Origin of the sequence: Streptomyces pilosus, from assembly GCF_014649835.1 — a bacterium.
In the GTDB taxonomy this organism is placed as follows: domain Bacteria; phylum Actinomycetota; class Actinomycetes; order Streptomycetales; family Streptomycetaceae; genus Streptomyces; species Streptomyces pilosus.
The window spans coordinates 1-114,707 of record NZ_BMTU01000011.1; the positions used below are offsets into that span (position 1 = coordinate 1).

At 73.3% G+C, this 114,707-nt stretch carries 99 protein-coding genes and 1 riboswitch (1 of these 100 running past the window's edge); of the genes, 26 read left to right on the forward strand and 73 right to left on the reverse strand.

All coding sequences use genetic code 11. The features are described from left to right. The first annotated feature begins 392 nt into the window (after positions 1-392). Together IE118_RS24255 and ptsP are read left to right on the forward strand one after the other, a co-directional pair. Entirely contained in the window at positions 393-842 is a 450-nt protein-coding gene (locus tag IE118_RS24255; protein WP_189560153.1) for a PTS sugar transporter subunit IIA, read from the forward strand. 74 nt (positions 843-916) lie between these two features. Beyond that, positions 917-2,587 (forward strand): phosphoenolpyruvate--protein phosphotransferase, encoded by a 1,671-nt coding sequence (ptsP, locus tag IE118_RS24260; protein ID WP_189560154.1) that lies wholly within the window; start codon positions 917-919, stop codon positions 2,585-2,587. A 70-nt stretch (positions 2,588-2,657) separates the two neighbouring features. Here the strand turns inward: ptsP and IE118_RS24265 are convergent, their stop codons facing one another. Beyond that, positions 2,658-3,551 carry a DUF8829 domain-containing protein gene (locus IE118_RS24265; protein WP_189560155.1) on the reverse strand — a complete coding sequence of 298 codons (894 nt, stop codon included), beginning with the start codon at positions 3,549-3,551 and terminating at the stop codon, positions 2,658-2,660. A 109-nt stretch (positions 3,552-3,660) separates the two neighbouring features. Next, entirely contained in the window at positions 3,661-5,628 is a 1,968-nt protein-coding gene (locus IE118_RS24270; RefSeq protein ID WP_189560156.1) for an acetoacetate--CoA ligase, read from the reverse strand. Positions 5,629-5,839: 211 nt separating this feature from the next. Here IE118_RS24270 and IE118_RS24275 point away from each other — a divergent pair, with 211 nt between their 5' ends. Then, complete coding sequence (locus IE118_RS24275; RefSeq protein ID WP_189560157.1) at positions 5,840-8,218, forward strand: glycoside hydrolase family 31 protein; 2,379 nt, start codon at positions 5,840-5,842, stop codon at positions 8,216-8,218. Here IE118_RS24275 and IE118_RS24280 read toward each other — a convergent pair. The 7 genes from IE118_RS24280 to IE118_RS24310 form a co-directional block, all read right to left on the reverse strand. Next, the gene (locus tag IE118_RS24280; RefSeq protein WP_189560158.1) at positions 8,209-8,745 is read right to left on the reverse strand and encodes an NUDIX domain-containing protein; all 537 of its coding nucleotides are present in this window, start codon (positions 8,743-8,745) and stop codon (positions 8,209-8,211) included. The genes IE118_RS24275 and IE118_RS24280 overlap by 10 nt on opposite strands. Positions 8,746-8,792: 47 nt before the next feature. Beyond that, the gene (locus IE118_RS24285; protein WP_189560159.1) at positions 8,793-9,602 is read right to left on the reverse strand and encodes a M15 family metallopeptidase; all 810 of its coding nucleotides are present in this window, start codon (positions 9,600-9,602) and stop codon (positions 8,793-8,795) included. A 101-nt stretch (positions 9,603-9,703) separates the two neighbouring features. Then, the gene (locus tag IE118_RS24290; RefSeq protein ID WP_189560160.1) at positions 9,704-10,306 is read right to left on the reverse strand and encodes a GTP-binding protein; all 603 of its coding nucleotides are present in this window, start codon (positions 10,304-10,306) and stop codon (positions 9,704-9,706) included. Beyond that, a complete protein-coding gene (locus IE118_RS24295; RefSeq protein WP_189560161.1) occupies positions 10,287-13,946 on the reverse strand; it encodes a hydantoinase B/oxoprolinase family protein in 3,660 nt (1,219 codons plus the stop codon). Before IE118_RS24295 ends, IE118_RS24290 begins: the two co-directional genes overlap by 20 nt. A gap of 24 nt (positions 13,947-13,970) precedes the next feature. Further along, on the reverse strand, positions 13,971-14,366 hold the full coding sequence (locus IE118_RS24300) for a DUF742 domain-containing protein (RefSeq protein WP_189560162.1): 396 nt from the start codon (positions 14,364-14,366) through the stop codon (positions 13,971-13,973). Positions 14,367-14,375: 9 nt separating this feature from the next. Then, on the reverse strand, positions 14,376-14,810 hold the full coding sequence (locus IE118_RS24305) for a roadblock/LC7 domain-containing protein (RefSeq protein ID WP_189560163.1): 435 nt from the start codon (positions 14,808-14,810) through the stop codon (positions 14,376-14,378). Continuing rightward, a complete protein-coding gene (locus IE118_RS24310) occupies positions 14,807-17,755 on the reverse strand; it encodes a nitrate- and nitrite sensing domain-containing protein (protein ID WP_189560164.1) in 2,949 nt (982 codons plus the stop codon). Before IE118_RS24310 ends, IE118_RS24305 begins: the two co-directional genes overlap by 4 nt. A gap of 418 nt (positions 17,756-18,173) precedes the next feature. Here IE118_RS24310 and IE118_RS24315 point away from each other — a divergent pair, with 418 nt between their 5' ends. Continuing rightward, positions 18,174-18,785 carry a hypothetical protein gene (locus IE118_RS24315; protein ID WP_189560165.1) on the forward strand — a complete coding sequence of 204 codons (612 nt, stop codon included), beginning with the start codon at positions 18,174-18,176 and terminating at the stop codon, positions 18,783-18,785. A 118-nt stretch (positions 18,786-18,903) separates the two neighbouring features. Next, positions 18,904-19,701: an IclR family transcriptional regulator gene (locus IE118_RS24320; protein ID WP_189560166.1), complete on the forward strand. Its 798-nt coding sequence runs from the start codon at positions 18,904-18,906 to the stop codon at positions 19,699-19,701. A 25-nt stretch (positions 19,702-19,726) separates the two neighbouring features. Here the strand turns inward: IE118_RS24320 and IE118_RS24325 are convergent, their stop codons facing one another. The 4 genes from IE118_RS24325 to IE118_RS24340 form a co-directional block, all read right to left on the reverse strand. Further along, complete coding sequence (locus IE118_RS24325) at positions 19,727-24,379, reverse strand: coiled-coil domain-containing protein (protein WP_189560167.1); 4,653 nt, start codon at positions 24,377-24,379, stop codon at positions 19,727-19,729. Positions 24,380-24,415: 36 nt separating this feature from the next. After that, a complete protein-coding gene (locus IE118_RS24330) occupies positions 24,416-25,297 on the reverse strand; it encodes a hypothetical protein (protein ID WP_189560168.1) in 882 nt (293 codons plus the stop codon). 49 nt (positions 25,298-25,346) lie between these two features. After that, positions 25,347-26,873: a hypothetical protein gene (locus IE118_RS24335; RefSeq protein ID WP_189560169.1), complete on the reverse strand. Its 1,527-nt coding sequence runs from the start codon at positions 26,871-26,873 to the stop codon at positions 25,347-25,349. 103 nt (positions 26,874-26,976) lie between these two features. Further along, a complete protein-coding gene (locus IE118_RS24340; protein ID WP_189560170.1) occupies positions 26,977-27,681 on the reverse strand; it encodes a GntR family transcriptional regulator in 705 nt (234 codons plus the stop codon). A gap of 134 nt (positions 27,682-27,815) precedes the next feature. Here IE118_RS24340 and IE118_RS24345 point away from each other — a divergent pair, with 134 nt between their 5' ends. The 5 genes from IE118_RS24345 to IE118_RS24365 are packed head-to-tail and all read left to right on the forward strand — an operon-like array spanning position 27,816 to position 32,286. Continuing rightward, positions 27,816-29,135, forward strand: coding sequence for an MFS transporter (locus tag IE118_RS24345; protein ID WP_189560171.1), 1,320 nt, complete (start codon positions 27,816-27,818; stop codon positions 29,133-29,135). Next, positions 29,132-29,977 carry a putative hydro-lyase gene (locus IE118_RS24350; RefSeq protein ID WP_189560172.1) on the forward strand — a complete coding sequence of 282 codons (846 nt, stop codon included), beginning with the start codon at positions 29,132-29,134 and terminating at the stop codon, positions 29,975-29,977. Before IE118_RS24345 ends, IE118_RS24350 begins: the two co-directional genes overlap by 4 nt. A gap of 58 nt (positions 29,978-30,035) precedes the next feature. Then, positions 30,036-30,794, forward strand: a complete 759-nt coding sequence (locus tag IE118_RS24355) for a LamB/YcsF family protein (protein ID WP_189560173.1) — start codon at positions 30,036-30,038, stop codon at positions 30,792-30,794. Continuing rightward, positions 30,791-31,420 (forward strand): 5-oxoprolinase subunit B family protein, encoded by a 630-nt coding sequence (locus tag IE118_RS24360; protein ID WP_189560174.1) that lies wholly within the window; start codon positions 30,791-30,793, stop codon positions 31,418-31,420. Before IE118_RS24355 ends, IE118_RS24360 begins: the two co-directional genes overlap by 4 nt. Next, positions 31,417-32,286, forward strand: a complete 870-nt coding sequence (locus IE118_RS24365) for a 5-oxoprolinase subunit C family protein (protein WP_189560175.1) — start codon at positions 31,417-31,419, stop codon at positions 32,284-32,286. The genes IE118_RS24360 and IE118_RS24365 overlap by 4 nt, the downstream gene beginning before the upstream one ends. 162 nt (positions 32,287-32,448) lie before the next feature. On the opposite strand, the gene IE118_RS24370 is transcribed toward IE118_RS24365, so the two are convergent. Both IE118_RS24370 and IE118_RS24375 read right to left on the reverse strand, forming a co-directional pair. Next, positions 32,449-33,867: a HEAT repeat domain-containing protein gene (locus IE118_RS24370; RefSeq protein WP_189560176.1), complete on the reverse strand. Its 1,419-nt coding sequence runs from the start codon at positions 33,865-33,867 to the stop codon at positions 32,449-32,451. Positions 33,868-34,167: 300 nt separating this feature from the next. Beyond that, positions 34,168-34,560, reverse strand: coding sequence for an ankyrin repeat domain-containing protein (locus IE118_RS24375; protein WP_189560177.1), 393 nt, complete (start codon positions 34,558-34,560; stop codon positions 34,168-34,170). Positions 34,561-34,822: 262 nt separating this feature from the next. On the opposite strand from IE118_RS24375, the gene IE118_RS24380 reads away from it, so the two are divergent. Together IE118_RS24380 and IE118_RS24385 are read left to right on the forward strand one after the other, a co-directional pair. Continuing rightward, positions 34,823-35,017, forward strand: coding sequence for a hypothetical protein (locus IE118_RS24380; RefSeq protein WP_030832645.1), 195 nt, complete (start codon positions 34,823-34,825; stop codon positions 35,015-35,017). Positions 35,018-35,071: 54 nt separating this feature from the next. Further along, a complete protein-coding gene (locus IE118_RS24385) occupies positions 35,072-36,826 on the forward strand; it encodes a P-loop NTPase family protein (RefSeq protein ID WP_189560178.1) in 1,755 nt (584 codons plus the stop codon). A 78-nt stretch (positions 36,827-36,904) separates the two neighbouring features. Here the strand turns inward: IE118_RS24385 and IE118_RS24390 are convergent, their stop codons facing one another. Further along, a complete protein-coding gene (locus IE118_RS24390; protein ID WP_189560179.1) occupies positions 36,905-38,404 on the reverse strand; it encodes an SCO1417 family PLP biosynthesis transcription factor in 1,500 nt (499 codons plus the stop codon). A gap of 99 nt (positions 38,405-38,503) precedes the next feature. Here IE118_RS24390 and yczE point away from each other — a divergent pair, with 99 nt between their 5' ends. The 4 genes from yczE (at position 38,504) to IE118_RS24410 (ending at position 41,990) form a co-directional block, all read left to right on the forward strand. After that, positions 38,504-39,169 carry a membrane protein YczE gene (gene yczE, locus IE118_RS24395; RefSeq protein ID WP_189560180.1) on the forward strand — a complete coding sequence of 222 codons (666 nt, stop codon included), beginning with the start codon at positions 38,504-38,506 and terminating at the stop codon, positions 39,167-39,169. Next, a complete protein-coding gene (locus tag IE118_RS24400; RefSeq protein ID WP_189560181.1) occupies positions 39,166-39,933 on the forward strand; it encodes a glycerophosphodiester phosphodiesterase family protein in 768 nt (255 codons plus the stop codon). The genes yczE and IE118_RS24400 overlap by 4 nt, the downstream gene beginning before the upstream one ends. A gap of 48 nt (positions 39,934-39,981) precedes the next feature. Further along, complete coding sequence (locus IE118_RS24405) at positions 39,982-41,337, forward strand: MFS transporter (protein ID WP_189560182.1); 1,356 nt, start codon at positions 39,982-39,984, stop codon at positions 41,335-41,337. Positions 41,338-41,615: 278 nt separating this feature from the next. Beyond that, positions 41,616-41,990 carry an RNA polymerase-binding protein RbpA gene (locus IE118_RS24410; protein WP_003977404.1) on the forward strand — a complete coding sequence of 125 codons (375 nt, stop codon included), beginning with the start codon at positions 41,616-41,618 and terminating at the stop codon, positions 41,988-41,990. A 129-nt stretch (positions 41,991-42,119) separates the two neighbouring features. On the opposite strand, the gene fxsA is transcribed toward IE118_RS24410, so the two are convergent. The 4 genes from fxsA to IE118_RS24430 all read right to left on the reverse strand — a co-directional run bounded on the left by fxsA (position 42,120) and on the right by IE118_RS24430 (position 46,327). Further along, positions 42,120-42,704 (reverse strand): FxsA family membrane protein, encoded by a 585-nt coding sequence (gene fxsA / locus IE118_RS24415; RefSeq protein WP_189560183.1) that lies wholly within the window; start codon positions 42,702-42,704, stop codon positions 42,120-42,122. A gap of 69 nt (positions 42,705-42,773) precedes the next feature. Next, positions 42,774-43,601 carry a polyprenol monophosphomannose synthase gene (locus IE118_RS24420; RefSeq protein ID WP_189560184.1) on the reverse strand — a complete coding sequence of 276 codons (828 nt, stop codon included), beginning with the start codon at positions 43,599-43,601 and terminating at the stop codon, positions 42,774-42,776. Positions 43,602-44,148: 547 nt separating this feature from the next. Further along, on the reverse strand, positions 44,149-45,753 hold the full coding sequence (locus IE118_RS24425) for an amidohydrolase (protein ID WP_189560185.1): 1,605 nt from the start codon (positions 45,751-45,753) through the stop codon (positions 44,149-44,151). A gap of 133 nt (positions 45,754-45,886) precedes the next feature. Beyond that, a complete protein-coding gene (locus IE118_RS24430; protein WP_189560186.1) occupies positions 45,887-46,327 on the reverse strand; it encodes an Lrp/AsnC family transcriptional regulator in 441 nt (146 codons plus the stop codon). A gap of 215 nt (positions 46,328-46,542) precedes the next feature. Here IE118_RS24430 and IE118_RS24435 point away from each other — a divergent pair, with 215 nt between their 5' ends. After that, entirely contained in the window at positions 46,543-46,977 is a 435-nt protein-coding gene (locus IE118_RS24435; protein ID WP_189560187.1) for a hypothetical protein, read from the forward strand. Between the two features lie 79 nt (positions 46,978-47,056). Here IE118_RS24435 and IE118_RS24440 read toward each other — a convergent pair whose 3' ends face one another. The 4 genes from IE118_RS24440 to IE118_RS24455 form a co-directional block, all read right to left on the reverse strand. Next, positions 47,057-48,229, reverse strand: coding sequence for an acyl-CoA dehydrogenase family protein (locus tag IE118_RS24440; RefSeq protein WP_189560188.1), 1,173 nt, complete (start codon positions 48,227-48,229; stop codon positions 47,057-47,059). 347 nt (positions 48,230-48,576) lie between these two features. Then, positions 48,577-49,233: a TetR/AcrR family transcriptional regulator gene (locus IE118_RS24445; RefSeq protein ID WP_189560189.1), complete on the reverse strand. Its 657-nt coding sequence runs from the start codon at positions 49,231-49,233 to the stop codon at positions 48,577-48,579. An 84-nt stretch (positions 49,234-49,317) separates the two neighbouring features. After that, entirely contained in the window at positions 49,318-49,458 is a 141-nt protein-coding gene (locus IE118_RS24450) for an SCO1431 family membrane protein (protein ID WP_189560190.1), read from the reverse strand. A gap of 140 nt (positions 49,459-49,598) precedes the next feature. Beyond that, on the reverse strand, positions 49,599-50,972 hold the full coding sequence (locus IE118_RS24455) for a C39 family peptidase (RefSeq protein ID WP_189560191.1): 1,374 nt from the start codon (positions 50,970-50,972) through the stop codon (positions 49,599-49,601). Between the two features lie 240 nt (positions 50,973-51,212). Here IE118_RS24455 and IE118_RS24460 point away from each other — a divergent pair, with 240 nt between their 5' ends. After that, positions 51,213-51,821 (forward strand): uridine kinase family protein, encoded by a 609-nt coding sequence (locus IE118_RS24460; protein WP_189560367.1) that lies wholly within the window; start codon positions 51,213-51,215, stop codon positions 51,819-51,821. Between the two features lie 442 nt (positions 51,822-52,263). Then, positions 52,264-54,126 carry an AAA family ATPase gene (locus IE118_RS24465; protein ID WP_189560192.1) on the forward strand — a complete coding sequence of 621 codons (1,863 nt, stop codon included), beginning with the start codon at positions 52,264-52,266 and terminating at the stop codon, positions 54,124-54,126. Between the two features lie 70 nt (positions 54,127-54,196). Here IE118_RS24465 and IE118_RS24470 read toward each other — a convergent pair whose 3' ends face one another. The 9 genes from IE118_RS24470 to IE118_RS24510 all read right to left on the reverse strand — a co-directional run bounded on the left by IE118_RS24470 (position 54,197) and on the right by IE118_RS24510 (position 61,721). Further along, positions 54,197-55,273, reverse strand: a complete 1,077-nt coding sequence (locus tag IE118_RS24470; protein ID WP_189560193.1) for a hemolysin family protein — start codon at positions 55,271-55,273, stop codon at positions 54,197-54,199. After that, positions 55,270-56,601 (reverse strand): hemolysin family protein, encoded by a 1,332-nt coding sequence (locus tag IE118_RS24475; RefSeq protein ID WP_189560368.1) that lies wholly within the window; start codon positions 56,599-56,601, stop codon positions 55,270-55,272. The genes IE118_RS24470 and IE118_RS24475 overlap by 4 nt, the downstream gene beginning before the upstream one ends. A gap of 291 nt (positions 56,602-56,892) precedes the next feature. Beyond that, positions 56,893-57,360 carry a PH domain-containing protein gene (locus IE118_RS24480; RefSeq protein ID WP_189560194.1) on the reverse strand — a complete coding sequence of 156 codons (468 nt, stop codon included), beginning with the start codon at positions 57,358-57,360 and terminating at the stop codon, positions 56,893-56,895. A gap of 19 nt (positions 57,361-57,379) precedes the next feature. Continuing rightward, complete coding sequence (gene hisG, locus IE118_RS24485; protein WP_189560195.1) at positions 57,380-58,243, reverse strand: ATP phosphoribosyltransferase; 864 nt, start codon at positions 58,241-58,243, stop codon at positions 57,380-57,382. Positions 58,244-58,288: 45 nt separating this feature from the next. Continuing rightward, positions 58,289-58,561: a phosphoribosyl-ATP diphosphatase gene (locus tag IE118_RS24490; RefSeq protein ID WP_004990764.1), complete on the reverse strand. Its 273-nt coding sequence runs from the start codon at positions 58,559-58,561 to the stop codon at positions 58,289-58,291. A gap of 34 nt (positions 58,562-58,595) precedes the next feature. Further along, entirely contained in the window at positions 58,596-59,081 is a 486-nt protein-coding gene (ribH, locus tag IE118_RS24495; RefSeq protein WP_189560196.1) for a 6,7-dimethyl-8-ribityllumazine synthase, read from the reverse strand. 20 nt (positions 59,082-59,101) lie between these two features. Beyond that, a complete protein-coding gene (locus IE118_RS24500; protein WP_189560197.1) occupies positions 59,102-60,472 on the reverse strand; it encodes a bifunctional 3,4-dihydroxy-2-butanone-4-phosphate synthase/GTP cyclohydrolase II in 1,371 nt (456 codons plus the stop codon). Beyond that, complete coding sequence (locus IE118_RS24505) at positions 60,469-61,110, reverse strand: nicotinamide mononucleotide transporter family protein (RefSeq protein ID WP_189560198.1); 642 nt, start codon at positions 61,108-61,110, stop codon at positions 60,469-60,471. Before IE118_RS24505 ends, IE118_RS24500 begins: the two co-directional genes overlap by 4 nt. Further along, positions 61,107-61,721, reverse strand: coding sequence for a riboflavin synthase (locus IE118_RS24510; RefSeq protein WP_189560199.1), 615 nt, complete (start codon positions 61,719-61,721; stop codon positions 61,107-61,109). Before IE118_RS24510 ends, IE118_RS24505 begins: the two co-directional genes overlap by 4 nt. Positions 61,722-61,864: 143 nt before the next feature. Beyond that, positions 61,865-61,995, reverse strand: a riboswitch (FMN riboswitch). 223 nt (positions 61,996-62,218) lie between these two features. Between IE118_RS24510 and IE118_RS24515 the strand changes: the two genes are divergently transcribed. Together IE118_RS24515 and IE118_RS24520 are read left to right on the forward strand one after the other, a co-directional pair. Continuing rightward, on the forward strand, positions 62,219-64,552 hold the full coding sequence (locus IE118_RS24515) for a chitinase C-terminal domain-containing protein (RefSeq protein ID WP_189560200.1): 2,334 nt from the start codon (positions 62,219-62,221) through the stop codon (positions 64,550-64,552). A 215-nt stretch (positions 64,553-64,767) separates the two neighbouring features. Then, complete coding sequence (locus IE118_RS24520) at positions 64,768-65,520, forward strand: SDR family oxidoreductase (RefSeq protein ID WP_189560201.1); 753 nt, start codon at positions 64,768-64,770, stop codon at positions 65,518-65,520. 123 nt (positions 65,521-65,643) lie between these two features. On the opposite strand, the gene IE118_RS24525 is transcribed toward IE118_RS24520, so the two are convergent. Further along, positions 65,644-66,822, reverse strand: coding sequence for an ROK family transcriptional regulator (locus tag IE118_RS24525; protein WP_189560202.1), 1,179 nt, complete (start codon positions 66,820-66,822; stop codon positions 65,644-65,646). A gap of 175 nt (positions 66,823-66,997) precedes the next feature. Between IE118_RS24525 and IE118_RS24530 the strand changes: the two genes are divergently transcribed. Then, positions 66,998-68,203, forward strand: a complete 1,206-nt coding sequence (locus IE118_RS24530) for an MFS transporter (RefSeq protein WP_189560203.1) — start codon at positions 66,998-67,000, stop codon at positions 68,201-68,203. Here IE118_RS24530 and IE118_RS24535 read toward each other — a convergent pair. Then, positions 68,163-68,621: an acyl-CoA thioesterase gene (locus tag IE118_RS24535; RefSeq protein ID WP_189560204.1), complete on the reverse strand. Its 459-nt coding sequence runs from the start codon at positions 68,619-68,621 to the stop codon at positions 68,163-68,165. The two genes, IE118_RS24530 and IE118_RS24535, sit on opposite strands and share 41 nt — an antisense overlap. A 186-nt stretch (positions 68,622-68,807) precedes the next feature. Here IE118_RS24535 and IE118_RS24540 point away from each other — a divergent pair, with 186 nt between their 5' ends. After that, entirely contained in the window at positions 68,808-70,211 is a 1,404-nt protein-coding gene (locus IE118_RS24540) for a uracil-xanthine permease family protein (protein WP_189560205.1), read from the forward strand. Here IE118_RS24540 and IE118_RS24545 read toward each other — a convergent pair. Beyond that, entirely contained in the window at positions 70,193-71,314 is a 1,122-nt protein-coding gene (locus IE118_RS24545; protein WP_189560369.1) for a glycoside hydrolase family 6 protein, read from the reverse strand. The two genes, IE118_RS24540 and IE118_RS24545, sit on opposite strands and share 19 nt — an antisense overlap. Positions 71,315-71,486: 172 nt before the next feature. On the opposite strand from IE118_RS24545, the gene IE118_RS24550 reads away from it, so the two are divergent. Beyond that, positions 71,487-72,236: a DUF5995 family protein gene (locus IE118_RS24550; RefSeq protein ID WP_229846928.1), complete on the forward strand. Its 750-nt coding sequence runs from the start codon at positions 71,487-71,489 to the stop codon at positions 72,234-72,236. Here the strand turns inward: IE118_RS24550 and IE118_RS24555 are convergent. The 14 genes from IE118_RS24555 to fmt form a co-directional block, all read right to left on the reverse strand. Then, the gene (locus IE118_RS24555; protein WP_189560206.1) at positions 72,197-73,909 is read right to left on the reverse strand and encodes a flavin monoamine oxidase family protein; all 1,713 of its coding nucleotides are present in this window, start codon (positions 73,907-73,909) and stop codon (positions 72,197-72,199) included. The two genes, IE118_RS24550 and IE118_RS24555, sit on opposite strands and share 40 nt — an antisense overlap. A 49-nt stretch (positions 73,910-73,958) precedes the next feature. Then, positions 73,959-74,747 (reverse strand): carbon-nitrogen hydrolase family protein, encoded by a 789-nt coding sequence (locus tag IE118_RS24560; protein WP_189560207.1) that lies wholly within the window; start codon positions 74,745-74,747, stop codon positions 73,959-73,961. A gap of 181 nt (positions 74,748-74,928) precedes the next feature. Then, entirely contained in the window at positions 74,929-76,128 is a 1,200-nt protein-coding gene (locus tag IE118_RS24565; protein WP_189560208.1) for an MFS transporter, read from the reverse strand. Between the two features lie 163 nt (positions 76,129-76,291). Then, positions 76,292-78,472 (reverse strand): bifunctional polysaccharide deacetylase/glycosyltransferase family 2 protein, encoded by a 2,181-nt coding sequence (locus IE118_RS24570; RefSeq protein WP_189560209.1) that lies wholly within the window; start codon positions 78,470-78,472, stop codon positions 76,292-76,294. Further along, positions 78,472-79,182, reverse strand: a complete 711-nt coding sequence (locus IE118_RS34500; protein WP_268248969.1) for a hypothetical protein — start codon at positions 79,180-79,182, stop codon at positions 78,472-78,474. The genes IE118_RS24570 and IE118_RS34500 overlap by 1 nt, the downstream gene beginning before the upstream one ends. 29 nt (positions 79,183-79,211) lie before the next feature. Continuing rightward, positions 79,212-79,664, reverse strand: coding sequence for an Lrp/AsnC family transcriptional regulator (locus IE118_RS24580; protein WP_189560210.1), 453 nt, complete (start codon positions 79,662-79,664; stop codon positions 79,212-79,214). A 10-nt stretch (positions 79,665-79,674) separates the two neighbouring features. Then, positions 79,675-81,156 carry an amino acid permease gene (locus IE118_RS24585; RefSeq protein WP_189560211.1) on the reverse strand — a complete coding sequence of 494 codons (1,482 nt, stop codon included), beginning with the start codon at positions 81,154-81,156 and terminating at the stop codon, positions 79,675-79,677. Positions 81,157-81,408: 252 nt separating this feature from the next. Continuing rightward, positions 81,409-82,851, reverse strand: coding sequence for a GuaB1 family IMP dehydrogenase-related protein (locus IE118_RS24590; RefSeq protein WP_189560371.1), 1,443 nt, complete (start codon positions 82,849-82,851; stop codon positions 81,409-81,411). Positions 82,852-82,958: 107 nt separating this feature from the next. Beyond that, on the reverse strand, positions 82,959-83,312 hold the full coding sequence (locus IE118_RS24595; protein WP_189560212.1) for a barstar family protein: 354 nt from the start codon (positions 83,310-83,312) through the stop codon (positions 82,959-82,961). Next, positions 83,309-83,695: a guanyl-specific ribonuclease gene (locus IE118_RS24600; protein WP_189560213.1), complete on the reverse strand. Its 387-nt coding sequence runs from the start codon at positions 83,693-83,695 to the stop codon at positions 83,309-83,311. The genes IE118_RS24595 and IE118_RS24600 overlap by 4 nt, the downstream gene beginning before the upstream one ends. 40 nt (positions 83,696-83,735) lie before the next feature. After that, a complete protein-coding gene (locus tag IE118_RS24605) occupies positions 83,736-84,779 on the reverse strand; it encodes a sugar-binding transcriptional regulator (protein ID WP_189560214.1) in 1,044 nt (347 codons plus the stop codon). A gap of 78 nt (positions 84,780-84,857) precedes the next feature. Next, a complete protein-coding gene (gene rpe, locus IE118_RS24610) occupies positions 84,858-85,544 on the reverse strand; it encodes a ribulose-phosphate 3-epimerase (RefSeq protein WP_189560215.1) in 687 nt (228 codons plus the stop codon). Between the two features lie 219 nt (positions 85,545-85,763). Continuing rightward, positions 85,764-87,182 carry an RsmB/NOP family class I SAM-dependent RNA methyltransferase gene (locus tag IE118_RS24615; RefSeq protein WP_189560216.1) on the reverse strand — a complete coding sequence of 473 codons (1,419 nt, stop codon included), beginning with the start codon at positions 87,180-87,182 and terminating at the stop codon, positions 85,764-85,766. 67 nt (positions 87,183-87,249) lie between these two features. Continuing rightward, entirely contained in the window at positions 87,250-88,182 is a 933-nt protein-coding gene (fmt, locus tag IE118_RS24620; RefSeq protein ID WP_189560217.1) for a methionyl-tRNA formyltransferase, read from the reverse strand. Positions 88,183-88,451: 269 nt separating this feature from the next. Here fmt and IE118_RS24625 point away from each other — a divergent pair, with 269 nt between their 5' ends. Continuing rightward, positions 88,452-89,006, forward strand: coding sequence for a hypothetical protein (locus IE118_RS24625; protein WP_189560218.1), 555 nt, complete (start codon positions 88,452-88,454; stop codon positions 89,004-89,006). Between the two features lie 88 nt (positions 89,007-89,094). Here the strand turns inward: IE118_RS24625 and IE118_RS24630 are convergent, their stop codons facing one another. The 14 genes from IE118_RS24630 to pyrR all read right to left on the reverse strand — a co-directional run bounded on the left by IE118_RS24630 (position 89,095) and on the right by pyrR (position 105,790). Further along, positions 89,095-91,242 (reverse strand): primosomal protein N', encoded by a 2,148-nt coding sequence (locus IE118_RS24630; RefSeq protein ID WP_189560219.1) that lies wholly within the window; start codon positions 91,240-91,242, stop codon positions 89,095-89,097. 130 nt (positions 91,243-91,372) lie between these two features. After that, on the reverse strand, positions 91,373-92,581 hold the full coding sequence (gene metK, locus IE118_RS24635) for a methionine adenosyltransferase (protein WP_189560220.1): 1,209 nt from the start codon (positions 92,579-92,581) through the stop codon (positions 91,373-91,375). Between the two features lie 236 nt (positions 92,582-92,817). Then, positions 92,818-94,020, reverse strand: a complete 1,203-nt coding sequence (gene coaBC / locus IE118_RS24640) for a bifunctional phosphopantothenoylcysteine decarboxylase/phosphopantothenate--cysteine ligase CoaBC (protein WP_189560221.1) — start codon at positions 94,018-94,020, stop codon at positions 92,818-92,820. A 122-nt stretch (positions 94,021-94,142) separates the two neighbouring features. Continuing rightward, positions 94,143-94,415: a DNA-directed RNA polymerase subunit omega gene (gene rpoZ, locus IE118_RS24645; RefSeq protein ID WP_004933985.1), complete on the reverse strand. Its 273-nt coding sequence runs from the start codon at positions 94,413-94,415 to the stop codon at positions 94,143-94,145. Between the two features lie 62 nt (positions 94,416-94,477). Beyond that, on the reverse strand, positions 94,478-95,071 hold the full coding sequence (gene gmk / locus IE118_RS24650; protein WP_189560222.1) for a guanylate kinase: 594 nt from the start codon (positions 95,069-95,071) through the stop codon (positions 94,478-94,480). A gap of 60 nt (positions 95,072-95,131) precedes the next feature. Then, complete coding sequence (locus tag IE118_RS24655; protein WP_003977346.1) at positions 95,132-95,455, reverse strand: integration host factor; 324 nt, start codon at positions 95,453-95,455, stop codon at positions 95,132-95,134. Positions 95,456-95,710: 255 nt separating this feature from the next. Next, positions 95,711-96,556 (reverse strand): orotidine-5'-phosphate decarboxylase, encoded by an 846-nt coding sequence (pyrF, locus tag IE118_RS24660; RefSeq protein WP_189560223.1) that lies wholly within the window; start codon positions 96,554-96,556, stop codon positions 95,711-95,713. Beyond that, complete coding sequence (locus IE118_RS24665) at positions 96,553-97,659, reverse strand: quinone-dependent dihydroorotate dehydrogenase (protein WP_189560224.1); 1,107 nt, start codon at positions 97,657-97,659, stop codon at positions 96,553-96,555. The genes pyrF and IE118_RS24665 overlap by 4 nt, the downstream gene beginning before the upstream one ends. A gap of 54 nt (positions 97,660-97,713) precedes the next feature. After that, positions 97,714-101,022 carry a carbamoyl-phosphate synthase large subunit gene (gene carB / locus IE118_RS24670; protein WP_189560225.1) on the reverse strand — a complete coding sequence of 1,103 codons (3,309 nt, stop codon included), beginning with the start codon at positions 101,020-101,022 and terminating at the stop codon, positions 97,714-97,716. Further along, positions 101,015-102,172 carry a glutamine-hydrolyzing carbamoyl-phosphate synthase small subunit gene (gene carA, locus IE118_RS24675; protein ID WP_189560226.1) on the reverse strand — a complete coding sequence of 386 codons (1,158 nt, stop codon included), beginning with the start codon at positions 102,170-102,172 and terminating at the stop codon, positions 101,015-101,017. Before carA ends, carB begins: the two co-directional genes overlap by 8 nt. Further along, positions 102,169-102,783: a PH-like domain-containing protein gene (locus IE118_RS24680; protein ID WP_189560227.1), complete on the reverse strand. Its 615-nt coding sequence runs from the start codon at positions 102,781-102,783 to the stop codon at positions 102,169-102,171. The genes carA and IE118_RS24680 overlap by 4 nt, the downstream gene beginning before the upstream one ends. Continuing rightward, on the reverse strand, positions 102,780-104,066 hold the full coding sequence (locus IE118_RS24685) for a dihydroorotase (RefSeq protein WP_189560228.1): 1,287 nt from the start codon (positions 104,064-104,066) through the stop codon (positions 102,780-102,782). The genes IE118_RS24680 and IE118_RS24685 overlap by 4 nt, the downstream gene beginning before the upstream one ends. A 5-nt stretch (positions 104,067-104,071) precedes the next feature. Further along, positions 104,072-105,103, reverse strand: coding sequence for an aspartate carbamoyltransferase catalytic subunit (locus IE118_RS24690; protein WP_189560229.1), 1,032 nt, complete (start codon positions 105,101-105,103; stop codon positions 104,072-104,074). A gap of 102 nt (positions 105,104-105,205) precedes the next feature. Continuing rightward, entirely contained in the window at positions 105,206-105,790 is a 585-nt protein-coding gene (gene pyrR, locus IE118_RS24695) for a bifunctional pyr operon transcriptional regulator/uracil phosphoribosyltransferase PyrR (RefSeq protein ID WP_189560230.1), read from the reverse strand. Between the two features lie 264 nt (positions 105,791-106,054). Between pyrR and bldD the strand changes: the two genes are divergently transcribed. Next, complete coding sequence (gene bldD / locus IE118_RS24700) at positions 106,055-106,555, forward strand: transcriptional regulator BldD (protein WP_189560231.1); 501 nt, start codon at positions 106,055-106,057, stop codon at positions 106,553-106,555. Positions 106,556-106,692: 137 nt separating this feature from the next. On the opposite strand, the gene nusB is transcribed toward bldD, so the two are convergent. The 9 genes from nusB to mltG all read right to left on the reverse strand — a co-directional run. Continuing rightward, positions 106,693-107,121, reverse strand: coding sequence for a transcription antitermination factor NusB (gene nusB, locus IE118_RS24705; RefSeq protein ID WP_189560232.1), 429 nt, complete (start codon positions 107,119-107,121; stop codon positions 106,693-106,695). Between the two features lie 2 nt (positions 107,122-107,123). Continuing rightward, positions 107,124-107,690 (reverse strand): elongation factor P, encoded by a 567-nt coding sequence (gene efp, locus IE118_RS24710; RefSeq protein ID WP_189560233.1) that lies wholly within the window; start codon positions 107,688-107,690, stop codon positions 107,124-107,126. 70 nt (positions 107,691-107,760) lie between these two features. After that, positions 107,761-108,867 carry an aminopeptidase P family protein gene (locus tag IE118_RS24715; RefSeq protein WP_189560234.1) on the reverse strand — a complete coding sequence of 369 codons (1,107 nt, stop codon included), beginning with the start codon at positions 108,865-108,867 and terminating at the stop codon, positions 107,761-107,763. A 186-nt stretch (positions 108,868-109,053) separates the two neighbouring features. Then, positions 109,054-109,890, reverse strand: coding sequence for a Pro-rich N-terminal domain-containing protein (locus IE118_RS24720; RefSeq protein ID WP_189560235.1), 837 nt, complete (start codon positions 109,888-109,890; stop codon positions 109,054-109,056). Between the two features lie 126 nt (positions 109,891-110,016). Then, entirely contained in the window at positions 110,017-111,111 is a 1,095-nt protein-coding gene (aroB, locus tag IE118_RS24725) for a 3-dehydroquinate synthase (RefSeq protein WP_189560236.1), read from the reverse strand. Next, positions 111,108-111,620: a shikimate kinase gene (locus IE118_RS24730; RefSeq protein ID WP_189560237.1), complete on the reverse strand. Its 513-nt coding sequence runs from the start codon at positions 111,618-111,620 to the stop codon at positions 111,108-111,110. The genes aroB and IE118_RS24730 overlap by 4 nt, the downstream gene beginning before the upstream one ends. Beyond that, on the reverse strand, positions 111,617-112,801 hold the full coding sequence (aroC, locus tag IE118_RS24735) for a chorismate synthase (RefSeq protein ID WP_189560238.1): 1,185 nt from the start codon (positions 112,799-112,801) through the stop codon (positions 111,617-111,619). The genes IE118_RS24730 and aroC overlap by 4 nt, the downstream gene beginning before the upstream one ends. Positions 112,802-113,060: 259 nt before the next feature. Further along, complete coding sequence (locus IE118_RS24740) at positions 113,061-113,888, reverse strand: shikimate dehydrogenase (protein WP_189560239.1); 828 nt, start codon at positions 113,886-113,888, stop codon at positions 113,061-113,063. Next, positions 113,885-114,707: the end of an endolytic transglycosylase MltG gene (gene mltG, locus IE118_RS24745; RefSeq protein WP_189560240.1), read on the reverse strand. It continues 872 nt past the right edge of the window; only the last 823 of its 1,695 coding nucleotides appear in the window; its start codon lies beyond the right edge, outside the window; its stop codon occupies positions 113,885-113,887. The genes IE118_RS24740 and mltG overlap by 4 nt, the downstream gene beginning before the upstream one ends.

A 114,707-nucleotide genomic window follows, 5' to 3' on the forward strand; every position in this document is an offset into this window, starting at 1 on the left:
GGAACGGACGCTTCCTTTGTACTCACCCTCTCGGGCTTTCCTCCGGGCGCTTCCCTTCGGTGTTTCCAACTCTACCAGCGTTTTTCCGACTCCCTGACCACCGTTCTGCGGACATGCAGAAAGTGACCCCGAGATAGGATCTGACAAGTTGGATTGCTGCCGGGCGAGGACCCTGTCGCGTCGCTCATCCCCAAGCAGGAGTTCAACTCTACACGGGGTCGCGGACCGCGTGCAAATCGATTAGGGTCTGGTGGTCTAGACCTCTTGTCCAGACCGCCAGACCCGGAGCTGTCCCCCGTAACCGGTACGTCATATGACATACGCTGCTGAACAGTGCGCCGGAGACAGACAGTGACGGCACTCGTACAGATCCACTCCCTGGGAGGCTTCCCATGACCACCGTGACGTCCCCGCTCGCAGGACGGGCCATCGGCCTGGAGTCCGTGCCCGATCCCGTCTTCTCCGGGGCCATGGTCGGCCCGGGTACGGCGATCGACCCCGTACGGGAGCCCTCCGAGGCCGTCTCCCCCGTCGACGGCGTGATCGTCTCCCTGCACCCGCACGCGTTCGTCGTCGTCGACGACAGCGGACACGGTGTGCTCACCCACCTCGGCATCGACACCGTTCAGCTCAACGGCGAGGGCTTCGAGCTGCTCGTCGGCAAGGGGGACACCGTGAGGCGCGGTCAGAGCATCGTGCGCTGGGACCCTGCCGCCGTCGAGGCCGCCGGCAAGTCCCCGGTGTGCCCGGTGGTGGCGCTGGAGGCCACCGCGGACGCCCTCTCCGAGCTGCGGGACAGCGGCGACGTGAAGGCCGGTGACAGTCTCTTCCTCTGGAAGTGACACGCCGTCCCCGGACGGCCATGTGGACAACCAACGCGGCGGCTCCTCCCGCCGCACTAGCGGAGACGGGTGAGATGGAGACAACGCTGCGAGGCGTCGGTGTCAGTCACGGAGTGGCGATCGGCGAGGTCCGGCACATGGGTACGGCCGTGCTCGAACCGCCGGCCAAGCAGATCCCCCCGCAGGACGCGGAGCGCGAGCAGGGCCGCGCCCGCCAGGCCGTGGAGGCCGTGGCCGCCGACCTGACAGCCCGCGGGAACCTCGCCGGGGGCGAGGCCCAGGCGGTGCTCGAAGCACAGGCGCTGATGGCCCAGGACCCCGAGCTGATGGCCGACGTGGAACGACGGATCGCCGTCGGCAGCACGGCCGAGCGTGCCGTGTACGACGCCTTCGCCTCGTACCGCGAGCTGCTGGCGAACGCCGGGGAGTACCTGGCGGGGCGGGTGGCCGACCTCGACGACGTGCGCAACCGCATCGTCGCCCGGCTGCTCGGGGTGCCGATGCCCGGTGTGCCGGACAGCGACGAGCCGTACGTGCTGGTGGCCCGTGATCTCGCGCCCGCGGACACCGCGCTGCTGGACCCCACCCTGGTGCTCGGCTTCGTCACCGAGGAGGGCGGGCCCACCAGTCACAGCGCCATCCTGGCCCGCGCCCTCGGCGTCCCGGCCGTCGTCGCGCTGCCGGGTGCGGGCGAACTCGCCGAAGGCACGCTCATAGCGGTCGACGGCAGCACCGGCGAGATCTTCGTCGACCCGAGCGACGAGAAGAAGGCACAGCTGGAGGCCGCCGCGGCCCAGCGCAAGGCGGCGCTCGCGGCGTCGACCGGGCCCGGCGCGACCGCCGACGGTCACAAGGTGCCGCTGCTGGCCAACATCGGCGGTCCCGCCGACGTGGCCGCGGCCGTCGAGGCGGGGGCCGAGGGCGTCGGTCTGTTCCGTACCGAGTTCCTGTTCCTGGACGACAGCAAGAACGCCCCCACGGAGGAGAAGCAGGTCACGGCGTACCGTCAGGTGCTCGAGGCGTTCCCCGAGGGCCGGGTCGTGGTGCGCGTGCTGGACGCGGGCGCGGACAAGCCGCTGGACTTCCTGACTCCGGCGGACGAGCCGAACCCGGCCCTGGGCGTCCGCGGTCTGCGCACCCTGCTGGACCATCCCGAGGTGCTGCGCACCCAGCTGACGGCTTTGGCCAGGGCCGCGGAGGGGCTGCCCGTGCACCTCGAGGTGATGGCCCCGATGGTGGCGGACCGTGCCGATGCCAAGGCCTTCGCGGACGCCTGCCGGGAGGCCGGGCTGCGCGCGAAGTTCGGCGCGATGGTCGAGATCCCGTCGGCGGCGCTGCGGGCTCGCTCCATCCTGCGGGAGGTGGAGTTCCTGTCGCTGGGCACGAACGACCTCGCGCAGTACACGTTCGCCGCGGACCGTCAGGTGGGTGCCGTCTCGCGGCTCCAGGACCCCTGGCAGCCCGCGCTGCTCGACCTGGTGGCGCTGTCCGCCGAGGCGGCGCGGGCCGAGGGCAGGAGCTGCGGTGTCTGCGGTGAGGCCGCCTCCGATCCGCTGCTCGCGTGTGTGCTGACCGGTCTGGGTGTCACCTCCCTCTCCATGGGTGCGGCGTCCATTCCGTATGTGCGGGCGTCGCTGGCGAAGTTCACGCTGGCGCAGTGCGAGCGGGCCGCGGCGGCGGCCCGGGCCGCCGACAGTGCCGAGGACGCCCGCAACGCCGCGCAGGCGGTGCTGTCGGGCGAGTAGCCGGCCGCGGCCCGCTGTCCCGGAGGGGGCGACCCACCCGAGGTGGGGCGCCCCCTCCGGTGTGTCGGGCTCAGTGGCGGTGGGCCCCGCCGGGGCCGTCCTCCTCCCCCAGGTCGGGGGCCTCGCAGTAGTCGACGTCGGACTCCGGGGCGATGAGGTCCCCGGACTCGGCGTCGGTGCAGTAGGCGTCGAAGACCTCTCCGGCCGTGAGGGCCTCCAGACGGTGGGCGCGCAGGCGCCAGCCGTGGACCCGGTCGGGGACGCCGGGCCTGCTGATCCGCATGACCAGGCCGCCGGGGCCGGCGGTGGCGAGGCCGACGGCCAGGACGGCGGTGAACTCGAGGCCCTCGGACTCGTCGGCTTCCGTGCGGCCGGTGGTGTCGTCGGTGTGCAGGGCCGCGACGAGGGTCTCGGGCGGCCCGGAGACGCTGCACACGAGGTGGCGTTCGCCGGGCGGCGCCGTGTCCAGGATGCGCGCGAGGAGGTGGGAGGCGCGGGCGAAGGCGGCGCGGCCCAGGTCCTCACCGCAGGAGGCGCAGGGTCCGAGACGGGCGAGGAGCGTGGCCGCGTACTCCCAGGTGGCCTGGCGGACGGCCTCGTCGACGAGGGTGGGCAGGAGGTCGGCCAGCGGCCGGCCGTCGTAGGGGACGGCCGGTCCGGTGGTGGCGAGGGCGGCCGCGAACCGGGAGCGGCTGGTGTGGCTGTCGGGGTCCAGGCCCGTGCTCGCGCAGAACTCCGCGTAGTCCGCGGGGTCGAAGAGGGTGACGGTGGTGTGGCTGCCCTGCCGTGCGCGTGTCCTGAGGAGGGCCTCCAGGTGTTCGAGGTAGGTGGTGTGGTCGTCGAAGGCGAAGCTGGTGTAGCGCCGCATGGCGCGGAAGTCGTGTTCGTCGGTCAGCACGCCGATGGTGGCGGCGATCTCCCGGCGCAGGTCGCGTCGCAGGGTGCGGTGGTCGGTGTACGTCATGTCTCCCCCTCGGACAGTCGCTCGATGCTCACTCAACGTAACCGGCGGCACTGACAACGGGTCGGCGGGAGGTGGGGGGCGGGCCCGGAGGCCCGCCTGTCCGGGACGTTCAGCCGCGCTTGCGGGCGAGCTCTTCGTAGAAGGCGAGGAGGCCGAGGTCGTCGATGGAGCCGGGGTTGACCGCCTTGTCCAGGGGGGTGCCCTGGAGGAGGCGCTTGACGGGGACCTCGATGCGTTTGCCGGTGAGGGTGTGCGGGACTCCGGGCACCTCGATGACCTCGTCGGGGACGTGGCGCGGGGAGAGCTGTTCGCGGATGGTCCGTTTGATGCGGTTCAGGAGGTCGTCGTCCAGGGTGGCGCCGGGGGCGAGGTGGACGAAGAGGGGCATCCAGTAGCCGCCGTCGGGCTGTTCGACGCCGATGACGAGGGACTCCCTGATCTCGGGGAGGCGTTCCACGGCCTCGTAGATGTCGGCCGAGCCCATGCGGACACCCTGGCGGTTGAGCGTGGAGTCGGAACGGCCGTGGATGACGACCGATCCCCTCGAGGTGATGGTGATCCAGTCGCCGTGGCGCCAGACGCCGGGGTAGGTGTCGAAGTAGCTGTCGTGGTAGCGGCTGCCGTCGGGGTCGTTCCAGAAGTGGATCGGCATGGACGGCATCGGGTTGGTGACGACGAGCTCGCCGACCTCGTCGGTCAGGGGCTTCCCGCCGGGGTCCCAGGACTGCAGGTCGGTGCCCAGGCCGGGGGCCTGGAGCTCGCCGACGTGGACGGGCAGGGTGGGTACGGCTCCGGCGAAGCAGGAGCACACGTCCGTGCCGCCGCTGACGGAGGCGATCCACAGGTCGTCGCGGACCTCGTCGTGCAGCCAGCGGAAGCCGTCGGGGGGCAGGGGCGATCCGGTGGTCGCGACGCAGCCGACCGCGGAGAGGTCGAAGTCCCGGGCGGGGTGCACGCCGGCCTTGCGGCAGGCCATGACGTACGCGGCGGAGGTGCCGTAGAGGGTCGCTCCGGTGCGTTCCGCGATGCGCCACTGGGCGCCCGTGTCGGGGTAGCCCGGGCTGCCGTCGTACAGGACGATCGTCGTTCCGGTCAGGAGGCCGGAGACGAGGAAGTTCCACATCATCCAGCCGGTCGAGGTGTACCAGAAGAAGCGGTCCTCGGGGCCCAGGTCGCAGTGGAGTCCGAGTTGCTTGAGGTGTTCGACGAGGATGCCGCCCTGGGACTGGACGATCGCCTTGGGCAGTCCGGTGGTGCCGGAGGAGTAGAGCACCCACAGCGGGTGGTCGAAGGGGACCTGCTCGAAGACCGGTTCGGTGTCCGCGGAGGTGAGGGCCGACCAGTCGAGGGCTCCGTCCGGGGCCTCGGTGCCGAGCAGGGGGATGTGCACGACGGCGCGGAGGGTCGGCAGTTCGCGGCGGAGTTCGGCGACCACGTCGCGGCGGTCGTGTTCCCTGCCGCCGTAACGGTAGCCGTCGACGGTGAACAGCACGACGGGTTCGACCTGCTGGAAGCGGTCGAGGACGCTGCGGGCGCCGAAGTCGGGGGCGCAGGACGTCCAGACGCCGCCCACGGCGGCGGTGGCGAGGAGGGCGACGACCGCCTGCGGGACGTTCGGCAGGTAGCCGCTGACCCGGTCGCCGGGCCGGACGCCGAGGGTGCGCAGCTCGGCGGCGAGGGAGCCGACCTGGCGGCGCAGCTCGGCCCAGGTGACGGGGCTCGGGTCGTGGGTCTCGTCCACGTACAGCAGAGCGGGTTCGTCCGCGCGGGAGCCGGCGGCCCGCAGGGCGTGCTCGGCGTAGTTCAGGGTCGCTCCGGGGAACCACTGGGCGCCGGGCATGGAGCGGTCGCCCAGGACGCGTGCGTACGGCGTCGAGAAGCGGACGTCGAACCACTCCGTGACGGCTTTCCAGAAGGTTTCCAGCTCGTCGACGGACCATCGGTGCAGTGCCGCGTAGCCGCCTTCGGCGGGCGCGTCGTGGTGTTCGGCGGCCCATGCCTGGAACGCGGTGATCCGTGCTCGGGCGATACGTTCCGGATCCGGCTGCCAGAGCGGCTGGGGGTTCTCGGTCGACATGGGGGCTCCCGGACTGTGCGCGTCGTGTGCGTCCTCCGCGCACGGGCTGGGGTGTGCGCGTGACGCGGCTGACAGGGACGATGCCATGTGATCGACTTCCGCACCAGGGTGTCCCCCACACAGTCCGTGTCGTGAAGATGTGGTCCGATCATGGGTGAACGGGAGTTGAACGACGCCCTCGCCGGGCGTGAGCGATGACAGGGTGAGCACCATGGACGGTCGTGACCTGGTGCGTTCGGTGAGGTGGGTCGGTTCGGCGGGGGCGGCTCAGGGGTTGCGGACCGTACGGGCGGCGTGGCGCAGGTGGCGGGCGGACGCCGGGGGGCTGCCGGCGCGGGGGCCGGTGCGGGCGCGGGTGCCCGGGGCCGTGCGGGAGGTGGAGCCGGGGCCCGGCGGGGGCCTGATCCGGTTCAGCCGTTCGGAGCTGCGGATCCTCGTCGCGGTGAACGGGGCCGTCTTCTGGGGCTGGGACGGCGCGGCTCCCGAACCGTCGTACGCGCTGGCGGGCCGCTGTCCCGATCCGGATCCGCGGGCCGTGCTGGAGCCGCACAAGGACGGTGGCTGGCGGGTGGTCGCCGAGCGGGTGACGGTCGTGGTCTCGCGGCTCGGCGCGGTGGAGGTGCTCACCCCGGGAGGAGTGGCGCTGCGGCGGGATCTGCCGCCGCGCTGGTGGGAGCCGGCCGGCGGTGGCCCGGCCGGGTGGATGCTGCGGTCGGAGGTGCCGGCGGACGCCCGGTTCTTCGGTCTCGGGGGCCGTGTGCCGGGTCCCCGGCTGCGGGACGGCGGGTACCGGCTGTGGAACACCGGGCACGGTCGTGGCCCGGGACGTGCCGGTGATCCGTGGTCCGTCACCATGCCGGCGCAGGTGGTGGTGGCCGACGCGGGCACCCATCTGGTGTTCCACGACAACACCTGGGACGGCACGGTGACGCTGCGGGAGGGCGAGGAGGGGGACGGTTCCGGGCACGACCTGGCCGGGACGAGCGAGCTGAGGATGGACGGCGGCCCGCTGCGGTGCTGGGTGATGGTGGGTACTCCCGCGCGGGTGCTGCTGACCTGGGCGTCGCTCACCGGCGCGCCGGCGCTGCCACCGGCCTGGGCGCTCGGTCATCAGCACGCCGTGTGGGGCGGTGGAGGTGAGGAGGAGGTGCGCCGGGTGGTGGCGGGCCACCGGGAGCACGGGCTGCCGCTGGACGCCGTGCACCTCGGCGCCGGCCACCTCGCCTCCCGGGAGGTGTTCACCGTCGACGCGGAGCTCTTCCCGAAGCTGCCGGACCTCACGGAGGAGCTGCGGCGCGAGGGGATCGGGCTGGTATCGGTCGTCGCTCCCGGTGTCGGGGAGGTGCCCGGCGGCCCGGTGTCCGGGAGCGGGGTGGCGGGTGACGTCTACGTGCGGGACGCCTCCGGGGAGGTGGTGCGCGGTGTCTCGTGGTCCGGGGAGGCGGTGTATCCGGACTTCACCCGCGCGCGGGTGCGTGAGTGGTGGGGCGGGTTGTGCGCGGAGGGGCGGGCGCGGGGGTTCGCGGGCTTCTGGCACGCCCTGGACGAACCGACGTCGTTCGCGGCCTTCGGGGAGCAGACGCTGCCGCGGTCGGCCCGGCACGCGCTGGACGGGAGGGGCGGTGATCACCGCGAGGCGCACAACGTGTACGGCCTGTGCATGGCGCGGGCCGCGTACGAGGGTCTGCGCGCACACCTGCCCGGGGAGCGCCCGTTCGTGCTGGCGGGCTCCGGGTGGGCCGGTGCGCAGCGGTACGGAGGAGTCCGGTCGGGCGGGGCGGAGGAGGGCTGGCGGGGGTTGCGCGCGTCACTGGCGCTGGTGCTGGGGCTGGGGCTGTGCGGGGTGCCGTACTCGGGCACGGACGTCGGTCTCGGCGACGGGACGCGGTCGCCGGAGCTGTTCCTGCGCCGGCTCCAGCTGGGGGCGTACCTGCCGTTGTTCCGCACGTGCGCCGGCCCGGGTTCGGTGGGCGGGGGGCCGTGGGAGTCGGGGGCGGAGGTCCTGGGACAGGTGCGCGGGGTGCTCGTGGAACGCCGGCGGCTGCTGCCGTACTTCGTGACGCTGGCGCATCTGGCCCGGCGTACCGGGGCGCCCTGTGTGCGGCCGTTGTGGTGGGCGGCGCCGGAGGACCGCGCGCTGCGTGACTGCGAGGACGCGTTCCTGCTCGGCGACGGTCTGCTGGTGGCGCCGGTGCTCGGTCCCGGGGTGGAGCGGCGGGCCGTCCGGCTGCCGCGCGGGCGGTGGTACGACACGGCGACGGGCCGGGCGTACGAGGGTCCGTCTAGCGTGCAGGCCGAGGCGCCCCCGGGCCGGATCCCGGTGTTCGCCCGGGCGGGGGCGGTTCTCCCGGTGCGGGGGGACGACGGCGGTACGGAGCTCGAGGTGTGGGCACCCGCCCGGGGTCGGACCGGGGGCGGGCTGTTCGTGCCGGACGCCGGTGACGGGTGGGAGGAGCCGGAGATCGAGCGGTACGCGGTCCGCTGGTCGGGCGGGCGGGTCGTGGTCGAGCGGGAGGGCGGGGACGGTGCCGGCGGGCCCGGCCGGCCGGTGCGGGTGCGCGGGCTGGGGTCCGGCGGGGGTCAGATGTAGCGGCCCTCGAACCAGGCGCGCACGGCCAGGGTGTGCAGGGGGAAGGCGAGTTCCTCGGGGCGGCGGAGCAGGTGCCGGTCCTCGGTCTCGTCGGTGGGTGTGAAGGGCGGCAGGTCCCGGGCGGGCCGTTCGGGCAGGAGACCGAAGAGCAGCAGGTGTCCGTGGGGGGAGCTCATGGCGTCGGCGAGGCGGACGTCGCGGCTCTCCGCCTCGATGCCGGTCTCTTCCCGCAGTTCCCGTACGACGGCCCGGCGCCAGTCCTCCCGGTGGTCGATGAAGCCGCCGGGCAGGGCCGTGCGGCCGCGCGCGGGGGCGATGGACCGGGTGATGACGACCAGGGCGGTGCCGTGGGTGTCGTGGACGGGCTGGAGGGCCACCGCGACCGGGAGGGGGTTGCGGTAGGCGACGGCACCGCAGGCCGGGCAGGTGCGGGGCCAGCCGGAGACGCCCTCCCCGTAGGGGGCACCGCAGCTCGAACAGTGGGAGTCCGGCACGGAGTTGGGGACCGGGGCGAGGGTTTCGGACACGCGCGGGACTGTATCCGATCAGGGCGGGGGCGTCTCCGGCAGGTGGGTCAGCGGTGACCGGCGAGCGATCCGCGGGACACCGGGAAGTCGAAGTAGGTGTCGGGGTGGGTCTCGGGCTTGAAGGTGAAGTGCCACCATTCCTCGGCGAGGTTCACGAACCCGAGGCCCTCCAGGGTGTTCTTGAGCAGCAGCCGGTTGGCGCGCTGTTCGCCCCCGATGCGCGGGTCGAGGGTGTGGCTGAGGGTGTCGAAGCAGTCGTAGCCGGTGCCCATGTCCACGGAACTGTCGGGGGACCGTTCGTCCTTGGGCGCGAAGCAGGGGGCCGGGGGCCGTCCGGGGTGGTGGGGGCGGGCCGGCCGGACGGGGAGCTTCACGAGGGTGAGGTCCACGGTGGAGCCGCGGCTGTGGCCGGACTTCTCCGCGATGTAGCCGTCGGCGAACAGCCGGCTCTTGTCGACGTTCGGGTAGTACTCGGCCTTCGTCCTGACGTCGCCGAGGTCCTCGGCCCAGCGCACGAAGTGGTCCACCGCGCGTTGGGGCCGGTAGCAGTCGTACACCTTGAGGGAGTAGCCCTGGCGCAGCAGGGTGCGCTGCGCGCTGTGCAGTGCCCGGGCGGCGGGCCGGGTGAGGATGCACAGCGGCTGCCGGTAGCCGTCGACGCGCTCGCCGACGAAGTTGTGCCGGGTGAAGTAGCGGATGTCCTGGATGATCGTCGGGTCCACGGCGTGCAGCGTCACGAAGTCGCGGGGCGCCGTGGGTTCGGGCTCCGCCCGGGCGGGGGCGGACGCGGCGGTCGCGGTGAGCAGGGCGGCGAGGGCGGTGGCCAGACCTCGTGCCACGGTGGTGAGTCGTGTCATGTCCCCTGCGTCTATCAGGTGCGGCGGTTCCGGGGAAGGACGTGGCCGGCAACCGTGCCGCCGGCGACCCCGGCGGGGTGCGGGCCGTGTCCGCCGTCTCCTCAGGTGGTGACCGCCCGCCGCCGCGAGGACCGGGCCATCGCGTGCTGGACGACGCCGATCAGGGCCTCCTTGACCGATTCCCGGTCCCGCGCGTCGCACATCACCAGCGGTACGTGGTCGTCGAGGTCGAGGGCGCGGCGGACGTCGTCCACCGGGTACCGGGCGGCGCCCTCGAAGCAGTTGACGCCGACGAGGAAGGGAATGGAGCGCCGCTCGAAGTAGTCGATGGCGGCGAAGCAGTCCTCCAGGCGCCGGGTGTCGGCGAGGACGACCGCGCCGAGGGCGCCCTCGGACAGTTCGTCCCACATGAACCAGAACCGCTCCTGGCCGGGCGTGCCGAACAGGTACAGCACCAGGTCCTCCCGGAGGGTGATCCGGCCGAAGTCCATGGCCACGGTCGTGGTGCCCTTGGCCTCCACACCGCTGGTGTCGTCGACCGGGCGGCCCGCCTCGGTGAGCAGTTCCTCGGTGCGCAGCGGCCTGATCTCGCTGACCGCGCCCACCAGCGTGGTCTTGCCCACGCCGAAGCCGCCGGCCACCAGGATCTTGAGCGTGACGGGCTCGACCGGGGGCTTGCCGCGCTCAGTACGCCCGAAGATCATCGGATTCTTCTCCTGCTCGATGGGGTTCGGGCGGCGGGCCGTATCCCCCGCCGCCGGGGGTCTCGATGACGAGTACGTCGTCGGCTCCGACGTCCGTCGAGTCGCTGCCGGCGAGCCGGGTGACCGTACCGTCCGCTCGTTCGACCCGGCCGGCGCCCCGTGCCCCCGGTGCCCCTCCCGCCATGCCGTACGGGGGGACCCGGCGGTGCTGGGACAGCGTGGAGACGGTCATGGGTTCCAGGAAGCGGATGCGGCGCACGGCTCCGTCTCCGCCGCGCCACCGTCCGGCGCCTCCGCTGCCGGGGCGCACCGAGAACTCCTCCAGCCGGACGGGCAGGCGCCACTCCAGGACCTCGGGGTCGGTGAGCCGTGAGTTGGTCATGTGGGTCTGCACCACGGACGCGCCGTCGAAGCCGTCACCGGCGCCCGAACCGGAGGCGACGGTCTCGTAGTACTGGTGACGCGCGTTGCCGAAGGTGACGTTGTTCATGGTGCCGGAGCCCTCCGCCTGGACGCCGAGGGCGGCGTAGAGGGCGCCGGTGACGGCCTGGGAGGTCTCCACGTTGCCCGCCACGACGGCGGCCGGCGGTACCGGCGACAGCAGGGAGCCGGGCGGGACGACGATCCTCAGCGGGCGCAGACAGCCGTCGTTGAGCGGGATGTCGTCGGCGACCAGGGTGCGGAAGACGTACAGCACGGCCGCGTGGACGACCGAGACGGGGGCGTTGAAGTTGGTGGGCAGCTGGGCGGAGGTGCCGGTGAAGTCGATGGTCGCGGTCCGGTGCGCGCGGTCCACCCGGACGCGCACGCGGATGACGGCGCCCGAGTCGGTCTCGTAGGCGTACTCGCCGTCGTCCAGGACGTCGACGACGCGGCGCACCGCCTCTTCGGCGTTGTCCTGGACGTGCCGCATGTAGGCCTGGACGACGTCGAGTCCGAAGTGTTCGATCATGCGGCCGACTTCGTCGACGCCCTTGCGGTTGGCGGCGATCTGGGCGCGCAGGTCGGCGAGGTTGGTCCCGGGGTCCCGGGACGGGTGGGGGGCCTCGGTGAGGAGGCGGAGGGTCTCCTCCTCCCGGAAGCGGCCGTCCTCGGTGAGCAGCCAGTTGTCGAAGAGGACGCCCTCCTCCTCGATGGTGCGGCTGCCGGCCGGCATGGAGCCGGGGGCGATGCCGCCGATCTCGGCGTGGTGGCCCCGGGAGGCGACGTAGAAGAGGACCCCGCTGTCCCCGGTGGCGTCCGCGGCGTCCGTGCCGAAGACCGGGGTGATCACGGTGACGTCGGGCAGGTGGGTGCCGCCGTGGTAGGGGTCGTTGACGGCGTAGGTGTCCCCGGGACGCATGGTCCGGGCGCGCCGCCGGATGACCTCCTTGACGCCGGTGCCCATGGAGCCCAGGTGGACGGGGATGTGCGGGGCGTTGGCCACCAGGTTTCCGTCGGGGTCGAAGAGGGCGCAGGAGAAGTCCAGGCGCTCCTTGATGTTGACGGACTGGGCGGTGGACTCGAGGCGGGCGCCCATCTGTTCGGCGATGGACATGAAGAGGTTGTTGAAGATCTCCAGCAGGACCGGGTCGGCTTCCGTGCCGGCGTCGGAACCCCGTGTCACCGCGGCGCGCTCCATGACCAGATGCCCGTCGTCCCTCGCCGCGGCCCGCCAGCCGTCGTCGACGACGGTCGTCGCGCCGGACTCGGTGATGATCGCCGGGCCGGTGACGGTGGCGCCGGCGGGCAGGTCCTCCCGGCGGTGGAGCGGTGCCTCGCGCCAGGTGCCGCCGGTGTGGAGGCGGACGGTGAGCGGGTCGGGGGTGCTCCGCCCGGGGGCGGCACCGCACGGTGCGAGGGCGGAGAGATCGGGGGGTTCCGTGCGGCCGGTCGCTTCGACGGAGAGCGCTTCGACGACGATCGGACGGTCGAGCGTGAAGGAGTAGGTGGCGCGGTGACGTGTCTCGAAGGCGCGCCGCATCGTCCCGGGCCCGGTCAGTTCGACGGTGAGGGTGGTGTCGGTGCCGTCGTAGCGGAGCTGGGCGCGGCGGGTGACCTCGATGCGCTCCTCGGGGACGTGCTCGGCGCGCAGTTCGGCCCGGGCCGCCTTCTCCAGGTCGTCGGCCGCCCTGTGGACGGCGGGCATCGCGGCGGGTTCGAGGGGGGCCTCGACGGAGCGTTCCCGCATGGCGGTGGTGTCGGCGAGGCCGATGCCGAGTGCGGACAGGACGCCCGCCATGGGCGGGACGAGGACGGTGCGGATGCCCAGGGAGTCGGCGACCATGCACGCGTGCTGGCCGCCCGCCCCGCCGAAGGTGGTGAGGGCGTACCGGGTGATGTCGTGGCCCTTCTGCACGGAGATCCGCTTCACCGCTGCGGCGATGCCGGCGACGGCGATCCGCAGGTAGCCCTCGGCGACCTGTTCGGGGGTGCGGTCGTCGCCGGTGCGGTGGTGGATCTCGCGGGCGAGGGCGGTGAAGCGGTCGCGGACGACCTCGCCGTCCAGCGGCTGGTCGCCGTCCGGGCCGAAGACGGCGGGGAAGTGGGCGGGCTGGATCCGGCCGAGCATGACGTTGGCGTCGGTGACCGCGAGCGGGCCGCCGCGCCGGTAGCAGGCGGGGCCCGGGTCCGCGCCCGCCGAGTCCGGTCCCACCCGGTAGCGGGAGCCGTCGAAGTGGAGGACGGAGCCGCCGCCCGCGGCGACCGTGTGGATGTCGAGCATCGGCGCGCGCAGCCGGACCCCGGCGAGCCTGGTGGTGAAGACGCGTTCGTACTCGCCCGCGAAGTGCGAGACGTCGGTGGAGGTGCCGCCCATGTCGAAGCCGATGACGCGGTCGAAGCCGGCGAGCTGGGACATGCGTGCCATGCCGACGATGCCGCCGGCGGGCCCGGACAGGATGGCGTCCTTGCCGCGGAACCGGCCGGCCTCGGTGAGTCCGCCGTTCGACTGCATGAACATCAGCCGCACGTTCTCCAGTTCGTCGGCGACGTGGCGGACGTAGCGGCGCAGGACGGGCGAGAGGTAGGCGTCGACCACGGCGGTGTCGCCGCGCGGGACGAGCTTCATCAGCGGGCTGACCTCGCTGGACAGCGAGATCTGCGGGAAGCCGGTGCGGGCGGCGAGCTCGCCGATGCGCTGTTCGTGGGCGGGGTGGAGGTGGCTGTGCATGCAGACCACGGCGACCGCGCGGATCCCGTCGTCCCAGGCCCGTCGCAGCGCTGGGGCGAGGGCGTCCAGGTCGGGGGCGCGCAGGACGGTGCCGTCGGCGGCGACGCGCTCGTCCACCTCGACGACCCGTTCGTACAGCAGCTCGGGCAGGTCGATGCGGCGGGCGAAGATGCGGGGGCGGTTCTGGTAGGCGATGCGCAGGGCGTCGCGGAAGCCCCGGGTGACGACCAGCAGGGTGCGTTCGCCCTTGCGTTCGAGCAGGGCGTTGGTGGCGACCGTGGTGCCCATGCGCACGCCGTCGACGGGGTCGTCCGACCCGCCGAGCAGGGTGCGGACGCCGAGGACCGCCGCGTCCGTGCTCGGGCCCGCACGGTCCGGGGCCGGGTTGTCGGACAGCACCTTGTGGGTGAGGAGCCGGCCGTCGGGGCGCCGCGCGACGATGTCGGTGAAGGTGCCGCCCCGGTCGACCCAGAACTGCCAGCCTGCCACGTCAGTACTCCGCTTCCGCGCCGGTCACAGCGCCCGGAGGCCGTTGATCACGTCGCGCAGAATACTCTCGTCCGGCAGTTCCGCCGGCGGTACGGGCCGGTTCACATGGACGAATTCGCCGTCCACGAGGTCTCCCACGAGGACCCGGACCACTCCGACGGGCAGATCGAGTCCGGCGGCGAGTTCGGCGACCGTCGACGAGGTGTCACGGCACAGCCGAACGATGTCCACGTGCTCCGGGGAGAGGGTGGGATCGTCCTCCGGATCGTCCGCGTACGGTTCCGTGACGACCACCGCGATCAGGTCGAGGCGGTGCTGGGCCGCACTGGTGGTGCGGCCCCGCGTCATGGCGTACGGACGGACGACCGGCCCGGCCTCGTCGTCGAACCAGTGGCTTCTGTCCTGACCGTCAGCGCTCATGTCCTCTCACTACCCGCCCGAGGGCAGATCGGTGCGCGGTGCGGCGCCCAGGTGCACGCCCACCCGCTTCACGAGGAGCGTCATCTCGTAGGCGACCTGCCCGACGTCGGAGTCGGCGTCCGCGAGGACGGCGAGGCAGCTGCCGTCGCCGGCGGCGGTCACGAACAGGAACGCCTCGTCGAGTTCGACGACGGTCTGGCGGACGTCACCGGCCTCGAAGTGGCGGCCCACGCCCTTGGCGAGGCTGTGGAAGCCGGAGGCGACGGCGGCCAGGTGCTCGCTGTCCTCCCGGGTCAGGTCCTTCGACGCGCCGGTGGGCAGGCCGTCGCCGGAGAGCACGATCGCCTTGCGGATGCTGGCGACGCGGTCGACCAGGTCGTCGAGGAGCCAGTTCAGCTCCCCCTTGTCGGTCTCGGTGTGGCCGGTGGCCCTCGGTGCGGTCATCGACCGTCCCCCTTAGTCGTTCGTCGTGGTGCCGTGCCGCGGCCGGTCTCGTCGCCGTCGGCGTTCTCCTCGCGGCCGCGCTGCCAGCCGCGCTGGAGCGAGGCCATGCGGCTGCGTACTTCGTCCGCGTCCCGTTCGACGGGCCGGGGCCGGTCCGCGTTCCGCGGTCCGGTGCCGCGCTTGAGCTGCGGGGCCAGGCTGGCCTGCCGTACCCGGCGGGGCAGTGATCCGCCGTCCGGCTGCTCAGCGGGGCCGCCGGTCCCGTCCTGCGGCGGGGAGGAGTCGTCGGGCCCGCTCGTCGCGATCGCGGGGCGGCGGGCGCCCCGGGGCGGGCCGGCGGGCGGCTCGCCCGCCGGAGTGCCGCTCCGTCCGGCGCCGCCGGCCGCGGGGCGGGCACGGTCCGCGGTACGACGGCGGGCGGGCAGGGGCGGTGGTGTCTCCGCGTCCTTCTCCCCGTGCCCGGGACCCGGGGCCGGCCGTTCGGTGCGGCGGCGGGCGGGCAGCGGGGCGAGGGGTTCCGGGTCCGGACGGCCGGGTTCCCGGCGTCCGGCGGCGTTCTCGCCGCGGCGCCGGGAGGGCGGCGCGGGCGCTGCCTCCAGTTCGGGGCGGCCGGGCCGTGCGGTCTTCTTCTCCCCGTCGCCGCGCTCGGCACGCGCACCCTGGTCGCGGACGGGGCGGCCGTGGGAGCTGACCAGCTTGGGGGTGGGTCTGCGGGTGAGAGGAACCGGAGCGTCCGCCGGTTCGCCGGTGTCCCGCGCGGCGCCCGGAGCCGGGAGGTGGGACTCGTGGCCGCGGCCGGGCCGCTCGTCCCCGGCCAGGGAGCCACGGGGGCGGAAGAGGCCGCCGTCCTCGTCGTCCAGGGTGCTGGGGAAGCCGGTGAGGGCGTCCAGGTCCACGGGGGCTTCCAGTTCGACCGGTCCGTCCAGCACCGAGGCGGGCAGCCGGGGCAGTGGGACGGGCACCTGGGACAGCGCGGCGCGGCGGCTCTCCTCGGGCTCCTTGTCCGTGGCGCGGTGGGGCCGGTCGAGGCGGAAGCCGACACCGTTGGTGTCGGGGACCTCGTCCGTCAGCAGCGCGTCGGGGATGAAGACGACCGCCGTGGTCCCGCCGTACGGGGAGGGCTGGAGGGAGACCCGGACGTTCTGGCGCCGGGCGAGACGGCTGACGACGAACAGGCCGAGCCGGTCGGTGTCGGAGAGTTCGAACTCCGGGGTCTCGGCGAGCCGGAGGTTGGCGTCCAGGAGCGCGTCGGCCGCCATGCCGAGCCCGCGGTCGTGGATCTCCAGGGTGAAGCCGTTGGCCACCCGCTCGCCCACGACCTGCACGGCGGTGTGCGGCGGGGAGAACACCGTGGCGTTCTCCAGCAGTTCGGCCACCAGGTGGGTGAGGTCGGCGACGGCCGGGCCGGTGACGGCGACCCTGGGCAGCCGGCGGACCTCGACGCGCTCGTAGTCCTCCACCTCGGCGACGGCGGCGCGTACGACGTCCATGAGCTGGACGGGCTTGCGCCACTGCCGGGAGGGCGCGGCGCCGGAGAGGATCACCAGGCCCTCGGCGTGGCGGCGCATACGGGTGGTGAGGTGGTCCAGCCGGAAGAGGTCGGCGAGCTCCTCGGTGTCCTCGGTCCGGCGCTCCATGGTGTCCAGCAGGGTGAGCTGCTTGTGCAGCAGCACCTGGCTGCGGCGGGCGAGGTTGACGAACACCTCGGAGACGCCGGCGCGCAGTTCGGCCTGTTTGACGGCGGCCTCCACGGCGGCGCGCTGGAGGGTGTTGAGGGCCTGGCCGACCTCTCCCATCTCGTTCTTGTCGTACTCCAGGCGCGGGACCTCGGTCTCCACGTCGACCTGTTCGCCGGCCGAGAGGCGGCGCATCACGCCGGGCAGCCGCACGCCGGACGCCTCGTGCGCCTCCAGGCGCAGCTTCCGCAGGTCGCGGATGAGGCCGCGGCCGACGCGTACGGAGAGGAACAGGGAGACCAGGAGGGCGATCAGCCCGAGGACGCCGACGACGACGGCCTGGGCGATGACGCCCATGGCGACCGGGCGGACCCGGTCCTGGTAGCGGTCGGTGGCCTCGTCGTTGAGGGTGCCGAGCTCGGCGAGCACGTTGCCGGCGGCGGTGTCCCAGCTCTTCGCGGTGACCCCGCGGGGCGGCCCGCTGCCGGAGGAGACGGCGGCCTCCTCGCCCACGCGCAGCGGTGCGGACGCGGCGTTCTTCCAGAACGTCTCGTAGCGGTCGCGTTCGTCGGCGGGCAGCTCCGGCAGGCCGGCGTCGTACAGGAGGGTGCGCTGGGCGACGAGGTCGGAGATGTCGCGCACCTCGGCGCGGGAGAGCCTGCCGACGATCAGTGCGGAGCCGAGGAGGGCGTCCTCGCGGGAGAGCAGTTCGCGGGCGCGCGCGAGGCTGACGAGGGCGCGGTACTGCTTGTCCAGTTCGACGTCGTCCACCACGTGCAGACTGGCGAGCAGCACGTAGCAGGGGTCGATCAGCCGGTTGTAGAGGTCGAGGGCCTGGGCGCGGCCGACGGTGCCGTCCTCGACGCTGCGGCGGAGTGACTCGATGCCCTTGAAGGACTCCAGGACCGCGCTCAGTTCGCTGGAGTCGTCGTGCATGGCCTCGCGCACCCGGTCGTCGTCCGCGCTGCCGCGGACGACGGCGACGGCCTTGTCGGTGGCGGCGCGGCTGCGCCGCAGTGCGGCGAGTCCGTCGGAGGCACGGGGGTCGGCGAGGTGGACGAGGGTCTGGCGGCGCTCCTGCTGGAGGACGCGCACGGTGTCCTCGACGGGGTAGCCGACCTCCTCCATCACCGACGACACGTCGGACAGGTGACTTGCCTCGCGGCCCGTGAGCACCGTGGTGAAGGCCCAGATCGTCGTCAGGGACACCAGCGGCACGAGAAGCAGCGCCACGATCTTCCGGCGGATGGACTTCCCGCGAAAGCGCATGGCCTCCCCCAGCTCGGCCCCCGGACGTCCGGGGGTACACATGTGCGTCAACAAACGGCGCGAGCCTACTACCGCTGCCGGGGCAACTCGAAGACCCGTCCGGAAGCTGTACTTCCGTACCGGTGGCGGGAGATGGGCAATTGTCGGCTCATTGCGGGAGATTGACTCCCGCGGAACGGGGCACGCGCCCTGTGCCTATCTCCCGTGCGGGCGGGCGGTGTTGGCCGATTTCTTTCCCGTTCGGGAATCTTCCCGTCGCGCCGTTCGTCCTTCTCTGTGGGAAATGGGGGCGGAATCGGCCACAGGAGCCGTGTCCCGTACCCGGGCGGCGTAAAACAGCGCAAGCCGGGCAGCCACTGAGGTGTCGGGTCTTCGGACACGGGCGAGCGGTCTGCTGGCGGTGGGGAGTGACACGTTGATGGGCACGGCGGAGCGGCGCGAGGCGCCCGAGGGCGACGCGGCGACACGGAAGGAGTCGCGGCCGGATGCCGGGGTGCCCGGCAACGGCACCCTCACGGCCGAGCGCGGGCCGGGCGCCGCGGCGGCCGCGCAGGGGGCCGCAGGAGCGGTCCAGGACGGTGCCGCCCCGGAGGCCGCGGAGGGAGCGGGCGAGTCCGGCGGTGCACGCGCGCAGGGCCCTTACCGGCCACTGTGGGTCGAGGGGCCGGCGCGCCGGCGCCGGCTGCCGGATCCGGTGCGGACGGCCGCCGTGCGGGCGGTGCTCGTCATCTCGGTGACGATGATTCAGGCCATGGTGGCCTTCCTGTGCACGCTGGCCGGGTCCTGGCTGGCCTTTCCCATGGTCATCAGCAGCGTCGCCAGTACGATCCTGGCGACCTGGGCGGCGCTGGACGTGTGGGTGACCCGCCAGGTGTGGAACCAGCGCCACGGCGTGGTGTCCGTGCCCAGCAGCACGGCGCGCGCCCTGCGGCGCGAGCGGCGGCGCGCCCACCGTCAGGAGCGGTCCGCGCAGCGCGCCAGGGGACGCATACGCCGCAGCGGCGGGGCCGGACAGCTGTCCCACTCCTGACCCGGTCACGGTGACGGGGCCGCCGTCGGCGGACGCCGCCTCGGTAGGCTGAGGTTGTGCAGGGCGCGCCCCGGTGCGTCCTGCGCAACCACTTCGACGAGATGGTGAGAGCCCGACCATGACCCGCGCCGGGAGCGAGCCCGGGAAGAACGGCAAGGGTGCCGCGAGCGCCGTGCAGTCCGTCGACCGTGCCGTGAGCGTGCTGGAGATCCTCGCCCGGCGCGGCGAGGCGGGAGTTACGGAGGTCGCCGGCGAGCTGGGGGTGCACAAGTCGACGGCCTTCAGGCTGCTCGGCGTGCTGGAGAACCGCGGCCTGGTCGCCCAGGCCAGGGAACACGGCGCCTACCGCCTGGGGGCGGGTGTCCTGCGTCTGGCGGGGGCGGCCGCACTGCGGCTCGACATCTCCCAGGAGGGCGTCCCCGTCTGCCGGGAACTCGCGGACGAGCTCGGCGAAACCGTGAACATGGCGGTGGTGGACGAGGACGCGGCCGTCAACATCATGCAGGCCCGCGGCACGGCGGCGGTCACCGCACAGAACTGGCTCGGCAGACGCACACCGCTGCACGCCACCTCCAGCGGCAAGGTGTTCCTGGCCCATATGCCGCCCGCCCTGCGTGAGGACCGCCTCGCCCGCCCGTTGCCCCGGTTCACGGAGCGCACGGTCATCGACCCGCCGGCCCTGCGCGACGAGCTGGACGGGGTCCTCGAGCAGGGCTACGCGGTGACACGGGAGGAGCTGGAGCTCGGGCTGGCCGCGGTGGCCGCGCCGGTCCGCTCGCACGACGGGTCCGTGATCGCGGCGATCAGTGTCTCGGGGCCCGTGTACCGGCTGACCGCGGGGCGGCTGCCCCGGCTGGGCGGCCGGACCGCGGCGGCCGCGGCCGAACTGTCGCGGCGCATGGGCTACGGCTTCTGAGCCCGCCGCCCCGGGAGACGGCCGGTCAGCCGCTCGCCGGGGCGGGCCGCTTGAACATGCGGGTCGCGGTGATCTCGCTGTGCGCCTCCCCGTCCGGGACCTGCTGGGGCAGACCCGGCCGCAGGTGCTCCTCCACGCTGATGTACTTCAGGCCGGCCCGCAGGTCGGCGTCGTTGCGCAGCCGGATGACGAGGGGGAACTCGGCGAGCGCCGTCGTGTCGAACAGGCCGGTGGTGTACAGCAGCTGGACGCCGAGCGCGTCGGCTACCGCCCGCTGGAGTTCCAGCAGGTAGGTGGCGTTGGCGCGGCCGATGGGATTGTCCAGGAACAGCGTCCCGGCGTGCCGGTGCCGGTCCCGGCCGCGGTCGTTGGAGCGCAGGGCGGCCATCGTGCAGTACAGGGCGATGGCGGCGGTGAGCAGCTGGCCTCCGGAGAACACGTCGCCCATCTGTCCGACGGGCACCCGCTCGGCGCGCAGTACCGCGTCGGGCTTGAGGATCTCGACGGCGACGCCCTTCGGCCGGAGGGCGGCGGCGACCCCGCGCAGCAGCAGGGACATGCCGTCGCGACGCAGGTCGGAGTTCTTCCGCACGGCCGCCCGGGTCGCCTCGTCGATGACTTCGCCGAGGCGCTCGGTGAGGGTGGCCTGGTCGGGCTCCTCGAAGCGGATGCGCAGGAACTCCTGCCCCGACCACTCGCCGAGGCCCTCCGGCAGCCGGGACAGCCGCTGGGCCGAGCGGAGCGTGGCGAGGGCGGACTCGACCAGTCCCCGGAGCCGGTCCACGATGGAGTCGCGGTTGCGCTCCAGCTGCTCCAGCTCGTCGGTGAGGACCCGGAGCCGGGGCGCGAAGGCGTCGGCCCACTTCTGTGCGTGTTCGGGCAGCGCGGCGGCGGGCAGTTCGCGGATCTGCTGACGCGCGGGGGTGCGGACCTGCTCGTAGCGCGTGGAGTTGGCGTGCCGGACGAGGACGTCGCTCGCCTCGCGCACGGCGGACTCGGCGGCGGACAGGTCGGCGGCGCAGCCCCGCAGGGAGCGGCGGGCCTCGGCGGCGGACTGCCGGGCCTCCTCCGGGCTGCCCGGGTAGGGCTCGGGCTGTTCCCGCTCGTCCTCGGGGGTGTGCTCGCGCAGCAGGTCGCGGAGCATCGCGGCGATCTCGTCGAACCCGCCGGCCGCGTCCTCGGCGGCCCGGTGGGCGTCGAGGAGTCCGGTGTGGGCCTCCCGGGCCTGGCGCAGCGCCTCGCTGTGGGCGGCCAGTTCGGTGGTCGCCGTGCGCAGCAGTGTCTGTGCGTGGCCGGCGTCGTCGGGGACCAGTTCGCCGGGGAGCGCGGTGTGCGCCTCGCCGTCCTCGGGCGCGAGCCGCTCGGCCTCGCCGCGCAGCCGGCCGAGCTGTTCGCTCGCGCCGGACATCCGGGTCTCCAGGAGCTGCACCAGTTCCTCGGCGCGGGCCGCGGCGGCCTGCCGGCTGGGCCCGTCGGAACCGTCGGGCGACTGCAGCAGCAGCTCCGCGCGGGTGCGGACCTTGTTGCTGAGCCGGTCGAGTTCCGCGCGGGCGGCGCTCTCGTCGCTCTCCGCGCGGGCCTGTTCGGCGCGCAGGTCGGCGCCGACGCCGACCTTCTCGTACACCTGCGACGCGGCCCGGTACGCCTCGCGCAGAGCGGGCAGTGACGCCGCCTGCGGGGTCCGCGTGCCGTCCTCGGGTACGTCGTCGGGGGCGCCCGCGATCTCGGAGCGCTCGGCGCGCAGGGCGCGGGCGGTGCGCCGGGCGTCGTCGGCGGCGCGCTGGGCGCCGCGCCGGTCCTCGTCGGCGGCGCGCGCCCGCTGCAGGCAGGTCTGGGCGCGCGCCTCCGCCTCGGCCGCGTCGTCCGCCAGTTCGCGCAGCCTGACCTGCCAGCCGGCCCGCTCACGCAGCCGGAAGGCGAGTCCCGCGAGGGCGTCGGCGGCGCGACGGGCCTTCTGCGCGGCCTCCTGCCGCTCGTCGCGGACCCGGGCGGCCTCGACGGCGGTCTCCTCGGCCTCCGCCCGCACGGTGCGTGCCTCGGCCAGTTCGGCCTCGGTCTCCTCGGCGAAGGCCCGCGCCTCGCGCGCCGCCCCGGCCAGTTCGGTGAGCCGTCCGGCCGGGCAGCCGGTGCGCCAGGACGCCAGCCGGGCGGCCAGTTCCCGGTCCTTGCCGAGCCGGGCGGCCAGGGAGCGGATCTCCTCGTCCCGCTCGGTGGCCCGGGCGCGCAGCGTCCGCCGTTCCTCGTCGGCGGCGTGCTCGTCGTGCATGGCCGGGTTCGGCGGTACCAGGAACACGTCGCCGGTGTCCGCGCCGGGCGCCGGGGTGGGAGCGAGCAGGGCCGCGGCCGTACCGACGGCGACGGCGGAGCGGGGCAGCAGGGCGGCGTCGCCGAGCGCCTCACGGGCGCGGAGGTGGGAGCCGGGGTCGGTGATGATGACGCCGTCGACCAGTTCGGGGCGGGCGGCGAGGACGCGCGCGTGGTCGACCGGGTCGACGGCCTGGGCGAGGTAGCGCCATCCCGGCAGGGCGGGGATGCCGTGCTCGCCGAGGAACTCGACCGTGGCCAGCACGTCCGGGCCGGGCGGCAGCAGGCCGCCGTCACCGAGGGCGCCGAGGATGCGGGCGTCGTCCGCGGCGGCGGTGCGCAGGTCGAACAGCTGCCGTTCGGCGGAGGAGACGGCGTCGTCGAGCAGGTCGCGCAGTTCGTCGGCGAAGCGGTCGAGTTCCTCGGCGGTCAGGGCGTCCTCGTCGGGCGACGGCCCGGAGTCGGCCGCACTCCGGGCGTGGTCCGCCGTGCGCGGCCCCGGTACGCCGGTCCGCCGTCCGCCGGAGCCGCCCGGCAGGCTCAGCAGTTCCGCCAGCCGCTGTTCGGAGGCCAGCGCTTCGGCCGTGCGGCGCTCGCCCTCGTGGGCGCGCTCGGCCGCCGTGGCCGCGTCGGCCGCGCGGGCCGCGGTGAGTTCCGCGCGGCTCTCGGCGGCGGCCGCCTCCCGCGCGTGCTCGGTGGCCCTGGCCGAGGCCTCGCGGGCGGTGTCCCAGGCGGCGACCGCGGCCTGCTCGGCGTCGCTGGCGGCCAGGGCGGCCCGGGCGGGGTCGGCGTCGGGGGCGCTGTCGTCCAGCCAGCCGGCCCGTACCGCCTCGGCGGTCTCCTGTTCGACCTCGGTGAGGCGCTGCCGCAGGTGTCCGATCTCGCTGCGGGCCCGCTGTGCCTCGGTGGCGGCGGCGGTGGCGTCCCGGTGGGCGCCGTCGCCGGCCTCCTGGAGCGCGGCGGACCGCTCCTCCTGTTCGTTGGCGAGGTCCTCGGCGTCCTGTGCGGCCGCGTGCAGGGCGCGGACCAGGTCGACGGCGGCCCTGGCGCGGGCCGCGAGGGCCGGTGCCGCGTCGCGTTCCGCTTCCTGGATCGCGGCGGACACCCTGGCCACGCGGTCGGCGGCCGCGCGGTGGCGCAGGACGGCCTCGGCGGCCTGCCAGGCCGAGTGGAGGGTGCGGGCGTCGGCGAGTTCGCGTTTCTGGGCGGCGGCGGACTTCTCGGCGGCGGCGAGCGCCAGGGAGGCGTGCCGGTAGGCGAGTTCGGCGGAGACGAGCGCGCTGTGCCCGCGCGCCGACTCGGCGTGGGTGACCGCGTGCGCGGCCTCGGTGACGCGCTGGGCCAGATCGGCGGCACGGACGCGTTCCCGGGCGCCGCGCGCGGTGAGCCGGCGGGCCAGGGTGCGGGTGCGGCGCTCGGCCGCGGTGTGGATCTCCCGTGCGCGGGCGCGGGTCTCGGCGGCCTCCACGATCCGGCCGAGCAGGTCGGCGGACCCGGCGGTGAAGTCGCGTTCGGCCATCAGCTCGGCGCGGCGGCCCAGCTTGTTGCCGAAGCCGCTGACCAGGTCGGCGAGTCCGTCCGTGTCGCGGGTGTCGGTGACGGCGCGCAGCAGCAGGTCGGTGAAGTCGGAGTCCTTCTTGACCGCGAAGAGGCCGGCGGCCTCACCCTCGTCGGCGTTCATCTCCCGCTGGTAGCGGAAGAGTTCGGGGTCGAGTCCGAGCTCGCCGAGGTGTTCGGTCCAGCGCTCGTGGATCTCCTCCCAGTGGACCTCCAGGTGCGGGTAGGTCTTGCCGGCCTCGGTCAGGGCGTCGCGGAAGCCCTTCATGGTGCGGCGCCGTCCGCGGGCGCCCGACTGGCCCTCGGCGGAGGGCCGTACGGCCGTGGACTCGGCGACGGGGAGGTTGTCCAGGCCGAGTCCGGGGCCGGGGCGCAGTGAGTACCAGGCCTCGGCGAACTTCCGCGGGTCGCCCGACACCTGGCGGCCGCGCCATTCGCTGACCTTGCCGACGACGACGCACTCGCCGGTCTGCACGTGCTGCCACTCCAGCGCCACGTGGCCGCAGTCGTCGGCGAGCAGGAACTTGCGCAGCACGCCGGAGCTGGCGCCGCCGAGGGTGTTGCGGTGGCCCGGCAGCATCACCGAGAAGATCAGTTTGAGCAGGACGGACTTGCCGCCGCCGTTCTCCAGGAAGAGCACTCCGGCGGGGGCGGGCCGGCGCGGCGGGCCGACGGGTTCCTCCTCGAAGAACTCCGCCTGCGTGGGCGCGGGGTCCGGGACCACCCCGCCGACTCCGCGCAGGTCGAGAACGGTGTCGGCGTAGCGCGCGCCGGCAGGCCCGATGGAGTAGAGGCGGACCCGGGACAGCTCGTACATGGCGGACTCTCGTGAGGCTTCGTGAGGTGGGGGGCGTCAGGCGGAGTGGAACGGCAGGCCGGCGTCGGCGACCAGCTCCAGGTCGTCGGTGTCCTCGGGCGGCAGCAGGGTGGGCGTGCCGTCGGTGACGGGGACGACGCCCAGCTCCAGCAGTTCGGCCATGGCCGCGCCGCCCGCCATGTCCCGTACCTGGAGCTGGTAGCGGGCGGTGGTGCGGTACGTGCCGCCGTTGTCGTCGCCGGTGCGCTGGAGGAAGCCGGATTCGGTGAGGAAGGTGACGGCCTTGGCGACGATGCCGGTGGTGGAGCCGGCGAGCCGGCGCGCGTCCTTGGTGGCGCCGGTGGAGCTGCGTCTGGCCCAGATCCGCCAGGCGGCCTCCAGACCGGGGGCGTCGCTGACCGGGTCGGTGTTCTCGCCCTGCTCCGCGGCGCGTTCCTCGAGGCGGTGGCAGGCCTGGCGGACGAAGGCGTCGACCCCGTTGACCGTGACACGGCCGATGTATCCGTCGTCGGCGAGGTCCTCGGGGCGGGGGAAGGCCATGGCGGCGACGGCGAGGTGGGCGAGGCCGTGCAGGAAGCGGTCGCCGCCGTCGGCGGAGGTGCGGCGCGCGTAGTCGCCCATGCGGACGGCGAAGACGGAGTCCTCGGCGGCGGTGACGGCCATGCCGGCGCGCGGCGACACCTCCAGGACGATCAGCCCCAGGCCGGTGGCGACGGCGTCGGCGAGGCGCGCGAAGGGCGGGTCCTCGCGGTAGCGGCGCAGCAGGTCGGCGTACTCCTGGTCGCGGGCGGGCTGGAGCTTCGGCTGGAGGCCGAAGGCGACGAGGCGGGCCGCGTCGGCGGTGTCGGCGGGCGTGACGGCGGCGCTCGCCGGTGCGGCCGCGGCCTCCGGTTCACTCCACTCGACGTGCTCGGTCACGGTCGTGGCTCCTTGTTCTGGTTCGTCTCGGTTCGCGCGGCCGGCCCGGTCATGCCGCCTCCGTCCGGTCCGCGGCCATGCCCGCCGCGTCGAGCAGGGCCGTGCCGACGACGAGGTCGGCGCCGCCGAACTCGGGATCGTCGAGCTCGATGCCGTCGTCCACGGCGAACAGCAGTTTTCGCTCGCCCTGGCGGTAGGCGGTGCCGACCGGCGGGCTGGCCGCGTGGACGGCCAGGAGGGCGACGAGGTAGGGCAGTTCGGGGTCCCGGCGGCGGGCTTCGGCGAGCAGGCCGGACAGCCGGCGCGGCGCGTCGGCGGGCAGGTCCAGCAGTTCGGTGGCGGCCGCCAGCTGTTCCTCGCTGAAGCGGCTGTCGTCGGGGGTGGCGATCAGGTCCGGCTCCGGCATCTCGGCGCCGAGGTGTTCCCGCTCCACCGGCGGGGTGAGCAGGATGTCGACGAGGTCGGCGACCCGGACGGACACCGGGGTGCGCAGTCCGGTGCCGTGGGCGAAGAAGGCGTCGGTGACCCGGGACGCCCGCTCCACGGGCAGCGGCAGCAGGGGTGCCAGGAGCTGGCCGTACAGGTCGGTGCCGGAGGCCGCGGTGGGGGTGGCGAAGGCCTGCCGGTCCTGCTCCGCGCGGAACAGCGGGCCGGCCTCCAGCAGCCGGGACTGGAGCTGGGTGTGGCGCCGGATGCAGTCCTTGACGATGTCCACCAGTTCGGCGGCGCGGCGCTTGTGCTCGGGGTCCTCGGACTCGTCACGGGCCTTGCGGATGTTGGTGAGGATCGCGTTCTCGTGGCGGTAGCGGTCCGCCACGTGGTCGAGGGCCTCGGCGATCATGTCGGGCACGGTGCTGAGCCAGTCCACCGCGCGGACGTTGCGCCGGGTGGCGTCCAGCGCCCGGCGGAGCGTCTCGGAGTACTGCACGGTGCGGTAGCGGGCCTGTTCGGCGGCGAGCTGGGCGTCGGCGAGCCGGCCCCGGCTGATCAGCACCTCCAGCTTGACCTCGGCGGCGATCTGCGCGCTGGTGACATCGGTGTCCAGGGCGCCGACCAGGACGTTGACCGCCTCGTCCGTGGTGCGCAGGTACACGGTGCCGCCGGGGCCGGGGACCTCTTCGATGAGCTTGAAGTCGTAGTCGCGGCGCACATAGGTGCCGTCCGCCCCGAACACGCCGTACACCGCGCGGAAGCCGCGGTCGACGCTGCCGACGTTGATCAGGTTCTCCAGGACCCAGCGGGCCACCCGCTCGTGCTCGGCGGCGGGGCGGCGCGGGGCCTGGGCGGCGATGCGCGGGACGAGGCGGGTCACGATCTGCTCGTGGTCGGCGCCCGTGTCGAAGTCCATGTTCAGTGTGACGAGGTCGATGCCCGCCAGGGCGATCTCCGCCATGCCGTACACCGAGTACTCACCGGCCAGGTTGGCCTTGCGCGCGTCGAGGTCGTGCAGCGGCGCGGTGCAGGCGAGCGCGCGCAGCCGCCGCGCCAGGCCCTCGTCGGCGGCCGGACCCGGCGCGGGCCTCGGCCCCGCGCTGAGCTGGGGCGGAACGCTGTCCGTCGATGCAGGCGAAGTCACGGTGCACAGACTAGGTCCTCGGTCTGACAAGGACCCAAACGAGGCAGATGGGCCCCGGCGTCACGGTTGTCACACCGCGGTCCGGCGCCCGGCCGGGGCCGGGTCAGCCGCCCTGCCCGTCCTCCCCCACCCGGCGCCGGTAGACCTCCACCACCCGCTCCAGCGACACGTCGAGGTAGGCCGCGAGCAGTTGCTCGGCCCGCTCCCGGTCACCGTCCCGAAGGGCGTCCAGAAGGGCGGCATTGCGCGCGATGTACGGTTCGTGCAGCTTCTGGGGGTCGTCCACGACGTGGAAGGCGAGGCGCAGTTCGGCGAAGACGCTGCGCATCAGCTCGTCCGTGCGCTCGCTGGCGGCGAGCGCCACCAGTTCCCGGTGGAAGTGGATGTTGGCCGTACCCACTCCTTTCCAGTCACCTTCGCGCGCCGCCCGGCGCCCCGCTTCCACCACCGCGGCGAGTCCGTCGAGCGGGTAGGGGGGGTCACCGAGGCCGCGCACGACCGCGCACTCGACGAGCCGGCGGGTGCGGTAGATGTCCTCGACGTCCTCGACGGTGAGCACCCGCACGAACACGCCCCGGTTCAGCTCGTGGACGAGCAGCCGCTCGTGGGTGAGCAGCCGGAACGCCTCGCGGAGCGTGTTGCGCGAGACACCGAGGGCGCCGCCGATGCTGTCCTCCGACAGCCGGGTCCCGGGCGGGAAGTACCCCTCGGCGATCCGGCTCCTGAGGATGTCCGCGACCCGCTCGGCGGTGCTGGTGCGGCCCAACAGGGCGCGGTCGTCGGCCAGTCCGCTCAGCTGCTCCGTCATGCCCGGAATTCAATCGCACCCGGAGGGACGAGACAACGGGGGTATTGAAGGATCGTTCAACGATCCTCTACCTTGCTGCGCACGGCACGGCTCATCTCTTCCCGCACCCTCCGTCCCCCCTCTGCGAGGTGCCCATGAGCACGACCCCTCCACCGAAGACCCTGACCGGCGAAGAACGCCCCGCGGCGCCCGGACTCCCCCGCGACGACGGGGCGTTCGGCTGGCTGCGGGCACTGGGGCCGCGCGGCCGACGTGCGTTCGGCGGCGCTTTCGGCGGGTATGCCCTGGATTCTTACGACTACTTCACGCTGCCGCTGACCATGGTCGCGCTGTCCGCGTACTTCCACCTCGACAGCGGCCAGACCGGGCTGCTGACGACCGTCACCCTGGTGGTCTCCGCGGTCGGCGGCGCCCTCGCCGGCGTGCTGGCGGACCGGATCGGCCGGGTGAAGGCCCTGCTGCTGACCGTCATCACCTACGCGGTGTTCACGGTGGCCTGCGGGTTCGCGCCCAACTACGAGACGCTGCTGGTGTTCCGCGCGCTCCAGGGTCTCGGCTTCGGCGGCGAGTGGGCGGTCGGCGCGATCCTCGTCGCCGAGTACGCGAGTGCGCGGCACCGGGGACGCACCCTCGGCGCGGTCCAGAGTTCCTGGGCCGTGGGCTGGGCGCTGGCCGTGATCGTGTACACGGTGATCTTCTCGCTGGTCGACGACGACCTGGCCTGGCGCGTGATGTTCTGGACCGGCGCGCTGCCTGCGCTGCTCGTGGTGTGGGTGCGGCGCAGCGTGCGCGACGCGCCGCAGGCGGCCGCCGCGCGGGAGCGGAGTCCGCGCAGGGGTTCGTTCACGGCGCTCTTCGAACCGGACCGGCCGGGGTCGACGGGACTGCTGCGCACCACGCTGTTCGCCGTGCTGCTGTCCACCGGCGTCCAGGGCGGCTACTACACGCTCGCCACCTGGGTGCCCACGTACCTGAAGACGGAGCGCGGCCTGTCCGTCGTCGGCACCGGCGGCTATCTCACCTTCCTCATCTCCGGCGCCTTCCTCGGCTACCTGACCGGCGGTCACCTCACCGACCGGCTCGGCCGCCGGCGCAACATCTGGCTGTTCGCCCTGCTGTCGGCGGTGTGCATCCTGGCGTACACGAACATCCCGAGCGGTGCCGGCACCCTGGTCCTGGTGCTCGGTTTCCCGCTGGGGTTCTGCATGTCGGCCATCTTCAGCGGCTTCGGCTCCTATCTGAGCGAGCTGTACCCGACGGCCGTGCGCGGCGCGGGACAGGGCTTCACCTACAACACCGGCCGCGCCGTGGGCGCCGTCTTCCCCACGACGGTCGGCTTCCTGGCCGACAGCTGGGGCGTGGGCGGGGCACTCGTGTTCGGCGCGGTCGGGTACGGCATAGCGGCCCTCGCGCTGCTGGGGCTGCCGGAGACGCGTGGGAAGGAGCTCGAGTGAAACCCGCCGACGACCGCACACCGGCCGCCGTGGCCGACCGCCCCGTGGTGCTCGCCGACGAGCACGCGGGCGAGTGGAGCCCGGGTGCGGCGCGCGCCCGCTTCCGGGAGGGTCTCGCGGGACCCACGGCCGGGGTGGCCGCGGGGCACACGCAGGCCAACCTCATCTCGGTGCCCGCCGACTGGGCGTACGACATGCTGCTGTTCTGCCAGCGCAACCCCAAGGCCTGCCCCGTCCTGGACGTCACCGACGCCGGGTCGGCGGCCACCGTCCTCGCCACGGACGCGGACCTGCGCACCGACCTGCCCCGCTACCGGGTGTGGGAGCACGGCGAGCTGGTGGACGAGCCGACGGACGTACGGGCGCACTGGCGCGACGACCTGGTGTCGTTCCTGATCGGCTGCAGCTTCACGTTCGAATGGGCGCTGACGGCGGCGGGCGTCCCGGTCCGGCACCTTGAGCAGGGCCGCAACGTTCCCATGTATGTGACGAGTTGGCAGTGCCGCCCGGCGGGACGGCTGCGCGGTCCGATGGTGGTGTCCATGCGCCCGGTACCGCCCGGGCGGCTGTCCGCGGCGATCCGGGAGAGCAGCCTGCTGCCCGCGGTGCACGGCGGTCCGGTGCACTGCGGGGACCCCTTCGGGCTGGGCATCGACGACCTCGGGCGGCCCGACTTCGGCGATCCGGTGGACTTCGAGCCGGACGACATCCCGGTGTTCTGGGCCTGCGGGGTCACTCCGCAGGCCGCCGTGATGGCCTCCCGTCCGCCGTTCGCCCTCACCCACGCACCGGGGCAGATGTTCCTCACCGACGCCCGGGACGAGCAGTTCCGCGTGATGTGACGGACGCGCCCGCACCCGGCACCCGGCCCTCGGCACGAACAGGAGAAGCGAGGAACCCATGACCCCCATCGATCTGAACGCCGACCTCGGCGAGGGCTTCGGCCGCTGGCGGCTCACCGACGACGAGCGGCTGCTGTCCGTGGTCACCAGCGCCAACGTGGCCTGCGGTTTCCACGCCGGTGACGCGGCCACGATGCGCCGGGTGTGCGAGCTCGCGGCCGAGCGCGGGGTGCGGATCGGCGCCCAGGTCTCCTACCGGGACCTCGCGGGGTTCGGGAGGCGCGCGATGGACGTGCCGCCCGGCGAGCTGGCGGCCGAAGTGGCCTACCAGATCGGCGCCCTGGAGGTGTTCGCCCGCGCGGCGGGCTCCCGCGTGGCCTACGTCAAGCCGCACGGGGCGCTCTACAACCGGGTCGTGCGCGACGAGGAACAGGCCCGCGCCGTGGTCGACGGGGTGGTCCTGGCGGACGCCGGGCTGCCGGTGCTCGGCCTGCCCGGTTCCCGTCTGCTGGAGCTGGCCGGGAAGGCGGGCCTGCCGGTGGTCGAGGAGGCGTTCGCCGACCGGGCGTACACCGACGAGGGCACGCTGGTGCCGCGCCGTGAGGAGGGCGCCGTGGTCACCGACCCGGAGCGGGTCGTGTCGCGCGCGCTGGACCTGGCCCGCCGCGGGGAGGTCGCCGCGCGGTCGGGGCGGCGTGTCGGGGTGCGGGCGCGTTCCCTGTGCCTGCACGGCGACACGCCCGGCGCGGTGGATCTGGCCCGGCGGGTCCGTGCGGCGCTGGAGGCGGCCGGGGTCCGGGTGGAGGCGTTCGCATGAGGGTGCTGCCCGTGGGCCGGGACGCCCTGCTCGTCGAGGTGTCCTCCGGCGACGAGGCGCAGGCGCTCCACGCGGAGCTGCTGCGGCGTCGCGCGGAGGGCTCACTGCGGGCCGGTGAGATCGTGCCCGCGGCCCGTACGGTGCTGCTCGACGGCGTGTCCGAACCCGGCCGGCTGGCCGCCGAACTGACCGCCCTGCGGCTGCCGCCCGTGCCCCCGCGGGCGGCGGAGACGGTCGAGATACCGGTGCGCTACGACGGTCCCGACCTGGCCGACGTCGCCGCGCACTGGGGGGTTCCCGCCGGGGAGGTGGCCCGTGTGCACGCGGCAGCCGTGTTCCGTGTCGCCTTCTGCGGCTTCGCGCCCGGTTTCGGCTACCTCACCGGTCTGCCGGCGCGCTACGACGTGCCGCGCAGGCCGACCCCGCGCACCGCCGTCCCGGCCGGGGCGGTGGCGCTGGCCGGCCCCTACACGGGGGTGTACCCGCGGTCGTCGCCGGGTGGCTGGCAGCTGATCGGCACCACCGACCTGGTGCTGTGGGACCCGGCGCGGGTTCCGGCGGCGGTGCTCACCCCCGGCACGCGCGTGCGTTTCGTCCCGGTGACGGCCTCGGAGCCGGCGGCATGACGGACCGTGCGCTCGCCGTCGTACGGGCGGGAGCGCTGACCACGGTGCAGGACCGGGGCCGCCCCGGTCACGCCCATCTCGGCGTGCCCCGCTCCGGCGCGCTGGACGGGCCCGCGGCGGCCCTCGCGAACCGGCTGGCGGGCAACGCACCGGACGCCGCCGTACTGGAGACGACCCTCGACGGCTGCTCCGTACGCCCCCGTTCGACGGTCACGGTGGCGGTCACCGGGGCGCCCTGCCCGGTCCGGGTGGACGGTCGCCCGGCCGCGTGGGGGGCGCCGGTGCGGGTGCGGGCCGGTTCCGTGCTGGACGTCGGGGCGGTGGTCCGCGGGGTGCGCTCCTACGTGGCGGTCTCCGGTGGGATCGCCGTCGAGCCGGTGCTCGGCAGCCGCTCCACGGACCTGCTCTCGGGCCTCGGCCCCGCTCCCCTCACGGACGGCGCCGTACTGCCGCTGGGACCGCCGCGGGAGGGCCACGGGGGTGTGGACGTCGCTCCGCAGCCCGCGCCCCCGGCCGTGCTCGTGCTGCGCGTCACGACCGGCCCGCGCGACGACTGGTTCACCCCGGAGGCGGTACGGCTCCTCACGTCGCGGACCTACCACGTGTCACCGGCGAGCAACCGCATCGCCCTGCGTACGGCCGGTCCCGCCCTGGAGCGGGCGAGGCGCGAGGAACTGCCCAGCGAGGGGATGATGCTGGGCGCGGTCCAGGTGCCGCCCGACGGCACCCCGGTGGTCTTCCTGGCCGACCACCCGACCACGGGGGGCTATCCGGTGATCGCGGTGGTCCACCGCGCCGACCTCCCGGCCGCCGCCCAGGCCCCGCCCGGCACCCCGCTCCGCTTCGTCGCCGTACGCCGCCGCTGAGGCGCTGAGGGTCCCGAACGGCAGGTGGTCGGCGTCTTCGCCGGGCGGTTCGGGGGAGAGGGAGGGGCCGGGGGGACGGTGTCCCCACTCGTCCGGCCGGCGGGGCAGCCGCCGTGGGAGCCGGGCGCCGGGTGCCGGGTGCGGGGTGCGGGGTGCCGCGGGTCACACGGCGGTCTCCTCGGGGCCGATCCGGCTGCGGACGGCGGTCTGGACCTCGGCCTCCTCGGCCGGGTCGGCGGCGAGCCTGCGCAGGCGGTCCACGACCCGGGTGTCGCCGGTCTCGGCGTGCCGGGCGGCGACCTCGCGCGTGGTCTCCTCGCAGTCCCACAGGCACTCGACGGCGAAGCCGGTGCCGAAGGAGGGGTCCGTCGCGGCGAGGGCGCGGGCGGCCCTGCCGCGCAGGTGGGAGGAGGCGGTCTCGCGGTAGATGTGCCGCAGGACCGGGGCGGCGCAGGCGATGCCGAGGCGTCCGGCGCCATCGACGAGGGTCCACAGGGTGGGGGCGTCGGGGCCTTCGCCCCGCACGGCCTCGCGAAGGGCCGCGAGGACCGGGTCGCGGTCCTGGAGACCGCCCCGGCAGGCGAGCACCCGGCCGGCCGCGGCGCCGAGCGGGTCGGGCCGGCGGACCCAGCCGCGCGCCCGGTCGACGGCCGCGAGACTGCGCATGCGTTCGAAGGCGTCGACGGCGGCTTCCACGACGGGCGCGGAGCCGGTGGCCACGGCGCGCTCGATCAGCGTCAGGGCGTCGGGGTCGTTGCTGTCGGCGAGGTACCGCAGGGCCGTGCAGCGGGCTCCCTCGGTGCCGTCCTCGGCGGCCCGGACGATCTCGGGCCGGTCCTCCGGGCCGGCCACGGCGGAGAGGCACCGGGCGGCCGGGACGTGGAGCGCGGCGCCGCGCTCCAGACCCTGCTCCGCCCATGCGAACACCGCCTGCACGCTCCAGCCGGGGCGCGGTCCGGTGGGACGCATCTGCCGCTGCCAGCGGTCGAAGCAGCCGGCCTCCTGGGCGGCGCGCACGCGGGTGGCGACCGACGGGCGCGGATCGTCGGCCCACAGCCGCCACGGCCGGGGCTCGAAGGCGTCGCGGACGGTGGCGGCCAGCTCGGCCTCCCCCTCGGCGTCGGTGGCGAACCGGGCGAGCACCGGGGTGGCGAGGGCGCGCAGGCCCGCGTCGTCGTCCCGGAGGGCCAGTTCGTCCAGGGCCCAGGCCCAGTTGGTGCCGTGGGCGGCGTACCTGCGCAGCAGTTCCAGGGCGTCCCGCCTGCCGTAGGAGGCGAGGTGTCCGAGGACGGCCAACGCGAGACCGGTGCGTGACTCCTCGGTGTCGAGGACGTCCTCCGGATCGAAGAGGTGGGCCTCGACCGCGTCGAGCTCGCCGTGCAGATCGAGGTAGAGGCGGGCGTAGTAGAGGGAGCGGTTCTCCACCTGCCAGTCGTGGCGCGGGTCGCGCAGCACGCAGTGGTTCAGCGCCGCGAGCGCTTCGGGTCGCGGAGCGGTGAGCGCGTGCAGCGTGCCGTCGCCGCGGCCCCGCTGGAGCAGGCCGAGCAGCGTACCACTGGGCGCTATGACCGGATCGAACATGGGAAACAGCCTCACATCAAGCGTCGACGCAACCGGGGACGTGCATTACCTGGCCGCGTGACAACACGTCGGTGCGCCCGCCGTTTCCTGCTTGCTGTAGACCATCTCTCCCTGCCTCTCGTCGGTGGCCCATGCGGGCCGCGTCACGGCCCGCGCGGTGCGGCAACACCTGCCCAGCCATCGCGTCCGTGAATCACGTCGTCATGATGACCCGGCGGTCACATCCACCGCGACCGAAATTTCGGCGGCCCTGTACCGCCTCCCCCGTTTTCCGTGTTTTCGCTGGTCGGAGCGTGTGGCTCAGCGCTCGCCGAACAGCTCGAGCAGTTCCGTGCGCTGGAACATCCGGGCCGTGTCGACGGCCGAGGGGGTGCCGGCGGACGGGTCGGCGCCGCCCTTCAGCAAGACCTCGATCACCGCGGTCTCGCCCTTGAAGACCGCCCCCGCGAGTGGAGTCTGACCGCGGTCGTTGACGCGGTCGGCGTCGGCGCCGCGCTCCAGCAGTGCGCGCACCGTGTCGGCGTGGCCGTGGTACGCGGCGAGCATCACGAGCGCGTCGCCCCGGTCGTTGGTGAGGTTGGCCGGGACCCCGGCGTCGACGTAGGCCACGAGTTCCTCGGTCCGGCCGCGCCGGGCCAGGTCGAAGATCTTGGTCGCCAGCTCCACGACCTCGGGGTCGGGGGCATCGGTCATCGCCGGACCACCTCTCACTGCACGTGCTTCACGCATCGGGGAACGAACGGACGTCTGCGAGCGGTGCAGCGCCGTCCGGGTGAATCGCCAGCGTACTGGCTCGCGCCGCACATGACCGGATCCGCCCGAGGTAAAGATCACGACAGGCCCGTCCGGGGGTTTTCGCGAAGAATCCACCCGGTTGCACCTTTTATCGTATAGATACATTCTGTGATCCTGGAAGTACTCATGGTGACTGTCCCCGCGAACCAGGAGAACTCACATGATCATCTCGATTTCGTGCGTGGTGCTGCTCGGCGTCGTCGTCTTCATCTTCTTCCGCAAGGACGGGCTGAAGGCGTCGCACGCCCTGGTGGCGATGCTGTTCGGCTTCTACCTGGCCAGCACGGCCATCGCGCCGAGCATCAAGGCGGGCGGCGAGAGCCTCGCCGGCCTCCTGGGCGGGTTCAAATTCTGACCCGCCCCCCTCACGCCCCGCCCGCCCGTACGCACCCCCCCTCTGGAGACAGCAGTGGCCCGGCGCCCCCTCCCCCGCATCCTCAGCAACGGCAGCGCGCAGCTCGCCCGGAGCCGGGAGCTGGCCAGGACGGCGGCCGACAGCGCCACGGATGTCCTCCACCCGCTGATCACCATCACGCGTGGTCTGCGCCGGCTGGCCTCGGCCGGGCGGCGCAGGTGGGCCGACACCCCCAAGGACAGACGCGGCGCGCTGCTCTTCCTGGTGGCGTCGGTCGTGCTGGTCGTGGCGCTGGCACCGTACGGTCCGCTGCTCGCCGTCATCAGCCTGATGGCGGCGGCGGCCTGGCAGGGCCGGGACCGCGGCCCCGCCGCGCCGGAGGGACCCGACGCGTCACAGGCGCAGCGCCTGAAGTCCCTCTACGAGGCGCTGGTGCCCCACCTCTCCACCGCCGAGGACCCGGCGCCGCTCTACGTCCACGGCGGGGACTGGGAGCGGGCCCTCTCCGAGTACGAGTTCGACGGCACCGGCCGCGTCACCCACCTGGTCATCGGCTACCCCGCCTACTTCACCGACGGTGAGCCGGAGTCCCGGGCGCGGATCGAGCACCTGATCGGCGCCAAGTCGGGGCGCGGCCGGGAGTACCACTTCGTCTGGGACCAGGAGGCGAACCAGCTGACGGTCCGTGTCCTCGCGCCGCTGCCCACGGACATCGCCGCGCAGCCCTTCGTCACGGCCCCGGGCGAGACGGTCCTGGGCTTCACCGACCCCATCCGCGTCCAGCGGACGCTGCCGCTCAACCACGGCGCCCACGGCGAGGAGCGGCGCGACGTGCCCCCCGTCGTGTGGCGCACCGGCATCCGCTCCACCGAGCCCCATCTGCTCGCAGCCGGCCAGCCGGGCAGCGGCACCTCGACCCTGCTGCGCTCCATCGCCCTGCAGGCCCTCCACCACGGCGACGTGGTGATCGTCGACGGCGGCGGCACGGGCGAGTTCGCCTGCCTGACCGGCCGGGACGGGGTGCTCGCCGTCGAGTGCGGGCTGACGGGCGCGCTGACCAGCCTGGAGTGGGCCGCGCACGAGACGGAGCGCCGGCTGATCGCCGCCGGCCGCGCCCATCAGGCGGGCGATCCACCGCCGGACGACACCCGGCGTCCCCTGTGGCTGATCCTGGACCGGCCGACCGCGTTCTCCCACCTGGCCGCCGCGGACGGGCGCACGGACCCCCAGACCCTGTTGCAGGTCCCGCTGCGGCACGGCCGGCCGGCGAACGTCACCGTGGTCGTCGCGGAGCAGCTCGACGCCCTGGAGTCCCTCATCGACCCGGTACGGCAGCACACCCGCGCGCGGGTCGTGCTCGGCCCCGCGACGGCGGAGCAACTGCAGAGCGTGCTGGGCGCGCCCCCGCACACCACGCCCCTCGACCAGGTGCCGCCGGGGCGCGGATTCGCCCGCCTGGGCTCGGGCCCGGTGCACCGCCTCCAGGTCCCGGCGACCCCGGACCCCTACGACGAGGCGACCGGCGACGTCCACCGGCAGGCGGTCCTGGACCTGCTGCCGCCGCGGACGACCCCGGCGGACGAGGAGCCGGGGCTGCTGGTGCCGGAGCCGGCGGACACGGCGGCCGTCCTTCCCGGGTCCGTGCGGCTGGAGAAGGACGCCGTGGAGAGGATGACCAGGGAGAAGGTGCCCGCGGAGAAGGTCCCCGCGGGGGCCGTGGCCGCCGAGGCCGAGGAAGCGCCGGCGACCGGGGCCGCCGGCGCGGAACCGGCGCCCGGGCAGGCGGCGGTCGCGGAGCCGTCCTCCTGACGCACTCCCCGGCTGCGGGCGCCGCGGTGAGCGGCGCCTCGCGGCACCGCGGCCCGCGCCCCGGGCACGGCGGACCGGCTACGCCACGAAGGAGCGCGGGGCGTCCGTGCCGGTCGTGCCGCCGGACTCGACGATGCGGGCCGCCGCCGCCAGCCGCGCCGCGGCTTCGTCGGCCACGGCTCCGCCCACGGTGAACGGCAGCCGTACATACCCCTCGAACGCGCCGTCCACCCCGAAGCGCGGCCCCGACGGCACCCGCACGCCGACCCGCTCCCCCGCCTCGGCCAGCCGGGAGCCGGAGAGGCCACCGGTGCGGACCCACAGGGTGAGCCCGCCCCGCGGCACCTCGTACTCCCAGCCGGGCAGCTCCCGCCGCACCGCGCGCACCAGCTCGTCCCGGTTCTGCCGGGCCTGGGCGCGCCGGACCTCCACCGCCTGCTCCCAGCCGCCCGTCCCGAACAGCCAGTTCACGGCGAGCTGTTCGAGAACGGGCGTTCCCATGTCGGCGTAGGCGCGGGCCGCGACGAGGCTGCGGATCACGTCGGGGGCCGCGCGGACCCAGCCGATGCGCATCCCGGCCCAGAAGGCCTTGCTCGCCGACCCGACCGTGATCACCGTGGACCCGGCCGGGTCGAAGGCGCACACCGCGCGCGGCATCTCCACGTCCGCGTCGAGCCACAGCTCGCTCATCGTCTCGTCGGCGACCAGCACCGTCCCCGCGGAGCGGGCCGCGTCCACCAGCCGGCGCCGCTGGTCCTCGTCGGCGAGCGCGCCGGTCGGGTTGTGGAAGTCGGCGACGACGTACGCGACCCGGGGGGCGGCCTCACGCAGCACCTGGCGCCAGCGGTCCATGTCCCAGCCGGTCAGCCCCTCGGCCATGGCGACGGGGACGAGCCGGGCGCCGGCCTCCCGCATCAGCTGGAGGATGTTGGCGTAGGAGGGGGACTCGACGGCGATGCGTTCGCCGCGTCCGCCGAAGAGGTGGCAGATGGCGTCGATGGCACCCATGGCGCCCGTCGTCACCATGATCTGCTCGGGCATGGTCGGGATGCCCCGCGCGGTGTAGCGGTCCGCGATCATCGACCGCAGGGCGGGCAGCCCGGCGGGGTAGTCGCCGTGGGTGTGCGCGTACGGCGGAAGCTCCTCCAGAGCGCCCTGGACGGCCCGGGTGAGCCACGGTTCGGGGGCGGGCAGCGCCGCACAGCCGAGGTCGATCATCGAGCCGAGGGCCTCGGGCGGCAGCGGTTCCAGTCCTCGCGCGGGGACGGGGTTGCCGGCCGGGACCGCGGTCCAGCTCCCCGCGCCGCGCCGGGACTCCAGGAAGCCCTCGGCGCGCAGCGCCTCGTAGGCGGCGGCGACGGTGGTGCGGCTGACGGACAGGGCGAGCGCCAGTTCGCGCTCGGCGGGCAGCCGCGCGGCGACCGGGACGCGTCCCTCGAGCACCAGCAGCCGGATGCCGTCGGCGAGCGCGCGGTAGGCGGGCGGGCGCCGGGTCCCCGGGCCGGCCGGGCGGTCCTGCTGGGAGCCGAGCTGGCGGGCCAGTTGCGCCGCCCCCACTGCCGAGGTCCACTGCGCCACAGGAATCAGTCCACCTTCCGCGGATTGGCCATGGATGACGTGACCAGTCGAACCCCAGGGTGTCATGCGTCGGTCCACTTCCACCACAGGGGGCACGTCTTGGCCAGGAACTCGTCCCGGCAGGGGCATCTCGCACGCCGGCTGTTCCAGCTCTACGCCGGACTGGCGCTGTACGGGGCGAGCTCGGCGCTGCTGGTGCGGTCGGGGCTCGGCCTGGAGCCGTGGAACGTGCTGCACCAGGGCCTGTCCGAGCGCACGGGGCTGTCGATGGGCGTGGTGCTCACCGCCGTGGGCGCCCTGGTGCTGCTGCTGTGGATCCCGCTGCGGCAGCGGCCGGGGCTGGGCACGGTCTCGAACGTGCTGGTGATCGGCGCGGCGATGGACGCGACGCTGGCCGTGGTGCCGGACGCGCACGGGATGGCGGTGCGCGTGCCGCTGATGGCGGCGGGGATCGTGCTGAACGGCGCGGCGACCGGCCTGTACATCGCGGCGCGCTTCGGTCCGGGCCCCCGCGACGGGCTGATGACGGGGCTGCACCGGCGCACGGGGATCTCGGTCCGTGTGGTCCGCACCGCCATCGAGATCACGGTGGTGGCCACGGGCTTCGTGCTCGGCGGCACCGTGGGTGCGGGCACGCTGCTCTACGCGGTGACGATCGGACCGCTGGCCCAGCTGTTCCTGCGTCTCTTCGCCGTTCCCCCGGCGTCCGGGGGCGGCACGGTCGTTGCCGCCGGCCGGCCGCGAGGGGCGATACTGCGTCCGTGACCCCGCGGATACGCCACCCCTACCTCGACCATCCCGGCCCGATCGCCTTCGCCCACCGGGGCGGGGCGGCGGACGGCCTGGAGAACACCGTGCGGCAGTTCCGGTGCGCCGTCGAGACCGGCTACCGGTACATCGAGACCGATGTGCACGCCACCCGCGACGGGCGGCTCGTCGCCTTCCACGACACCACCCTGGACCGGGTGACGGACGGTGCCGGCCGGATCGCCGACCTGCCGTGGCGCGACGTGGAGCAGGCGCGCGTCGCCGGCGAGGAGCCCGTCCCGCTGTTCGAGGAGCTGCTGGAGACGTTCCCCGGGGTGCGGTGGAACGTCGACGTGAAGGCCGAGGAGGCCCTGCTGCCGCTGCTGGACCTGATCGAGCGCACCGGCGCCTGGGACCGGATCTGTCTCGGCTCGTTCTCCGAGGCCCGCGTGGTCCGCGCGCAGCGCCTGGCGGGCCCGAGACTGGCCACGTCGTACGGCATCCGCGGCGTGCTGGGTCTGCGGCTGCGGTCGTGGGGGCTGCCGGCCGCGGTGCGCCGGTCGGCCGTCGCCGCCCAGGTCCCGGAGGAGCAGTCGGGCGTCCGGGTGGTCGACCGCCGTTTCGTGCGGGCCGCCCACGCGTGCGGGCTCCAGGTGCACGTGTGGACGGTCAACGAGCCGGAGCGGATCCACCGGCTCCTGGACCTGGAGGTCGATGGCATCATGACCGATCACATCGACACACTGCGCGAGGTCATGGAGGACCGCGGCATCTGGGTCTGAGACCCCGCGCCGTCGTCTCCGCGCGTTCACGGGGAAGCGAGGGCACGGGTGGACACCGACACCGTGCGGTCGGCGGCGGGGAACGAGGCCGCCGACCTCAGGCGCCAGCAGCGCGGCTGGTACTTCTACGACTGGGCCTGCTCCGTGTACTCCACGAGCGTGGTCACCGTGTTCCTCGGCCCCTATCTGACGTCGGTCGCCGAGGCGGCGGCCGACGCGGAGGGGTTCGTGCACCCGCTGGGCGTACCGGTGCGCGCGGGGTCCTTCTTCGCCTACGCGATCTCCCTGTCGGTGGTCCTGGCCGTGCTGGTGATGCCGCTGGTGGGCGCCGCGGCCGACCGCACCGGGCGCAAGAAGCCGTTGCTCGCGGCCGCCGCGTACACCGGGGCCGCCGCCACGGCGGGCATGTTCTTCCTGGACGGCGAGCGCTATCTGCTCGGCGGTCTGCTGCTGGTGGTCGCGAACGCGGCGCAGTCCGTGGCGATGATGCTCTACAACGCCTACCTGCCGCAGATCGCACCGCCGGAGGAGCGCGACGCGGTCTCCTCGCGCGGCTGGGCGTTCGGGTACGCGGCCGGGGCCCTGGTCCTGGTCCTGAACCTGGTCCTCTACACCGGTCACGAGAGCTTCGGTGTCTCCGAGGGCACGGCGGTGCGCATCTGCCTGGCCTCGGCCGGCCTGTGGTGGGGAGCCTTCGCGCTGATCCCCCTGCGCCGGCTGCGCGACCGCCGTGCTCCGGTGCGGGAGGCCGGCAAGGGTGCCCTGCCGGGGTTCCGGCGGCTCGCGGCGACCCTCCGCGACATGCGCCGGCATCCGCTGACGCTCGCCTTCCTGCTGGCGTACCTGGTCTACAACGACGGCATCCAGACCGTGATCTCCCAGGCCTCGGTGTACGGCTCGAAGGAACTGGGGCTCGGGCAGTCGACGCTGATCGTGGCCGTGCTGCTGGTGCAGGTCCTGGCGGTGGCGGGCGCGCTGGCACTGGGCCGGCTGGCGCGGCGGTACGGGGCGAAGCGGACGATCCTCGGCTCCCTGGTCGCCTGGACCGTGACCCTGGGCGCCGGGTACTTCCTGCCGGCCGGGGCCCCGGTGTGGTTCTTCGTGCTGGCGGCCGGGATCGGGCTGGTCCTCGGCGGCAGCCAGGCGCTGTCCCGCTCGCTCTTCTCCCACCTGGTGCCGCCGGGCAAGGAGGCCGAGTACTTCTCGGCGTACGAGATCAGCGACCGCGGGATGAGCTGGCTCGGGCCGCTGCTCTTCGGGCTCACCTACCAGCTCACGGGCAGTTACCGGGACGCGATCATCTCCCTGGTGGGCTTCTTCGTCCTCGGGTTCCTGCTGCTCGCCCGGGTGCCGGTGCGGCGGGCGATCGCCGACGCGGGCAACCCCGTTCCCGAACGGATTTAGCACTCGGCACGAAAGGGCGGTAGTGTACGCGTTTGGCCTGCCAGACGTACCGTTACTGCGCGTCAAAGATGCCGAAACGCTGCGTCACATCTACTAGCAGAGGTGACAAACCGGGCGTCGGTGGGTACTGCAATGGTTGAACAAGGCTGCGGCTACGACGGCGACGCAGACCCGGGACGGGACACGGAACGGGAATCTTTACCGCCGACCGGACGTTGACCGGATGACGACGACAGCGACACCTGTCCTGTGGGCGACAAGCCCGGGAGGCACGATTCATGAGTGAGCGAGCTCTTCGCGGCACGCGCCTCGTGGTGACCAGCTACGAGACGGACCGCGGCATCGACCTGGCCCCGCGCCAGGCCGTGGAGTACGCATGCGAGAAGGGGCACCGCTTCGAGATGCCCTTCTCGGTCGAGGCGGAGATCCCGCCGGAGTGGGAGTGCAAGGTCTGCGGTGCCCAGGCACTCCTGGTGGACGGCGACGGCCCCGAGGAGAAGAAGGCCAAGCCCGCGCGTACGCATTGGGACATGTTGATGGAGCGGCGCACCCGAGAGGAACTCGAAGAGGTCCTCGAGGAGCGTCTCGCCGTTCTGCGCTCCGGCGCGATGAACATCGCGGTTCACCCCCGGGACAGCCGAAAGTCGGCTTGATCCCGCCGGGACCGGGCGGAGACACACACACGCACAGCGGACAGGGCCGTGGGCGCCGTACTCGTACGGCGCCCACGGCCCTGTCCGTGTCCGCTGCCGCCGGTGGGCGGCAGCGGCGGGGCGACGGCCCTACCGCGTCAGCGGCGGGGGCGGGCCCTGCGGCGTGTCACCGGGCGTGGTCCCGGGCTCGTCGCGGATGACCTCGCCCTGGACGACCTTGCCGTCGGGCCGGTGGATGCGCACCTGCTGGAAGGCACCGCCCAGCGAACCGTGCGCGGCCTCGCGGAGCTTGCGCTCGAGGGTGCGCTCGGCCTGGCGGCTGACGGCCTTCTGGACCGGCGGCACCAGCAGGAGCAGTCCCAGCGCGTCCGAGACGAGACCGGGGATGATCAGCAGCAGGCCGCCCAGCATCATGAGGCCGTTGCCCTCGCTGTTGGGTCGGGGCCCGGGCGTCACCGTGCCGCCCTGCTGCTGTTGCAGTGTCTCGGTGAGGTTCTTGAAGGCCCGCCGGCCGGCCCGCTTGATGACGACCGAGCCGAGGACGACACCGCCCACCAGCACCAGGAAGACCACGAGGCCGTTCGACGCGCCGGCGACCACGGTCAGCAGCCAGATCTCCAGGACGAGCCACGCGGCGACGGCCAGCGGCAGGAAGCCGCGCACCCGGGAGCGCCGGGGCCGGACGGGTTGCGGGGTCTGAGCGCCAGTCGTCATACCCCCAGTGTGCCTGGGCCCGGCTCAGGGCGGGATAAGCGGGGTGAGGAGCGGCCGGCCGGCGGCCGCCTACGCCTCGGGCTGCTTCACGCCGGGGGCGGGCTGCTTGTCGTCGCCGCGCCCCAGGACCTTGCCGACGCGCTCCCCCACGCCCCACGCGGTGACCCGCCACAGCGCCTCGACGAGGATGTCGCGGCTCATCTTGGAGTCACCGAGTTCGCGTTCGACGAAGGTGATGGGGACCTCGACCACGTGGTAGCCGGCCTTGACCGCGCGGCGGGCCAGGTCGACCTGGAAGCAGTACCCCTGGGAGGCCACGTCCTCCAGGCCCAGGCCCCTCAGGGTCGCGGCGCGGAAGGCCCGGAACCCGCCGGTGATGTCACGCAGCGGCAGATCGAGCGCCACGCGCGAGTAGAGACTGCCGCCGCGCGAGATGAACTCGCGGGACTTCGGCCAGTTCACCACCCGGCCGCCCGGCACCCAGCGCGAGCCGAGCACCAGGTCGGCGCCTTTGAGCGCGGTGAGCAGGCGGGGCAGTTCCTCGGGCTGGTGGGAGCCGTCGGCGTCCATCTCGACCAGCACGTCGTAGCCGTGCTCCATGCCCCAGCGGAAGCCCGCGAGGTAGGCCGCACCCAGGCCTTCCTTGCCCTTGCGGTGCAGCACCCGCACGTGGTCGTCCGTGGCGGCCAGTTCGTCGGCGAGCTTGCCGGTGCCGTCGGGGCTGTTGTCGTCGGCCACGAGCACGTGTGCCTCGGGGACGGCCTTGCGCACCCGGCCGACGATGGCCTTGATGTTCTCCGCCTCGTTGTAGGTCGGGATGATCACCAGAGCCATGCCGAGCGGGCCGAAGTTCCGCCCCCGGGATCCCGCTTCGGAGGTCCCCTCGCCGTCGTTCACTGCTGCCCCTTCGTGTCCTGTGCGCAGGGTCCCACCATAGTCGTCGGGGCCTGCGCCGACGTGACAGGACGTTCGTATGGTGGTGTCGTTTTCCGAAGATCGGGTAGTCATCCGCTTCTGTGCCGTGCTGCGGGGCGGGTACGGCGGCGGATGGGGGCCCGGCGCCCTTCGGGCCGGCCTGGGATCCGCCGGCTGCGGATCGACCTGAAGCCGTTGTCTACTGAGCGCCCGGGCCCCACCCGGGGTCACACCTCCCCGACCGGCTGGAACGTCCCTCGGTCCTGCGCCGGCGCTGAGCCTGGCTCCCAGTGGCGGTGCCCCGGTGCGGCACACCGTCCCTGACCCAGCGGCGCTGACGCGAGTGGCCGGACGTTCTCCGGGCGGGCGTCCGGTGGTGGACCCGGCCGAACCTACCGGCCCCCCGCCGCCGCCTGTCAACAGTCGTTCGACCTGCGTATTGCGGACCAAATGCCTGGTCAGCGGCGAGGATGCGCAGGTCGCGAGACGGGGGCCCGATACAAGATCACTACCGCGCCCGTGCCGTAGATCACTCGCCCGGCCGTACGAAGACGGTGCGGCCGCCGACCACCGTGCGCAGACAGACGGGCAGGTCACGGCCCGGAGTGAGGTCGGGCAGACCCGGGGTGCCGGAGCGGGGGTCGGTGGACCAGCGCGCCACCCGGTCGTCCGGCGCCTGCACGACGAGTTCACCGGTACGCCAGACGGCGTAGTCGGCGGGCGCGCCGGGCACCAGGACGCCCGCGTCGTCGCGGCCGACGGCCCGCCAGCCGCCGCGCGTGTGGGCGGTGAAGGCGGCGCGGACGGAGACGCGGTGCTCCGGGGTGTGGTGGAAGGCGGCGGCGCGGACGGTGCCCCACGGGTCGAGGGGGGTGACCGGGCTGTCGGAACCGAAGGCGAGCGGCACACCGGCGCGCAGCAGTGCCGCGAACGGATTCAGGGAGCGGGCCCGCTCCCGGCCGAGACGCCGGGCGTACATGCCCTCCTCGCCGCCCCACAGGGCGTCGAAGGCCGGCTGCACGGAGGCGGTCAGACCGAGCTCGGCGAAGGCGGCCACGGTGTCGGGGGTGAGCATCTCGGCGTGCTCCACACGGTGCCGCGCGGCGCGCACCCGGGCGAGGCCGAGCCGCTCGGCGGCGGCGCGCACGCCGTCCACGACGGCACTCAGCGCGGCGTCGCCGATGGCGTGGAAGCCCGCCTGGAGACCGGCCTCGGTGCAGGCGGCGACATGGGCGGCCACGGCGGCCGCGTCCAGGTGGGCCGTGCCGGTGTGACCCGCGTCGGCGTAGGGCTCGTGCAGGCAGGCGGTGTGCGAGCCGAGCGCGCCGTCGGCGAACAGGTCCCCCGCGGCGCCGGTCGCGCCCAGCTCGCGGGCCTTGGCGACGTCCTGCTCGGCCCAGTAGCCGACCACGCGCGGGCCGCTCTCCTGCGCGGCGAGCCGCAGCAGGCCGGTGAAGTCGTCCTCGGAGGAGATCTCCGGGCCGCCGCACTCGTGGACCGTGCCGATGCCGAGGGAGGCGGCGTGGGCGAGGGCGGCCCGCTGGGCCGCGGCACGCTGGGCCGGTGTGACGGCGTCCAGGGCGGCGGCGCGCACCGCGTGGTGGGCGTCCCCGGTGAGCGGGCCGTCCTCGCGCGCGGTCCCGCCCGGGAGCAGGTCGAGCAGCGCGGTGGTGACGACCGCGGAGTGGACGTCGATCCGGCTCAGGTAGAGGGGGCGGCCGCCGGTGGCCTCGTCGAGCTCCGCGCGGGACGGGGCCCGGCCGCCGGGCCAGCGGGCGGCGTCCCAGCCGTGGCCGAGCAGGACCCGGTCGTCGGGGCGGGTGGCGGCGAACTCCCGTACGCGGGTCAGTGCCGCCTCCAGCGAGGGGGCGGTGGAGAGGTCGAGGCCGGTGAGGGCGAGTCCGGTGGCCGTGGTGTGCACGTGCGCGTCGGTGAACGCGGGGGTGACCAGCGCCCCGTCGAGGTCGACCACCTCGTCGACCCCGTCCGCGAAGGCGTCGGCGGCGCCTTCGGAGCCGACCCAGGCGACCTGACCGCGCTCGACGACCATCGCGGTCGCGAAGGGATCGGCGGGACTGTGCACCTCTCCGCGACGGAGCAGGACGGTGTGCGACGGGACGGTACGTTCACTCATGTCCCACAGTCTCGCGCGTCGGCCCGGGCGGGCGGCACGCAGGTCCGGTTCCCGGGGCACGCCCGCCGGGCGCACGGGGGCCGTGGTTCCGTGCGGCCGGCCGGCCGCACGGGCGGTGTGTCCGGCCGCCCGTTCAGACGCGGGGCGGGCGGGCCTCGTACGGGGTGGACAGGACGACCGTCGTGCGGGTCGAGACGCCGGCCAGGGAGCGTACGCGGGCGAGGAGTTCCTCCAGTTCGTGCGGTGTGGACACGCGCACCTTGAGGATGTAGTTCTCGTCGCCCGCGACGCTGTGGCAGGCCTCGATCTCGGGGACGCCGGCGAGGCGGTCCGCGATGTCGTCGGGGGCACTGGGGTCGAAGGGTTTGACCGAGATGAAGGCCGTGATGGGCAGCCCCACGGCCTCCGGGTCGACCACCGCGGCGTAACCGCGGATGACACCGCGCTGTTCCAGCCTGCGCACCCGCTGGTGCACGGCCGACGTGGACAGACCCGTGGCCTTGCCCAGGTCTGTGTAGCTCATCCGCCCGTCCTTGACGAGCAGCTGCACGATCTGTCGGTCCAGCTCCTCCATGGCGCAGAACCTACAGGGCGCTTGATCGTCCCGGATACCTGGACGGGGGCGGTGGTGCCGCCCTACCGGGCAACCGCGAAGGGCATGTGACGAACGCCACAGCCTTTGGGCCGTCTCCGTGATGTTCCCGTGATTACGCCCCTGGGGCGACGGGAAGTGCTTGCTGTGGTCGAGGCCGCAGCGCCGTCACGGCCCAGCCCGAGGGGGAGAACCCAATGCAGAGTCTTAAGCGCCCTGGTCGTACCACGGCCAGGCGGCAGCAGCCGGTCGTCGTGCCCGAGCCGGAGTACGTCGAGTCCGACACCCCGGACGACGAACCCGACGCGTACGACACGTTCGAGATGTACCGGGTGATCTGCCCGGACTGCGCGCAGCCGATCGCCCTGCTGGCGGACGAGGACGTCCTGCCGGAGCACGCGCTGTGCGCCTCCCCGTGGAACCCGTTCGGGCTCACGGTGTGTGCCGGCACCGGCCGTCCGGCCTCCGAGGCCCGGCCCGCGGACGAGTCCTTCGAGCCGCAGGAGCAGGACACCGCGCTGCTGTTGACGCTCCCTCAGGGGCTCGACTGGCGCACCCAGCCCTTCTCGCACGTCGGCGGCCCGGGCTCGCGTCCCATGAGGGTCCCGTCGATGCGGCGCCACGCCGCCTGAGCACCCGCGGGGGTGAGGGGCGGGCGGTCCGCCCCCCTCACCCCCGCGTCGGCGTCCTGCCCGCGCGCCGGCGACCGGTTCAGCGGGTTTCCGGCCCCGCGAGGTGGCGGGCGATGACCATCCGCTGGATCTGGTTGGTGCCTTCGACGATCTGCAGCACCTTGGCCTCGCGCATGTACCGCTCGGCCGGGAAGTCCGCGGTGTAGCCGTAACCGCCGAGGATCTGCACGGCGTCGGTCGTGACCCGCATCGCGGTGTCGGTGCAGTGCAGCTTCGCCATGGCCGCCTGCTTGGCGTACGGCCGTCCCGCGTCGCGCAGCCGGGCCGCCGCCAGGTACAGCGCGCGTCCCGCCTCGATCTGCGTGGCCATGTCGGCGATCATGAAGCGCAGCCCCTGGAAGTCGGCGATCGGCTTGCCGAACTGCCGCCGCTCGGCCGCGTAGCCGAGCGCCTCGTCGAGCGCCGCCTGGGCCAGGCCGATGGCGCAGGCGGCGATGCCGAGCCGGCCGCCGTCGAGCGCCGCCAGGGCGATCGCGAAGCCCTGCCCCTCCTCCCCGACGCGCCGCGCGTCGGGCACCCGGACGCCGTCGAAGTGGAGCTGGGCGGTGGGCGAGCCCTTCATGCCCATCTTCTTCTCGGGCAGGGCGGCGCTCAGCCCCTCGGCGTCGCCGGGCACCAGGAACGCGGTGATCCCGCGCGGGCCCTCCTCGCCGGTGCGGGCCATGACCGTGCAGAAGTCGGCGACACCGCCGTGCGTGATCCATGCCTTGGTGCCGGTGATCACCCAGTCGTCGCCGTCGCGCACCGCCCTGGTGCGCAGGGACGCCGCGTCCGATCCCGAGGCGGGCTCGGAGAGGCAGTAGGCGCCGAGCAGACCGCCGCCCAGCATCGCGGGCAGGTGTTCGACCTGCTGCTCCTTGGTGCCGTAGGCGGCGAGCGCGTAGGAGGCCAGGGTGTGCACGCTGACGCCCAGGCCGACGGTGAGGCGGGCCGTGGCGAGCTCCTCGAGCACCTGGAGGTAGACCTCGTAGGGCTGCTCGCCGCCGCCGTACTCGGAGTCGTAGGGCAGGCCGAGCAGGCCGGACTCGGAGAGGAGGGTGAAGAGTTCGCGCGGGAAGCGTCCGGCGTCCTCCTCCTCGGCCGCCCGCGGGGCGATCTCGCGCTGGGCGATGTCGCGGACGAGCGAGATGAGGTCCCTGGCCTCGTCCGTGGGCAGTTGCCGGTCCACCGGCTGCGGGGCGCGGTCGGGCATGGCGACGCTCTCCTCCCTGTTCGGGCACAACGGCGTGCGCCTTGGGTGGGGGCGGCTCCGCCGGGGTCGATTCGGTGCCTGGCCGATGCTCGCACTCCCGGGTCTCGGAAGCTGCTGACCAGCGGCTGTGCGCTGTGAGTATGCCCGATCGGCGGAGGCGAGTCACCAGTTAACGACCGCTTACTTCCAGGATAACCGCGCCACGCTTCGCCGCACGGGGGCCGACGACCGCGCGGCCCCGCGTCCGGGCCGGCGGCGGCCCCGCGTCCGGGCCGGCGGTTCGGGACGTCGAGGGGTGCGGTCCTGCGGGCGGGGGTCCACGCGCCCGCCGGGCGGCGGGGCCGGCTTCAGGCGTCGCGGCGGGCGGGCGCGGGGGCCGGGTGGGCGGGGTCCAGTTCCTCGATGGCGCGCATGGTCCCGCCGAGCGTCTTCACCAGCAGTGCGCACATCGTCTCGCGGGGCAGTTCACCGCGGTCGATCCAGGCGAGCGCGGCGCCCTCCACGCTGCACACCCAGGCCAGCAGCGCCATCCGGGCCACCGGGGCGACGTCGGTGCGGCCGTAGGCACCCTCGGCGATGGTCGCGACGATGGCTTCCCGCACCCCGTCCCGGACGGCGTGCACCTCGGCGTCGAAGCCGACGCCGCCGCTGACGATCGCGCGGTACGCGGCCTGGTTGTGCTCGGCGTACCGCAGATAACTGTCGATGGTGCGCTGCACCCGCTCCACCGGCGGCAGTTCGGCTCCGCTGGCCGCGTAGGTGACCAGCCCGGCCACCGAGTCCTCGATGATCGCCAGGTAGTAGCCCCGCTTGGAGTGGAAGTAGTAGTAGATCAGCCCCTTGGCGACCTGCGCCTGGCGCGCGATGTCGTCCATCGACAGGGCGTCGTACGACCTGTCGGCGAACAGGCTCCGCCCGATGGCGATGAGCTCGGCCTTGCGGGCCGAAGAGCGCTGGGTACCGCGCGCCACGGGGCGCGCGGCGGGCTGCTTGCTGACGTTCAATTCGACCCAGGTCTCCTGCGGGCGGCGGGACAATCCCGCAGTATGGCAGGTCGGCCGCCGGGCCCGGCGGCCGAGGGCACGGGACTACAGCAGTCCCAGCCGGGTCACCAGCATCGCGAGGACCACGACGAGGGTCCAGCCCATGGCGTGCTCGAGGATCTTCGGTCCGTCCTCCCGCGGACCCCCGGTGCGGGCGCGGGTGACGGTGGCTGCGTTCGCGGTCATGGCTGCTCGCTGGTCTCGGTGGTGCGTGGACTCCCCCTGTGGTGCCGTCCACTGTGCCATCGCGAACGGCCGGTGCGGCCGAGAGGTCGGTCACACGGCGGGCGGGCCCCGGGCGTCCCGGGGCCCGCCCGCCGGACCGGCTAGCGCACCCCCACCGCCGCGAGCGCCTTGCGCTGCCGCGGGGTCGGACGGGCCGGGAAGTACAGGTAGCAGACCCCTCCGGTGCCGGAGGCCACCTTGCCGGAGGCGTTGTACCGCTTGGTCCGCAGCCAGATGTTCTCCCACTCGCGCCGCCGGTAGACGCGGCGCACCGCCTCGTTGTCGTCGGAGGCGGGATCGTTGGCGATCACATCGCCGTCGGCGGTGAAGCCGATCACGGTCATCAGGTGCCCGGCGGTGCCGTACCCCGCTCCGGTCAGCTCCTTCTCCAGGAACGACTGGGAGGTGATGGCCGGGATGCCCGCGGCGATCAGCTGCTCCAGGTCGGTGAGGGAGGTCAGCCGGGTGACCACGCCCTGCAGGCCGTCGAAGGTGGCCGCGTAGGCGGCGTTGAACGGCCAGTTGCCGCAGCCCGCGTACTGGTGGTCGTAGGTGTGACGCGCGGCGTGGCAGACCTGGGGGTCGGCGTAGGAGGGGTCGACCCAGGACAGCTGTTCCTCGGTGAGCCGGCCGCCCCAGTACTCGATGATCATCTGCGAGGAGGTCGGGCTGCACCAGGCCTCCCCGCCGTTGTCGTACTCGGGGTACTGGCCCTTGTGGATCTCCTGCGAGTAGCGCGGGACGGCCAGTTCACCGGCGAAGCGGGGCGTCGAGGCGGGGACCGTGAACCGGTCGGGGACGTCGGAGCCCATCGCGCCGGCCCGCCACACGGTCGGGGTGAGGCGCGTGCCGGGGCGGCGGTGGAGGGTGAGGCGCAGCCGGTAGGAGACGAGGCGCAGGCCCGAGGCGGCGTCGTCGATGGCGAAGGTGTCCGTCCAGACGCTGCTCCTGCCGTCGCCCTGGTCGTCCACCGAGGTGCGCCGGATGTCCTGGTCCCCGGCCGCCCAGCGGCCCATGACGTACCAGGGGGTGTCCGTGCCGTCGGAGTAGCGGCCCTTCAGTTCGACCTGCAGCCAGGTGCCCTCGGGGGTGTGCGCGTTCCAGGAGGGGACGACCTCGGTGGCCGGCACCTCGAGGCGGTGGACGGGCGAGGTCCACCGCGCGTACTCCCAGGCGGACGTGCGGCCCGTGTGCGGGTCGGTGTAGTCCGTGGTGCCCGCGGCCCTCGCGATCACCAGGCCGGGACGGGCACCGGCGACGGCGCGCGTCCCGTCGGCGGTGCCGCCGCGCCAGTCGGTGTACGACGTCCAGGCCCGGTTGTCGACGGTGCGGGCGGCGTCCCGCCGGGCGTCCGCCGCGCCGGCGGCGCCCGCGGTCCGGGTGCCGGCGGCCGCCGGGACCGCGCTCCCGGCCACGGTGGCGACGACCGCCGCGGCGAGGAGGGCTCTGCGGGAGGGCAGTTCGGCTCTGCTCATGGGTGGAGGACCCCCAGGTGTCGGAGTCGGGTACGGGACCGGTGCACGGCAGGCCGGACGGCGTCCGTCCGCCGGGTGGAGCGTGTGTGGGCCAACTATGAACGCAGCCGCACGGATCCTGCCAGCACCCCGGCCGTACCGGGCCCGACCAACATGGGACTCGACCAATGACGGGACGCGGGCGGCGGGCCCTTAGAGTGCTGCCGTCAGCCGTCCGCCCCAGCCCCCGGGAGACCAGCCATCCACGACCTCGCCTCCCGCGTCCGCCGGCTCGCCCCCTCCTGCGGCGCGGTCCGCCTCGTCGGCGTCGACGGGCACGCCGGCTCGGGCAAGTCCACGTTCGCCGGGCGGCTGGCGGCGGCGCTGGACGGCGCCCCGGTGCTGAGACTCGACGACGTCGCCAGCCACGACGAGCTGTTCGACTGGACCGGGCGCCTGCTGGACCAGGTGATCCGGCCGCTCGCCCGCGGTGAGACCGCGCACTGCTCCCCCTACGACTGGCGCAGCCGCCGCTTCGGACCGCCCCGCCCGCTGCCGCCCGCGCCCGTGATCCTCGTGGAGGGGGTGGGTGCGGGCCGCCGGGCGCTGCGCCCGTACCTGGCGCTGCTGCTGTGGATGGCTCTGCCCCGTGAGGAGTCCTGGTCGCGGGGCCGGGCACGGGACGGGGAGGAGCAGCGGGAATTCTGGGACGGCTGGACGCGCGCGGAGCGCGCACACTTCGCGGGTGACCCCACGCGCCCCTTCGCGCATCTCCTGGTGCGGCAGTGCGGGGAGGGGTACGAGGTGGTTCCCGGGCCTGCCGGGACAGCCGAATCACCCCCTCCGCTCACGCACGGTGACCAGCCGTAGGCGATGTGGTGATCCTGTGAAGGGCGGCCCGAAACAGGTTGCCGCAGTCGCCCAACTCCGCTTGACCCGGGGCCCGTACAGGTCTTACGTTCTCAATGAGCGGCCCTTCGGAGCCGCCCGCGGACGCGAAGCCCCCGGTTGTTCCCCCGTGACCGGGGGCTTCGTTCTGCCCTCCACCCGCCTTCCGAGCGCTCAGCGGCATATGCCGGTCACTCTGGGTCATCGAAAGGCCGGGTACGCCCTCTCCACCACCCCGCTCCCCCACCCGCACGGCACCCTACGGACGTGACGCCGCCGCAGGTACGATGCCCTCGGTGCGACCCGGGCACGAAGCTGCGCGCACCTTGCAACTCCGGTCCGCGGCAGAGCGGTTCGACCACAGGGAGCCGACGGGCGAGGGCCGGCCGGCACACCGACGGGGGCACGGTTTGTGGGGGACGTGATGGACTTCGGCACGCAGGGCGCGCAGGCCCCGGCCGACCTCGCCTGGCTGCGAGGCGTGGACGCCTACACCATGGGCGCCTATCCGCAGGCGGAGGAGGAGTTCCGCACCGCGGTGCGGATCGACCCGGGGATGGCCGACGGCTGGCTCGGACTGCACGCGCTGCGCATCGACACGACGGCCGCGCTGCTGCGGATGTACCGGCACCGCGAGCGCTTCGGCGAACAGCGCGCCCGGCACCGACGCACCCTGAACTCCTGGTACTGGCTCGGCTGGTGGGTGCAGCCGGTGCTGGAGAGCCCCCGCGACCTGCTGCTGGCCCACGCCTCCCACTGGCTGGACGGCCGCCACGTCCCCGAGCTGGACCGGGCACTGGCCGGACTGCCCCCCGTGGACACCGATTCCCAGGTCCGTTTCCTGCACGCCTGCCGCGCCTATCTGGTCAAGGACTGGGAGCAGTTGGTCCGGTACACGGACTCGCTGGTCGAGGACCCGGTGCTGGGCATCGAGGCGGGTCTGTTCGGCGGCATGGCCCGGGTACGGCTGGAGATGTACGGGCAGGCCGAACCGCTGCTGTCGGCGGCCCTGATGCGGTGCCGCAGCGAACAGCCGCAGCGCAAGGAGCTGCGCTACTGGCTGGCCCGCGCCCACGAGGGAACGGGCCGCAGCGCCGCGGCGCTCCCCCTGTACCGGGCGGTGCACCGGGTCGACCCGGCCTTCATGGACACCTCCGCCCGGCTCGCCGCGATCGCCGAGGGCGACGGCTACGACGATGCCGCCGCCGACCTCGCCGCGATCACCCTCGCGGGCGCCGGTGACGTGGTCGACGGCCCGGACACGCTCGATCCCCTCTTCGGCCCCGAGGGGCGTGATCTCCGGCTGCCCGCCCCCGAACCGCCCGTGGCCCCGCTGTCGCCGATCTCCCGGCCGGGGGCTCGGGTACGGGCGGTCGGCACCGCCCCGTCGCTGCCGACGGGTCCCACCGATCCGGCGTTACTGGAGGAGGCGCTTGCCGAGCTGGAGCGCATGGTGGGGCTGGAGCCGGTGAAGCGGCAGGTCAAGGCGTTGTCGGCACAGCTGAACATGGCGCGGCTGCGGTCCGTCCAGGGGCTGCCGGTGCAGCCGCCGAAACGGCACTTCGTCTTCTCCGGTCCGTCCGGGACGGGGAAGACCACGGTGGCCAGGATCCTGGGCCGGGTGTTCTACGCGCTCGGGCTGCTCGGCGGTGACCACCTCGTGGAGGCGCAGCGGGCCGACCTGGTCGGCGAGTACCTCGGGCAGACGGCCGTGAAGGCCAACGAACTGATCGACTCCGCGCTCGGCGGGGTGCTGTTCGTGGACGAGGCGTACGCGCTGTCCAACTCCGGTTACGGCAAGGGCGACGCCTACGGGGACGAGGCCCTGCAGGTGCTGCTGAAGCGGGCGGAGGACAACCGTGACCACCTGGTGGTGATCCTCGCCGGGTATCCGGAGGGGATGGACCGGCTGCTGGCGGCGAACCCCGGGTTGTCGTCACGGTTCACCACCCGGGTGGACTTCCCCTCGTACCGGCCGCTGGAACTCACCGCCATCGGCGAGGTGCTGGCCGGGGAGAACGGGGACGGGTGGGACGAGGAGGCGCTGGACGAGCTGCGGTCGATCGCCGGACACGTGGTGGACCAGGGATGGATCGACGAGCTGGGCAACGGGCGGTTCCTGCGGACGCTGTACGAGAAGAGCTGTGCGTACCGGGACCTGCGGTTGTCGGTGTACCCGGGCGCTCTGACCCGGGAGGACCTGGCGACGCTGCGGCTGCCTGACCTCATGCAGGCGTACGGGGAGGTGCTGTCCGGGCGGGGGCCGTCGGCCCCACCCGGGCTGTGAGGTCCCGGTGGGGCCGGCGGCGGTGTCCGGGCCCGCCCCGCTCCGCGGTGGGGGGCGGCGGTCCCTGCGGCTAGGTCGCCAGTGCCTCCTCCGGGGTCCCGCCGGCTCTCTGCGGCGTGAGCGTCACCCCGCGGTGGGCGGGGTCCCTCACCTCGCCGACCAGGAGTTCCAGGACGTCCTCCAGGGCCACCAGACCCAGGACCCGGCCGTCGGCACCGGCGACCTGGGCAAGGTGCGTCGCGGCCCGGCGCATCACCGTGAGGGCGTCGTCCAGGGGCAGTTCGGGGCGCAGGGTCGTCATCCGGCGCCAGAGCTGCCGCGGGACGGGACGGCCGGAGTCCTCCAGGTCGAGCACGTCCTTGACGTGGAGGTAGCCCAGGAAGGCGCCGCCGTCCCCGGCCACCGGGAAGCGGGAGTACCCGGTGCGGGCGGTGAGCTCCACGATCCGCGCCGGGGTGACCGCGGGGGTGACCGTGATCAGCGACGTGCCCTCGATCAGGACGTCCGTCACCGGGCGGGAGCCCAGTTCCAGGGCGTCCTCCAGGTGCTCGGCCTCCTCGGGGTCGAGGAGACCCGCCTGGCCGGCGTCCTCCACCAGCCGGTTGAGCTGCTCGCTGGTGAAAACGGCCTCGACCTCGTCCTTCGGCTCGACGCCGAACAGCCGCAGAACGGCCCGGGCGCAGGCGCCGAGCGCGACGGTGACCGGCCGGCACAGCCGGGCGAACCAGACCAGCCCGGGGCTCAGCCACAGCGCGGCCGTCTCCGGGGCCGCCATCGCGAGGTTCTTCGGGACCATCTCGCCGATGACGAGGTGGAGGAAGACCACGACGGCCAGCGCGATGACGTAGCCGAGCGGGTGGATCAGGCCGTGGGGCACGTGCATCCAGGCGAAGACGGGCTCCAGCAGATGGGCCAGTGTCGGTTCGGCGACCGCGCCCAGGGTCAGTGAGCAGACGGTGATGCCGAACTGGGCCGCCGCCATCATCTGCGGCAGGTGCTCCAGTCCGTACAGCACCTGGCGGGCGCGGGCGGTGCCGAGCGGCTCGATCTGGCTGCGGCGGACCGAGACCAATGCGAACTCGGCGCCGACGAAGAAGCCGTTGGCGAGCACGAGCAGGGCGGCGAAGAGGAGCTGCAGCACGCTCATCCGGCGGCCTCCGTCAGGGGCAGCGGGGCCGTTCTGACCAGGCGTACGCGCTCGGCGCGGTAGTGGTCCACCCTGCGCACCGACAGCCGCCAGCCGGTCAGTTCGGCGCGGTCGCCGACGGCCGGGATGCGGCCGAGCAGGTCGGCGACCAGTCCCGCCACCGTCTCGTAGGGGCCCTCGGGCACGTCCAGCCCGATGCGCCGCAGCGCGTCGACCCGGACGGCGCCGTCGACGTCCCAGGCCGGGTTCCCGTCCTCCGGCGGGGCGGCGGCGAGTTCGGGGACGTCCTGTCCGTCGTGCTCGTCGCGCACCTCGCCGACGATCTCCTCGACGATGTCCTCCAGGGTGACGACCCCGGCCGTGCCGCCGTACTCGTCGACGACGACCGCGATGGGCTGCTCGCTGCGCAGCCGGGTGAGCAGCGGCCGTACCGGCAGGGTCTCGGGGACCAGCAGGGCCGGGCGGGCGATGCGGCCCGCGGGGGTGCGCAGCCGCTCCCGCGCGGGCACTGCGAGGGCGTCCTTGAGGTGGACCATGCCGACGATCTCGTCGATGCGGTCCCGGTAGACGGGGAAGCGGGACAGGCCGGTGGCCCGGGTCAGGTTGACCACGTCCTCGGCGGTCGCCGACGCGTGCAGGGCGCTGACCTTCACGCGCGGGGTCATGACGTGCTGCGCGGTCAGCTCCCCCAGGGACAGGGTGCGGACGAAGAGGTCCGCCGTGTCCTGCTCCAGGGCGCCGGCCCGCGCGGAGTGGCGGGCCAGGGAGACGAGTTCGCCGGGGGTGCGGGCGGAGGCGAGCTCCTCGGCCGGCTCGAAGCCCAGGGCGCGTACCAGACGGTTGGCGACGGCGTTCAGCCCGGCGATGACCGGGCGGAACAGACGGGCGAACGCGTGCTGCGGGCCGGCGACGAAGCGGGCCACCTGCAGCGGACGGGAGACCGCCCAGTTCTTGGGCACGAGTTCACCGATCACCATCTGCACCGCCGAGGCCAGCAGCATGCCGACGACGACGGCCACTCCGGGGACCGCGGCCCGGGGTATCCCGATGCCGGTGAACGGGCCGCGCAGCAGTGCGGCGAGCGCCGGCTGGGCCAGCATGCCGACGACGAGGGAGGTGAGGGTGATGCCGAGCTGGGTGCCGGAGAGCTGGAAGGACAGTTCCCTCAGCGACTCGACGACCCGGCGGGCGCGCCGGTCACCGGCCGCGGCGGCCCGTTCGGCGTCCGGTCGCTCGACGGTGACGAGGCCGAACTCGGCGGCCACGAAGAACCCGTTGGCCAGGATCAGCAGGAAGGCGGCCGCGAGGAGCATCAGGGGGGTGGTCATCATGCCGCCGCCTCCGCACGCGCGCGAACCCGGTGACACGGGTCCGCGCCGGGTCGGCAGGGGGCGGCGCAGGTACTACAGGACGATCCGTCCATCGCCGGAGAAGGTCACTCCTCGGTCAGCAGGAGCCCCTGGGCCACCGGGCGGGGCGGCAGGGGCGAAGGCGCGGTCGTCGCGCCTTCGCCCACCAGATTAATCACGACACGGGCGACCGCGGCAGGCGGACGGCCGCCGCGCTTCCCCGGACCGTCCCCCCCCTCACGGGGTGCGGCGCGCGGAGGCGACGGGGAGTCAGCCCCGGGCCGGTCCGGGCCCGGCCGCGGAGCGGTCCTCGGCGAGGGCCCGCAGGGCGCGTGCGTCGGCGACGGCGCGCGCCTTGGCGATGCCGGGCTGGATGCCCAGGACGGGCATGCTGGTGCCGTCGCTGAGGTCGAGGAAGACCCAGGGATCACCCGGGCGGAGGTTCACCCGAAGGATCTGCGCCCACTCCAGGCGGCGCCGGCTCATGATGTTGACGACGGTGACGCCGTCCTCGTCCGCGACGACCTTCGGCCGGGCCAGCAGGAACAGCACGCCGGCCAGCAGTGCGGCCGTGAACACGAAGCTGATCCGCTCCCCCGGGCCGAGCTGCTTCAGCAGCAGGCCGATGAGGGAGACGACCAGGAACAGCGCGGCGCCTGCGGTGTGCAGCACCGCCCGGGTGCGGGCGGGGCGGAAGGTGACGGGCAGGGCGGGCGCGCCCGGGTTGGGTTCCGACATGGGGGTGCTCCGTGGCCGGTCAGAGGCGGCAGGCGTGGATGGCCGTGGTGAGGATGGCGCGGGCGCCGATGTCGTAGAGGTCGTCCATGATCCGCTGTGCGTCCTTGGCGGGGACCATGGCGCGGACGGCGACCCAGCCCTCGTTGTGCAGCGGGGAGACGGTCGGCGACTCCAGGCCCGGCGTGAGCGCGACGGCCTTCTCCAGCTGCTCGACGCGGCAGTCGTAGTCCATCATCACGTACGTGCGGGCGACGAGGACGCCCTGGAGGCGGCGCAGGAACTGCTGCACCTTGGTCTCGACGGTCTCGTCGGCGTCGGCGGAGGCGCCGGTGCGGCGGACGACGACGGCCTCGGACTTCATGATCGGCTCGCCGAAGACCTCGAGGCCCGCGTTGCGCAGCGAGGTGCCGGTCTCCACGACGTCGGCGATGACCTCGGCGACGCCGAGTTCGATGGCGGTCTCGACGGCTCCGTCGAGGTGGACGACGGAGGCGTCGACGCCGTGGTCGGCGAGGTGCCCCGCGACGATCCCCTCGTAGGAGGTGGCGACCGTCCGGCCGGCGAGGTCGGTCAGGCCGGTCGCCGTGCCGGGCTTGGCGGCGAAGCGGAAGGTGGAACGGGCGAAGCCGAGCGGAAGGATCTCCTCGGCGTCGGCGCCGGAGTCGACGAGCAGGTCACGGCCGGTGATGCCGATGTCGAGCTTGCCGGAGGAGACGTAGATGGCGATGTCGCGCGGGCGGAGGTAGAAGAACTCGACCTCGTTCGTCGGGTCGACGATCCGCAGTTCCTTGGACTCGCGGCGCTGCTGGTAGCCGGCCTCATGCAGCATCTCCCCCGCGGGGCCTGACAGGGAACCCTTGTTGGGGACGGCGATGCGCAGCATGAGGTCGGCTTCCTTCGTGTGCAGGGGTGTGTCGCGGGCGCGGGTTCACAGGTGGGCGTAGACGTCGTCGAGGGAGATGCCGCGGGCGACCATCATCACCTGGACGTGGTAGAGCAGCTGGGAGATCTCCTCCGCCGCCGCTTCCTTGCCCTCGTACTCGGCGGCCATCCAGACTTCGGCGGCCTCCTCGACGACCTTCTTGCCGATGGCATGGACGCCCTTGTCGACCAGCTCGGCGGTGCGGGAGGTGGCGGGGTCGCCGTGGGCTGCCTTGTGCTGGAGCTCGGTGAAGAGCTCCTCGAACGTCTTCTTGGACATGGTGGTCCTTACCCTACGCGCTGACGGGGACTGCTCACCGCCAGGGTTCGGATACCGAGCGCAGGCAGGCCGCGGTCGCCACGGCCGCGGTGACCGCCTCGTGGCCCTTGTCCTCGCTGGAACCCTCCAGTCCGGCGCGGTCCAGGGCCTGCTCCTCGGTGTCGCAGGTGAGCACGCCGAAGCCGACGGGCACGCCGGTGTCGACCGAGACCTGGGTGAGGCCCTGGGTGACACCCTGGCACACGTAGTCGAAGTGGGGCGTGCCGCCCCGGATCACGACGCCGAGGGCGACCACGGCGTCGTAGCCGCGGCCGGCCAGCACCTTGGCGACGACGGGGAGTTCCCAGCTGCCGGGCACCCGGAGCAGGGTCGGTTCGTCGATGCCGAGGTCGTGCAGGGCGCGCAGGGCGCCGTCGACCAGTCCGTCCATCACCTTCTCGTGCCACTGTGCCGCGACGACGGCGACCCGCAGGTCACCCACATTGCGTACGGACAGCTCCGGTGCACCCTTGCCGCTCACGTCTCTCCTCGGTGGTTCTCTTACTGGTTGCCGCAGGCGGGCACGGTCGGCGTGTCCAGCCAGGGCAGGTCGTGGCCCATCCGGTCCCGCTTGGTGCGCAGGTAGCGGAGGTTGTGCTCGCTCGCGGTGACGGGCATCGGCTCGCGCCGGACGACCTCGATGCCGTGGCGGGCGAGCGCGTCGGACTTGTCGGGGTTGTTGGTCATCAGGCGGACGTCGCGCACCCCGAGGTCGGCGAGGATCTGCGCGCCGGCGCCGTAGTCGCGGGCGTCGGCGGGCAGTCCGAGTTCGAGGTTGGCGTCGAGGGTGTCCCGGCCGCGTTCCTGCAGTTCGTAGGCGCGCAGCTTGGACATCAGGCCGATGCCGCGGCCCTCGTGTCCGCGCAGGTAGACGACGACACCGCGGCCCTCGGCCTGGATGCGGCCGAGGGAGGCGTCGAGCTGGGGGCCGCAGTCGCAGCGGCGCGAGCCGAAGACGTCGCCGGTGAGGCACTCGGAGTGGACCCGGACCAGGACGTCCCGGCCGTCGCCGATCTCGCCGTGGACGAGGGCGACGTGTTCCACGCCGTCGACGACGGAGCGGTAGCCGTACGCGGTGAAGACGCCGTGGGAGGTGGGCAGCCGGACCTCGGCCTCGCGGCGGACGGTGGGCTCGGCGGAGCGCCGGTAGGCGATCAGGTCCTCGATGGAGATGATCGTCAGGCCGTGCTTGCGGGCGAACGGGACGAGCTCGGGCAGCCGCAGCATGCGGCCGTCCTCGCCGGCGATCTCGACGATGGCGCCGGCGGGGCGCAGTCCGGCGAGGCGGGCGAGGTCGACGGCGGCCTCGGTGTGGCCGTTGCGCACGAGCACACCGCCGGGGCGGGCGCGCAGCGGAAAGACGTGGCCGGGGCGGACCAGGTCGGCGGGTCCGGCGGTGCCGCCCGCCAGCAGCCGGAGCGTGGCGGCGCGGTCGGCGGCGGAGATGCCGGTGGTCACGCCGTGGGCGGCGGAGGCGTCGACGGAGACGGTGAACGCGGTCTTCATCGACTCCGTGTTGTCGTCGACCATCTGCGGCAGGCGCAGCCGGTCCAGTTCCTCGCCCTCCATGGGTGCGCAGATCAGGCCGCGGCACTCGCTCATCATGAAGGCGACGATCTCCTCGGTCGCCATCTCGGCGGCGATGACGAGGTCGCCCTCGTTCTCGCGGTCCTCGTCGTCGACGACCACGACGGGCCGGCCGGCCGCGATGTCGGCGACGGCCTGGGCGACGGGGTCGAGCCGGAGGTCGAGGTCGTCGGTGTCGTGGAGGAGCGGTGGGAGCGCCGGGGCGGCGCCGCGGTGGCCGCCCCGGGTCTTCTGCTCCGGGGGACCCTCGACCGGGGTGGCGGGGGGAGACGGGCGGGCGCTCATGCCGGCGCTCCTTCCAGGGCGGGCCGCGCGTCGCGTGAGCGCAGCCACCAGTCGCGCAGGCCCCACAGGACCAGTGCGCCGTAGATGACGTAGACGAAGCCGGAGAAGGCGAAGCCGTTGGCGAAGTTCAGCGGGACGCCGACCAGGTCGACCAGCAGCCAGGCGAACCAGAACTCGACCATGCCCCGGGCCTGGGCGTACATGGCGACGATCGTGCCGACGAAGATGTAGGCGTCCGGCCAGGGGTCCCAGGACAGGGACGGGTAGAGGGTGAACAGTCCGCCGACGGCGAGGGTGCCGAGTACGGCCCCGGTCAGCAGTGCGCCCCGCTCGCGCCAGGTCGCGAAGCGGACGGCGATGGAGCCGTCCTGTGCCTGCTGCCGGCCGCGGTTCCACTGCCAGAAGCCCCAGGAGGCGACGAGCATGACGACGATCTGCTTGCCCGCGCTGCCGGAGAGGTGGGCGGTGGCGAACGCGGCGAAGAGGATGAGTCCGGAGACGAACTGGGCGGGCCAGGTCCACAGGGAGCGGCGCCAGCCCAGGGCGAGGGCGACCAGACCGATCACGTTGCCGATCATGTCCGACCACTTGATGTGCTGGTCGAAGAGGGTGAAGGCCTCGGAGTTGAGCCAGTTCACCGGGCCACCCCCTCACCCGTGGCGCGGTCGCCCAGCATCCGCTCGACGTACTTGGCGATGACGTCCACCTCGAGGTTGACCGGGTCGCCGGGCTGCTTGATGCCGAGCGTGGTCAGGGCGAGGGTGGTGGGGATGAGGCTGACGGTGAAGTGGTCGTCCGCGGCGTCGACGACGGTGAGGCTGATGCCGTCGACGGTGATGGAGCCCTTCTCCACGACGTAGCGGGAGAGGCCGGCCGGGAGCGAGATGCTGACGAGCTCCCAGTGCTCCGACGGGGTGCGCTCGAGGATCTCCCCGGTGCCGTCGACGTGTCCCTGCACGATGTGGCCGCCCAGGCGGGAGCCGACGGCCGTGGGCCGTTCGAGGTTGACGCGGGAGCCGACGGCGAGCGCGCCGAGGCTGGAGCGCTTCAGGGTCTCGGCCATGACGTCCGCGGTGAACTCGTCGCCCTGGTGCTCGACCACCGTCAGGCAGACGCCGTTGACGGCGATGGAGTCCCCGTGCCGGGCGCCTTCGGTGACGACGGGGCCGCGCAGCCGGAAGCGACAGGCGTCGTCGAGCGTCTCGACGGCGGTGATCTCGCCCAGCTCTTCGACGATTCCGGTGAACACTTCCCGGGTCCTCCTGCCTCTTCGGGCACGGACTCCGGGGCTGTCGATGACGACAGAGCACGAGCGGGGACACCGGGAGCGACGCCGGACAGGGCTCGCCGCGCGGGCGAACCGGTACGACGGCGCGCATGGATGCCCGCCCGCCGCGCACTGCCTCCCATCCGGACTTTAACCGTCGGTCCAGGAATTTCACCTGGTCAACCGGCCGCTGGAGGCGACCGGGTCGCGGACTGTAACCGCCGGTTCGGACTTTCACCGACCCCGGAGTGCGCTGCTACTGGTACAGGGCCAGTGTGCCACGACCGGGCACCCTCCATACGGGCGAGGGGTGTGGAGTGGCTCACAGGCGGTGACGTCCGGGCTGCCGAGGGTCGCACGGCGGGCAACTCCGGGCCGCCCGGGCCACCTTGAGAGCGCACGGGATTGGTCCATACCTATTGACGCTGTGGTCTAGTCCTCTTAGGGTCCGAGCCAACTTCCGTGGAGAGGAACCCACTGTGCCGTCCCCCTCACGCCCCGGAGCGAGATGCGCGCTGCTCGCTTCCGCCGCCGCCGTCGCGGGTCTGCTGCTCACCTCCCTGCCCGCCACCGTCTCGCACGCCGCCGGCCAGGAGTCCTGCCGTCCCGACGGCCTCTACTCGACGCCGGGCGTCGACGTCCCGTACTGCTCGGTGTACGACTCGGCCGGGCGGGAGAAGATGGGCTCCGACCACCAGCGCCGGGTGATCGGCTACTTCACCGGCTGGCGCCACGGCAAGGACGGCAAGCCCGCCTACCTGGCCTCCGACATCCCCTGGGACCGGATCACCCACATCAACTACGCGTTCGCGCACGTCGACAAGGGCAACAAGCTCTCCGTCGGCGCGGCCGGCGCCACCAACCCGGCGACCGGGATGACCTGGCCGGGCGTCCCCGGCGCGGAGATGGACCCGGCTCTGCCCTACCAGGGGCACTTCAACCAGCTGACCAAGTTCAAGAAGCAGCACCCGGACGTCAAGACGCTCATCTCCGTGGGCGGTTGGGCCGAGACGGGCGGCTACTTCGACGACAGCGGGCAGCGCGTGGACTCCGGCGGCTTCTACTCCATGGCCACCCACGCCGACGGCTCGGTCAACCAGGCCGGCATCGACACGTTCGCCGACTCGGCGGTCGACTTCATCCGGACGTACGGCTTCAACGGTGTCGACATCGACTACGAGTACCCGACGACGATGAAGGACGCGGGCAACCCGCTCGACTGGTCCTTCGCCAACGGCCGCCGCGCCGGCCTGGTCAAGGGGTACGCGGCGCTGATGAAGACGCTGCGCGAAAAGCTGGACCGCGCGGGCGCGGCCGACGGCAGGCACTACCTGCTGACGGTGGCGGCCCCCTCGTCCGGCTACCTGCTGCGCGGCATGGAGACCTTCCAGGTCCAGAAGTACCTGGACTACGTCAACATCATGTCGTACGACCTGCACGGCGCCTGGAACGAGTACGTCGGCCCGAACGCCTCGCTCTTCGACGACGGCAAGGACGCCGAACTGGCCGCCGCCGGCGTCTACACGACCTCCCAGTACGGGGGCATCGGGTACCTCAACACCGACTGGGCGTACCACTACTTCCGCGGCTCGATGCCGGCCGGCCGGATCAACATCGGACTGCCGTACTACACACGCGGGTTCAAGAACGTCACGGGCGGCACGGACGGGCTGTGGGGCAGGGCGCCCTCGACGAACTGTCCGGCGGGCTCCGGACTGACCAAGTGCGGTGACGGCGCCACCGGCATCGACAACCTGTGGCACGACCTGGACACCGGCGGCAAGGAGTCCCCGGCCGGTTCCAACCCGATGTGGCACGCCAAGAACCTGGAGAAAGGCGTCGTCGGGGACTACGTCACCGACTACGGCTTCCCGGCCGGCACGCGGCTGACCGGCACCTACGCCCGCAAGTACGACTCCACGCTGGTGGCGCCCTGGCTGTGGAACGCCGAGAAGAAGGTGTTCCTGTCCACCGAGGACGAGCAGTCCGTGAAGGCCAAGGCGGACTACGTCGTGGACCGCGGCATCGGCGGCACCATGGTGTGGGAGCTGGCCGGCGACTACGACTGGAACGCCGCCTCGGGACAGTACGAGCCCGGTTCCACGCTGACCACGGCGATGTACGAGAAGTTCAAGGCCGCCGCTCCGTACGGCGCCACGCGGGCGACGACGCAGATGCCGCCCGAGGCGCTGGACATCGGCGTCGACTTCGGGCAGTTCCCGCTCGGCGACTCCAACTACCCGATCAGCCCCAAGCTGAAGATCACCAACCGCACGTCCTCGGCGCTGCCCGGCGGCACCGAGTTCCGCTTCGACTACGGCACCTCGGCACCCGCCAACGCCAAGGACCAGTCCGGCTGGGGCACCACGGTGATCAGCTCCGGCCACACGGGCGACAACGTGGGCGGACTCGACGGCGACCACCACCGGGTGTCGCTGAAACTGCCGGCCTGGCAGTCGCTGGCGCCGGGCGCGTCGGTGGAGCTGGACATGGTCTACCACCTGCCGGTGTCGACGCCGTCGAACTGGACGGTGACCTTCGGCGGGAAGACGTACGCCCTGGCCGGGGACCTGGCGCGCGGGACCGCGGTCGTGGAACCGGGCGGCGGGACCACCCCGACCGACCCGCCGACGACACCGCCCGGTGAGGGCGGCGCCTGCACGCAGCCGGCCTGGGACCCGGCGACCGCGTACGGCGGGAGCAGCGTGGTCTCCCACGCGGGGCGCGTGTGGAAGGCGCAGTGGTGGACGAAGGGCGAGGAGCCCGGAACCACCGGCGAATGGGGAGTGTGGCGGGACCAGGGAGCCTGCTGACCCCCGTACGAGACCGGCCCGGCGGTGGTGACGACGGCCCTTGCCCACCGCCGGGCCTCACCATGCGCGGATGCGTGCGGCACGGGACCCGGCCAAGCTGGACGGCGGACGGCGTCGGCCGGCCCGGGTGATGTCACATCCGGCGGTGGCCGGTCCGTCCCTGCTGCGACGGGCGTTCCGCCGGGGAGCGCCGGTGTCCGAAGGGGCTGAACAGCATGACCACGATCCTGGTGACCGGCGGTACCGGAACCCTCGGCCGGCACGTCTGCGAGCGCCTGCGGGCGGACGGGCACGAGGTGCGGGTGCTCAGCCGGAAGGCACGGCCGTACACCGTCGACCTGCGGGAGGGCGGGAGCGCGCTGGACGCCGCCGTCACGGGTGTGGACACGGTCGTGCACTGTGCGACGTCACCGCGCGGCGGCGACGAGAAGGCCGCACGCAACCTGATCGCCGCGGCGCGCCGGGCCGGGGTCACACACCTCGTCTACATCTCGATCGTCGGCGTCGACCGGGTGCCGTACGGCTACTACCGGTCCAAGCTGGCGGTGGAGCGGCTGGTCGAGGAGTCGGGGACCGGCTGGACGGTGCTGCGCGCCACCCAGTTCCACGACCTGGTCCTCACCGTGCTCCAGGGCCTGGCGAGGCTTCCGGTGATGCCGCTGCCGGCCCGGGTGAAGGACCAGCCGGTCGACGTCACGGAGGTGGCGGACCGTCTCGCCGAACTGGCGCTGGGCGCGCCGGCCGGGCGCGTCGACGACCTGGGCGGACCCGAGGTCCGGACGTTCGACTCCCTCGCCCGCGCCTACCTGCGGGCCACGGGCCGCCGCCGTGCGGTGGTGAAGGTGCCGCTGCGCGGTGCGGCCTACCGGGCCTTCCGCGACGGTCACCACCTCGCTCCGGACCACGCGGTCGGCAGGACCACCTTCGACGAGTTCCTCGCCCGCCGGTCCGGCGGGGCACAGCGGTGAGGTGACGCCCGCCCGGCACGGTGGACGGCCGGTGCGCCCGTCCCGTCAGGGAGCGGGCTCCCCGGACGCGCCCGGTGGGGCGGGTGTCACACGTGGGGACCGCCGCCTCGTGGGGTGACGCGGTCAGTGGTCCGGGGCGCCGAAGAGTTCGTCCTGGGCCCGGTCGCGGGCGGTCAGCAGGGCTCCGCGCAGCACCGCGCCGCCGCCGAGGGTGCTGGGGAGCACCTCGGCGGGCAGCGGGGACATCGCGGCCAGCCGGTCCCGTACCCGGGACGCCAGCGGCTCGCCGCCCGCCTGCCCGACCTCCCCGCCCAGGACCACGCAGCCGGGGTCCAGCAGGGCGACCACCGACGCGGCACCCACCGCGATCCGGTCGGCGAGGGCGTCGAGGAAGGGGGCGCCGGCGGGGTCGGTGAGGGCGGCCCGCACCGCGCCCTCCGCTCCGCGGGCGGCTCCCGGCTCCGCCCCGATGCCGTACTCCCCCGCCAGCTCCGCGACCGCCGCCGCGCCCACCAGGGAGTGGAAGCCGCCCTCGCAGTCGGTGGCCGAGGGCAGGCCGCGGGTGCCGGGCACCGGGAGGAAGCCGATCTCGCCCGTGCCGCCGGAGGCGCCCCGGCGCAGGGTGCCGTCGAGGATCACCGCCGCGCCGGTGCCGTGACCCAGCCAGAGCAGGACGAAGGTGTCCCGGTCGCGGGCCGCGCCGTGGCGCTGCTCGGCGAGCGCGGCGAGGTTGGTCTCGTTCTCCACGCTGACACGCGCCTCGGGGAGCCGTTCCTGCAGTGCGGCGACCAGGCGGCGGTGCCATGCGGGCAGGCCGGTGGAGTCGCGCAGTTCGCCGCTCGCCGGGTCGATCAGCCCGGGGGCCCCGATCCCGACGGTGTGCAGCCGGTCGGCGCCCGCCTCCTTCGCCGTCCGCTCGACCAGTTCGACCGCCTGCTCCACCGCCGGCCCGGTGCCCGTGTCGCCGGTGATGGGCAGAGCCGCCTCGGCCAGGACCCCGCCGACCAGGTCGGACACGACCACGGCGACGCCCTCGGTGCGGACGTCCAGCGCGGCCAGGTGCGCCCGGCCCGCGACGATGCCGTACAGCTTGGCGTTCGGACCGCGACGCTGTTCCTTCGCCTCCCCGGTCACCGCGATGAGTCCGGCCGCGCCGAGACGCTCGACGAGGTCGGCGACGGTGGGCCGGGACAGGCCGGTCAGCTCCTTCAACTGCCCCGCGGTCAGCGGTCCCTGCTGCTGGAGCAGGCGCAGGGCGAGCCGGTCGTTGATGGCTCGGGCGGTGCTCGGGGATGCGGCCATGCCGGGATCCTTCCAGATCGGCGGGGCCGGTCGGCGCGAGGACCGCCGGCGGCGGGAGGCGCGGGGGACGGGGGAGGCACGGGGGCCGACGCGGAAACCCCTTATCTTTCAGGCAGGGTTCCTGATAGTTTACGCCAGCGCTTGCGGGAACGGACCGACTGGGAGGGGCGGCGCGATGAGTACTGGGGTGTACGCACCACAGCAGGTGAGACGGGCACGGTACGCGGTGGGGGCCGTGTTCGCCGTGCACGGCGCGGTCACCGGCTCGTTCGCCACCCGCGTCCCCTGGATCCAGGACCACGCCGGCGTGAGCGCCGGGCAGCTGGGCCTGGCGCTCGCCTTCCCCGCGCTCGGCGCGTCCCTCGCCATGCCCCTCGCGGGGAGCATCAGCCACCGCTTCGGCGCCCGCAACGCGCTGCGCGGACTGATCGCGCTGTGGACGCTCGCCCTGGTCCTGCCGTCCGTCGCCCCGAACCTGCTCACCCTCTGTCTGGCCCTGTTCGTCTACGGCGCCACGGCGGGCATGTCGGACGTGGCGATGAACGCGCTGGGCGTGGAGGTGGAGAACCGTCTCAACAAGTCGATCATGTCCGGGCTGCACGGCATGTGGAGCGCCGGCGCCCTGATCGGTTCGTCGGCCGGCACGCTCGCCGCCCACCTCGGCACGGACGCCCGGCTGCACCACGCCCTCGCGGCGGCGGTGCTGACGGTGGCCGGTGTCGCCGCCTGCGCCTGGGTGCTCGACCTCCAGCCCACCGAGGACGAGGAGCCGCCCCCGCGGTTCGCGCTGCCGCCCCGCTCCGCGCTGCTGATCGGCGCGATCGGCTTCTGCGCCGTGTTCGCGGAGGGCGCGAGCCTGGACTGGTCGGCCGTCTATCTGCGCGACCAGCTGGAGACGTCGGCGGGCCTCGCGGCGGCCTGCACCACCGGTTTCACGCTCACCATGGCGATCGCCCGGATCGCCGGTGACCACGTGGTCGACCGTTTCGGCGCCGTGCGCACGGTCCGTGCGAGCGGTGTGATCGCCGTGCTCGGCGGGCTGCTGATCGTCCTCTCCGAGCATCCCGCGACGGCCATGGCCGGTTTCGCGCTGATGGGGCTCGGCATCGCGGTCGTGGTGCCGCTGTGCTTCGCCGCCGCCGGCCGCAGCGGCGCCAACCCGAGCCTCGCCATCGCGGGCGTCGCGACCATCACCTACACCTCGGGACTGGTCGCCCCCAGCGCCATCGGCCTGCTGGCCCAGGCGACCAGCCTGCTGGTGTCGTTCGTCCTGGTGACGGTGCTCTCCTGCGGCATCGCGGGGCTCGCGGGCGTCCTGCGCGCGGGCGACCGCAGGAAGGTCACGCGTCCGGACGCAGCAGTTCCCGAGCCGCGTCCCTGAACGCCTCGCTCCAGGGCGCCGGGCGCAGCGTCGTGGCGTCCAGCCGCACCAGCACCCGGCTGCCCCGGGCGTAGGTCACCGCCCCGTCGGCGGAGCAGAAGCGGAAGCCGTAGGTGAGTCCGGTGGTGCCGAGCCGGTCCAGCCAGAGGTGGACGCCGTAGGTGCCGGGCCGGGTCACGGGGGCGTCGTAGGTGACGCGCAGTTCCCTGACCGCGTTGCAGGCGTCGCCGGCCGCGTTCCAGTCGCCCTCGAAGCGGACGCCGTTGTCGTGCCACAGCTCGGTCCAGGCCCGTTCCACCAGCAGCGGATAGCGGGCGTTGTGCAGCAGCCCCAGCGCGTCGAGGTCGTCGAAGTGGACGGTCACGGTGGTCAGCCGGCCGTACGGCAGGGCGGGGGCGAGCGGGGCTTCGGCGGTCACGGGTGGGGCTCCTGGGACGTGCGGGACGAGTGCCGCCTGCATCGGACGACGGCGCGCCCTCATCCTAAGCAGACGCTCAGCGGGCGCCGAGAGAGACCCGAAGGGCCCGGCCACCTGTACGAAGCACTTCTGATCAGCCCGCACAATGGTCCGGACACGCTGGCCTGACGACGAAAGCGACACCCCATGAAACTCGGCGTCCGCTGGACACTGCACGGCGACGGACGCACCCCGGCGCCCGGCGCGGTGGTCCGCCCCGACGAACGGCTCTCCTGGCCCCGCACCGCGGGCCTGGGCGCCCAGCACGTGGTGGCGATGTTCGGCGCGTCCTTCGTCGCCCCGGTGCTGATGGGTCTCGACCCCAACCTGGCCATCATGATGTCGGGCGTCGCGACGATCGTCTTCCTGCTGGCGACGCGCGGCCGGGTGCCCAGCTACCTGGGCTGCTCGCTCTCCTTCGTCGGTGTCGCCGCGGTCATCCGGGCCGACGGCGGCTCGAGCGCCACCGTCACGGGCGCGGTGTTCGTGGTCGGCGCCGCGCTGTTCCTGTCGGGTCTCGCGGTGCGGCGCTTCGGGGCGCGGATCATCCACGCGGCGATGCCGCCGATCGTGACCGGCGCGGTGGTGATGCTGATCGGCTTCAACCTGGCGCCGGTGACCGCCGCCACCTATTGGCCGCAGGACCAGTGGACCGCCCTGCTCGTGATGCTGTTCACCGGTCTGGCCGTGGTCTGCCTGCGCGGTTTCTGGTCCCGGATCGCGATCTTCCTCGGCCTGGTCTTCGGCTACGTCCTGTCCTGGGCCCTCGACCGGGTCTTCGGGAAGATCCACTCGGCGGACGCCGGCGGCCAGGTCACCGATCACTGGCGCCTGGACCTGTCCGGGGTGGGCCGGGCGGACTGGATCGGCCTGCCGACCCTGCACGGGCCGTCCTTCGAGGTGTCGGCGGTCCTGGTGGCCCTGCCGGTGGTCATCGCGCTGATCGCGGAGAACGCCGGGCACGTCAAGGCGGTCGGTGAGATGACCGGCGACAACCTCGACGACAAGCTCGGCACGGCCATCTCCGCCGACGGTGTCGGTTCCATGCTGTCCACGGCCGTCGGCGGCCCGCCCAACACCACCTACTCCGAGAACATCGGCGTGATGGCCGCGACCCGCGTGTACTCCACCGCCGCGTACTGGGCCGCCGCCGGTTTCGCCCTGCTGTTCGGTCTCTGCCCGAAGTTCGGCGCCGTCGTGGCGGCCATCCCGGGCGGCGTGCTCGGCGGCATCACCGTCATCCTGTACGGCATGATCGGCCTGCTCGGCGCCCAGATCTGGATCAACGCCAAGGTGGACCTGCGCAATCCGCTGAACCTGGTACCGGCCGCGGCGGGCATCATCATCGGCGTCGGCAACGTCTCGATGGAGATCACCGACACGTTCTCGCTGAGCGGCATCGCGCTCGGCACCCTGGTGGTCATCACCGGCTACCACGCGCTGCGTGCCTTCGCGCCGGCCCACCTGAAGACGCAGGGGCCGCTGCTCGACGAGGGCACGTCCTCCTACGACACCGGTGACGCCGACGGCGATCAGCGCGCCAAGTCGTAGGCGTACGACGGGGTGAAGGTGCCCGGCGCTCCCTTGCAGCCGTCGGACTCGCCGGGGAGCTTCACCCACAGGTAGCCGTGGATCCCGGCCTCGCCGGTGGCGAGTGTCGGGGCGCGGCCCAGTTTGCGGCCGGCCGGATCGCACCACGCGCCGTCCGCCGGGGCGCCGTTGCCGTTGCGGCTGGTGTCGATGACGGCGCCGAGGCTCGACGGCCCGCCGAGGGCGTCGAGCACGGCCCGGTCGTAGGAGACCTCGGCGGCCGTGCTGTGGAAGTTGGAGACGTTGCTGAAGATGCCGTCCGATGAGGCGGCCGAGGCGGCCCCGGCCTGCCGCAGCCAGCCGGCCTGCTTGGCGGGCGCGTTCCACCCGGAGTGTCCGGCGTCGAAGTAGACGCGGGCCCGGGGGTTGGCCTCCTTGAGCACCCGTCCGGCGCGGGCCAGCGAGGCGAAGCGGTCGGCCCGCTGCCCGGCGGAGAGGCACTCGGCCTGGGCGACCGAGTCGGGTTCCAGGATCACGATGACCTCGCCGCTGCCGAGCCCGGCGGCGAAGCGCTCGATCCAGGCGTCGTAGGCGTCCAGGTCGGGAGCTCCGCCCTGGGAGTGCCCGCCGCAGTCGCGGTCGGGGATCGTGTACGGCACCAGGACCGGCGTCCGGCCCTGCCCGGCGCCGCCGGAGGCCACCGCGCGGACCCGGGAGGTGATCGAGTCCGGGGAGTAGTCGGCGAACCACACGGCCGCGGGCTGGTCGGCTATCCGGGACTCGATGACCGCGCGGCGCGGGTCGCCGGGGTTGGCCCGCACCCAGTCGAGCACACGGCTCTCGGGGTGCCGGTACAGACGGGTGGACACGGGCGCGGTCTGCCGCTTCTTCGTGGTCCGGGACGCCGACGGCTTCGGGCTCGCCTTCTTCGCCGGGCGGGCCGTGGGCGAAGGGGACACCGACGCGGAAGGGGAGGGCGACGGCGACAGCGCGGGCAGCGGTTCCAGGCGCGGGGAGGAGGACACCTCGGGCCGGGCCTCGTCCGCACCACGTCCGTCACCGACCGCCGAGATCATCCCGGTGGCGGTGCCGACCGCCACCACGACGGAGGCGGCCGCGACCATCGTGCCGCGCCGGGCGGCACGCCGGCGCTCGGTTCTCCGTGCGGACAGGCGCTGGGCACGCGAGCCTGACACAGTACTGTTCCCCTCCCCCACGGCGGGCGCGTTCCCCCGTTCCGGGGAAGCGTCGGGCCCGCCGCCACTGGGACCACCCTAAAGGTGCCACTCTGCGCTCATGGCGCGATGCGAACAAGTCCTCACCCCGGCGGACCGGGTCGTCTCCCGCATGCGCGCCCTCGACGCGGCCCTGTACGCGCGGGACGGGCTGGCGGTCTTCAACCGTGTCTACCTCGCCGTGGCCGGGGCTCCGGGCCGGCGCACCGGCGCCGGTCCGGTTCCGGACGGACGCGCCGCGTCCGCGCTGGACGTGCGGCTCGCGGAGCGCTATCTGGCCGCGGTCGACGCGGCGGCCGGGGAGTCGCGGCCACCGGCCTGCTGGCGCCCGCTGCTGGCGCACCGCCACCACCCGGGGGTACGTCCGCTGCAGTTCGCCCTCGCGGGCCTCAACGCGCACGTCGGTCACGATCTCGCGCTGGCCGTGGTGGACACCTGCCGTACGCTCGCCTGCGAACCCGTCGACCTGGAGGACGAGTTCGACGCGGTGGGCGACCTCCTGACCGCGCTGGAGGACCGCGTCCGCGAGGAGCTGACACCGGGCCCGGAGCTGCTGCGGATCACCGATCCGCTGACCCACCTGCTGGGCGCGTGGAGCCTGGAACGCGCCCGGGACGCCGCCTGGACGGCGGCCCGCGCCCTGTGGGAGCTGCGCCGGCTGCCGGACCTCGCCGGGGAGCTCACCGAGCGCCTGGACACGGCGGCGGGATGCGCCGGACGCCTGTTCCTCACCCCGTTGCCCGGCCGCGTCCCGGCGGCGGCCGGACGGGATCAGTCCTCGGGGAGTTCGACGGGCGCGATCTCGTCGTAGACGTCGCCCGGGCCGGGGTTGGTGGGGTCGGTCTCGCCGCCGAAGTGGTGCATGACGCCCCAGACGGCGTTCAGCGCGGTCTGGACGGCGCCCTCGGCCCAGCCGGCCGTCCAGGAGATGTCGTCGCCGGCGAGGAAGATGCCCCGCTTGTCGGCCGGCAGCTCCTCCTGCATGAAGTGCGTGAACAGACGCCGCTGATAGCGGTAGTGGCCGGGCAGGTTGGCCTTGAACGCGCCCATGAAGTAGGGCTCGTTCTCCCACGAGACGGTCACCGGGTTGCCGATGATGTGCTTCCTGATGTCGACCTTGGGGTAGATCTCGCCGAGCGACTTCAGCATGACCTCCATCCGCTCGTTCGCGGACAGCGGCAGCCACTTCAGGCTGTCGTCGCACCAGGTGTAGGACAGGCAGATGACCGCGGGCCGGTCCGGGCCGTCGTCGAGCAGGTAGGTGCCGCGGGTCATGCGGTCGGTGAGCGTCATCGACATGACGTCCCGGCCGGTCGGGTTCCCCTGGTCGTCGACGGCCTTGTCCAGCCAGAACGGCCGGTCCACGGGCACGAAGAGCTTGGAGCTCTCCATGTAGTGGGTGCGCTCGATCGCCGTCCAGTGGTCGATCGGGAACAGCGAGTCGTCGCAGGCGATCTTGGAGAGCAGCATCCAGGACTGGGCGGTGAAGACCGCCGCCCGGTAGGTGCGGATGTCGCCGTTCGCGTCCGTCACCGTGATGTGGTTGCCGGCGGTGCGGTGGAGCCGGGTCACGGCCGGTCGCGGCTCGCCGTCCACGTGCAGGGACGCCAGCGAGGTGCCGTAGGGCCAGTGGACGATCTTCTCCGGCTCCCGCTCCCACATCCGCAGCGGCAGCTGCTGGGAGCCGCCGACGATCCCGCGGTGATGGTCGTCGGCCTCGGTGTAGACGACCCGGAGGATCTCCAGGATGGAGTTGGGGAAGTCGGTGTCCCAGCCGCCGGTGCCGAAGCCGACCTGGCCGAAGATCTCGCGGTGCCGGAAGGACCTGAAGGCCTCGGAGTCGCAGAGGAAGCCGTAGAAGGTCTGGTTGTCGAGCTTCTCGACGAGCCTGGCCCAGATCTCGCGGATGCGCGGGACGTCCCGCTCGCGCAGGGCGCGGTTCATGTCGGAGAAGTCGGCGCCCTCCTCCAGGCACCTGCCCCAGGCGTCGGCGACGTCACGGTAGACCTGGGGCAGGTCGTCGAGGGTCTCGGCGTAGTGCGACTCGCCCTTGAGGTCGACGACGGTGGAGGGCGTCGTCTCGGCGAGGGGGTTGGGGAAGGGGCGGGTCGTCAGTCCCACCAGGTCGATGTAGTGCTGGAGGGCCGTGGAGGACGGCGGGAAGCGCATCGCGCCCATCTCGGCGGTCAGGGAGGGGTCGCAGCCGTCGAAGCCCACGGTGCGCAGCCGTCCGCCGATCCGGTCGGCCTCGTACACGACGGGCTTGAGGCCCATCTTCATCAGCTCGTAGGCGGCAACGATGCCGGACAGGCCGCCGCCGATGACCGCGACCTCGGTGCCGTGCTCGGTCGCCGGTATCTGCCCGAGTCCCGCCGGGTGGGCGAGGTAGTCGTCGTACGCGTAGGGGAAGTCCGGGCCGAACATGGTGATCGGCGGCTGCTGCTCGTCGGTGTGCTCGACGGCGTTGGGCACCGTGGACGTCATGGGGTACGGACTCCTTGCGGGGTGGAACGGGGGCGCGGCGTGGGGCGGTTCAGACGAGGGACCCGTAGAGGTCCGGGCGGCGGTCCCGCAGGTAGGGGTTGTTCTCGCGGGACGCGGCGAGGAGGACGGGGTCGGCGTCACCGAGGACGAGTTCCTCGGTGCGGCCGGCCCGGGCCCGGACCACTCCGTCGGGGGCGGCGAGCGTGGACAGGCCCACGAACTCCAGGTCGCCCTCCCGGCCGACCCGGTTGACGTACGCGATGTACATCTGGTTCTCGAAGGCCCGCACCGGTACGAGGGACTCGGCGACGAACTGGAAGGGGTGCATCTGCGCGGTGGGCACCAGGAGGAGGTCGGTGCCGGCCAGCGCGTGGGCGCGCACGTTCTCCGGGAACTCGACGTCGTAGCAGATCATCAGGCCGACGGTGAGGCCGCCCAGCTCGGCCTGGACGACGGTCCGTTCCGCGGGGGTGAAGTGGTCCCGCTCGAAGCAGCCGAAGAGGTGGGTCTTGCGGTAGTTCGCGAGGCGGGTGCCGTCGGCGGCGATCAGCTGGACCGAGTTGTACACGGTGTCGCCGTCGCGTTCGGGGTAGCCGTAGGCGACGGCGAGGCCGTGCCGGCCGGCGGTGTCCGCGACCGCGTCGGCCGCGTCGCCGTCCGCGGGCTCGGCGAGCCGGCCGATGTCGTCGCCGATCGCGTACCCCGTCAGGAACAGCTCCGAGGTGACGAGCAGCGCGGCGCCCGCGGCGGCGGCGCGGCCGGCGGCCTCGTCGAGGACCTTGAGGTTCTCGGCGACGGATCCGGGCCGGCCGGAGCTCTGGAGCAGGGCGGTGCGCATGCGTGTTCCTCACCGGGACGCGGGGGTTCAGGGGGTCAGATAGAAGGTACGGTCGGGCGGCTCGGCCGGACAAGGAGGAGCCGTTGCGCGCCGCCGAGCGATTCGTTGCGTCCGGAGCGGGCCCGGCGGCGAATCGTTGCACGCCGCCGGATCCGCGGGCCCGGGCGCCCGGCGGGAGGCGTCAGGACCGGGGCACGGCCGCCGCTCTCCTCCTGGTGAGCAGCAGTGCCGCCGTCGCCAGGTAAGGCAGCGCGAACACCGCGAAGGCCGTGCCGTGGGCGTGGCCGGAGGCGATCAGGGCGTAGCCGGCGAAGGACGCGACCGTCAGCAGTTCCGTGCCCAGTCCCGCGACCGAGGTCAGGGTGGCCCGGCCGGATGCCTTGATGCGCCGCTGGAGGCGGGCGTCGGCCAGCACGTTCGCCGCCTGGAATCCGCCGAAGGCCAGGGCGACGAGGGTCAGCCCCCACGGGCTGCCGTGGACCGCGCCGGCGGCCAGGGCGACGGCGGCGCCGGCCAGCAGGGCGGCGAGTCCCCGTGTCCCCAGCCGCTCGCCCTCCCCCGCCAGCAGGCTTCCGGCGGTGGCGCCCGCCCAGATCAGCAGCAGCAGAGGGGGCACCGTGCCGTCGGCGACCCCGGTCTCCCGCACCAGGAGCGGCGTGTACTCGTCCAGCGCGCCCCACACGGCGCTCACGGCCGGGACCAGCAGGAGCGCGCCGCGCACGGAGCGGTCGTCGCGCACCTCGGCGAGACCGGCGCGCAGCGTCCCGGTCCACGAGCCGTGCCCGGGGGCCGGGGTGTGGTGTTCGGGGAGGCGCAGGGCGACGGCCGAGGTGAGCAGGCACACCAGCACACTGGCGGCGCCGACGGCGGTGTGGCCGCCCCAGGTGAACACCGGACCGGCGAGTCCCATGGCCGCCATCACGGCGCACAGTCCGGCCGCGCGGGCCCGGCCCATGGTCCGGGCGTAGCGGTCCGCCGCGTCGAGCCGCTCCAGCTCGTCGTGGACGAGCGCCTCCAGCGCGCCCGAGCCGAGCGCGCCGCCGATGCCCCACAGCACGAAACCGGCCGCGAAGGCGCCGTACGACGGCAGCAGCACCCACAGGGTGAAACCTGCCGCGGTCAGCAGCGGGCCGAGCCACAGCAGCAGCCGGCGCGAGACGGCGTCCGCCCAGGCTCCGGAGGGGACCTCCAGCACCACGGCGGTGACGGACCAGAGGGCGAACAGGGAGGAGATCTGCCAGACGGACAGGCCGCTGTCGCTGAACAGCAGCGCGTACACCGGGTACAGCAGGATGAATTCGTCGAGGAACGCGTAGCCGTACAGCGTGGTCGTCAGCCGTCGCACGCGGACGTCGGGGGCACGCGTGGGCGTGAGAGTCATGAGGCCTTCCCGTGAGGGCGGTTCGGACACCGGACGTGGAGGACGTACGGCGCCCGGGGCGGCCCTCGGGAGGCGCGGCTGGTGGATCAATGTCGCCAGGTCATGACGCCCATGCTAGTGCGGACGTGACGGGAGCCGCACGGCTTTTCCCGGCTGCGGCCGCTCACCGCTCGCGGGCGGGGAACCGGGGCGGCAGCACGACGTCGCCGCTGCGCCTGAGGCGTTGCCAGGGCAGCCGGTACCCGTTGACGGCGGTGAGGCAGGCCTGTACGAGCACCAGGTACATGAGCTGGCGGTAGACGATCTGTTGCAGCGGGAGCGCCCACAGCGGCCGCAGGCTCTCGCCGTCCAGGCGGAAGGCGTAGGCCGCGCAGACCGCCTGGACGGCCAGTACGCCGGTCCACGCCAGCACCGTGAGCAGGGGGTCGCCGAAGACCAGGCCGTAGACGGTCAGCAGGTCGATCAGCGGGGCGAGGAGCGGGGTGAGGATCTGGAAGACGGCCAGCAGGGGCAGTCCCAGACGGCCGAAGTGTCCCGCGTGGCCCCGTTCGACGGCCGCGTGCCGGTGCTTCCACGCGGCCTGCATGGTGCCGTAGCTCCAGCGGTAGCGCTGGCGCCACAGCTGCCCGAGCGAGGCCGGCACCTCGGTCCAGGCGAGCGCGTCCTCCACGTAGCGGATCTCCCACCCGGACCGGTGCAGGGCCATGGTGACGTCGGTGTCCTCGGCGAGGGTGTCGCCGCTCATCATTCCGGCGTCCCGCAGGGCCGTGACGCGGAAGGCCCCGACGGCGCCGGGGATGGTCGGCATGCAGCGCAGCAGGTCGTACATGCGGCGGTCCAGGTTGAAGCCCATCACGTACTCGATGTGCTGCCAACGGCCCAGCAGCCCGCGGCGGTTGCCCACCTTGGCGTTGCCCGCGGTGGCGCCGACGGCGGGGTCGGCGAACGGCTGGACGAGGCGGCGGACGGTCGAGGGGGCGAAGACCGTGTCGGCGTCGAGCATGACGACGAGGTCGTGGGAGGCCCGCCGGACGCCGGTGTTGAGGGCGGCGGCCTTGCCGCCGTTCGGCTGCCGGACGACGGTGACCGCGGGGAGGCCGAGTGACTCCGCCAGGTCGGCGGTGCCGTCGTCGGAGCCGTCGTCCACGACGACGATCTCGACGGGGTGGTCGCCGGCGGCGAGCGAGCGGAGCGTCTTGGCGATGCACAGGCTCTCGTTGTGCGCGGGGACGACGACGCTGACGGGCCGGGTGACGGGCGGGCCGGGGTGGTGGTGAGGGGGCCTGTGGGCGTGCCGCCGGGCGAGGACCAGCAACAGCGCGCAGCGGCCGAGGACCAGGGAGCCGACGACCAGCAGCAGCACGCCGACGACCGACATCGTCGTCCCCGACACCGTCACGGCGGCCACGAACACCCGTCCCTGCCAGCGCTCGGCGGTACCGACGGGGCTGGTGAGGCTGTCGGTGCCGAGGACGTCGGCGAGGGTGGTGAAACGGTAGCCCTGGGCCTGGAGCCTGGGGATCAGGATGTCGAGGGCCTCGACCGTCTGGGACCGGTCCCCTCCGGCGTCGTGCATGAGGACGACCGCTCCGCGGCCCGGCGCGGCCGGTGTCGCCGCGTCGGCGATGGCGCGGGCGCCCGGACGCTGCCAGTCCCTGGTGTCCTGGTCGATGAGGGCGACGACGTAGCCCTTGTCGCCCAGGCGCCGGGCGACGGACCAGTCCGCCCGGTCCAGTGCGGTGGGCGTCGAGGAGTAGGGCATCCGCAGGAGCGAGCTGTTGACACCCGCGGCCCCGGCGAGGGCGAGCTGGGTCAGCGCCAGCTCGCGGTCGATGTCGCTCGCGGACCGGCGGGAGAGGTCGGGGTGGGAGAAGGTGTGCACGCCGATCTCGTGTCCGGAGCGGATCACGTCGCGCAGGATGCCGGGGTGGCGCACGGTCTGCTGACCGGTGACGAAGAAGGTGCCCGGCGTGCCGTGGCGGTCGAGGACGGCCCGGATGCGGGGCGTCCACTCGGGGTCCGGGCCGTCGTCGAAGGTGAGGACCACCGTCCGGTCGGGCGCCCGGTAGGTGTTCAGGCCGTCGCGGGTGGTGTCGACGACCGGGCCGCCGCCGGTGACCTCGCGGGGCACTCCGGTGGCCGGCCGCCCGGTGCCTCCTTCCTGGTCGCCGGAGAAGGTCCGGGTCGTGTACCCCTCGGCCAGCAGTACCGAGAGGACGAAGGCCAGGACGGCCAGCGGGACGACGATGCGGAAGCGGTGCCGGCGCCGGCGGAACGCGCGGTCCGGCCGCGGACCGGGGGGTGCCGGCGGCGGGCGGACCGGCCGGTGGGGGCGGCGGCGCATCAGGAGGCCCCGGCCGCGGGTGTGTCGCCGGTGGGGGCGCCTCCCGTGGCGGGCGGCGGGCCCGGGGCCTCCGGAGGGCCGGACGGCGTCTGCGGCGGCTCGGCGGGCGGGGTGGGCTCGGGCGTTCCCGGCGGGGGTTCGGGGGCGGACGGGTCGTCCGGGGGCGGCGGCACGGGGTCGGTTCCCGGTGCGGACGGGTCGTCGGGGGCGGGGGCGGAGGGCTCGTCCGGTGCGGGCGCGTCGGGTTCCTGCGGCGTCTGCGGGTCCGCGGGCGGCTCCGGTTCGGCCGGCACCGGGTCGCCGGGGACGGGTGGCGTGACGGGGGCGAGCTGCGGGCCGCCGGGGGCGGTGAGGGGCACGAGCAGGGAGCCCGGGCCGACCGCCGTGCCGGCGTCGCCGACTCCGCCCCGCTCCGGGTCGAGCACACCGCTGGGCGGCCGGGGACCGTCGTCCCGGCCCTGTCGCTCCGGTGCGGTCGGCGCCGTGGACTCGCCGGGCAGGGGCGGGAGCAGGGCGTCCGGCGCGAAGGGCGTCGCCCCCAGGAGGCTCAGCCCCAGCACCGCCAGGTACGCGGCCGCCGTCCCGGCCACGCCGTATCCGGCCCGCCGGAGCACCCGCGCGCGCCTGCCGGTGGAGTCGACGAACACGGGGAGGCTCGGATCAGCGGGCGAGCCGATCCCCGTCTGTCCGGAATCGTCCTGACTCCGCATGAGGCCAGCGTACGCCCGGACGGGGCGGCCTACGCGGGCGATCCCGACGAGAAGCGCCGCAGCAGCGGGGACAGCACCAGCACGGACTTCGTCCGCTCGACGAACGGCTCCCCCGCGATGCGCTCCAGGACCCTCTCGAAGTGGCGCATGTCGGAGGCGAAGACCTGGGCGACCGCGTCGGCGTCGCCGGTGACGGTGGAGGCGGCCACGACCTCCTGGTAGCGCTCCAGGCCCCGCTGGATGGTCTCCGGGGAGGTGTTGCTGCGGCAGTAGATCTCGACGAACCCCTCCGTCTCCCAGCCGAGGGCGGCGGGGTCCACCCGTACGGTGAACCCGGTGATGGCCCCGGTGGCGCGCAGCCGGTCCACCCGGCGCTTCACGGCGGGCGCGGAGAGGCCGATCATCTGGCCGATGTCCGCGTAGGAGCGGCGGGCGTCCTCGGCGAGGGCGTGCACGATGCGTTCGTCGAGATCGTTCAGCACTGCGGGTGGTTCACTTCGCTTCTGAGGGGGCCGGTGCGGCCGCGAGCCGGGAGCGGCGGTAGCCGTACAGGAAGTAGAACACGAGCCCGGCGGCCATCCAGACACCGAAGACCACCCAGGTGACGGTGGACAGGCTGCCCATCATCCACAGGCAGAACGCGAAGCCGACGGCGGGCAGCACCGGCGACAGCGGCACCCGGAAGGTGCGCGGCATCTCGGGGCGGCTCCGGCGCAGGACCACGACGGCCACGTTGACCAGCGCGAAGGCGAACAGGGTGCCGATGCTGGTGGCGTCGGCGAGCTGGCCGAGCGGGATCGCGGCGGCCAGCACGCCGCAGAAGAGGGAGACGATCAGGGTGTTGGTGCGGGGCGTGCCGGTCTTCGGGCTGACCCTGCCGAACACCTTGGGCACCAGCCCGTCCCGGGACATGGCGAACAGGATGCGGGTCTGGCCGTAGAGCACGGTCAGGACGACGCTGGCGATGGCGATGACGGCGCAGAACGCCAGCAGGGTGCCCCAGAAGGTCTGGCCGGTGACGTCGCTCATGATCTGGGCGAGGGACGCCTCGGAGTCGGTGAACTGCTGCCAGGGCTTGGCACCCACGGCGACGGCGGCGACCAGGACGTACAGGGCGGTGATGATGGCGAGGGACAGCAGGATCGCGCGGGGCAGGTCGCGCTGGGCGTTCCTGGCCTCCTCACCGGCGGTGGAGGCGGCGTCGAAGCCGATGTACGAGAAGAACAGCGTCGCCCCGGCGGCGCTGACACCGGCCATGCCGAGCGGCATGAAGTTCTCGTAGTTGCCGGAGCGGAAGCCCTGGACGCCGATGGCGCAGAACAGCACCAGGGCGCCGATCTTCACGATCACCATGACGGTGTTGGCGCGGGCGGACTCGCGGGCGCCGCCCATCAGGAAGGCCATGGCGAGCAGGACGACGATCAGCGCGGGCAGGTTGAAGATGCCGCCGTCGCCCGGCGGGGCGGACAGCGCGGCCGGGATCGTGACGCCGATGGTGCCGTCGAGGAGTTCGTTGAGGTACTCGCCCCAGCCGACGGCGACGGCGGCGACCGAGACGCCGTACTCCAGCATCAGGCACCAGCCGCAGACCCAGGCGATCAGTTCACCCATCGTTGCGTACGCATACGAGTAGGAGGAGCCGGAGACGGGGATGGTGCCGGCCAGCTCGGCGTAGGAGAGGGCCGAGAAGAGGGCCGTCAGGCCGGCTATGACGAAGGACAGCGTGACGGCGGGACCCGCCTTGGGGACGGCCTCGCCGAGGACGACGAAGATGCCGGTGCCGAGGGTGGCACCGATGCTGATCATGGTCAGCTGCCACAGCCCGAGGGAGCGGCGCAGCGAGCCTCCCTCGCCCTGGCCACCCTCGGCGACCAGGTGTTCCACGGGCTTGCGGCGCATGAGGCGCGCGCCGGTCCCCGGGGACTGAGAGGCGGCGGGGCCGCCGTTGTGCGGGGGTGCGCCTTGGTCGAGCACGCGCTGACTCCTTCGTCGCTGCCGTTCTTCCGCGGCAGGGACCGACGGCGTCCCGCGACAGCCGGGACCCGTCGAGCGGGGTCCACGCCGCACCACGTACAGCGCGTAACCCTACGAGGTTCTTCGTTGCTCCTGAAATGCAGCAACCTTGCGCACCACCGCATGATCATTGCGTTCCCCGGGGCGAGGCGGGTGTTCGTTGCGCGGACCCTGTGGGCCGCCGCACACCCGCCCCGTCGCGAGGCGGACCCGTCAGTTCCAGCTGGCGTGCAGGGGCTTGCCCTCGGCGTAGCCGGCGGCGCTCTGGACACCGACGACGGCCTTCTCCGCGAACTCCTCCAGCGAGGCGGCGCCCGCGTAGGTGCAGGAGGAGCGGACGCCCGCGATGATCGAGTCGATCAGGTCCTCCACTCCGGGGGAGACCGGGTCGAGGAACATGCGGGAGGTGGAGATGCCCTCTTCGAACAGCGCCTTGCGGGCCCGGTCGTAGGCGGACTCCTCGGAGGTGCGGTTGCGCACCGCACGCGCGGAGGCCATGCCGTAGGACTCCTTGTAGGGGCGGCCGTCGGCGTCGTGCTGGAGGTCGCCGGGGGACTCGTAGGTCCCGGCGAACCAGGAGCCGATCATGACGTTGGACGCGCCGGCCGCGAGCGCCATAGCCACGTCGCGCGGGTGGCGGACACCGCCGTCGGCCCACACGTGCTTGCCGTACTTCCGCGCCTCGGCGGCGCACTCCAGGACGGCGGAGAACTGGGGCCGGCCGACGCCGGTCATCATGCGGGTGGTGCACATGGCGCCGGGTCCCACGCCGACCTTGACGATGTCGGCGCCCGCCTCGATCAGGTCGCGGACGCCCTCGGCGGAGACGATGTTGCCCGCGACGACCGGCACCCGCGGGTCGAGGTCGCGCACCAGCTTGACGGCACTGATCATCGACTCCTGGTGGCCGTGCGCGGTGTCGATGACGAGCGTGTCCACGCCGGCCCGCAGCAGTTGCTCGGCCTTGCCCGCCACGTCGCCGTTGATGCCGACGGCGGCGGCGATGCGGAGCCGGCCCTGCGCGTCGGTGGCCGGGGTGTAGAGGGTGGCGCGCAGGGCGCCCTTGCGGGTGAGGATGCCGGCGAGGCGGCCGTCCTTGTCCACGGCGGGCGCGTAGCGGCGGTTGGCGGCGTCGAGGGTGTGGAAGGCCTCGCCCGGGTCCATGTCCGCGTCGATGAGGATGAGGTCCTTCGACATGACCTCTTCGAGCTGGGTGAAGCGGTCCACGCCGGACAGGTCGGTGTCGGTGACCACGCCGACCGGCCGGTGTCCGTCGTCGACGACGACGCCCGCGTTGTGCGCGCGCTTGGGCAGCAGGGCGAGCGCGTCCGCGACGGTCTGGTGCGGGGCCAGCACGATGGGGGTGTCGAGGACCAGGTGGCGGCCCTTCACCCAGGAGACGACCTCGGCGACGACCTCGATCGGGATGTCCTGCGGTATGACCACGAGCCCGCCGCGCCGGGCCACGGTCTCGGCCATGCGGCGTCCGGCGATGGCGGTCATGTTGGCGACGACGAGCGGGATCGTGGTGCCCGTGCCGTCCGGGGAGCTGAGGTCCACGCCCTGCCGCGAGCCGACCGCGGAGCGGCTCGGCACCATGAAGACGTCGTCGTACGTCAGGTCGTACGCGGGCTGGATGTCGTTGAGGAAACGCACGTGCTGCACATCCCAGTCGATCAGAGGTGGCCCCCGGACAGGTCAGCCAGGGGGAAGAGCACGTACTTCATTGTCCCATGCCGAGCCGGGCGTCCCCCCCGGTCGGATCATCCATGCTGGTCAGAGCGGTGCTCGGAGGAACCTCCAAGGGCGAGTGCCACGGTGAGGGACGGGGTGCGGTCCGCCGCCTCGGCGAACACCTCCCGCGCGGTCGCCCACTCCTCGGGGCGCGCCTCGGCGTACGGCCGCCAGCCGTGCACCACGATCAGCAGCCCCCGCTCCACCGCGCCCTCGGGCCACACGGTGTGGTCGGCGAGGCAGTCCACCAGGGCGTCCCAGTTGCGGCCGAACCAGTCGGGCAGGTCCAGGGCGCGGGCGCAGCGGTCCATCAGGCCCGCCTTGTCGGTGACGCCGTCGAGGCCGAGTGCGACCACGAACCGGCCGCCGAGTTCGTGGGTCATCTCAGGACCGCCGTGAACGATGCGTAGTGGTCGTCGGTGTAGAACGTCTCGCCGTCCCGGCCGGTGACGATGCGCCGGGCCCCGCGGTCGTCCGACCCGGGGGTCCGCACGGTGTACTCGCGGTAGTAGCCGCGCTTCTGCTGGGGCAGCAGCCCCTCGAAGTTGCCGAAGACGGCGCCGTCCTGCGCGTACGGGAAGGGCCCGCCCTCGTCGACGAGGTCCACGGTGCGCTGCGCCTCGGCGGGCAGATCGGCCTCCTGAACGGTGGCCATGCCGTCGGCCCACGCCGGCACCCCGCCGTCGTCACCGGCGGACGAGCAGCCGGCCAGCAGGACGAGCAGGCAGGCCAGGAGACGCGGGAGCAGGGCCCGTCTCAGCACCATGCGGTCGATGCTGCCAGGCCCGCTTCCGCGTCACCCGCCGTCAGGGGCCATCCGGGTCCGCGCGGTTGAGGGCCGACCGCGGGGCCGGCCCGGCCGTCATCAGGTAGTCCGCGGCCGACGTGTCCGTCACCAGGCTGGTGACCAGTCCGGAGCGCAGTACGGCGTCGATCGCGGGGCCCTTGCGCTGCCCGCCCGCGATGGCGACGACCTCCGGGACGCGGCGCAACTGGTCCGTCTTGACCGTGATGCAGCGCTCCCCGAGGTCCCGGCCGACGCGGCGGCCCTCGGCGTCGAAGAGGTGCGCGGACATCTCGGCGGCGACCCCGAGGGAGGCGTAGTGGGCCCGCTCCTCGTCGCTGAGCATGTCGTGCACCGTGGAGATGCCCGGCTCCCAGGAACCGATGGAGACGCAGGCGACGGTGACCTTGTCGAAGTACTCGAAGGCCCGCGCGATGCCCGTCTGGTGGCGCAGCGCCTGCGCGGTGGCCGCGTCGGGCAGCAGCATCGGCGCGTAGATGGGGTGGGCGTCGCCGCCCGACACCTGCGCGGCGCGTCGTACGGCCTCCACCGAGCCGCGCTCCGCGGTCCCGGCGTCGTAGACGCCCGTGAGCTGCACGACCGTGCAGGGCGGCAGCCGGTCCAGGGCCGCCGCCATGTGGATGGTGGACCGGCCCCAGGCCAGCCCCAGCACATCCCCTTCGTTGACCAGCTCGCCGAGCAGGTCGGCGGCCACCTCTCCCAGGTTCTCGGGGTCGGGTGTCTCCGCGGCCTCGGCCGGCGACTCGACCACGACGGCGTGCCTGAGGCCGTAGCGGGCGCGGAGCGCGTCGGAGCGCTCGGCGTCCAGCTCGGCCGGCACACGGATCTCGATCCGTACGAGATCCCGTTCGAGGGCGGTCTCCAGGACCCGGGCCACCTTGAAGCGGCTGACGCCGAACTCCTCGGCGATCTGGATCTTGGATTTCCCCTCGAGGTAGAAGCGGCGGGCCATGGCCGCCGCCTGCACCAGCTCAGCGGGTCCCATCCGCATGGCTGACCGGCCCGCCGACATACCCGACACGGCGATCTCCTCACTGCTGTTCACACTCTGGATTCGCCGTTCATCCTTGCAGATCCGGCGCGGTCGATCAGCCCTGCCGGGCGCCGTTCACGTTCCTGACGCTCAGTGGTCGCATGCCCACGCCGCCTTGGCCGTCGCGGCCTCCGCCTGGTTGCGCAGTGCACGTACCGCCTCGGCCGGGTCCGACGCCCCGTACACGGCGGATCCCGCCACGAAGACGTCGGCGCCGGCGTCGGCACACCGCTCGATGGTGGAGGCCGAGACTCCGCCGTCGACCTGGAGCCAGAGCTCCAGGCCGTGCCTGCTGATCAGCTCACGGGTGCGGCGGATCTTCGGCAGCATGATGTCGAGGAACGCCTGCCCGCCGAAGCCTGGTTCAACCGTCATGATCAGCAGCATGTCGAGCTCGGGGAGCAGGTCCTCGTAGGGCTCGACGGGGGTGGCGGGCTTGAGCGCCATGGAGGCGCGGGCGCCCTTGGCCCGGATCTCGCGCGCGAGCCTCACGGGCGCGGCGGCGGCCTCGACGTGGAAGGTGACCGACCCCGCTCCGGCCTCCACGTACTGCGGGGCCCAGCGGTCGGGGGCCTCGATCATCAGGTGGCAGTCCAGCGGCGTGTCCGTCGCCCGGGCCAGCGACTCCACGACCGGCACGCCGAGCGTGAGGTTGGGGACGAAATGGTTGTCCATCACGTCGACGTGGAGCCAGTCGGCTCCCTCGACCGCCTTCGCCTCGTCCGCGAGGCGGGCGAAGTCGGCGGACAGGATGCTGGGGTTGATCTGCGGGGCCATGCCCCCAAGACTGCCATGCCGCACGGGGCTTGCGTGCAGCGGTGCCACGGCCCGCACGGGCAGGGGGCCGGCCCTCCTGCCCGGGCGGGCCCGCGGACCCCGCCCGGCCCGTCCCCGTGCCCCGCGCGGGCACCACGGCACCCGCCCGCCGGCCCGCCCGCACCGAGCGGAGACCGGACCTGCCCGCGCTCCGGGGGCGCCCCGGAGCCCGGGCCGTGGTCAGCCGGTGCGGCGGATCAGGGCCAGGTACATCGCGTCGGTGCCGTGGACGTGGGGCCACAGCTGGACGTCGGGGCCCTCGCCGAGGTCCGGGACGCCGGGCAGCAGCGGACGGGCGTCGATCAGGTCGGCGTCCGGGAACTGCTTGAGGAGGTCGGCGACCACCGCCCGGGTCTCGGCGAGGTGGGGCGAGCAGGTGGCGTAGCCGACGACGCCGCCGACGCGCACGGACTCCAGGGCGGTGCGCAGCAGCCCGCGCTGGAGCGGAGCGAAGCCGTCCAGGTCCTCCGGACGGCGCCGCCAGCGCGCCTCGGGGCGGCGGCGCAGGGCGCCCAGCCCGGTGCACGGCACGTCGACCAGCACCCGGTCGAAGCTGCCCGGCCGCCACGGGGGCCGCGTGCCGTCGGCGGCGACGACCTGGTAGGGGCCGGGGTTCCCGGCGAGGGCCCTGGCCACCAGCCCGGCCCGGTGCGGCTGCTTCTCGGAGGCGAGCAGGACGGCGCCGCGCTCGGCGGCGAGCGCCCCGAGCAGCGCGGCCTTGCCGCCCGGGCCGGCGCATCCGTCGAGCCACATCCGGTCTCGGCCCTCGACGGGGGCGTTCGCCAGCGCGAGCGCCACCAGCTGGCTGCCCTCGTCCTGCACGCCTGCCCGGCCCTCGGCGACCGCCGCGATGGCGCCCGGCTCCCCGCCCTCGGCCAGCCGCACCGCGTGGGGCGACCAGCGGCCGGGGACGGCGGCCTCCTCGTCGAGCAGTTCGGCGGTGGTCGCCCGGCCGGGACGGGCCACCAGGGTGACCTCCGGCCGCTCGTTGTCGGCGCGCAGCAGGTCCTCGATGCCCTCCCGCCCGCCGCCGAGGGAGTCCCACAGCGCGGAGACGACCCAGCGGGGGTGGGAGTGCACGACGGCGAGGTGGTCCTCCGGGTCCTCGTCGTAGGGCGGGGCGACCCGCTCCAGCCAGCCCTCGAGGTCGTGCTGGGCGATCTTGCGCAGCACCGCGTTGACGAACTTGGCCCGCCCGTCGCCGAGCACCACGCGGGCCAGTTCGACGGAGGCGGACACGGCGGCGTGCGTGGGGATCCGCGTCCCGAGCAGCTGGTGCGCGCCGAGACTCAGCACGTCCAGCACCGGCGGGTCCACCTCGCGCAGCGGCCGGTCGACGCAGGCCGCGACGACCGCGTCGTAGGTGCCCTGCCGGCGCAGGGTGCCGTACACCAGCTCGGTGGCGAGGGCCGCGTCCCTCGTGTCGAAGTCGCCCTCCTCGCGCGCCTTGCGCAGCAGCGGGGGCAGGACGAGGTTGGCGTACGCGTCCCGCTCGTCCACGGCCCGCAGGGCCTCGAAGGCGAGGACGCGGACGGGGTCCTTCTTGGGCCGGCGGTAGGGCTTGGCGGGCTTGCGGGGCCGACGGGGCTGGTCGCTCACGAAAAAGGTGCTCCGGATGTGGGGTGAAGTGCGCGCTCCAGCCTACGTCCTGGCGCTCCCCGGGGCGTCAGCCGCCGACGCTCTCCCCGGCCGCGATCCGCACCCCGCGCGCCCAGTCCGCCGCCCGCATCGGCTTCTTGCCCTGGGCCTGCACCCACAGCAGCTCCACGGCGTACGAGGCGGTGCCCACGTACACGTTGTTCTTGCCGGCGGACAGCTGCCCGGGCGCGAGCCCGGTCGTGTCCGGCACGGGGGCCGCCTGGACGATCTTGAGGCGTTCGCCCCGGAAGGTGGTCCAGGCGCCGGGTGCGGGGGTGCAGCCGCGCACCACGCGGTCGACGCGCAGCGCCGGGGTGTTCCAGTCGACGCGGGCGTCCTCGACGGTGACCTTGGGGGCGAGACTGACGCCCTCGGCGGGCTGCGGCACGGCCTGGAGGGCGCCGTCCTCGATGCCGTCCATGGTCGCGGCGAGCAGGCCCGCGCCGGCGAAGGCGAGCCGGGTGAGCAGGTCGCCGCTGGTGTCGGTGGGGCGGATCACCTCGGTGACGGTGCCGTAGACGGGACCGGAGTCGAGGCCCTCCTCGATCTGGAAGGTCGCGGCGCCGGTGATCTCGTCGCCGGCCATGATGGCGTGCTGCACGGGTGCGGCGCCGCGCCAGGCAGGGAGCAGCGAGAAGTGCAGGTTGACCCAGCCCCGGGCGGGGATGTCGAGGGCGGCCCTGGGCAGCAGGGCGCCGTAGGCGACGACGGGGCAGCAGTCCGGGGCGATCTCCTTCAGCCGCTCCAGGAAGTCGGGGTCCCGGGGCCTGGCCGGCTTCAGCACCTCGATCCCGGCCTCCTCGGCACGGTCGGCGACCGGCGAGGCGACCAGCCGGCGTCCGCGTCCGGCGGGCGCGTCGGGCCGCGTGACGACGGCGGCCACCTCGTGCCGCCCGGAGGCGAGAAGAGCGTCCAGTGCGGGAACGGCGACCTCGGGGGTACCGGCGAAGACGAGCTTCATAAGGTGCTGGGAGCCTCTCGGGCGGGGGCGGCTGGGGCGGCGCACCAGTCTATGACCCGGCACCGGGAACCCCGTCCAGGGACGGCCGCCGGCCGCGGAGGGGAGCGTCCGGTGCGGCAGGCCGGACCACTCCCCGGCGGGGGCGTACGCATATGCCGCCGCGCCCCAGCCCGTGACCAGCGGAGCGCCCACGCGTTGGTCAAGAAAGAGTTGACCACGGGCCCCACTGCGGGCTCATTCCTTTCAACGCCGGTTCGAGAGGCTTGTTCATGGCCGACCACGCAACCCACGACGCCCAGGCTCGGGCCAGCCTGCACCTGCTGGTGCGGGACATCGAGCGGGTCCGGCGGCAGGTGGACGCGCTGCGCACGCTCACCGCCCAGCTGGGCAACGTCTACCGCCCGCGCCGCTCCGGTCCCTCCACGGGCTTCGTCGTCTACGGACGGGCTCCCGCACCGACGGTCCGTCTCGCCCAGGAGCTGCGGGACAGTGTCGAGACCCTGGTCACGGCGGCCGTGGAGTTCGACCGCTCACTCGGTTTCTCGTGGGACGCGGTGGGCTCCGCCCTCGGCGTCACGAAGCAGGCGGTGCACCGCCGCTACGGCGCCCGCCGGGCCGCCGACCGGACCCCGGCCGCCACCGCGGCCGAGACCGAGCGCACGCCGGAGTCGCCGGGCACCCGTACGGTGAACGTCGGCGCCGGCGTCTCCCCCGTCCCGACGGTGCCCGCCGCCCGCACCATGCCGACCCAGCCCACCGCCGGCAGCCCCGCCCTGCGCGAGGAGCCCCGGCCCACCGTCTTCCCCGCCCCGCGCAACGGCTGAACCCGCCCCCTCCTCCCCCGCCCTCCCGGACGCACCACCTCCGGGAGGGCGCGGCACGTGCGCGACGGGTGAGGCCGGCCCGGGCCGCTCAGCCGATGTCGAGCGGGTCGACGCGCACCCACACCGGGTCGTTGCCCCCGCGGGCCGTGCGCGCCGCCTGGGCGGCCTTCAGCGCCGCCGCCAGTTCGGCGCCGTGTCCGGGCGGCACCCGGACCAGTGCCCGGTCCCACTGCTCCCCCGGCGGCGGCGCGCCCGGCCGCCGCGGACGGCCGGCCGGGGTGACCGGCAGCGGCACCGGGCCGAGGATCTCCGCCGGCGCCGGCAGGTCCACCGCGCCGAGGAACGCCGCCACCGCCTCGCCCGGCCCCGACACCGCCGCCATCCGCGACACCGGCGGGAAGCCCAGTTCGCCGCGCTCGGCCAGCTCCCGCACCGCGTGCCCGACCGGATCCCACCGCACCAGCGCCTGCACCGGCCGCAGCGTCGGCTCCGCGACCACCACCACCGTGCCGCCGGCCGGCTGCGGGCGCACCAGGGCCGCCGCGCCGATCCAGCGGCGCAACGCGTCCTCGTCGGAGCGCAGGTCGGGCCGGCCCAGCATCGCCCACCCGTCCAGCAGCAGCGCCGCCGCGTACCCCCCCTCGGCCACCGGTTCGGCACCGGGCGTGCTCACCACCAGCGCGGGCGCGCCCGGCACCGTGTCCAGGACGTGCTCACGTCCCGAGGTCCGTACCGGCACCGCGGGGAACGCCCGGCCCAGCTCCTCCGCGGTCCGCCGCGCCCCCACCACCTGCGCCCGCAGCCGGAAGCCACCGCACTCCGGGCAGTGCCAGCCGCCCTCCTCGCGGCCGCACCAGCCGCACCGCAGATCGCCGGACCCCTGGGCCTCCAGCGGCCCGGAGCAGTGCCGGCAGCGCGCCGGGGCCCGGCAGGTCGCGCACGCCATCCGCGGCACGTACCCCCGCCGCGGGACCTGGACCAGCACCGGGCCGTGCCGCAGTCCCTCCCTGACGGCCTGCCAGGCGAGCGTCGGCAGCCGCGCCGCGCGCGCGGCCTCGTCCCGCGCCAGGTCCTGGTCGCCCACGGTCCGCACCAGGGGCGCGGCGGCCCGCACCCGCTCCCTCGTGGCGACCAGCGGGCGCGCCCAGCCGGTGTCCACCAGCTGGGCGGCCTCCACGGTGCAGCTCCAGCCGCCCAGCAGGAAGCCGCACCTGTCCTGCGCGGCCCTCAGCAGCAGCACCTCGCGGGCGTGCGGCTGCGGGGCGTGCTGCTCGCTGTGGCTGTCGTCGCCGTCGTCCCAGACCGCGACCAGTCCGAGGTCCCGCACCGGCGCGAACATCGCGGCCCGCGTACCGATGACGGCCCGTACGGAGCCCCGCCGCACCGCGAGCCACTGCGCGTAGCGCTTCTCCGGGCCCGCGTCGGCGGTGAGGACCGCGTGCCGTCCCTCGCCCAGCAGCGCGGTGAGCGCGGCGTCGACGCGGGCCACGGCCCGCCCGTCGGGGAGGACGGCCAGTGCGCCCCGCCCGGAGGCCAGGGTCGCCGCGACGGCCCGGGCCAGCTCCTCGCTCCACCGGGGGCCGGGCAGCGCGTTCCACACGGCGCGCGGGGCGCTGCCGGAGGCCAGTGCCTCCAGGAAGGCCGGCCCCTGCTCGTAGCGTTCCCAGGAGCCGGGTGCGGGCGCCGGGGGCGGGGGCAGCGGGGCGGGCGAGGGCCGCCGCTCCGCGCGGGCGTTGCGCGGCGGCACGGCGAGCTGGAGGACGTCGGCGAGGCTGCCCGCGTACCGGTCGGCGACGGCGCGGGCGAGGCCCAGCAGCTCCTGGTCGAGCACCCGCTCGGGCGAGACGACCTGGGCCAGCGCCGCCAGCGGCCCCGGATAATCGGATTCGGCGAGCCGCTCGACGAGGAAGCCGTCGATCAGTCCGCCGCCCTCGCGCCGTCCCTCGCGCACCCGGTGCCGCCCGGCGCCGAAGCGCACCCGCACCCGCACGCCCGGCTGGGCGTCGGCGTCCAGTTCCTCGGGAACGGCGTAGTCGAAGTAGCGGTCGAGGTGGAGCACGCCCTTGTCGACGAGGACACGGGCGACGGGCAGCTCCTTCGCCAGTGCGGCGCCGCGCCAGGTGCGCGGTTTGGCCCGGGGGGCCTTGGCCTGGCGCACGCTCTCCCGGATGAGCGCGAGCTGCTCGGGCGGCGCGCCCTCCGCACCGCCGTCCTGCCGTCCGTCCTCGCTGCTCACGCCTGCATTCTTACCAAACACGACTGACAGCGGCGCACCGCCCGGAACCGGCCCCGTGCGCGGGAAGCCCGAAGGCCCGGCGCCCCCACGGGACGGGGCACCGGGCCTCGGAGGGACGGGCGGGCGGGACCTACAGCCCCGCCGCCTTGCGCAGGGCGTCCACGCGGTCGGTGCGCTCCCAGGTGAAGTCGGGCAGCTCACGGCCGAAGTGGCCGTAGGCGGCGGTCTGGGCGTAGATCGGGCGCAGCAGGTCCAGGTCGCGGATGATCGCGGCCGGGCGGAGGTCGAAGACCTCGTCGATGGCGCGCTCGATCCGCTCCGTCTCGACCTTGGCGGTCCCGAAGGTCTCCACGAACAGGCCGACCGGCTCGGCCTTGCCGATGGCGTACGCCACCTGCACCTCGCAGCGCGCGGCCAGGCCGGCCGCCACCACGTTCTTGGCGACCCAGCGCATCGCGTAGGCGGCCGAGCGGTCCACCTTGGAGGGGTCCTTGCCGGAGAAGGCGCCGCCGCCGTGGCGGGCCATGCCGCCGTAGGTGTCGATGATGATCTTGCGGCCGGTCAGGCCGGCGTCACCCATCGGACCGCCGATCTCGAACCGGCCGGTGGGGTTCACCAGCAGCCGGTACTTCTCGGTCTCGAGCTTGATGCCCTCGTCGAGGAGCGCCTTCAGCTCCGGCTCCACGACGAACTCGCGGATGTCGGGGGCGAGCAGCGACTCCAGGTCGATGTCCGAGGCGTGCTGGGAGGAGACGACCACGGTGTCCAGGCGGACCGCCTTGTCGCCGTCGTACTCGATGGTGACCTGGGTCTTGCCGTCGGGGCGCAGGTAGGGGATGGTCCCGTTCTTGCGCACGTCGGACAGGCGCTTGGACAGGCGGTGGGCGAGGAAGACCGGCAGCGGCATAAGCGTCGGCGTCTCGTCCGTCGCGTAGCCGAACATCAGGCCCTGGTCGCCGGCGCCCTGCCGGTCCAGTTCGTCGTCGTCGCCCTCGACGCGGGCCTCGTAGGCGGCGTCGACACCCTGGGCGATGTCCGGGGACTGCGCGCCGATCGACACCGAGACGCCGCAGGAGGCGCCGTCGAAGCCCTTCTTCGAGGAGTCGTAGCCGATCTCCAGGATCTTGTTGCGCACCAGCGTCGCGATGTCCGCGTACGTCTTGGTGGTGACCTCGCCGGCCACGTGCACCAGGCCGGTGGTGATCAGCGTCTCGACGGCGACCCGGGAGGTCGGGTCCTCGCGGAGGAGCGCGTCGAGAATGGTGTCGCTGATCTGGTCAGCGATCTTGTCGGGGTGACCCTCGGTCACGGACTCCGAGGTGAACAGACGACGGGACACAACGCTCCCTGGGGTTGCAGCGGCTGCTGGCTGATCATGGGCGGACGGCGGGGGCTGCACCCGACGCCGTCAGTGGAACAGTTTATCGGTCGCGCTTCGCCGGCGGGCCCCCGTCTCGTCTCGCGAGAGCGCTGTGACCTGCGGCACGGGCATTCTCCCCGGGCGGGGCGAGGTTCGCCAGAGGTGCCACGCCCCGGCGGGGGAGGTTTCGGTGGGTCGGAGGGCGAATCAATCACTCATCCGAGGCGTTCGGCCACCAGGTCCCAGACGGTTTCGGCCAGGGTCTCCTTGGGGCCGTGGGCCACCGGGGTCTCGGTGCCGTCGGCGCCCAGGACCACGGCCTCGCTGTCGTCCAGACCGAAGGTCTTGCTCTCCCCCACCTCGTTCACCACCAGCAGGTCGCAGCCCTTTCGCTTCAGCTTGGCCCGGCCGTTGGCGAGGACGTCGTCGGTCTCCGCGGCGAAGCCCACGATCACCTGTCCGGACCGCGCCCGGTCGCCGGAGATCTCGGCGAGGATGTCCGGATTCCGTACCAGGGCGACGGGCTCGGGCTCCTGGCCGTCCTTCTTCTTGATCTTCCCGGCGGCGTAGGCCGCCGGGCGGAAGTCGGCGACGGCCGCCGCCATGACGACCGCGTCCGCGTCGGGGGCGGCGCGCAGGACGGCCTCCCGCAGTTCCACGGCGGTGCCGACGGCGACGACGTCGACCCCGGCCGGGTCGGGCAGCGCGGTGTTGGCCGCGATCAGCGTGACGCGGGCGCCCCGGGCGGCGGCGGTGCGGGCGAGGGCGTAGCCCTGCTTGCCGGAGGAGCGGTTGCCGAGGAAGCGGACCGGGTCGAGGGGCTCGCGGGTGCCTCCGGCGCTGATGACGACGTGCCGGCCGGCGAGGTCGGGTCCGGTGACGCCGCGGGCCAGGACCCGGCGGCACACCTCGAAGATCTCGCCCGGGTCGGGCAGGCGGCCCTTGCCGGTGTCGGCGCCGGTGAGCCGGCCGACGGCCGGTTCGATGACGACGGCGCCCCGGGCGCGCAGGGTCGCCACGTTGTCCTGGGTGGCCGGGTGCTCCCACATCTCGGTGTGCATGGCGGGGGCGAAGACCACCGGGCAGCGGGCGGTGAGCAGGGTGTTGGTGAGCAGGTCGTCGGCCAGGCCGTGGGCGGCCCTGGCGAGCGTGTCGGCGGTGGCCGGGGCGACGACCACCAGGTCGGCGTGCTGGCCGATGCGTACGTGGGGCACCTCGTGGACGTCGTCCCAGACCTCGGTGGAGACCGGGTGGCCGGAGAGCGCGGACCAGGTGGCCGCGCCGACGAAGTGCAGCGCGGAGGCGGTGGGCACGACCCGTACGTCGTGTCCCGACTCCGTCAGCCGCCTCAGCAGCTCACAGGCCTTGTACGCGGCGATGCCGCCGCTGACCCCCAGCACGACCTTGGGCTTGTCCACCGTCTCTCCCCGTACCTCGGAAAATGTGCGACCAGCACCATGAGACACCACAGGCCCGGCAGACGTGCTGCCGGGCCTGTGGAAAAGTCAGCTGCAAACCGCTGATACGACTGTCTGACCGGTTACTGACCGGGGCCTTCGACGGCCTCGGAGGTCAGCAGTCCCGCGTTGATCTCGCGCAGGGCGATCGAGAGCGGCTTCTCGTGGACATGGGTGTCGACGAGGGGACCGACGTACTCGAGCAGGCCCTCGCCGAGCTGCGAGTAGTACGCGTTGATCTGGCGGGCCCGCTTGGCCGCGTAGATCACGAGGCTGTACTTCGAGTCCGTGGCCTCGAGGAGCTCGTCGATCGGCGGGTTGATGATGCCCTCGGGCGCGGAGATGGAAGAGGACACGCTCTACCTTCCGATGGATGGGAAAGATTCTGTCGACCTGACCGGTGAACCACTGCTCACGATCACACGACGTTCATCAAGGCTAGCAGCTCGCGGGCGACGTCCTGGACGGAGGTGTTGACCAGGGTGGTGTCGAACTCCGGCTCGGCGGCGAGTTCGGTCTTCGCGGCCGTGAGCCGGCGCTCGATGACCTCGGCCGACTCCGTACCGCGGCCCGTGAGCCTGCGCACGAGCTCCTCCCAGGAGGGAGGAGCCAGGAACACCAGCTGCGCCTCGGTCATGGACTCGCGGACCTGCCGCGCACCCTGGAGGTCGATCTCCAGCAGCACCGGCACACCCGCCTCCAGATGCTCCAGCACCGCCGCGCGGGGGGTGCCGTAGCGGTTGCCCGCGAACTCGGCCCACTCCAGCAGCTCGCCGTTGGCGATCAGCTTGTCCATCTCGTCGTCGGTGACGAAGAAGTAGTGGACGCCGTGCTGCTCACCGGGGCGGGGCTTGCGGGTCGTCGCGGAGACGGAGAGCCAGACCTCGGGGTGTTCCTTGCGCATATGAGCGACGACCGTGCTCTTGCCGACCCCGGAGGGGCCGGAGAGCACGGTCAGCCGCGGACGTACGTCCGGGGGTACGGGGGACGTCCCCCGGGGTGTTGCAGCCATGCGGCGATTATTCCAGCAATTCCGGAGTGCCCGGGACGCCGGTCCCGGACGGTCCGGTACTCAGGAGCCGGTGCTGCCGAACTCGCGCTCCAGGGAGGCGATCTGGTTGGACCCGAGACCCCGCACACGGCGGCTCTCGGAGATGCCCAGACGCTCCATGATCTGCTTGGCGCGGACCTTGCCCACGCCCGGCAGGGACTCCAGCAGGGCGGAGACCTTCATCTTGCCGATGACGTCGTTCTCCTGGCCCTGCTTGATGACCTCGTGCAGGGAGGCGCCGGAGTGCTTGAGTCGATTCTTGACCTCGGCCCGCTCCCGGCGAGCCGCGGCGGCCTTTTCGAGCGCGGCTGCGCGCTGTTCAGGGGTAAGGGGCGGAAGAGCCACGCCTACGTCACCTCGGATGTCGAACTGTCGGATACGGACCGGTGAGGAACCTGGTCGCCCCACACCTGGAGTGATGGACGACATCGTCGCCCGTTCACTCTCCGTCGGAGACTAGCGGCCAAGTCCGCCTGAGTCAGCGAGAACTGCGGAAAAGTCCTGGTCAGCCTCCGCCAGACCGGACATATCAGACAAATGACTGCCGATGTGAGGGTGTCTTCACAGCGCGACGACCACGGATTCCCTCGTCGGCCGGTCTCAGGCCCCCGTCACCGCGGCCCGGATCTCCTCCGCGAACCGCTCGGCGGCGTCACGCAGAGCGACCACGTCGGGACCGTGGCGCAACACTCCCCGGCTCACGTTCGGCACGACGTTGCGCACCGCGCGCCCGAAGACCGCCGGCAGGTCGGCCGCCGTGGCGCCCTGCGCGCCGATGCCGGGGGCCAGGAGCGGACCGTTCACGTCCAGGTCGTACGAGGACAGGTCGCCGAGCGTCGCGCCGACCACCGCGCCGAAGGACCCCAGCGGCTCCTCGCCGGCGTTCTCCAGCGCCAGGTGCCCGAGCATGGTCGCGCCGACGGTGCGCCCGTCGGAGCGGACCGCGTGCTGCACCTCTCCGCCCTCCGGGTTGGACGTCAGCGCCAGCACGAACAGTCCGGTGCCGCTCTCGCGCGCGAGGGCGACGGCCGGGCTCAGCGAGCCGTAGCCGAGGTACGGCGAGACGGTGAGCGCGTCGGAGAACAGGGGCGCGTCCTCGCGCAGGAAGGACTCGGCGTAGGCGGCCATGGTGGAGCCGATGTCGCCGCGCTTGGCGTCCATCAGCACCAGCGCGCCCGCGGCCCGCGCCTCCTGGACCGTCTTCTCCAGCACGGCGACGCCGCGCGAGCCGAAGCGCTCGAAGAAGGCGCTCTGCGGCTTGAGCACGGCGACCCGGCCGGCCACCGCCTCGACGACGGTGCGGCTGAACGACTCCAGGCCCCGCACGTCGTCGTCCAGCCCCCACTCGGCGAGCAGGGAGGCGTGCGGGTCGATGCCCACGCACAGCGGGCCCCGCTCGTCCATCGCGCGGCGCAGACGCGCGCCGAAGGGTTCCTGACCGGTCATGCCGTCGTCCTCACGTCGGCGCCCACCGCGTCGGCGAGCGTGGCGTAGGGGCTGGTGCGCAGGCGTGCGGCGAGCCCCTTGTGCATGGCGCGCCCCCAGAGGGGGCCCTCGTAGACGAACGCGCTGTAGCCCTGGACCAGCGTGGCACCGGCCAGGATGCGCTGCCAGGCGTCCTCTGCGTTCTCGATGCCGCCGACGCCGACCAGGGTGATCCGGTCGCCCACGCGCGCGTAGAGACGGCGCAGCACCTCCAGGGAGCGTGCCTTCAGGGGCGCGCCGGACAGGCCGCCGGTCTCGTTCACGGCCGCGGGGTCGGACGTCAGGCCGAGTCCCGCCCGGGCGATGGTGGTGTTGGTGGCGATGATGCCGTCGAGGCCGAGTTCCACGGCGAGGTCGGCGACGGCGTCGACGTCCTCGTCGGCGAGGTCGGGGGCGATCTTCACCAGGAGCGGCACCCGGCGGGCCGGGACGGCGCGGTCGGCGGCCTCCCGGACGGCGGTGAGCAGCGGGCGCAGGTGGTCCACGGCCTGGAGGTCGCGCAGCCCCGGCGTGTTCGGGGAGGAGACGTTGACGACCAGGTAGTCGGCGTACGGGGCGAGCCGCTCGGCGGACTTCACGTAGTCGGCGACGGCCTCGTCCTCGGGGACGGCCTTGGTCTTGCCGATGTTGACGCCGACGACCGTCCTGAAGACGGGCGTGCGGGAGGCCAGGCGCGCCGCCACGGCGAGGGAGCCGTCGTTGTTGAAGCCCATGCGGTTGATCAGGGCCCGGTCGGCGACCAGGCGGAACAGCCGCTTCCTGGGGTTGCCGGGCTGCGGCTCCCCGGTCACGGTGCCGATCTCGACGTGGTCGAAGCCGAGCATCGCCAGGCCGTCGATGCCGACCGCGTTCTTGTCGAAGCCGGCGGCGAGGCCGAAGGGGCTGTGCAGGCGCAGGCCGAACGCCTCGGTGCGCAGCTCCTCGTGGCGCGGGGCGAGCGCGGCGGCGGCGAAGGTGCGCAGCACGGGGACGCGTGCGACGAGTCGGATCCAGCGGAAGGCCAGGTGGTGGGCCCGCTCCGGGTCCATCCGGCGGAAGAGCAGGGTGAAGAGGATGTGGTACACGGTGTCTCCATGAAGAGGGGGACACCGTTTCCGGTGTCCCCCTGGGGGCTGCTGCTAGTCGCGGGCCGCGGTCAGATGTTCCGCGTGTTCCTGGAGCGAGCGGACGCCCACCTCTCCGCGGTTGAGCGCGTCGATGCCCTGGACGGCGGCGGCGAGCGCCTGGACCGTGGTCAGGCACGGGACGGAGCGGGCCACGGCTGCCGTGCGGATGTCGTAGCCGTCGAGGCGGCCGCCGGTGCCGTACGGGGTGTTGACGATGAGGTCGACCTCACCGTCGTGGATGAGCTGGACGATGGTCCGCTCGCCGTTCGGGCCGGTGCCCTCGGACTGCTTGCGCACCACGGTGGCGTTGATGCCGTTGCGCTTGAGGACCTCGGCGGTGCCGGAGGTGGCGAGCAGTTCGAAGCCGTGCGCCACCAGCTCCCGCGCCGGGAAGATCATCGAGCGCTTGTCCCGGTTGGCGACCGAGATGAAGGCGCGGCCCTTGGTGGGCAGCGGCCCGTAGGCGCCGGCCTGCGACTTGGCGTACGCCGTGCCGAAGACGGAGTCGATGCCCATGACCTCGCCGGTGGAGCGCATCTCGGGGCCGAGCACGGTGTCGACGCCGCGGCCGTGGATGTCCCGGAAGCGGGACCACGGCATCACGGCCTCCTTGACGGAGATCGGCGCGTCCAGCGGCAGCTCGCCGCCGTCACCGGTGGCCGGGAGCAGGCCCTCGGCGCGCAGCTCGGCGATGGTGGCGCCCAGCGAGATCCGGGCCGCGGCCTTCGCCAGCGGCACCGCGGTGGCCTTGGAGGTGAAGGGCACCGTGCGCGAGGCGCGCGGGTTGGCCTCCAGGACGTAGAGGATGTCGCCGGACAGCGCGAACTGGATGTTGATCAGGCCGCGCACCCCGACTCCGCGGGCGATGCCCTCGGTGGAGGCGCGCAGCCGCTTGATGTCGAAGCCGCCGAGCGTGATCGGCGGCAGGGCGCACGCCGAGTCGCCGGAGTGGATGCCGGCCTCCTCGATGTGCTCCATCACACCGCCGAGGTACAGCTCCTCGCCGTCGTAGAGGGCGTCGACGTCGATCTCTATGGCGTCGTCGAGGAAGCGGTCGACGAGCACCGGCCGGGAGGGGCTGATCTCGGTCGACTCGGCGATGTACGCCTCCAGCCGGGCCTCGTCGTAGACGATCTCCATGCCGCGGCCGCCGAGGACGTAGGACGGCCGGACGAGGACCGGGTAGCCGATCTCGTCGGCGATGGCCTTGGCCTCGGCGAAGGTGGTGGCGGTGCCGTGCTTGGGGGCGGGCAGGCCGGCCTCCTTGAGGACCTGGCCGAAGGCGCCGCGGTCCTCGGCGGCGTGGATGGCCTCCGGGGAGGTGCCGACGATCGGCACGCCGTTGTCCTTGAGCGCCTGCGACAGGCCGAGCGGGGTCTGGCCGCCGAGCTGGACGACGACGCCCGCGATCGGTCCGGCCTGCCGCTCGGCGTGCACGATCTCCAGGACGTCCTCCAGGGTGAGCGGCTCGAAGTAGAGCCGGTCGGAGGTGTCGTAGTCGGTGGAGACGGTCTCCGGGTTGCAGTTGACCATCACGGTCTCGTAGCCCGCGTCGCTCAGCGCGAAGGAGGCGTGGACGCAGGAGTAGTCGAACTCGATGCCCTGGCCGATGCGGTTGGGGCCGGAGCCCAGGATGATCACCGCGGGCTTCTCGCGCGGGGCGACCTCCGTCTCCTCGTCGTAGGAGGAGTAGAAGTACGGCGTCCGCGCGGCGAACTCGGCGGCGCAGGTGTCGACGGTCTTGTAGACCGGCCGGATGCCCAGTGCGTGCCGGACCTCGCGGACGACGTCCTCGCGCAGGCCGCGGATCTCACCGATCTGCTGGTCGGAGAAGCCGTGCCGCTTGGCCTCGGCGAGCAGTTCGCGGGTCAGCTCGGGCGCCGCGGCCAGGTCGTCGGCGATCTCCTTGAGGAGGAAGAGCTGGTCGACGAACCAGGGGTCGATCTTCGTGGCGTCGAAGACCTCCTCCGGGGTGGCGCCCGCGCGGATGGCGCCCATGACGGCGTTGATCCGGCCGTCGGTCGGGCGGACCGCCTCGCGCAGCAGCTCCGCCTTGTCGCCGGGCTCGCCGACGAAGGTGAACTGGCTGCCCTTCTTCTCCAGCGAGCGCAGCGCCTTCTGGAACGCCTCGGTGAAGTTGCGGCCGATGGCCATGGCCTCGCCGACCGACTTCATGGTGGTGGTGAGCGTCGAGTCGGCGGAGGGGAACTTCTCGAAGGCGAACCGGGGTGCCTTCACGACCACGTAGTCGAGCGTCGGCTCGAAGGAGGCCGGGGTCTCGCGCGTGATGTCGTTCGGGATCTCGTCGAGGGTGTAGCCGACGGCGAGCTTGGCGGCGATCTTGGCGATCGGGAATCCGGTCGCCTTGGAGGCGAGCGCCGAGGAGCGCGAGACGCGGGGGTTCATCTCGATGACGATGACCCGGCCGTCCTCGGGGTTCACCGCGAACTGGATGTTGCAGCCGCCGGTGTCGACGCCGACCTCGCGGATGACGGCGATGCCGATGTCCCGCAGGATCTGGTACTCGCGGTCGGTGAGGGTCATCGCCGGGGCGACGGTGATGGAGTCACCGGTGTGCACGCCCATGGGGTCGAAGTTCTCGATGGAGCAGACGACCACGACGTTGTCGTGCTTGTCGCGCATCAGCTCCAGCTCGTACTCCTTCCAGCCGAGGATGGACTCCTCCAGGAGCACCTCGGTGGTCGGCGAGAGGGTGAGGCCCTGGCCGGCGATGCGGCGCAGCTCGTCCTCGTCGTGGGCGAAGCCGGAGCCGGCACCGCCCATGGTGAAGGAGGGGCGGACGACGACCGGGTAGCCGCCGAGCTCGTCGACGCCGGCGAGCACCTCGTCCATGGTGTGGCAGATGACGGAACGGGCGGACTCGCCGTACCCGATCTTGCCGCGGACGGCCTCGACGACCTCCTTGAACAGGTCGCGGTCCTCGCCCTTGTGGATCGCCTCGACGTTGGCGCCGATCAGCTCGACGCTGTACGTGTCGAGCACGCCGTTCTCGTGCAGCGAGATGGCGGTGTTCAGGGCCGTCTGGCCGCCCAGGGTGGGCAGCAGGGCGTCCGGCCGCTCCTTGGCGATGATCTTCTCGACGAACTCGGGGGTGATCGGCTCGACGTAGGTGGCGTCGGCGATCTCCGGGTCGGTCATGATCGTCGCCGGGTTGGAGTTCACCAGGACGACGCGCAGGCCCTCGGCCTTGAGGACGCGGCACGCCTGGGTGCCGGAGTAGTCGAACTCGGCGGCCTGGCCGATGACGATCGGGCCGGAGCCGATGACCAGGACGGACTGGATATCGGTGCGCTTAGGCACGCTGGCCCTCCATCGGGACGGTGCTCATCAGAGAGGTGAAGCGGTCGAACAGGTAGGCGGCGTCGTGCGGGCCCGCTGCCGCTTCGGGGTGGTACTGGACGCTGAAGGCCGGCCGGTCGAGCAGCTGGAGTCCCTCGACCACGTTGTCGTTGAGGCAGACGTGGGAGACCTCGGCGCGGCCGTAGGGGGTGTCGGAGACCTTGTCGAGCGGGGCGTCGACGGCGAATCCGTGGTTGTGCGCGGTGACCTCGACCTTGCCGGTCGTACGGTCCTGCACCGGCTGGTTGATGCCGCGGTGGCCGTACTTCAGCTTGTAGGTGCCGAAGCCGAGGGCGCGGCCGAGGATCTGGTTGCCGAAGCAGATGCCGAAGAGCGGGGTGCCGCGTTCCAGTACCGCCCGCATGACGGAGACCGGGTGGTCGGCGGTGGCGGGGTCGCCGGGCCCGTTGGAGAAGAACACGCCGTCGGGGTTGACGGCGTAGACGTCGTCGACGGTCGCCGTGGCCGGCAGGACGTGCACCTCGATGCCGCGCTCGGCCATGCGCTGCGGGGTCATGCCCTTGATGCCGAGGTCGATGGCGGCGACGGTGAACTTCTTCTCGCCGATGGCCGGGACGACGTACGGCTCGGTGGTGGCGACCTCGGCGGCGAGGTCGGCGCCCGCCATCTCGGGTGCTTCCTTGACGCGGGCGAGCAGGGCCGCGTCGTCGCGCACCGCGTCGCCGCTGAAGACGCCGACGCGCATGGCCCCGCGCTCGCGCAGGTGGCGGGTGAGGGCGCGGGTGTCGATGCCGCAGATGCCGACGACGCCCTGGGCGGCGAGCTCCTGGTCCAGCGAGCGCGTCGAGCGCCAGTTGGAGGGCACGCGCGCGGGGTCGCGCACGACGTAGCCGGAGACCCAGATCTTCCTGGACTCCATGTCCTCGTCGTTGACGCCCGTGTTGCCCACGTGCGGGGCGGTCATCACCACGACCTGGCGGTGGTAGGACGGGTCGGTGAGGGTCTCCTGGTAGCCGGTCATGCCGGTGGAGAACACCGCTTCGCCGAAGGTCTCCCCCACGGCCCCGTAGGCGCGGCCGCGGAAGATCCGGCCGTCCTCCAGGACGAGTACGGCGGGAACCTTGGCGGCTCCCCTGGTGGAGGTTGTCATCGTGCGCCTTCCGTCTTGTTGATCATGTGGTTGAGGGTCTCGACCCACTCGTTGTGCTCGGCGGCGTGGTCGGAGCGGAAGCCGGAGTCGATCAGCCGCTCGCCGTGCGCCCAGGTGACGACCAGCAGGCCGCCCTCGGTGAGGACCTTGCCGGCGATGCCCTTGTCGAGCCGGGCCCCGCGCAGTGCGTCCACCGGGACGAAGAAGTCCTCCGCTCCGGGGCGTACGACGTCCAGTCCGGCGGCGGTGAGCGTCAGCTCGACCCGGCTGCGGGTTCCCAGGCCGTGCGCCACGATGCGGTCGAGCCATTGCCCGGCCGTGGTGGAGCCGTGGTAGCGGCCGCTCATGCTCAGTCTCGCCCGGCCCGGGTCGTCCGGCATTCCCGGCAGCGTCGGTTCGCCGCCCCCGCCGGGGGTGGTGGCGGGCGACGGGCGGGAGGGCAGCTCCGGCAGGTCGCCCTGGAGGGTGCCCCGCCACCGCCAGCCCTCGCGCATCAGCCAGTAGACGAGCGCCACGAAGAGGACGAGTCCGACGACCCAGCCGATCCGGGCGGCCCAGTCGGTCACTTCCGCCGATTCCTTCTCGGCGGCCAGCAGGATTACAGGTGTCACGTGAGCTTCCCGTCGACGAGCACGGCCTTGCCCCGGAGCCAGGTGTGGGTGACACGGCCCGGCAGCTCACGGCCCTCGTAGGGCGTGTTGCGGCTGCGCGAGGCGAAGCCCGCGGGGTCCACGGAACCACGGTATGCCGTGTCGACGAGGGTGAGGTTGGCGGGCTCACCTGCCGAGACGGGGCGGCCGTGGCCCTCGGCCCGCCCGATGCGCGCCGGCGTGAAGGACATGCGGTCGGCGACGCCCGCCCAGTCCAGCAGACCCGTGTCGACCATCGTCTCCTGGACCACCGACAGCGCGGTCTCCAAGCCGACCATGCCCATGGCGGCCGCGGCCCACTCGCAGTCCTTGTCCTCGTGCGGGTGCGGGGCGTGGTCGGTGGCGACGATGTCGATCGTCCCGTCGGCGAGCGCCTCGCGCAGCGCCAGCACGTCCCGCTCGGTGCGCAGCGGCGGGTTGACCTTGTAGACCGGGTTGTAGGTGCGCACCAGTTCGTCGGTGAGGAGGAGGTGGTGCGGGGTGACCTCGGCGGTGACGTCGATGCCGCGGGACTTGGCCCAGCGGACGATCTCGACGCTGCCCGCCGTGGACAGGTGGCAGATGTGGACGCGGGAGCCGACGTGCTCGGCGAGCAGCACGTCGCGCGCGATGATCGACTCCTCGGCGACGGCCGGCCAGCCGCCGAGGCCGAGCTCGGCGGAGACCACGCCTTCGTTCATCTCGGCGCCCTCGGTCAGCCGCGGCTCCTGGGCGTGCTGGGCGACGACCCCGCCGAAGGCCTTCACGTACTCCAGCGCGCGGCGCATGATCACGGCGTCGTGGACGCACTTGCCGTCGTCGGAGAAGACGGTGACGCCGGCCGCGGACTCGTGCATGGCGCCCAGTTCGGCGAGCTTCTTGCCCTCAAGCCCGACGGTGACGGCGCCGATGGGCTGCACGTCGCAGTAGCCGGACTCCTGGCCGAGCCGCCAGACCTGCTCGACGACGCCTGCGGTGTCGGCGACGGGGAAGGTGTTGGCCATGGCGAAGACGCTGGTGTAGCCGCCGCTCGCCGCCGCGCGGGTGCCGGTCAGCACCGTCTCGGAGTCCTCGCGGCCGGGCTCGCGCAGGTGGGTGTGGAGATCGACCAGGCCCGGCAGGAGGACCTTGCCTGCGGCCTCGACGACCTCGGCGTCCCCGGCCGTCAGCCCGGCGCCGACCTGTGTGATCGTCTCACCGTCGATCAGGACGTCCTGCGGCTCGCCGCCGAGCACCTTCGCACCACGGATCAGGATCTTGCTCATCGTTCTTACTTCTCCTCGGCCGCGGAAGGGGTGTGCGCGGAGCGCTCGCTGGAAGGGTGGGGGGAGACGGGCGGGCGGGCGCCGGACACGGCGGGTTCGTTGCCGCCCAGCAGCAGGTAGAGGACGGCCATGCGGATGGAGACCCCGTTGGTGACCTGTTCGATCACGGTGCAGCGGTCGGAGTCGGCGACCTCGGCGGTGATCTCCATGCCGCGGACCATCGGCCCGGGGTGCATCACGATGGCGTGCTCCGGCATCCGCGCCATGCGCTCGCCGTCGAGGCCGTAGCGGCGCGAGTACTCCCGCTCGGTGGGGAAGAACGCGGCGTTCATCCGCTCGCGCTGCACGCGCAGCATCATCACCGCGTCGGACTTGGTGAGCGTGGAGTCGAGGTCGTAGGACACCTCGCAGGGCCAGGTGCCGATGCCGACCGGCAGCAGGGTCGGCGGGGCGACGAGGGTCACCTCGGCGCCGAGGGTGTGCAGCAGGTCGACGTTGGAGCGGGCGACCCGGCTGTGCAGGACGTCGCCGACGATGGTGATGCGCCGGCCGGAGAGGTCCTGGCCGATCCCCGCGTCCCGGCCGACGAGCCGGCGCCGCATGGTGAAGGCGTCGAGCAGCGCCTGGGTGGGGTGCTGGTGGGTGCCGTCACCGGCGTTGATGACGTGCGCGTCGATCCAGCCGGAGGTGGCGAGCCGGTAGGGGGCTCCGGAGGCGCCGTGCCGGATGACCACGGCGTCGACGCCCATGGCCTCCAGGGTCTGGGCGGTGTCCTTCAGGGATTCGCCCTTGGAGACGCTGGAGCCCTTGGCGGTGAAGTTGATGACGTCCGCGGACAGCCGCTTCTCGGCGGCCTCGAAGGAGATCCGGGTGCGGGTGGAGTCCTCGAAGAAGAGGTTGACCACCGTGCGGCCGCGCAGGGTCGGCAGTTTCTTGATCGGCCGGTCGGCGACCCGGGCCATCTCCTCGGCGGTGTCGAGGATCAGGACGGCGTCGTCGCGGGTGAGGTCGGCGGCCGAGATGAGATGACGCTGCATCTGTCAGGCTCCGTAAGGCAGTTCAATGAGGCGAAATCGGGCAGACGGGGACGCGCGTGGGCGTGCCGAGCCGGCGCACGCCGTCGACGTGCGCCCGAAGTGCTACTGGGCGGTCTGCTTGGCGCCGAGCAGCACGGTGTCGCGACCGTCCTCCTCGGCGAGCAGGACCTTGACCGTCTCCCGCAGCGACGTGGGGAGGTTCTTGCCGACGTAGTCGGCGCGGATGGGCAGTTCGCGGTGGCCGCGGTCGACGAGGACGGCGAGCTGCACCGCGCGGGGGCGCCCGATGTCGTTCAGCGCGTCGAGGGCGGCGCGGATGGTCCGGCCGGAGAAGAGCACGTCGTCGACGAGGACGACCAGCCGGCCGTCGATGCCGTCACCGGGGATCTCGGTGCGGGCCAGCGCGCGCGGCGGGTGCATGCGCAGGTCGTCGCGGTACATGGTGATGTCGAGCGAGCCGACCGGGATCTTGCGCTCGGTGATCTGCTCGAGCTTGGCGGCGAGCCGCTGGGCGAGGAAGACGCCTCTGGTCGGAATGCCGAGGAGCACCACGTCGTCGGCGCCCTTGGCGCGTTCGACGATCTCGTGGGCGATGCGGGTCAGCACCCGGGCGATGTCGGGGCCTTCGAGGACGGGCCGGGCTTCCGGCTGAGCGTCCTGTGCGTACTGCGTGTGCTGCTTGTCCATGTGACACGGACCTCCTTCTCCGCCTCACGGGACGGACCTTAAAGGACGTCGGTTTGCGTGGCTCAGGTTATCAGGTCGGGATCAGCCCGTAGCGACACCCCTCATCACCCGAATGGAGCAGCCGATCTTCGCTACCACGGAAGAGTCGGTGTGGACCATTCGGCTTGACGCACGAGAGTAACGCTGCGTAACCTCACAGTGAGTTACCAGACGCGCGGCATGGAAACCAGCCAGAGCCGCGTCGACACAGTGCCGGGGAGCTATATGTCCAGCGAATACGCCAAACAGCTCGGGGCCAAGCTCCGGGCGATCCGCACCCAGCAGGGCCTTTCCCTCCACGGTGTCGAGGAGAAGTCCCAGGGCCGCTGGAAGGCGGTCGTGGTCGGTTCGTACGAGCGCGGCGACCGCGCCGTGACCGTGCAGCGCCTCGCGGAGCTGGCGGACTTCTACGGCGTCCCGGTCCAGGAACTGCTGCCGGGCACGACCCCGGGCGGCGCCGCCGAGCCGCCGCCGAAGCTGGTCCTGGACCTGGAGCGGCTGGCCACGGTGCCGGCCGAGAAGGCGGGCCCGCTGCAGCGCTACGCGGCGACGATCCAGTCCCAGCGCGGCGACTACAACGGCAAGGTGCTCTCCATCCGCCAGGACGACCTGCGCACCCTCGCCGTCATTTACGACCAGTCGCCCTCGGTCCTCACCGAGCAGCTGATCAGCTGGGGCGTCCTCGACGCGGACGCGCGCCGCGCGGTGGCCTCGCACGAGGACTAGGACCTTCACGGGGTCACGCAGAAACGTACCGCCGGGGGCCGGAACCACATGTGGTTCCGGCCCCCGGCGGTTTGTGCGCCGGGCACGGCGGCGGTCCCGGGAGGCCGGGCGCGGTGTCCCGCGCCCGTGCGGGGCGGCTAGTCCCGGCGCAGGGACGGCTTGAGCTCCTTGAGACGGCCCAGCAGGCCGTTCACGAAGGAGGGCGACTCGTCCGTGGAGAACTCCTTCGCCAGCTGCACCATCTCGTCGAGGACGACGGCGTCCGGGGTCTCGTCGACCCAGATCAGCTCGTAGGCGCCCAGACGCAGGATGCTGCGGTCGACGACCGGCATCCGGTCCAGGGTCCAGCCGACCGAGTACTGGGAGATCAGCTCGTCGATGCGCCGCGCGTGTTCCGCGTAGCCCTCGACGAGCTGCATCGTGTACTCGCTCACCGGCGGCTGCCGGGTGTCGGACCGGGCGTGCCGGATCCAGTCGGCGAGGACCGTCAGGACCTCGGTGCCGCGCTGGTCGCCCTCGAAGAGGATCTGGAAGGCGCGCTTGCGGGCCGTGTTGCGGGCAGCCACGGTTAGCTGTTCACCCGGCCGAGGTAGTCGCTGGTGCGGGTGTCGACCTTGATCTTCTCACCGGTGGTGATGAAGAGGGGGACCTGGATCTGGTGGCCGGTCTCCAGGATCGCCGGCTTGGTGCCACCGGTGGAGCGGTCGCCCTGCACGCCCGGCTCGGTCTCCTGGATGGTCAGCTCGACCGCGGCGGGCAGCTCGACGAAGAGCACCTCGCCCTCGTGCTGCGCGACGGTCGCCTCGAAGCCCTCGATGAGGAAGTTCGCGGCGTCGGCGACCGTCTTGCGGTCGATGTGCAGCTGGTCGTAGGTCTGCATGTCCATGAAGACGAAGTAGTCGCCGTCCATGTACGAGAACTGCATGTCACGCTTGTCGACGGTGGCCGTTTCGACCTTGACGCCGGCGTTGAAGGTCTTGTCGACGGTCTTGCCGGACAGCACGTTCTTCAGCTTGGTGCGCACGAAGGCCGGGCCCTTGCCGGGCTTGACGTGCTGGAACTCGACGACGGACCAGAGCTGGCCGCCTTCGAGCTTGAGCACCATGCCGTTCTTGAGGTCGTTCGTGGAAGCCACGGTTGCGGAATCTCCTGGACTGGACTGACGTGGACGACGGCCGGGGCGGGGGCAGGCGCACAGCGCGGGGCTAGAGCGCGAGCAGCTCCTTGGTCGTGATGGTGAGTAGCTCGGGTCCGCCGTCCGCCTCGGGGCGTACGACGAGCGTGTCATCGATCCGGACTCCGCCCCGGCCGGGGAGGTGAACCCCCGGTTCGACGGTCACCGGCACGCAAGCGTCCAGTTTACCCATGGCCGCAGGGGTCAATTGAGGGTCCTCGTCGATTTCGAGTCCTACGCCGTGACCGGTGCGCACGGGGAGTGCCTCCGCGTACCCGGCGGAGTCCAGGACGTGGCGCGCCGCGCGGTCCACGTCGCGGCAGGCGGTGCCCGGTACGAGGGACTCCCGGCCGGCCCGCTGGGCCGAGAAGACGAGGTCGTACAGCTCGATCTGCCAGTCCGCGGGCGCCGTGCCGATGACGAACGTACGGCCGATTTCGCAGCGGTAGCCGCGGTAGGTGGCGCCGAGGCAGACGGAGAGGAAGTCGCCCTCCTCGACCCGGCGGTCGGTGGGGCGGTGGCCGGGGCGGCCGGCGTTGGGACCGGTGGCCACGGAGGTGGGGAAGGCGGGGCCGTCGGCGCCGTGGTCGACGAGGCGGCGTTCGAGCTCCAGGGCGAGGTGGCGTTCGGTGCGGCCGACGAGGATGGACTCCAGGAGTTCGCCCAGGGCCTGGTCGGCGATCTCCGCGCCGATGCGGAGGCAGGAGATCTCCTCCTCGTCCTTGACGACACGGAGCTGTTCCACGGCTCCGGCGACGCCGGCCAGGCGGAGCTTCGGGGCGGCGGCGTGGATCTCACGGTGCCGGGTCACGGTGAGGTGGTGCTCCTCGACGGCGAGGGAGTCGACGCCCTGGGCGACGGCGAGGCCGGCGGCGGCGACGGCGGGGTCGGCGCCGGCCCCGGCCGTCACGTGCAGGCGCAAAGAGTCGTCGGGGCGGGTCTGCGGGGAGCGGTCGTCGGGTGGGGCCGCGCACAGGAGGACGTCTTCGGTGCTGCCCAGGAGCAGGACGGCGCCCTCGGGGGCGGCTCCGGCGAGGTAGCGCACGTTGGCGGGGCGGGACACCAGCGCCGCCGTGCTGCCGACCGCGTTGCAGCATTCCCGGAGCCGCGCCCGGCGGACCGCGTAGACCTCAGACATTCTTCGAGCGTAGGAGCGGTGGCCGGATGTCGCCGGTCGAGCGGGGCCGAGTGGGTGGGGCGGGGCCGCGACAGTGCGTCGTGGGGCCGGGGCCCGGCGGCGCCCGCGCGGGCCCGCTGCCGGACCCCGGGCGGTTTCGCGCGGGTTCCGGCCCCGGCTACGCCGGTGACGCGTGCGGGCGCGGCGTCACCACTGGGGCGGGCTGGCTATCGCGCGGGCCAGGACGTCGTCCAGGACGCGGGCCGTTTCCGGTATGTCCAGCTGGGAGTTGTCGATGATCGGCAGACCCGAGCCGTACCAGCCGGCCATGCGGCCGTGGATGCGGGCCACCTCCTCGTCGCCGAGGCGGCGGTTGCCCGTGCGTTCCGCGTTGCGCTCCAGGACGATGTCGAGGCCGGGGAGGAGGACGACGGGCAGCAGGCCGGGACCCACGTGCCGCTTCCAGCCGCCGAGGCCGACGACCGGACGGTCGGGGAAGACCGCGTCGTCGAGGATGCAGGAGATGCCGTTGGCCAGGAAGTTGCGCGCGGCGAAGCCGCAGGTGCGGCGGGCCAGACGGTACTGCGCCTCGGAGTTGTCGTTCCACCCGGACTGCGGGTCGGCGAAACCCGAGCGGACCCATTCGCGTACGTCGTCGAGGCTGATGTGCGCGGTCGGGACCCGGCGGTGGTCCGCCCAGTGCTTGGCCACGCTCGTCTTGCCGGCGCCCGCGGGTCCGATGAGCAGCACCGCGATGCTCGTGCCGGCCGGGTCCGGCACCGCGGGAGCCTGTGGCGGGCTGGGCATGGCAACCGGGCCGCCGGGCGGCAGTGCCACATGGCCGGTGGCGTCCGGCGGCGGGGGCATGGAGGCGTGCTGCGGGCCCGCGGGGGGCCCGGGCGCGGGGAAGCCCGGTGCCGGAGGTGGCACGGGGGCGGGTCCGGGGTGCTGGCCCGGGTGGTGTGCGGCCGGTGACCAGCCGGCGGCCGGTCCGTGCCCCGGCTGGTGGGGCGGCGGCAGCGGAGAACCCACTGCGTGCTGCATCCGGTGCCACTCCGTCTCGTACAGGCGATGGGGCGCTGACAGCGGGGGGTGCCCCGCGCGCTACCGAACGGTACCGCCCCCTGCCGTCGTTGTGTGAACGGCCGGGGGCGGCGATGAGTGCCCGGCCTACTCCCCCACCTCGCCGTAGGCGGCGAGCAGGACGGCCGGGTCGGGTCCTTCGAGCACCGTGGGCCTGGCGAGCCCGTCGAGGACGACGAAGCGCAGCATGTCGCCGCGGGACTTCTTGTCGACCTTCATGTTCTCCAGCAGCTTGGGCCACTGGTCGTAGCGGTAGTGCAGGGGGAGGCCCACCGACTGCAGGATCGTGCGGTGGCGGTCGGCGGTGGCGTCGTCGAGGCGGCCCGCGAGGCGGCCCAGCTCGGCGGCGAAGTGCATGCCGACGGACACGGCGGCGCCGTGGCGCCACTTGTAGCGCTCGTTCTTCTCGACGGCGTGACCGAGGGTGTGGCCGTAGTTGAGGATCTCGCGCAGGCCGGATTCCTTCAGGTCCGAGGAGACGACCTCGGCCTTGACCCGGATCGAGCGTTCGATGAGTTCCGCGGTGTGCGGGCCCGCCGGGGTGCGGGCGGCCTCGGGGTCGGACTCGATGAGGTCGAGGATCGCCGGGTCGGCGATGAAGCCGGCCTTGATCACCTCGGCGAGGCCCGACACGTAGTCGTTGACCGGGAGGGAGTCCAGTGCCGCCAGGTCGCACAGGACGCCGGCGGGCGGATGGAAGGACCCGACGAGGTTCTTGCCCTCCGCGGTGTTGATGCCGGTCTTGCCGCCGACGGCCGCGTCGACCATGGCCAGGACGGTGGTCGGGACGGCGATCCAGCGGACTCCGCGCAGCCAGGTGGCCGCCACGAAACCGGCCAGGTCGGTGGTGGCGCCGCCGCCGACCCCCACGATGACGTCGGTGCGGGTGAAACCGGACTGGCCGAGCGCCTTCCAGCAGTAGGCGGCGACCTCGGCGGTCTTGGCCTCCTCCGCGTTGGGCACCTGGATGGCGATGGCCTCGTAGCCCTGGCCGGCGAGGTCCGCACGGAGCGCGTCGCCGGTCTCGGCGAGCGCTTCGGGGTGCACGACCGCGACCCGCTTGGCCCGGTCGCCGATCAGGCCGCCCAGCTCGCCGAGGAGCTGACGGCCCACCAGGACCTCGTAGGGGTCGGTGCCCGCGGTGCCCGCGATGTGGATCCGCGTCACTGCCTCGTTGCTCATGCTTCCTTCAGCTCCAGTGCGTTCAGGGCGGCCTCGGCGACCTCTTCGGGGGTGCGGCCGTCCGTGGGCACGACGGCCGTGGCGACCTCCTCGTAGAGGTGCCTGCGGGCCTCCATCAGCTCGCGCCACTGCTTGCGCGGGTTGACCGCGAGCAGGGGGCGGGCGGCGCCCAGGCCGGTGCGCCGGACCGCTTCCTCGACGTCCATCGAGAGGTAGACGACCCGCTGCGCGGCGAGCAGGCCGCGGGTGTCCTCGTCCAGGATCGCGCCGCCGCCCAGGGCCAGGACGCCGTCGTGCCCGGTGAGCGCCGAGCGCACCGCGCGTTTCTCGACGGCCCGGAAGGCCGCTTCCCCCTCGTCGACGAAGATGTCGGCGATGGTTCTGTTCTCCGCGGCGACGATGTCGTCGTCGGTGTCCCGGTAGCCGACGCCCAGGCGTTCGGCCAGCAGCCGGCCGACCGTGGACTTGCCCACGCCCATCGGGCCGACCAGCACCATCCTCGGGCTCATCGGATGACCAGGTTGTCGAGGTACGACGTCACGTTGCGGCGGGTCTCGGTGACGCTGTCGCCGCCGAACTTCTCCGCGACCGCGTCCGCGAGGACCAGGGCGACCATGGCCTCGGCGACGATGCCCGCGGCCGGCACCGCGCAGACGTCGGAACGCTGGTGGTGGGCGGCCGCCTCCTCGCCGGTGGCGACGTCGACGGTCTTCAGCGCGCGCGGCACCGTCGCGATCGGCTTCATCGCCGCGCGGACCCGCAGCAGCTCGCCCGTGGTCAGGCCGCCCTCGGTGCCGCCGGAGCGGCCGGAGGCGCGCCTGATGCCGTCGGGGGTGGTGAGGATCTCGTCGTGTGCCTGGGAGCCGGGCACGCGGGCGAGGTCGAAGCCGTCGCCGACCTCCACGCCCTTGATGGCCTGGATGCCCATGAGGGCGGCGGCGAGGCGGGCGTCGAGCCGGCGGTCCCAGTGGACGTGGGAGCCGAGGCCGACGGGGACGCCGTAGGCCAGCACCTCGACCACGCCGCCGAGGGTGTCGCCGTCCTTGTGGGCCTGGTCGATCTCCGCGACCATCGCCTCCGAGGCGTCCCCGTCCAGGCAGCGCACCGGGTCGGCGTCCAGCCGCTCCACGTCGGCGGGTGTCGGGTACACGCCGTACGGGGCCCTGGCGGCCGCCAGTTCGACGACGTGGCTGACGATCTCGATGCCGGCCGTCTCCTTGAGGTACGAGCGGGCCACCGCGCCCAGCGCCACGCGGGCGGCGGTCTCCCGGGCGGAGGCGCGCTCCAGGATCGGGCGGGCCTCGTCGAAGGCGTACTTCTGCATGCCCGCGAGGTCGGCGTGGCCGGGGCGGGGGCGGGTCAGCGGGGCGTTGCGCGCCAGGCCGGCGAGGACCTCGGGGTCGACCGGGTCGGCCGCCATGACCTGCTCCCACTTCGGCCATTCGGTGTTGCCCACCATGACCGCGACCGGGGAGCCGAGGGTCCTTCCGTGCCGTACGCCGCCGAGGAAGGTGACCTCGTCGCGCTCGAACTTCATCCGGGCACCGCGACCGTAGCCGAGCCGCCGCCTCGCCAGGTGGTCCGCCACCATGTCCGTGGTGATCGGCACGCCGGCGGGAAGACCCTCCAGCGTCGCGACGAGTGCGGGACCGTGGGACTCCCCCGCGGTCAGCCAGCGCAACCTGCTCAACGGTGCTCCTCCGTGCTTCGCGCCCCGGTATGCCGTGCGTACGCGACCGTTCGCGTACCGCTGTGGCGTGACGGGGTGCGCGGCCCCGGTCCGCCACCTCCGATCCTCCCACGTCCGGGCGGGGCAACCGGCCGCCGGTCCATCAGGCGGACGGCCGCGACCACGGTCCGGGCGGGGCGGGAACCCGGTGGTGCCGTCCCCGCGGCCGTGGATCACGTCCCTCTCCCGCGCTGCGCCACCGCGGGACACGGCGGGGACGTCAGCGGACGGTGAGGGCCCGTTCTCCCGCTTTCCGCATGGCGTCCAGCGGGGCCGGCGAGCGTCCCGTCATCTGTTCCACCTGCAGCACCGCCTGGTGCACCAGCAGGTCGAGCCCGCTGATCACGGCACCTCCGCAGGCGGACCAGCGGGCGGCGAGGGCGGTCGGCCACGGGTCGTAGAGGACGTCGAAGAGGGCCGTCGGGCGTTCCGGGACGGCCCGGGCGAGCGCGTCCGTGACACCGGCCGGGGTGGTGCTGACGACCAGCGGTGCGTGGAGGGCCCGCTCGGCGTCCGCCCAGTCGGCGATGCGCACCGGGACGCCGAGCCGCTCGGCCCACTGGCGCATCTCGGCCGCCCGGGCCTCGCTGCGGACGTGGACGGTGATCTCGCCCGTGCAGATCCGCGCGAGGGCGGCGAGGGCGGAGGAGGCGGTGGCTCCGGCGCCGAGGACGGCGGCGGACTCGACCGTGTCGATGCCGTGCTCGCGCAGGGCGGCGACGATGCCGGGGATGTCGGTGTTGTCACCGGTCCTGCGGCCGTCCTCGTGGAGGACGACGGTGTTGACCGCGTCCACGGAGGCCGCCGTCTCGCTGATCTCGTCGAGCAGCGGGAGGACCGCCCGCTTCAGCGGCATGGTCAGGGACAGACCGGCCCAGTCCGGGCCCAGCGTCTCGAAGAACCCCGGCAGCGCCTCCTCGTCCACCTCGAAGCGCTCGTACGTCCATCCGCCGAGCCCCAGCTCCGCGTAGGCGGCCCGGTGCAGCACCGGGGAGAGGGAGTGGGAGATCGGGGAGCCGAGGACGGCGGCGCGGCGCGAACCGGTCATCCGCTCTTCCTGGATTCGTTGAACTCCTTGACCAGCTCGGCGTGTTCGGCGTTGGTCTTGGTGAACTTGCTGGTCTTCCCGTCGAGGGAGATGAAGTAGAACCAGCCGTCGTCGGACGGGTCGAGCGCGCCCTTGACCGCGTCCTCGCCGGGGTTGCTGATCGGTCCGGGCGGCAGGCCCTTGTAGAAGTACGTGTTGTACGGGTTGTCGTAGTTCCTGAGTTCCGCGAGGGTCAGGTCGATCTTGCTCTGGTTCTTGATGTAGTTGTACGTGGAGTCGAACTCGAGCATGCCGTTGGTCTCGGTGTTGCCGGGTTCGAGGCGGTTGTAGATGACCTCGGCCATCTTGCGGAAGTCGCTGTGGCTGGTGCCCTCGGCCTGGACGAGGCTGGCGACGGTGAGGAGCTGCCACGGGTTCTCCAGCCCGAGGCTCGCGGCCTGCTTCTCGACTCCCAGCTTGTCGTACACCTCGGTGGCCTGGGTGACCATGCGCTTGAGGACGTCCTCGGGCTTCTGCCCCTTGGACACGCCGTAGCTGGAGGGAAAGAGGAATCCTTCCAGCGGGTCCTTGACGTCCTTGTGGTTCCGGGCCCACTCGGGGAGGCCGAGCTTTTCCCAGTCCTCCTTGGCCACCTTGGCCGTGGTGCCCGCCGTCACCCCGAGGCGCGCGTCGATGAGCTTGTAGATGTCGGCGTTGCGCTTGCCCTCGGCGATGATCAGGTTGTTGCGGCTCTTCGGGCTGAGCATCAGCTCCACCGCGCTGGCGGCCGACATCTCCTTCTGCAGCGTGTACACGCCGTCCTGGATGGTGTTGCCCTGC

Bases quoted from the DNA above. Each gene is read 5' to 3' on its own strand.
- fxsA (WP_189560183.1), bottom strand. From the start codon at position 42,704: ATGACGACTGGCGCTCAGACCCCGCAACCCGTCCGGCCCCGGCGCTCC.
- IE118_RS24600 (WP_189560213.1), bottom strand. From the start codon at position 83,695: ATGGTGCTGAGACGGGCCCTGCTCCCGCGTCTCCTGGCCTGCCTGCTC.
- IE118_RS24305 (WP_189560163.1), bottom strand. From the start codon at position 14,810: ATGACCGCACCGAGGGCCACCGGCCACACCGAGACCGACAAGGGGGAG.
- IE118_RS24300 (WP_189560162.1), bottom strand. From the start codon at position 14,366: ATGAGCGCTGACGGTCAGGACAGAAGCCACTGGTTCGACGACGAGGCC.
- IE118_RS24685 (WP_189560228.1), bottom strand. From the start codon at position 104,066: ATGAGCAAGATCCTGATCCGTGGTGCGAAGGTGCTCGGCGGCGAGCCG.
- IE118_RS24520 (WP_189560201.1), top strand. From the start codon at position 64,768: ATGACCACGATCCTGGTGACCGGCGGTACCGGAACCCTCGGCCGGCAC.
- rpe (WP_189560215.1), bottom strand. From the start codon at position 85,544: ATGGCCCCGCAGATCAACCCCAGCATCCTGTCCGCCGACTTCGCCCGC.
- IE118_RS24625 (WP_189560218.1), top strand. From the start codon at position 88,452: ATGGCCGACCACGCAACCCACGACGCCCAGGCTCGGGCCAGCCTGCAC.
- IE118_RS24565 (WP_189560208.1), bottom strand. From the start codon at position 76,128: ATGACTCTCACGCCCACGCGTGCCCCCGACGTCCGCGTGCGACGGCTG.
- IE118_RS24690 (WP_189560229.1), bottom strand. From the start codon at position 105,103: ATGCAGCGTCATCTCATCTCGGCCGCCGACCTCACCCGCGACGACGCC.
- IE118_RS24720 (WP_189560235.1), bottom strand. From the start codon at position 109,890: ATGCAGCACGCAGTGGGTTCTCCGCTGCCGCCGCCCCACCAGCCGGGG.
- IE118_RS24310 (WP_189560164.1), bottom strand. From the start codon at position 17,755: ATGCGCTTTCGCGGGAAGTCCATCCGCCGGAAGATCGTGGCGCTGCTT.
- IE118_RS24570 (WP_189560209.1), bottom strand. From the start codon at position 78,472: ATGCGCCGCCGCCCCCACCGGCCGGTCCGCCCGCCGCCGGCACCCCCC.
- IE118_RS24440 (WP_189560188.1), bottom strand. From the start codon at position 48,229: ATGCCCGACCGCGCCCCGCAGCCGGTGGACCGGCAACTGCCCACGGAC.
- aroB (WP_189560236.1), bottom strand. From the start codon at position 111,111: ATGAGCAACGAGGCAGTGACGCGGATCCACATCGCGGGCACCGCGGGC.
- IE118_RS24270 (WP_189560156.1), bottom strand. From the start codon at position 5,628: ATGTCGACCGAGAACCCCCAGCCGCTCTGGCAGCCGGATCCGGAACGT.
- IE118_RS24325 (WP_189560167.1), bottom strand. From the start codon at position 24,379: ATGTACGAGCTGTCCCGGGTCCGCCTCTACTCCATCGGGCCTGCCGGC.
- fmt (WP_189560217.1), bottom strand. From the start codon at position 88,182: ATGAAGCTCGTCTTCGCCGGTACCCCCGAGGTCGCCGTTCCCGCACTG.
- IE118_RS24315 (WP_189560165.1), top strand. From the start codon at position 18,174: ATGGGCACGGCGGAGCGGCGCGAGGCGCCCGAGGGCGACGCGGCGACA.
- IE118_RS24740 (WP_189560239.1), bottom strand. From the start codon at position 113,888: ATGACCGGTTCGCGCCGCGCCGCCGTCCTCGGCTCCCCGATCTCCCAC.
- IE118_RS24550 (WP_229846928.1), top strand. From the start codon at position 71,487: ATGGCGCGATGCGAACAAGTCCTCACCCCGGCGGACCGGGTCGTCTCC.
- IE118_RS24285 (WP_189560159.1), bottom strand. From the start codon at position 9,602: ATGACACGACTCACCACCGTGGCACGAGGTCTGGCCACCGCCCTCGCC.
- IE118_RS34500 (WP_268248969.1), bottom strand. From the start codon at position 79,182: ATGCGGAGTCAGGACGATTCCGGACAGACGGGGATCGGCTCGCCCGCT.
- bldD (WP_189560231.1), top strand. From the start codon at position 106,055: ATGTCCAGCGAATACGCCAAACAGCTCGGGGCCAAGCTCCGGGCGATC.
- IE118_RS24410 (WP_003977404.1), top strand. From the start codon at position 41,616: ATGAGTGAGCGAGCTCTTCGCGGCACGCGCCTCGTGGTGACCAGCTAC.
- carA (WP_189560226.1), bottom strand. From the start codon at position 102,172: ATGACAACCTCCACCAGGGGAGCCGCCAAGGTTCCCGCCGTACTCGTC.
- IE118_RS24525 (WP_189560202.1), bottom strand. From the start codon at position 66,822: ATGGCCGCATCCCCGAGCACCGCCCGAGCCATCAACGACCGGCTCGCC.
- pyrF (WP_189560223.1), bottom strand. From the start codon at position 96,556: ATGACCGGTCAGGAACCCTTCGGCGCGCGTCTGCGCCGCGCGATGGAC.
- IE118_RS24715 (WP_189560234.1), bottom strand. From the start codon at position 108,867: ATGTCTGAGGTCTACGCGGTCCGCCGGGCGCGGCTCCGGGAATGCTGC.
- IE118_RS24275 (WP_189560157.1), top strand. From the start codon at position 5,840: ATGGACGGTCGTGACCTGGTGCGTTCGGTGAGGTGGGTCGGTTCGGCG.
- IE118_RS24320 (WP_189560166.1), top strand. From the start codon at position 18,904: ATGACCCGCGCCGGGAGCGAGCCCGGGAAGAACGGCAAGGGTGCCGCG.
- IE118_RS24360 (WP_189560174.1), top strand. From the start codon at position 30,791: ATGAGGGTGCTGCCCGTGGGCCGGGACGCCCTGCTCGTCGAGGTGTCC.
- IE118_RS24470 (WP_189560193.1), bottom strand. From the start codon at position 55,273: ATGAGCGTGCTGCAGCTCCTCTTCGCCGCCCTGCTCGTGCTCGCCAAC.
- IE118_RS24730 (WP_189560237.1), bottom strand. From the start codon at position 111,620: ATGAGCCCGAGGATGGTGCTGGTCGGCCCGATGGGCGTGGGCAAGTCC.
- IE118_RS24540 (WP_189560205.1), top strand. From the start codon at position 68,808: ATGAAACTCGGCGTCCGCTGGACACTGCACGGCGACGGACGCACCCCG.
- IE118_RS24425 (WP_189560185.1), bottom strand. From the start codon at position 45,753: ATGAGTGAACGTACCGTCCCGTCGCACACCGTCCTGCTCCGTCGCGGA.
- IE118_RS24500 (WP_189560197.1), bottom strand. From the start codon at position 60,472: ATGAGCGCCCGCCCGTCTCCCCCCGCCACCCCGGTCGAGGGTCCCCCG.
- IE118_RS24450 (WP_189560190.1), bottom strand. From the start codon at position 49,458: ATGACCGCGAACGCAGCCACCGTCACCCGCGCCCGCACCGGGGGTCCG.
- IE118_RS24265 (WP_189560155.1), bottom strand. From the start codon at position 3,551: ATGACGTACACCGACCACCGCACCCTGCGACGCGACCTGCGCCGGGAG.
- IE118_RS24370 (WP_189560176.1), bottom strand. From the start codon at position 33,867: ATGTTCGATCCGGTCATAGCGCCCAGTGGTACGCTGCTCGGCCTGCTC.
- IE118_RS24365 (WP_189560175.1), top strand. From the start codon at position 31,417: ATGACGGACCGTGCGCTCGCCGTCGTACGGGCGGGAGCGCTGACCACG.
- IE118_RS24490 (WP_004990764.1), bottom strand. From the start codon at position 58,561: ATGTCCAAGAAGACGTTCGAGGAGCTCTTCACCGAGCTCCAGCACAAG.
- IE118_RS24340 (WP_189560170.1), bottom strand. From the start codon at position 27,681: ATGACGGAGCAGCTGAGCGGACTGGCCGACGACCGCGCCCTGTTGGGC.
- IE118_RS24345 (WP_189560171.1), top strand. From the start codon at position 27,816: ATGAGCACGACCCCTCCACCGAAGACCCTGACCGGCGAAGAACGCCCC.
- IE118_RS24555 (WP_189560206.1), bottom strand. From the start codon at position 73,909: ATGACGTCCACGGTGCCCAACGCCGTCGAGCACACCGACGAGCAGCAG.
- IE118_RS24380 (WP_030832645.1), top strand. From the start codon at position 34,823: ATGATCATCTCGATTTCGTGCGTGGTGCTGCTCGGCGTCGTCGTCTTC.
- IE118_RS24595 (WP_189560212.1), bottom strand. From the start codon at position 83,312: ATGACCCACGAACTCGGCGGCCGGTTCGTGGTCGCACTCGGCCTCGAC.
- IE118_RS24255 (WP_189560153.1), top strand. From the start codon at position 393: ATGACCACCGTGACGTCCCCGCTCGCAGGACGGGCCATCGGCCTGGAG.
- IE118_RS24375 (WP_189560177.1), bottom strand. From the start codon at position 34,560: ATGACCGATGCCCCCGACCCCGAGGTCGTGGAGCTGGCGACCAAGATC.
- gmk (WP_189560222.1), bottom strand. From the start codon at position 95,071: ATGGCTGCAACACCCCGGGGGACGTCCCCCGTACCCCCGGACGTACGT.
- IE118_RS24545 (WP_189560369.1), bottom strand. From the start codon at position 71,314: ATGGTCGCGGCCGCCTCCGTCGTGGTGGCGGTCGGCACCGCCACCGGG.
- IE118_RS24430 (WP_189560186.1), bottom strand. From the start codon at position 46,327: ATGGAGGAGCTGGACCGACAGATCGTGCAGCTGCTCGTCAAGGACGGG.
- hisG (WP_189560195.1), bottom strand. From the start codon at position 58,243: ATGCTGCGCATCGCCGTCCCCAACAAGGGTTCCCTGTCAGGCCCCGCG.
- IE118_RS24435 (WP_189560187.1), top strand. From the start codon at position 46,543: ATGCAGAGTCTTAAGCGCCCTGGTCGTACCACGGCCAGGCGGCAGCAG.
- IE118_RS24465 (WP_189560192.1), top strand. From the start codon at position 52,264: ATGGACTTCGGCACGCAGGGCGCGCAGGCCCCGGCCGACCTCGCCTGG.
- IE118_RS24480 (WP_189560194.1), bottom strand. From the start codon at position 57,360: ATGTCGGAACCCAACCCGGGCGCGCCCGCCCTGCCCGTCACCTTCCGC.
- IE118_RS24290 (WP_189560160.1), bottom strand. From the start codon at position 10,306: ATGATCTTCGGGCGTACTGAGCGCGGCAAGCCCCCGGTCGAGCCCGTC.
- IE118_RS24455 (WP_189560191.1), bottom strand. From the start codon at position 50,972: ATGAGCAGAGCCGAACTGCCCTCCCGCAGAGCCCTCCTCGCCGCGGCG.
- IE118_RS24530 (WP_189560203.1), top strand. From the start codon at position 66,998: ATGAGTACTGGGGTGTACGCACCACAGCAGGTGAGACGGGCACGGTAC.
- ptsP (WP_189560154.1), top strand. From the start codon at position 917: ATGGAGACAACGCTGCGAGGCGTCGGTGTCAGTCACGGAGTGGCGATC.
- IE118_RS24560 (WP_189560207.1), bottom strand. From the start codon at position 74,747: ATGCGCACCGCCCTGCTCCAGAGCTCCGGCCGGCCCGGATCCGTCGCC.
- pyrR (WP_189560230.1), bottom strand. From the start codon at position 105,790: ATGGACAAGCAGCACACGCAGTACGCACAGGACGCTCAGCCGGAAGCC.
- IE118_RS24475 (WP_189560368.1), bottom strand. From the start codon at position 56,601: ATGACCACCCCCCTGATGCTCCTCGCGGCCGCCTTCCTGCTGATCCTG.
- IE118_RS24355 (WP_189560173.1), top strand. From the start codon at position 30,036: ATGACCCCCATCGATCTGAACGCCGACCTCGGCGAGGGCTTCGGCCGC.